This is a genomic window from Pseudoxanthomonas sp. CCNWLY206-1 (genome assembly GCF_039710385.1).
Classification (GTDB): Bacteria; Pseudomonadota; Gammaproteobacteria; order Xanthomonadales; family Xanthomonadaceae; genus Pseudoxanthomonas_A.
Genome location: NZ_JBDKXI010000003.1, coordinates 426,157 through 537,651, shown reverse-complemented (window position 1 = coordinate 537,651; position 111,495 = coordinate 426,157). Strand labels below are relative to the sequence as shown.

General features: G+C 62.4%; 107 protein-coding genes, 5 tRNA genes and 3 pseudogenes (2 of these 115 cut by a window edge). 64 read left to right on the top strand and 51 right to left on the bottom strand.

Annotated features, from left to right (window positions below; all coding sequences use genetic code 11):
• The 3 genes from AADW18_RS10170 to AADW18_RS10160 all read left to right on the top strand — a co-directional run.
• On the top strand, positions 1-708 hold the 3' portion of the coding sequence (locus AADW18_RS10170; RefSeq protein WP_337343247.1) for a chemotaxis protein CheB. The gene continues 531 nt to the left of window position 1, outside the view; 708 of the gene's 1,239 nt are visible here — the last part of the coding sequence; its start codon lies off the left edge, out of view; the stop codon is at positions 706-708.
• Positions 709-725: 17 nt separating this feature from the next.
• Positions 726-1,196: a chemotaxis protein CheW gene (locus AADW18_RS10165; protein WP_337343246.1), complete on the top strand. Its 471-nt coding sequence runs from the start codon at positions 726-728 to the stop codon at positions 1,194-1,196.
• A gap of 314 nt (positions 1,197-1,510) precedes the next feature.
• Positions 1,511-1,906 (top strand): hypothetical protein, encoded by a 396-nt coding sequence (locus AADW18_RS10160; protein WP_337343245.1) that lies wholly within the window; start codon positions 1,511-1,513, stop codon positions 1,904-1,906.
• Positions 1,907-2,288: 382 nt separating this feature from the next.
• On the opposite strand, the gene AADW18_RS10155 is transcribed toward AADW18_RS10160, so the two are convergent.
• Positions 2,289-3,023: a 16S rRNA (uracil(1498)-N(3))-methyltransferase gene (locus tag AADW18_RS10155; RefSeq protein ID WP_337343244.1), complete on the bottom strand. Its 735-nt coding sequence runs from the start codon at positions 3,021-3,023 to the stop codon at positions 2,289-2,291.
• Positions 3,020-4,414, bottom strand: coding sequence for an adenosylmethionine--8-amino-7-oxononanoate transaminase (gene bioA, locus AADW18_RS10150; protein WP_337343243.1), 1,395 nt, complete (start codon positions 4,412-4,414; stop codon positions 3,020-3,022). Before bioA ends, AADW18_RS10155 begins: the two co-directional genes overlap by 4 nt.
• 95 nt (positions 4,415-4,509) lie before the next feature.
• On the opposite strand from bioA, the gene nudE reads away from it, so the two are divergent.
• From nudE to AADW18_RS10125, 5 genes and pseudogenes are all read left to right on the top strand, one after another.
• Complete coding sequence (gene nudE / locus AADW18_RS10145) at positions 4,510-5,061, top strand: ADP compounds hydrolase NudE (RefSeq protein ID WP_337343242.1); 552 nt, start codon at positions 4,510-4,512, stop codon at positions 5,059-5,061.
• Positions 5,058-5,867, top strand: a pseudogene (cysQ, locus tag AADW18_RS10140) (3'(2'),5'-bisphosphate nucleotidase CysQ); the annotation flags it as partial. The gene nudE and the pseudogene cysQ, both read left to right, overlap by 4 nt.
• Positions 5,868-5,913: 46 nt before the next feature.
• The gene (gene mazG / locus AADW18_RS10135) at positions 5,914-6,741 is read left to right on the top strand and encodes a nucleoside triphosphate pyrophosphohydrolase (RefSeq protein ID WP_337343241.1); all 828 of its coding nucleotides are present in this window, start codon (positions 5,914-5,916) and stop codon (positions 6,739-6,741) included.
• Between the two features lie 278 nt (positions 6,742-7,019).
• Complete coding sequence (locus AADW18_RS10130; RefSeq protein WP_337343240.1) at positions 7,020-7,343, top strand: YnfA family protein; 324 nt, start codon at positions 7,020-7,022, stop codon at positions 7,341-7,343.
• 27 nt (positions 7,344-7,370) lie between these two features.
• Positions 7,371-7,673, top strand: coding sequence for a DUF962 domain-containing protein (locus AADW18_RS10125; RefSeq protein WP_337343239.1), 303 nt, complete (start codon positions 7,371-7,373; stop codon positions 7,671-7,673).
• Between the two features lie 148 nt (positions 7,674-7,821).
• On the opposite strand, the gene AADW18_RS10120 is transcribed toward AADW18_RS10125, so the two are convergent.
• Positions 7,822-8,160 (bottom strand): DMT family protein, encoded by a 339-nt coding sequence (locus AADW18_RS10120; RefSeq protein ID WP_337343238.1) that lies wholly within the window; start codon positions 8,158-8,160, stop codon positions 7,822-7,824.
• A gap of 130 nt (positions 8,161-8,290) precedes the next feature.
• Here AADW18_RS10120 and AADW18_RS10115 point away from each other — a divergent pair, with 130 nt between their 5' ends.
• From AADW18_RS10115 to AADW18_RS10090, 6 genes are all read left to right on the top strand, one after another.
• On the top strand, positions 8,291-8,992 hold the full coding sequence (locus tag AADW18_RS10115; RefSeq protein ID WP_337343237.1) for a response regulator transcription factor: 702 nt from the start codon (positions 8,291-8,293) through the stop codon (positions 8,990-8,992).
• Between the two features lie 76 nt (positions 8,993-9,068).
• A complete protein-coding gene (locus AADW18_RS10110; RefSeq protein ID WP_337343236.1) occupies positions 9,069-10,340 on the top strand; it encodes a HAMP domain-containing sensor histidine kinase in 1,272 nt (423 codons plus the stop codon).
• 90 nt (positions 10,341-10,430) lie between these two features.
• A complete protein-coding gene (locus AADW18_RS10105) occupies positions 10,431-11,978 on the top strand; it encodes an efflux RND transporter periplasmic adaptor subunit (RefSeq protein WP_337343235.1) in 1,548 nt (515 codons plus the stop codon).
• Complete coding sequence (locus AADW18_RS10100) at positions 11,975-12,736, top strand: ABC transporter ATP-binding protein (protein WP_337343234.1); 762 nt, start codon at positions 11,975-11,977, stop codon at positions 12,734-12,736. The genes AADW18_RS10105 and AADW18_RS10100 overlap by 4 nt, the downstream gene beginning before the upstream one ends.
• Positions 12,737-12,845: 109 nt before the next feature.
• The gene (locus AADW18_RS10095) at positions 12,846-14,084 is read left to right on the top strand and encodes an ABC transporter permease (RefSeq protein ID WP_337343233.1); all 1,239 of its coding nucleotides are present in this window, start codon (positions 12,846-12,848) and stop codon (positions 14,082-14,084) included.
• Between the two features lie 225 nt (positions 14,085-14,309).
• On the top strand, positions 14,310-15,266 hold the full coding sequence (locus AADW18_RS10090) for an isoaspartyl peptidase/L-asparaginase (RefSeq protein ID WP_337343232.1): 957 nt from the start codon (positions 14,310-14,312) through the stop codon (positions 15,264-15,266).
• A gap of 81 nt (positions 15,267-15,347) precedes the next feature.
• On the opposite strand, the gene AADW18_RS10085 is transcribed toward AADW18_RS10090, so the two are convergent.
• Positions 15,348-16,031, bottom strand: coding sequence for an SGNH/GDSL hydrolase family protein (locus tag AADW18_RS10085; protein ID WP_337343309.1), 684 nt, complete (start codon positions 16,029-16,031; stop codon positions 15,348-15,350).
• 293 nt (positions 16,032-16,324) lie between these two features.
• Between AADW18_RS10085 and AADW18_RS10080 the strand changes: the two genes are divergently transcribed.
• The 5 genes from AADW18_RS10080 (at position 16,325) to AADW18_RS10060 (ending at position 19,949) form a co-directional block, all read left to right on the top strand.
• Positions 16,325-16,705 (top strand): diacylglycerol kinase, encoded by a 381-nt coding sequence (locus AADW18_RS10080; RefSeq protein WP_337343231.1) that lies wholly within the window; start codon positions 16,325-16,327, stop codon positions 16,703-16,705.
• A gap of 33 nt (positions 16,706-16,738) precedes the next feature.
• Positions 16,739-17,488 (top strand): TerC family protein, encoded by a 750-nt coding sequence (locus AADW18_RS10075; RefSeq protein ID WP_337343230.1) that lies wholly within the window; start codon positions 16,739-16,741, stop codon positions 17,486-17,488.
• A gap of 268 nt (positions 17,489-17,756) precedes the next feature.
• Positions 17,757-18,659, top strand: a complete 903-nt coding sequence (lgt, locus tag AADW18_RS10070) for a prolipoprotein diacylglyceryl transferase (RefSeq protein ID WP_337343229.1) — start codon at positions 17,757-17,759, stop codon at positions 18,657-18,659.
• Positions 18,656-19,450 carry a thymidylate synthase gene (locus AADW18_RS10065; RefSeq protein WP_337343228.1) on the top strand — a complete coding sequence of 265 codons (795 nt, stop codon included), beginning with the start codon at positions 18,656-18,658 and terminating at the stop codon, positions 19,448-19,450. The genes lgt and AADW18_RS10065 overlap by 4 nt, the downstream gene beginning before the upstream one ends.
• A 4-nt stretch (positions 19,451-19,454) precedes the next feature.
• The gene (locus AADW18_RS10060) at positions 19,455-19,949 is read left to right on the top strand and encodes a dihydrofolate reductase (RefSeq protein ID WP_337343227.1); all 495 of its coding nucleotides are present in this window, start codon (positions 19,455-19,457) and stop codon (positions 19,947-19,949) included.
• Between the two features lie 63 nt (positions 19,950-20,012).
• On the opposite strand, the gene AADW18_RS10055 is transcribed toward AADW18_RS10060, so the two are convergent.
• The 10 genes and pseudogenes from AADW18_RS10055 to AADW18_RS10010 form a co-directional block, all read right to left on the bottom strand.
• On the bottom strand, positions 20,013-20,684 hold the full coding sequence (locus AADW18_RS10055; protein WP_337343226.1) for a DUF1287 domain-containing protein: 672 nt from the start codon (positions 20,682-20,684) through the stop codon (positions 20,013-20,015).
• 136 nt (positions 20,685-20,820) lie between these two features.
• A pseudogene (locus AADW18_RS10050) lies at positions 20,821-21,642 on the bottom strand (symmetrical bis(5'-nucleosyl)-tetraphosphatase); the annotation flags it as partial.
• Positions 21,642-22,022, bottom strand: coding sequence for a Co2+/Mg2+ efflux protein ApaG (gene apaG, locus AADW18_RS10045; protein WP_337343225.1), 381 nt, complete (start codon positions 22,020-22,022; stop codon positions 21,642-21,644). The gene apaG and the pseudogene AADW18_RS10050, both read right to left, overlap by 1 nt.
• Before the next feature lie 204 nt (positions 22,023-22,226).
• Positions 22,227-23,018, bottom strand: a complete 792-nt coding sequence (rsmA, locus tag AADW18_RS10040) for a 16S rRNA (adenine(1518)-N(6)/adenine(1519)-N(6))-dimethyltransferase RsmA (RefSeq protein ID WP_337343224.1) — start codon at positions 23,016-23,018, stop codon at positions 22,227-22,229.
• A gap of 126 nt (positions 23,019-23,144) precedes the next feature.
• On the bottom strand, positions 23,145-24,155 hold the full coding sequence (gene pdxA / locus AADW18_RS10035) for a 4-hydroxythreonine-4-phosphate dehydrogenase PdxA (RefSeq protein ID WP_337343223.1): 1,011 nt from the start codon (positions 24,153-24,155) through the stop codon (positions 23,145-23,147).
• Between the two features lie 5 nt (positions 24,156-24,160).
• Entirely contained in the window at positions 24,161-25,489 is a 1,329-nt protein-coding gene (locus tag AADW18_RS10030; protein ID WP_337343308.1) for a peptidylprolyl isomerase, read from the bottom strand.
• A gap of 2 nt (positions 25,490-25,491) precedes the next feature.
• On the bottom strand, positions 25,492-27,927 hold the full coding sequence (gene lptD, locus AADW18_RS10025; protein WP_337343222.1) for an LPS assembly protein LptD: 2,436 nt from the start codon (positions 27,925-27,927) through the stop codon (positions 25,492-25,494).
• Positions 27,928-28,107: 180 nt separating this feature from the next.
• Positions 28,108-29,016 (bottom strand): histone deacetylase family protein, encoded by a 909-nt coding sequence (locus tag AADW18_RS10020; RefSeq protein ID WP_337343221.1) that lies wholly within the window; start codon positions 29,014-29,016, stop codon positions 28,108-28,110.
• A gap of 1 nt (position 29,017) precedes the next feature.
• A complete protein-coding gene (locus AADW18_RS10015) occupies positions 29,018-29,575 on the bottom strand; it encodes a cob(I)yrinic acid a,c-diamide adenosyltransferase (RefSeq protein ID WP_337343220.1) in 558 nt (185 codons plus the stop codon).
• Between the two features lie 28 nt (positions 29,576-29,603).
• Positions 29,604-30,203, bottom strand: coding sequence for a hypothetical protein (locus AADW18_RS10010; protein WP_337343219.1), 600 nt, complete (start codon positions 30,201-30,203; stop codon positions 29,604-29,606).
• 108 nt (positions 30,204-30,311) lie between these two features.
• Between AADW18_RS10010 and ubiH the strand changes: the two genes are divergently transcribed.
• From ubiH to AADW18_RS09995, 3 genes are read left to right on the top strand one after another with little or no spacing between them, the layout of a single operon-like run.
• On the top strand, positions 30,312-31,520 hold the full coding sequence (gene ubiH / locus AADW18_RS10005; protein WP_337343218.1) for a 2-octaprenyl-6-methoxyphenyl hydroxylase: 1,209 nt from the start codon (positions 30,312-30,314) through the stop codon (positions 31,518-31,520).
• Positions 31,517-32,695 (top strand): UbiH/UbiF family hydroxylase, encoded by a 1,179-nt coding sequence (locus AADW18_RS10000; RefSeq protein WP_337343217.1) that lies wholly within the window; start codon positions 31,517-31,519, stop codon positions 32,693-32,695. Before ubiH ends, AADW18_RS10000 begins: the two co-directional genes overlap by 4 nt.
• Before the next feature lie 44 nt (positions 32,696-32,739).
• The gene (locus tag AADW18_RS09995) at positions 32,740-33,846 is read left to right on the top strand and encodes a Gfo/Idh/MocA family oxidoreductase (RefSeq protein WP_337343216.1); all 1,107 of its coding nucleotides are present in this window, start codon (positions 32,740-32,742) and stop codon (positions 33,844-33,846) included.
• Between the two features lie 90 nt (positions 33,847-33,936).
• Here AADW18_RS09995 and AADW18_RS09990 read toward each other — a convergent pair whose 3' ends face one another.
• From AADW18_RS09990 to AADW18_RS09975, 4 genes are all read right to left on the bottom strand, one after another.
• Complete coding sequence (locus AADW18_RS09990) at positions 33,937-34,659, bottom strand: hypothetical protein (protein ID WP_337343215.1); 723 nt, start codon at positions 34,657-34,659, stop codon at positions 33,937-33,939.
• Positions 34,660-34,787: 128 nt separating this feature from the next.
• Complete coding sequence (locus tag AADW18_RS09985) at positions 34,788-35,126, bottom strand: hypothetical protein (RefSeq protein WP_337343214.1); 339 nt, start codon at positions 35,124-35,126, stop codon at positions 34,788-34,790.
• Positions 35,127-35,270: 144 nt separating this feature from the next.
• On the bottom strand, positions 35,271-36,314 hold the full coding sequence (gene rlmM, locus AADW18_RS09980) for a 23S rRNA (cytidine(2498)-2'-O)-methyltransferase RlmM (RefSeq protein ID WP_337343213.1): 1,044 nt from the start codon (positions 36,312-36,314) through the stop codon (positions 35,271-35,273).
• A gap of 111 nt (positions 36,315-36,425) precedes the next feature.
• On the bottom strand, positions 36,426-36,986 hold the full coding sequence (locus AADW18_RS09975) for a nucleoside deaminase (protein ID WP_337343212.1): 561 nt from the start codon (positions 36,984-36,986) through the stop codon (positions 36,426-36,428).
• Between AADW18_RS09975 and AADW18_RS09970 the strand changes: the two genes are divergently transcribed.
• On the top strand, positions 36,978-37,223 hold the full coding sequence (locus AADW18_RS09970; protein ID WP_337343211.1) for a hypothetical protein: 246 nt from the start codon (positions 36,978-36,980) through the stop codon (positions 37,221-37,223). The two genes, AADW18_RS09975 and AADW18_RS09970, sit on opposite strands and share 9 nt — an antisense overlap.
• Positions 37,224-37,505: 282 nt before the next feature.
• On the opposite strand, the gene AADW18_RS09965 is transcribed toward AADW18_RS09970, so the two are convergent.
• On the bottom strand, positions 37,506-39,254 hold the full coding sequence (locus tag AADW18_RS09965) for a glutamine--tRNA ligase/YqeY domain fusion protein (RefSeq protein WP_337343210.1): 1,749 nt from the start codon (positions 39,252-39,254) through the stop codon (positions 37,506-37,508).
• A gap of 98 nt (positions 39,255-39,352) precedes the next feature.
• Here AADW18_RS09965 and AADW18_RS09960 point away from each other — a divergent pair, with 98 nt between their 5' ends.
• The 3 genes from AADW18_RS09960 to msrA all read left to right on the top strand — a co-directional run bounded on the left by AADW18_RS09960 (position 39,353) and on the right by msrA (position 41,236).
• Complete coding sequence (locus tag AADW18_RS09960) at positions 39,353-40,021, top strand: glutathione S-transferase family protein (RefSeq protein ID WP_337343209.1); 669 nt, start codon at positions 39,353-39,355, stop codon at positions 40,019-40,021.
• 222 nt (positions 40,022-40,243) lie between these two features.
• Positions 40,244-40,507, top strand: coding sequence for a DUF2007 domain-containing protein (locus AADW18_RS09955; protein WP_337343208.1), 264 nt, complete (start codon positions 40,244-40,246; stop codon positions 40,505-40,507).
• Positions 40,508-40,561: 54 nt separating this feature from the next.
• On the top strand, positions 40,562-41,236 hold the full coding sequence (gene msrA, locus AADW18_RS09950) for a peptide-methionine (S)-S-oxide reductase MsrA (protein ID WP_337343307.1): 675 nt from the start codon (positions 40,562-40,564) through the stop codon (positions 41,234-41,236).
• A 142-nt stretch (positions 41,237-41,378) separates the two neighbouring features.
• Here the strand turns inward: msrA and AADW18_RS09945 are convergent, their stop codons facing one another.
• From AADW18_RS09945 to ahpC, 4 genes are all read right to left on the bottom strand, one after another.
• Positions 41,379-42,362: a transaldolase gene (locus AADW18_RS09945; protein ID WP_337343207.1), complete on the bottom strand. Its 984-nt coding sequence runs from the start codon at positions 42,360-42,362 to the stop codon at positions 41,379-41,381.
• Between the two features lie 134 nt (positions 42,363-42,496).
• Positions 42,497-43,468, bottom strand: a complete 972-nt coding sequence (gene oxyR, locus AADW18_RS09940; protein ID WP_337343206.1) for a DNA-binding transcriptional regulator OxyR — start codon at positions 43,466-43,468, stop codon at positions 42,497-42,499.
• A gap of 228 nt (positions 43,469-43,696) precedes the next feature.
• Positions 43,697-45,292, bottom strand: a complete 1,596-nt coding sequence (gene ahpF / locus AADW18_RS09935) for an alkyl hydroperoxide reductase subunit F (RefSeq protein ID WP_337343205.1) — start codon at positions 45,290-45,292, stop codon at positions 43,697-43,699.
• 257 nt (positions 45,293-45,549) lie between these two features.
• Positions 45,550-46,113, bottom strand: coding sequence for an alkyl hydroperoxide reductase subunit C (gene ahpC / locus AADW18_RS09930; RefSeq protein ID WP_337343204.1), 564 nt, complete (start codon positions 46,111-46,113; stop codon positions 45,550-45,552).
• A gap of 211 nt (positions 46,114-46,324) precedes the next feature.
• Here ahpC and prmC point away from each other — a divergent pair, with 211 nt between their 5' ends.
• Positions 46,325-47,185 (top strand): peptide chain release factor N(5)-glutamine methyltransferase, encoded by an 861-nt coding sequence (gene prmC, locus AADW18_RS09925; protein ID WP_337343203.1) that lies wholly within the window; start codon positions 46,325-46,327, stop codon positions 47,183-47,185.
• An 88-nt stretch (positions 47,186-47,273) separates the two neighbouring features.
• On the opposite strand, the gene AADW18_RS09920 is transcribed toward prmC, so the two are convergent.
• Entirely contained in the window at positions 47,274-48,680 is a 1,407-nt protein-coding gene (locus AADW18_RS09920) for a GDSL-type esterase/lipase family protein (protein WP_337343202.1), read from the bottom strand.
• 152 nt (positions 48,681-48,832) lie between these two features.
• Positions 48,833-50,488, bottom strand: coding sequence for a glycoside hydrolase family 5 protein (locus AADW18_RS09915; protein ID WP_337343201.1), 1,656 nt, complete (start codon positions 50,486-50,488; stop codon positions 48,833-48,835).
• Positions 50,489-51,064: 576 nt separating this feature from the next.
• Between AADW18_RS09915 and pip the strand changes: the two genes are divergently transcribed.
• The 3 genes and pseudogenes from pip (at position 51,065) to AADW18_RS09900 (ending at position 53,340) form a co-directional block, all read left to right on the top strand.
• Entirely contained in the window at positions 51,065-52,006 is a 942-nt protein-coding gene (gene pip, locus AADW18_RS09910; protein ID WP_337343200.1) for a prolyl aminopeptidase, read from the top strand.
• Between the two features lie 76 nt (positions 52,007-52,082).
• Positions 52,083-52,310: pseudogene (locus tag AADW18_RS09905) on the top strand (alkylphosphonate utilization protein); the annotation flags it as partial.
• A gap of 133 nt (positions 52,311-52,443) precedes the next feature.
• Positions 52,444-53,340 (top strand): dienelactone hydrolase family protein, encoded by an 897-nt coding sequence (locus AADW18_RS09900; protein ID WP_337343199.1) that lies wholly within the window; start codon positions 52,444-52,446, stop codon positions 53,338-53,340.
• Between the two features lie 627 nt (positions 53,341-53,967).
• Here AADW18_RS09900 and AADW18_RS09895 read toward each other — a convergent pair.
• The 3 genes from AADW18_RS09895 to AADW18_RS09885 all read right to left on the bottom strand — a co-directional run bounded on the left by AADW18_RS09895 (position 53,968) and on the right by AADW18_RS09885 (position 56,176).
• The gene (locus tag AADW18_RS09895) at positions 53,968-54,537 is read right to left on the bottom strand and encodes an NUDIX hydrolase (protein ID WP_337343198.1); all 570 of its coding nucleotides are present in this window, start codon (positions 54,535-54,537) and stop codon (positions 53,968-53,970) included.
• 144 nt (positions 54,538-54,681) lie between these two features.
• Positions 54,682-55,602: a 5'-3' exonuclease H3TH domain-containing protein gene (locus tag AADW18_RS09890; protein ID WP_337343197.1), complete on the bottom strand. Its 921-nt coding sequence runs from the start codon at positions 55,600-55,602 to the stop codon at positions 54,682-54,684.
• On the bottom strand, positions 55,595-56,176 hold the full coding sequence (locus AADW18_RS09885) for a nitroreductase (protein ID WP_337343196.1): 582 nt from the start codon (positions 56,174-56,176) through the stop codon (positions 55,595-55,597). The genes AADW18_RS09890 and AADW18_RS09885 overlap by 8 nt, the downstream gene beginning before the upstream one ends.
• Before the next feature lie 154 nt (positions 56,177-56,330).
• On the opposite strand from AADW18_RS09885, the gene AADW18_RS09880 reads away from it, so the two are divergent.
• Both AADW18_RS09880 and AADW18_RS09875 read left to right on the top strand, forming a co-directional pair.
• On the top strand, positions 56,331-58,652 hold the full coding sequence (locus tag AADW18_RS09880) for a DUF1631 domain-containing protein (protein ID WP_337343195.1): 2,322 nt from the start codon (positions 56,331-56,333) through the stop codon (positions 58,650-58,652).
• Positions 58,653-58,833: 181 nt separating this feature from the next.
• Positions 58,834-59,925, top strand: a complete 1,092-nt coding sequence (locus AADW18_RS09875) for an NAD(P) transhydrogenase subunit alpha (protein WP_337343194.1) — start codon at positions 58,834-58,836, stop codon at positions 59,923-59,925.
• Between the two features lie 144 nt (positions 59,926-60,069).
• On the opposite strand, the gene AADW18_RS09870 is transcribed toward AADW18_RS09875, so the two are convergent.
• From AADW18_RS09870 to AADW18_RS09855, 4 genes are read right to left on the bottom strand one after another with little or no spacing between them, the layout of a single operon-like run.
• A complete protein-coding gene (locus AADW18_RS09870; RefSeq protein WP_337343193.1) occupies positions 60,070-60,510 on the bottom strand; it encodes a DUF3106 domain-containing protein in 441 nt (146 codons plus the stop codon).
• 3 nt (positions 60,511-60,513) lie between these two features.
• Positions 60,514-60,921, bottom strand: coding sequence for a hypothetical protein (locus tag AADW18_RS09865; RefSeq protein ID WP_337343192.1), 408 nt, complete (start codon positions 60,919-60,921; stop codon positions 60,514-60,516).
• A complete protein-coding gene (locus AADW18_RS09860) occupies positions 60,918-61,478 on the bottom strand; it encodes an RNA polymerase sigma factor (protein ID WP_337343191.1) in 561 nt (186 codons plus the stop codon). Before AADW18_RS09860 ends, AADW18_RS09865 begins: the two co-directional genes overlap by 4 nt.
• Positions 61,479-61,522: 44 nt before the next feature.
• Positions 61,523-61,855, bottom strand: a complete 333-nt coding sequence (locus tag AADW18_RS09855; protein WP_337343190.1) for a hypothetical protein — start codon at positions 61,853-61,855, stop codon at positions 61,523-61,525.
• Between the two features lie 173 nt (positions 61,856-62,028).
• Between AADW18_RS09855 and AADW18_RS09850 the strand changes: the two genes are divergently transcribed.
• Positions 62,029-62,337, top strand: a complete 309-nt coding sequence (locus AADW18_RS09850) for an NAD(P) transhydrogenase subunit alpha (RefSeq protein WP_337343189.1) — start codon at positions 62,029-62,031, stop codon at positions 62,335-62,337.
• Positions 62,337-63,791: an NAD(P)(+) transhydrogenase (Re/Si-specific) subunit beta gene (locus tag AADW18_RS09845; RefSeq protein ID WP_337343188.1), complete on the top strand. Its 1,455-nt coding sequence runs from the start codon at positions 62,337-62,339 to the stop codon at positions 63,789-63,791. Before AADW18_RS09850 ends, AADW18_RS09845 begins: the two co-directional genes overlap by 1 nt.
• Positions 63,792-64,070: 279 nt before the next feature.
• Here the strand turns inward: AADW18_RS09845 and AADW18_RS09840 are convergent, their stop codons facing one another.
• The 3 genes from AADW18_RS09840 to AADW18_RS09830 form a co-directional block, all read right to left on the bottom strand.
• Complete coding sequence (locus AADW18_RS09840; protein WP_337343187.1) at positions 64,071-64,529, bottom strand: hypothetical protein; 459 nt, start codon at positions 64,527-64,529, stop codon at positions 64,071-64,073.
• A 140-nt stretch (positions 64,530-64,669) separates the two neighbouring features.
• The gene (locus AADW18_RS09835) at positions 64,670-65,494 is read right to left on the bottom strand and encodes an AraC family transcriptional regulator (protein WP_337343186.1); all 825 of its coding nucleotides are present in this window, start codon (positions 65,492-65,494) and stop codon (positions 64,670-64,672) included.
• 375 nt (positions 65,495-65,869) lie between these two features.
• On the bottom strand, positions 65,870-68,818 hold the full coding sequence (locus AADW18_RS09830) for a TonB-dependent receptor (protein ID WP_337343185.1): 2,949 nt from the start codon (positions 68,816-68,818) through the stop codon (positions 65,870-65,872).
• A 277-nt stretch (positions 68,819-69,095) separates the two neighbouring features.
• Between AADW18_RS09830 and AADW18_RS09825 the strand changes: the two genes are divergently transcribed.
• Positions 69,096-69,881 (top strand): DUF1223 domain-containing protein, encoded by a 786-nt coding sequence (locus AADW18_RS09825; RefSeq protein WP_337343184.1) that lies wholly within the window; start codon positions 69,096-69,098, stop codon positions 69,879-69,881.
• Positions 69,882-69,914: 33 nt separating this feature from the next.
• On the opposite strand, the gene AADW18_RS09820 is transcribed toward AADW18_RS09825, so the two are convergent.
• Together AADW18_RS09820 and AADW18_RS09815 are read right to left on the bottom strand one after the other, a co-directional pair.
• Positions 69,915-70,421: a hypothetical protein gene (locus AADW18_RS09820; protein ID WP_337343183.1), complete on the bottom strand. Its 507-nt coding sequence runs from the start codon at positions 70,419-70,421 to the stop codon at positions 69,915-69,917.
• 110 nt (positions 70,422-70,531) lie between these two features.
• Positions 70,532-71,026, bottom strand: a complete 495-nt coding sequence (locus AADW18_RS09815) for a hypothetical protein (protein ID WP_337343182.1) — start codon at positions 71,024-71,026, stop codon at positions 70,532-70,534.
• 114 nt (positions 71,027-71,140) lie between these two features.
• On the opposite strand from AADW18_RS09815, the gene AADW18_RS09810 reads away from it, so the two are divergent.
• On the top strand, positions 71,141-72,601 hold the full coding sequence (locus AADW18_RS09810; protein WP_337343181.1) for a PLP-dependent aminotransferase family protein: 1,461 nt from the start codon (positions 71,141-71,143) through the stop codon (positions 72,599-72,601).
• Positions 72,602-72,626: 25 nt separating this feature from the next.
• On the opposite strand, the gene AADW18_RS09805 is transcribed toward AADW18_RS09810, so the two are convergent.
• The gene (locus tag AADW18_RS09805; protein WP_337343180.1) at positions 72,627-73,043 is read right to left on the bottom strand and encodes a hypothetical protein; all 417 of its coding nucleotides are present in this window, start codon (positions 73,041-73,043) and stop codon (positions 72,627-72,629) included.
• Positions 73,044-73,205: 162 nt separating this feature from the next.
• On the opposite strand from AADW18_RS09805, the gene sufT reads away from it, so the two are divergent.
• Positions 73,206-73,757, top strand: coding sequence for a putative Fe-S cluster assembly protein SufT (gene sufT / locus AADW18_RS09800; RefSeq protein ID WP_337343179.1), 552 nt, complete (start codon positions 73,206-73,208; stop codon positions 73,755-73,757).
• A 579-nt stretch (positions 73,758-74,336) separates the two neighbouring features.
• A complete protein-coding gene (locus tag AADW18_RS09795) occupies positions 74,337-76,109 on the top strand; it encodes a S8 family serine peptidase (protein WP_337343178.1) in 1,773 nt (590 codons plus the stop codon).
• Positions 76,110-76,270: 161 nt separating this feature from the next.
• Here AADW18_RS09795 and AADW18_RS09790 read toward each other — a convergent pair whose 3' ends face one another.
• From AADW18_RS09790 to wrbA, 3 genes are all read right to left on the bottom strand, one after another.
• Positions 76,271-76,759, bottom strand: coding sequence for an asparaginase domain-containing protein (locus tag AADW18_RS09790; protein ID WP_337343177.1), 489 nt, complete (start codon positions 76,757-76,759; stop codon positions 76,271-76,273).
• Positions 76,760-77,044: 285 nt separating this feature from the next.
• Complete coding sequence (locus AADW18_RS09785; RefSeq protein ID WP_337343176.1) at positions 77,045-77,398, bottom strand: DUF2069 domain-containing protein; 354 nt, start codon at positions 77,396-77,398, stop codon at positions 77,045-77,047.
• Entirely contained in the window at positions 77,398-77,994 is a 597-nt protein-coding gene (wrbA, locus tag AADW18_RS09780) for an NAD(P)H:quinone oxidoreductase (RefSeq protein WP_337343175.1), read from the bottom strand. Before wrbA ends, AADW18_RS09785 begins: the two co-directional genes overlap by 1 nt.
• Before the next feature lie 75 nt (positions 77,995-78,069).
• Between wrbA and AADW18_RS09775 the strand changes: the two genes are divergently transcribed.
• Genes AADW18_RS09775 through AADW18_RS09765 form a run of 3 tightly spaced genes read left to right on the top strand, consistent with a single transcriptional unit; the run spans position 78,070 to position 80,185 of the window.
• Positions 78,070-79,347 (top strand): YihY family inner membrane protein, encoded by a 1,278-nt coding sequence (locus tag AADW18_RS09775; protein WP_337343174.1) that lies wholly within the window; start codon positions 78,070-78,072, stop codon positions 79,345-79,347.
• Entirely contained in the window at positions 79,344-79,919 is a 576-nt protein-coding gene (locus AADW18_RS09770; protein WP_337343173.1) for a TlpA disulfide reductase family protein, read from the top strand. Before AADW18_RS09775 ends, AADW18_RS09770 begins: the two co-directional genes overlap by 4 nt.
• The gene (locus AADW18_RS09765) at positions 79,919-80,185 is read left to right on the top strand and encodes an acylphosphatase (protein ID WP_337343172.1); all 267 of its coding nucleotides are present in this window, start codon (positions 79,919-79,921) and stop codon (positions 80,183-80,185) included. Before AADW18_RS09770 ends, AADW18_RS09765 begins: the two co-directional genes overlap by 1 nt.
• 132 nt (positions 80,186-80,317) lie before the next feature.
• On the opposite strand, the gene AADW18_RS09760 is transcribed toward AADW18_RS09765, so the two are convergent.
• From AADW18_RS09760 to AADW18_RS09735, 6 genes are all read right to left on the bottom strand, one after another.
• A complete protein-coding gene (locus tag AADW18_RS09760; protein WP_337343171.1) occupies positions 80,318-82,612 on the bottom strand; it encodes a glycosyl hydrolase family 18 protein in 2,295 nt (764 codons plus the stop codon).
• A 670-nt stretch (positions 82,613-83,282) separates the two neighbouring features.
• Positions 83,283-84,065: a polyphosphate kinase 2 gene (gene ppk2, locus AADW18_RS09755; RefSeq protein WP_337343170.1), complete on the bottom strand. Its 783-nt coding sequence runs from the start codon at positions 84,063-84,065 to the stop codon at positions 83,283-83,285.
• A gap of 99 nt (positions 84,066-84,164) precedes the next feature.
• Positions 84,165-84,506, bottom strand: a complete 342-nt coding sequence (locus AADW18_RS09750; protein WP_337343169.1) for a helix-turn-helix domain-containing protein — start codon at positions 84,504-84,506, stop codon at positions 84,165-84,167.
• Positions 84,507-84,510: 4 nt separating this feature from the next.
• Positions 84,511-85,029, bottom strand: a complete 519-nt coding sequence (gene moaB / locus AADW18_RS09745; RefSeq protein WP_337343168.1) for a molybdenum cofactor biosynthesis protein B — start codon at positions 85,027-85,029, stop codon at positions 84,511-84,513.
• Between the two features lie 374 nt (positions 85,030-85,403).
• Complete coding sequence (locus AADW18_RS09740) at positions 85,404-86,252, bottom strand: hypothetical protein (protein WP_337343167.1); 849 nt, start codon at positions 86,250-86,252, stop codon at positions 85,404-85,406.
• 68 nt (positions 86,253-86,320) lie between these two features.
• Positions 86,321-87,643 carry a S8 family serine peptidase gene (locus AADW18_RS09735; RefSeq protein ID WP_337343166.1) on the bottom strand — a complete coding sequence of 441 codons (1,323 nt, stop codon included), beginning with the start codon at positions 87,641-87,643 and terminating at the stop codon, positions 86,321-86,323.
• A 130-nt stretch (positions 87,644-87,773) separates the two neighbouring features.
• On the opposite strand from AADW18_RS09735, the gene AADW18_RS09730 reads away from it, so the two are divergent.
• Together AADW18_RS09730 and AADW18_RS09725 are read left to right on the top strand one after the other, a co-directional pair.
• Positions 87,774-88,280, top strand: a complete 507-nt coding sequence (locus tag AADW18_RS09730; protein ID WP_337343165.1) for a sigma-70 family RNA polymerase sigma factor — start codon at positions 87,774-87,776, stop codon at positions 88,278-88,280.
• Entirely contained in the window at positions 88,277-88,993 is a 717-nt protein-coding gene (locus AADW18_RS09725; RefSeq protein ID WP_337343164.1) for a zf-HC2 domain-containing protein, read from the top strand. The genes AADW18_RS09730 and AADW18_RS09725 overlap by 4 nt, the downstream gene beginning before the upstream one ends.
• An 11-nt stretch (positions 88,994-89,004) precedes the next feature.
• Here the strand turns inward: AADW18_RS09725 and AADW18_RS09720 are convergent, their stop codons facing one another.
• The 4 genes from AADW18_RS09720 to hemA are packed head-to-tail and all read right to left on the bottom strand — an operon-like array spanning position 89,005 to position 93,515.
• On the bottom strand, positions 89,005-90,729 hold the full coding sequence (locus tag AADW18_RS09720; RefSeq protein ID WP_337343163.1) for a tetratricopeptide repeat protein: 1,725 nt from the start codon (positions 90,727-90,729) through the stop codon (positions 89,005-89,007).
• Positions 90,726-91,172: a GNAT family N-acetyltransferase gene (locus tag AADW18_RS09715; protein ID WP_337343162.1), complete on the bottom strand. Its 447-nt coding sequence runs from the start codon at positions 91,170-91,172 to the stop codon at positions 90,726-90,728. The genes AADW18_RS09720 and AADW18_RS09715 overlap by 4 nt, the downstream gene beginning before the upstream one ends.
• Entirely contained in the window at positions 91,172-92,257 is a 1,086-nt protein-coding gene (gene prfA, locus AADW18_RS09710; RefSeq protein WP_337343161.1) for a peptide chain release factor 1, read from the bottom strand. The genes AADW18_RS09715 and prfA overlap by 1 nt, the downstream gene beginning before the upstream one ends.
• Positions 92,235-93,515 carry a glutamyl-tRNA reductase gene (hemA, locus tag AADW18_RS09705; protein WP_337343160.1) on the bottom strand — a complete coding sequence of 427 codons (1,281 nt, stop codon included), beginning with the start codon at positions 93,513-93,515 and terminating at the stop codon, positions 92,235-92,237. The genes prfA and hemA overlap by 23 nt, the downstream gene beginning before the upstream one ends.
• Before the next feature lie 66 nt (positions 93,516-93,581).
• Between hemA and AADW18_RS09700 the strand changes: the two genes are divergently transcribed.
• The 21 genes from AADW18_RS09700 to rpoC all read left to right on the top strand — a co-directional run.
• Positions 93,582-95,267 (top strand): tetratricopeptide repeat protein, encoded by a 1,686-nt coding sequence (locus AADW18_RS09700; protein ID WP_337343159.1) that lies wholly within the window; start codon positions 93,582-93,584, stop codon positions 95,265-95,267.
• 8 nt (positions 95,268-95,275) lie between these two features.
• A complete protein-coding gene (lolB, locus tag AADW18_RS09695; protein WP_337343158.1) occupies positions 95,276-95,929 on the top strand; it encodes a lipoprotein insertase outer membrane protein LolB in 654 nt (217 codons plus the stop codon).
• The gene (gene ispE, locus AADW18_RS09690; protein WP_337343157.1) at positions 95,926-96,798 is read left to right on the top strand and encodes a 4-(cytidine 5'-diphospho)-2-C-methyl-D-erythritol kinase; all 873 of its coding nucleotides are present in this window, start codon (positions 95,926-95,928) and stop codon (positions 96,796-96,798) included. Before lolB ends, ispE begins: the two co-directional genes overlap by 4 nt.
• A 28-nt stretch (positions 96,799-96,826) precedes the next feature.
• Positions 96,827-96,904, top strand: a tRNA-Gln gene (locus tag AADW18_RS09685).
• A gap of 86 nt (positions 96,905-96,990) precedes the next feature.
• On the top strand, positions 96,991-97,950 hold the full coding sequence (locus AADW18_RS09680; protein WP_337343156.1) for a ribose-phosphate diphosphokinase: 960 nt from the start codon (positions 96,991-96,993) through the stop codon (positions 97,948-97,950).
• Between the two features lie 178 nt (positions 97,951-98,128).
• Positions 98,129-98,782 (top strand): 50S ribosomal protein L25/general stress protein Ctc, encoded by a 654-nt coding sequence (locus AADW18_RS09675; protein WP_337343155.1) that lies wholly within the window; start codon positions 98,129-98,131, stop codon positions 98,780-98,782.
• 54 nt (positions 98,783-98,836) lie between these two features.
• On the top strand, positions 98,837-99,415 hold the full coding sequence (pth, locus tag AADW18_RS09670) for an aminoacyl-tRNA hydrolase (protein WP_337343154.1): 579 nt from the start codon (positions 98,837-98,839) through the stop codon (positions 99,413-99,415).
• Positions 99,416-99,516: 101 nt separating this feature from the next.
• Positions 99,517-100,608 (top strand): redox-regulated ATPase YchF, encoded by a 1,092-nt coding sequence (gene ychF, locus AADW18_RS09665; protein WP_337343153.1) that lies wholly within the window; start codon positions 99,517-99,519, stop codon positions 100,606-100,608.
• Positions 100,609-100,716: 108 nt separating this feature from the next.
• Positions 100,717-100,802, top strand: a tRNA-Tyr gene (locus AADW18_RS09660).
• A 34-nt stretch (positions 100,803-100,836) separates the two neighbouring features.
• Positions 100,837-100,910, top strand: a tRNA-Gly gene (locus AADW18_RS09655).
• Between the two features lie 45 nt (positions 100,911-100,955).
• Positions 100,956-101,031 (top strand) — tRNA-Thr (locus AADW18_RS09650).
• A gap of 43 nt (positions 101,032-101,074) precedes the next feature.
• The gene (gene tuf / locus AADW18_RS09645) at positions 101,075-102,265 is read left to right on the top strand and encodes an elongation factor Tu (protein WP_337343142.1); all 1,191 of its coding nucleotides are present in this window, start codon (positions 101,075-101,077) and stop codon (positions 102,263-102,265) included.
• 162 nt (positions 102,266-102,427) lie between these two features.
• A tRNA-Trp gene (locus AADW18_RS09640) sits at positions 102,428-102,503 on the top strand.
• 66 nt (positions 102,504-102,569) lie between these two features.
• Positions 102,570-102,959: a preprotein translocase subunit SecE gene (gene secE, locus AADW18_RS09635; RefSeq protein ID WP_337343152.1), complete on the top strand. Its 390-nt coding sequence runs from the start codon at positions 102,570-102,572 to the stop codon at positions 102,957-102,959.
• Between the two features lie 13 nt (positions 102,960-102,972).
• Positions 102,973-103,530 (top strand): transcription termination/antitermination protein NusG, encoded by a 558-nt coding sequence (gene nusG, locus AADW18_RS09630; RefSeq protein ID WP_337343151.1) that lies wholly within the window; start codon positions 102,973-102,975, stop codon positions 103,528-103,530.
• A gap of 201 nt (positions 103,531-103,731) precedes the next feature.
• Positions 103,732-104,160 carry a 50S ribosomal protein L11 gene (gene rplK, locus AADW18_RS09625; protein ID WP_337343150.1) on the top strand — a complete coding sequence of 143 codons (429 nt, stop codon included), beginning with the start codon at positions 103,732-103,734 and terminating at the stop codon, positions 104,158-104,160.
• Between the two features lie 4 nt (positions 104,161-104,164).
• Entirely contained in the window at positions 104,165-104,863 is a 699-nt protein-coding gene (rplA, locus tag AADW18_RS09620; protein ID WP_337343149.1) for a 50S ribosomal protein L1, read from the top strand.
• A gap of 471 nt (positions 104,864-105,334) precedes the next feature.
• A complete protein-coding gene (rplJ, locus tag AADW18_RS09615) occupies positions 105,335-105,865 on the top strand; it encodes a 50S ribosomal protein L10 (protein ID WP_337343148.1) in 531 nt (176 codons plus the stop codon).
• Positions 105,866-105,925: 60 nt separating this feature from the next.
• The gene (rplL, locus tag AADW18_RS09610; RefSeq protein ID WP_337343147.1) at positions 105,926-106,297 is read left to right on the top strand and encodes a 50S ribosomal protein L7/L12; all 372 of its coding nucleotides are present in this window, start codon (positions 105,926-105,928) and stop codon (positions 106,295-106,297) included.
• A 343-nt stretch (positions 106,298-106,640) separates the two neighbouring features.
• On the top strand, positions 106,641-110,792 hold the full coding sequence (rpoB, locus tag AADW18_RS09605) for a DNA-directed RNA polymerase subunit beta (protein ID WP_337343146.1): 4,152 nt from the start codon (positions 106,641-106,643) through the stop codon (positions 110,790-110,792).
• A 134-nt stretch (positions 110,793-110,926) separates the two neighbouring features.
• Positions 110,927-111,495, top strand: the beginning of a protein-coding gene (gene rpoC / locus AADW18_RS09600; protein WP_337343145.1) for a DNA-directed RNA polymerase subunit beta'. 3,649 nt of this gene lie beyond the right edge of the window; 569 of the gene's 4,218 nt are visible here — the first part of the coding sequence; it begins with the start codon at positions 110,927-110,929; its stop codon lies beyond the right edge, outside the window.

Genomic DNA, 111,495 nt, shown 5'->3' with positions numbered 1-111,495 from the left:
GACAAGGTGGTCGACGTCGACGATTGGCTGCGCGTGGCAACGCCACCGCCACTGCCGCAGCCGCCACCATTGCCGCCTGAGCTTCCGGAGCGAACAGCCGAATCCGTTCCCGCCACTTCCAAGTGGGAACTCTCGCTGGTGGAACTGGAGCCGGTGGGAGGCGCATCATCCTCTTCCGCTGCTCGCCAGTCAGGCGCTGTGTTGGTATTCGCCGGTATCGGCGGTCCGGACGCCGTGCGCAAACTGTTGAGCGAACTGCCCATCGATTTTCCGCGGCCGGTGCTGATCCACCTAAGGCTGGATGGCGGGCGCTACGACAATCTGGTTCGGCAGATGGAGCGCGTTGCATCTATGCCGGTGGAACTGGCCGAAGTCGGTAAAGGCGCCGAAGCGGGCCGCATCTACGTGCTGCCCGGTGACGTAACCTTAGCCGTGGATGGTGGATTGGTGAGCTTCCGCAACGGCGACAGTGTGCGGGAAGCGATCGCTCAACTTCCGCCCAAGGACAGCAGCGTGCTGCTGCTCAGCGGCACTGATATCGCTTACGTTGAGCCCGCGGTGGCGCTGGCCAGGCAGGGCGCGCTGGTTGCCGGCCAATCGCCGGATGGCTGCTACGATCCCGCTGCGTCCAATGCCTTGGCTGCGCTCGGCGGCGACATCGGGACGCCCACTCAGCTGGCGCAACGTCTTACCGATCGCTGGATCTGAGGATCTGAGGAAAACACATGGCCCATTCCAACGATGAAATTCGCGGCGTCCTGATCCAGGCTGGACAGGATCGCTTGCTGCTACCCAACGCGACTGTTGCCGAGGTGCTGTCGCGAGCGCCGGTGCTTCCCATCGAAGGTGCGCCGGCATGGCTGCCTGGAAAAATCGATTGGCAAGGTTGGCAGGTGCCACTCGTCGCTTTCGGCCGACTGGCAGGCAATCCCAACGACGCCATTTCGCTCAACAGCAAGATCGTGGTGCTGAAATCGCTCAGCGGCAGCGAGACCATGCCGTACTTCGCCTTGCTGACGCCTTCGTTCCCACGGCTGGTGTCGGTACCTCGAGACGGCTTGCTGGCCGATGCGACCGAGGACGAACTGCCGGTCGGCGTGCAAGTGCGCGTACTGCTGGGCGACGAAACCGCGGTGCTGCCGGACCTGGAGGTCGTGGAAAGCATGCTGGTCGACGCATTGGCTCGGGCGGCGTAGCTTTTTTTGCCGCGGGTTCTAGGCGGCTGTAGGAGCGGCGTCCCGCCGCGAGCTCTTTCAGTCAGATCGGCGGAATCCAAAGAAAAGCTCGCGCCGGGACGGCGCTCCTACATTGGTGCCGCTATTTGAACGTCTACTGTTCGGTAGACACGGCAGACAAATGCGCGCGCGATTTGCGGCAAGCCCCCTGACAGATATTCACGCGGATTCGACGGCGCTGAACCTTGGCTTGCATCGGATATGACGATTCATCGCGGATTCGGCTGAAGGGTGCCAACTTTCTTCCCGCTGTTACACGAAGTGAGGAAGCACTGATGAAACATGCTCCTTTCCCGAGTTTTCCCGCTCTGACGCTTCTGCTTCTTGGCGGCATCGCCACTTCGGCAACTGCGCAGAATCAGGTCGCACCCAGTCAGCCGCAGCCATCAGCCCAGCAAGCAATCACCAGTACTGCCGCCGCTTCCGGGGGCGACCGCAGCGTGACGCTGCAAGAATCCAGTGGGCCGGTCACGGTTACCTGGGGTCAGCCGCGGACGTTGCCGAATGCCGCGGATTATCAAGCCAAAGTCGCGGACCTGGATCGCAATGGTGACGGCGTATTGACGCGCGCCGAGGTCCCGCCCGAGCATGCGTTGAGCAGTGAATTCAAACTGGTGGATCGCAATCACGACGGCAGGATAACGGCGGCTGAGCTACAAAATTGGCGTTGACGCTGGGTTTCCACCAACAACGGCCCGTGAATGTTGTCTGCTCTATAGGATTTTCCAACGATATTTTCGCGTTCGTCGTCCCTGCGCGGGTGGATTCAGCGCCAATCCTCCTAAATCCCAAAGCCACTGAATTCGCTGGCGCGGGGACGACGACTTCTCCGACTTGCAACGAAGCGAACTTAGAGCCATCGAAAGATGGCTCTATTTCTGCGCGTTTGTTGCAGCGGCAGGCCATCGGAAGAGCTCGCGGCGGGATGCCGCTCCTACGGGTTTCGGTCATTGCAAGTTACCAGTCATTGTAGGAGCGGCGTCCCGCCGCGAGCTCTTCCCAGACGACCGACTGAAAGCAAAGAACCTCTTCCATCACACCAACCCTGCGGACCTACAAATCTCCAAAGCGCGATTGCAACGCGGCAATGGCCGCCAATCCAGCAGTCTCCGTACGCAATATGCGCGGCCCTAAACGCAGCCCGACGAAACCCGCTGCACGCAAGGCTTCGCGGTCACGCGGCGACCAACCGCCTTCCGGGCCTATCGCGATAGTGACCGGTGCGGCCGCCGGTATCGCCAATGTTGCCAATGAGGTTTCGCCGAACGGATCCAGTGTCAGTCGCAGCGATTTCTCCGTTGGTGCATTGATGGCCTGAAGCAGCGGCAGGGGAGCGGACAAGCCGGGAACGCGCGCGCGGCCGCTCTGTTCGCACGCCGACACGATGACGCTGCGCCAATGCGCGACGCGCTTTTCCGCACGTTCGGCATCCAGCTTGACCTCGGTGCGCTCAGCGATGACTGGAACGATGGCAGCCACGCCCAACTCGGTGGCTTTCTGCAGGATAAGGTCCATCTTCTCGCCGCGCGCGATGCCTTGCATCAGCGTGATCGCCAAGCTGGATTCGTTGTCCACCGGTTGCGATGACAATACTTCCGCAGTGGCTTCACGTTTGCCGATGCTGGCGATCCGGGCGGCATAGTCGTGTCCATCGCCGTTGAACAATACGCAATCGTCGCCTTCGCGCAGGCGTAGCACGCGGGTGAGATGGTTGGCAGCCGACTCCGGCAGCGTGACCCGTTTGCCAGGGGAAAGCGCAATGTCTACGTGGCTCCGCGTCAGTCTCATGCCGTGGCCTCTTCGATTGCCTCATGTGTGGTCCTGGCCAGCAATGCCAGTTGATCGTCATCCACGCAATACGGCGGCATCCAATACAGCACATCGCCCAATGGGCGCAGCACGACACCGCGAGCGAGCGCGGCGCGATAGGCGCGCAAACCGATCCGGGCGGACGCAGGAAACGGCGTGCGTTTGTCGCCGCCCTGTGTCAGTTCGAACGCTACGATCATCCCGGCCTGGCGCACGTCGGCGACGTGCGGATGTTCACCAAAAGGCGCCGCGAGGGCTGTCATCCGTGCCGCTGTCGATTGGTTGCGAACCAACGCGCCATCTTCCTCGAAGATCCTCAACGTGGCCAATGCTGCCGCGCAGGCCAGCGGGTTGCCCGTGTAACTGTGCGAATGCAGGAAGGCGCGTTCGCGGGAGTCATCCAGGAACGCGTCGTAGATCGATTGCGTCGTCAGTACCGCCGCCAAGGGCAGGGAGCCGCCGGTCAATCCCTTGGACAGGCAGAGCAGGTCGGGCATGACACCGCTCTGTTCGCTGGCGAACATCGTGCCGGTCCGCCCGAAGCCCACCGCGATCTCATCGGCGATCAGGAAGATGCCATTGGCATCGCACAGCTGGCGTACTCGCTTCAAGTACTCCGGATGATGCATCCGCATGCCGCCAGCGCACTGTACACGCGGCTCCAGCACGACAGCGCATACCTCGCCTGGGTGCTGGTCCAGCAGACCGGTCAGCGCGTCCGCGGCGTACCGCGCGCGATCCTCGGCCGATTCGTCGGGGCCCGCCAAGTAGGCGTCGGGCGACGGCGCGAACAGGGCTTCGGCCAAGAGCGGCGCGTAGACCCGCCGATACAGTGGGATGTCGCCCACCGCCAGCGCGCCGATGGTCTCGCCGTGGTATCCGTTTTCCAGTGCGATGAACCGGGTGCGCCGTGTCTCGCCGCGATTGTGGAAATAGTGGAACGCCATCTTCAGCGCCACCTCTACCCCGGCTGAACCATTGTCGGCATAGAACACCTTGGCCAGCGGCGGCCTGTCAGGCTGCCTTGGCGCGATGGCCAGCAGTTTTTCCGCCAGCTCCACGGCCGGCTCATGAGTAAATCCAGCCAGCATCACGTGTTCCAACTGGATGGCCTGGCGGGCAATGGCGGCGCCGATACGTGATTCGGCATGGCCGAACAGATTGGTCCACCAACTGCTGACCGCATCCAGATAGCGGCGCCCGTCGTGACCCACCAGCCAAGCGCCTTCGCCGCGGGCGATCGGCACCAGCGGCAGGGTGTCGGGGTGCTCGCGCATTTGCGTGCAGGGATGCCACACCACGGACAGATCGCGCCGACGCCAAGCATCGGCCTCTGATAGCATTCTCACTTCATGATCCGTTTTTCGCATTCCCCCATCATATCGGTCGCGCCGGCGCGCCGTCCCCGCCTCTTCTGGCGACCCGAGGGGCCATGGATGATCTCCCAGTTGATGGCAGACCCCTCGTGAGCCGCCGCCTTCCCACCATTCACGGCATCACCGAGCGCGTCGAAGGCCCGGGGCGGAGCGTGGAAGAGCTGGACCTGGAATTCAGCAATGGCGAACGCCGGCGTTTCCATCGGCTGAAGACGCAGGGCCATGGTGCGGTGGTGGTGGTGCCGATGCTCGATGACGACACCGTGCTGTTGGTGCGCGAGTACGCCGCCGGCGTTCACCGCTACGAGTTGGGACTCGTAAAAGGGCGCATCGATGCCGGGGAAACCCCCGAGCAGGCCGCCGACCGCGAAATGAAGGAAGAAGCTGGCTATGGTGCCCGCCGCATCGACGTGCTGCGGACGCTAAGCCTGGCGCCCACTTACATGAGCCACCAGTCCTGGCTGGTATTGGCCCGTGATCTTTATCCGGAGCGCTTGCCCGGTGATGAACCTGAGGAGTTGGAAGTAGTGCCGTGGAAACTTGATGCCCTCGACAGCCTGATGCTGCGCGAGGATTTTTCGGAAGGTCGTTCGCTGGCCGCTTTGTTCATTGCCCGCGAATGGCTGCGTAGTCGTCCATGATACGGATGCCCGCCGATCTCAACGAAGCCGTCATTGTCATCGCCCGCGAAGCCGGGGCGGCGATCATGGCCGTATACGACAACGTGTCGTACGAAAACGCGCTTGCAGTGGAACACAAGGCCGATGCCAGTCCCCTGACGGCCGCCGACATGGCCGCACATCACGCCATCGTCGAAGGCCTGCAGCGTCTGACGCCGGAGTGGCCGGTGCTGTCGGAGGAAGCCGCGAATATCCCGTGGTCGGTGCGCAGCCAGTGGGGAACTTACTGGTTGGTGGATCCGCTGGACGGCACCCGTGAGTTCATCAAGCGCAACGGCGAGTTCACCGTCAATATCGCTCTGATCAAGCACAACGAACCGATCTTTGGCGTTGTGTTCGCACCAGTCACCGGCGAGCTGTGGCATGCCGAACAGGGCCGGCATGCGTATCGCCGCCAGGGCGAGGTGGACGTGTTGCTGCGCACGCGCGTGCCTGCGCAGGCGCCGTTGCGGGTGGCCGCCAGCCGGTCCCATCGCGATGCGCGCACGCAGGCGTTTCTGGAACGCATGGGCCATATCGAAACCATCGGCCTGGGCTCTTCACTCAAGTTCTGCCGGATCGCCGAAGGTACGCTGGATGTCTATCCGCGGTTCGGTCCGACGTCGGAATGGGACACCGCCGCGGCGCAATGCGTGCTGGAAGCGGCTGGCGGTGCGCTGTTGGCGCCGGACGGGCGCGCCTTCCGCTACAACCGCCGCGACACGTTGTTGAATGGCGATTTCGTTGCGTTGGGTGATCCCGCGTTGCCGTGGCGCGATTGGCTGGCGAGTGACGAACACGACGAACACGGAATGAAGCATGGCGGAACAGAACATGCCCGCCACGGTTAAAGGCGACATCGCCGAGCTGCTGACCATCATGGCAAAGCTGCGCGATCCCAATGGCGGCTGCCCTTGGGACCTGCAACAGGATTTCTCCACGATCGCGCCGTATACCATCGAGGAAGCGTATGAAGTCGCTGATGCCATCGATCGCGGCGATCTGCCGGCATTGAAGGACGAGTTGGGCGACCTGCTGCTGCAAGTCGTGTTCCACGCACAGATGGCGCAAGAGCAGGGTGCTTTCGCGTTTCCGGATGTGGTCGCGGCGATCTGCGACAAGATGATGCGCCGTCATCCGCATGTGTTCGGCGATGTGGATGTTGCCGACGCCGAGACGCAGACGCGCCATTGGGAAGACATCAAGAAAGCCGAACGGCAGGCCGCTGGTGAACAAGATACCTCCGCATTGGCCGGCATTTCCCGCGGACTGCCCGAGTGGCAACGCGCGGTGAAGCTGCAGGCGCGCGCGGCCAAGGTTGGCTTCGACTGGCCTGGTCCGGAACCAGTGATCGCCAAGCTGCACGAAGAAATCGAAGAGGTGCGCGCAGAGTTCGCGCAGGGCGACGTGGCAGCGAATCATGAGCGGCTGGAAGACGAAATCGGCGATCTATTGTTCGTTGCCGCCAACCTCGCCCGGCATGCCAAAGTCGATGCCGGCGCCGCGATGCGCCGCGCCAATCTGAAATTCGAGCGTCGCTTCCGTGCGATGGAGGCGTTGGCTAAATCTGATGGCGTAGAGCTGTCGACGTTGTCGCTGGAACAGCAGGATGCCTATTGGGATCGGGTCAAGTTGATGGAAGGCGCTGAGAGTTCTGCGTGAGCTAAATTCTGATTGGCGGCAGCTTCAGTTCCCTTCTCCCTCCGGGAGAAGGTGGTGCGCAGCGACGGATGAGGGAATGGAGTGTCCGCTTGTAGCAGAGGTCGCTGGCGAGTCATTGCCATTCCCTCATCCGCTCTTCGGGCACCTCGCTTCACGCCCCGGCCCTGCGCAACACGCAGGGCATTCAGGCATACACGAGCCGATGGCTCGTAAGCCGCATGCCTTCATCCCGGAGGGAGAAGGGAACAGAGAATTGACGCTGATCAGGAACCGAACACATGAAAACCTTTCTGCTGTTCGTCGCCACCGCGATGGCCGAGATCGTCGGCTGCTATCTTCCTTATCTCTGGCTTCGCAAAGGCGGCAGCGCGTGGCTGCTGGTGCCAGCTGCCATCAGCCTGGCGCTGTTCGCCTGGCTGCTGACGCTGCATCCCACGGCCTCCGGCCGCGTCTACGCCGCCTATGGTGGCGTCTATGTGTCCGCCGCCATTCTCTGGCTATGGTTGATTGACGGAATAAAACCAACACGGTGGGACCTGCTGGGCGCGGGTTTGTGTCTGGCCGGCATGGCGATCATCATGTTCGCGCCGCGAGCCGCCTGAATCCAGAACACGCTCCCAGGAGGGAACATGAGCCGCTTCGCCAGTTTCCGCGAGTTCTATCCGTTCTATCTCAGCGAACACGCCAACCGCACGTCGCGTCGCCTGCACTTCATCGGCAGTTGCGGAGTACTGGCGCTGGTGGTCGCCTTCATCATCGAGCGCAATGCCTGGTGGCTGCTGGGCGCACTGTTCTGCGGTTACGGGTTTGCCTGGATAGGGCATTTCTTCTTCGAAAAAAATCGCCCCGCCACCTTCAAGCACCCGGTCTATTCCTTCCTCGGAGACTGGGTGATGTTCAAGGATATCCTGGTGGGGAAGATCAAGTTCTGAAGAGCCGGGAATAGGGAGTGGGGAGCCGGGAATGAAAGCCGCAATGGCGCTTTCTGGCCGAGGAAGGTTGCGCGTGTTCGAGCACGGGGAAAACAGCGTCAACTGCGCTCCTCCGGTTCTCCATTCCCTATTCCCCATTCCCAGCCCTTCACTCATAGAACATCAAGAACGCCGCGCCAACGATCAAGGCGAACGCCGCGTAGTGATTCCATTTGAGCGGCTGTCCCAGGTACCAGGCTGAAAAGCCGGCGAATACCAACAGAGTCAGGACTTCCTGGATCGTCTTCAGCTGCACTACTGAATACACCGAACTGCCCAAGCGATTGGCGGGCACCATCAGGGTGTATTCGAAAAAAGCGATGCCCCAGCTGGCGATGATCGCCAACCACAATGGCGACGCCTTGTACTTCAGGTGCCCGTACCAAGCGAAGGTCATGAAGATGTTGGAGCCGAGCAACAGCAATACGGGGAGCAGGCGAGCGGTCATGGTCTGGATGTCGGAGGCGGAGAGCCAAGGCTAAGCCACTCCGGCCGCGGCTGAATAGATGACTGATCTTCACGCGCCGTCAACTCGCAACGGGGTACGTTCACAAACCTGAAGAAATGTCGGAGACATCATGCGCCACACTCAGGAGACAGCGGGACTGGTTTTGGTAGTTGAGGACAACCGCAACATCTCGGAAATGATCGGCGAGTACCTGGAAGGCCGAGGATTCGAGGTGGATTACGCCAGCGATGGGCTGGATGGCTACCGGTTGGCAGTGGAGAACAGTTACGACGTGCTGGTGCTGGATTTGATGTTGCCGCGCCTGGACGGCATGGAAGTCTGCCGCCGCCTGCGCAATGAGGCGCGCAAATCCACCCCGGTGCTGATGCTGACCGCACGCGACACCTTGGACGACAAGCTCACTGGGCTCAGTTCGGGCGCGGACGACTACCTGACCAAGCCTTTCGCCATCCAGGAGCTGGAGGCACGCTTGCGCGCCCTGATCCGGCGTGAGCGCCGGCAGGTGGGTGCCGAGGTGCTCAAGGTGGCCGACCTGGTGCTGGATCCCGTCAGCATGCGTGCTACCCGTGGCGGCACCGAGCTGATGCTCTCGCCCATCGGCCTGCGCTTGCTGACCATCCTGATGCGCGAGTCGCCACGGGTGGTGACGCGCCAGGAGATCGAACGAGAGATCTGGGGCAACGGCTTGCCTGATTCCGATACGTTGCGCAGTCACTTGTACAACTTGCGCAAGGTCATCGACAAACCTTTCGACAAGCCGCTGCTTCACACCGTGCAGAGCGCCGGTTACCGCATCGCGGACATCGGCTGACGGGAGCGGTGGGAATCGCGGCATAATCCGCGCTTCGACTTGGGCCTGTTAACGCCACCGGGATAGGGACGCGCCGATGCCGCAAGGCCTGCCTCGCAAACTCAGGATCGCCTTCATCCTGCAGGCGGTCATGGTCAGCTTGGCCATCGTGCTGGGCGTGTACCTGATTTCCGCGGTCATCAAGCACAGCCTGATGAATACGGCGCTGCAGGAGGAAGCGACCCATTTCTGGGACCTGTACAACGCGTCCGAGGCGCAGCCGCCGCCCAACACCTTCAACCTGCGCGGCTATCTGGTGATGAAGGGGCATTCGAATCTGGTCTTGCCGGCAAACCTGCGAGATCTGAAGCCGGGCTTCCACGAGTTGAAGGACGACGACATGCTGGTGCTGGTGGACGAGAAGCCGGCCGGCCGCCTGTACCTGGTCTTCCTGCGTTCGCAGGCCGAGCGCATGGCGTTCTACTTCGGCACCTTGCCGATCATCATGACCTTGATCGCGATCTATCTGGTTTCGTGGCTGACCTATCGGTCCTCCAAGCGGCTGGTGTCGCCGGTCAGCTGGTTGGCTCGCCAGGTGGGCGAGTGGGATCCGCGCCGGCCCGACGTCAGCTCACTCGCTTCGGATCGTCTGCCGAAGGAAGTGCAAGGCGAAGCACGCCAGTTGGCATCGGCTCTGCACGGGCTTGCCCAACGCGTGACCGCGCACGTGGCGCGCGAGCGCGACTTCACCCGCGATGCCAGCCACGAACTGCGGACACCGCTGACGGTGATACGCGTGGCCAGCGACATGGCGATGGCGGAGGACTCGCCCCCGCGCGTCGCGCGCGCACTGCAGCGGATCCAACGCGCCGGCCGCGATATGGAAGCGGTGATCGATGCGTTCCTGATCCTGGCGCGCGAAGCGGAAGTGGAGCCCCAACGCGAGGACTTCGATGTCGCCGACATCGTTCAGGACGAAGCCGAGAACGCGCGCACGCTGCTGATCGGAAAACCGGTGGATCTGGAGGTCACCTGCAACGCCAAACCACGCCTGCATGCGCCTCCGCGCGCCTTCCAGGTGGTAGTGAGCAACCTGCTGCGCAATGCCTGCAGCTATACCGACAAGGGCCGCATCGACGTGATCCTGGAGGCTGATCGGGTGACGATACGCGACACCGGCATCGGCATGTCGGCCGAATCCATGGCGCGCGTGTTCGAGCCGTTCTATCGCGCCGATCCTACTCGCCCGCACGGCAGTGGCTTGGGCCTGTCCATCGTCAGCCGCTTGTGCGAACGATTCGGCTGGAAAGTGGAACTGGACAGCGTGCTTGGCGAAGGGACCAGCGCGACCATTCGTTTCGTCTCCTGAATCTGTACGGGAACCGAACCGATTACGCGCCTGTCAACCTGGCCTTCTGCTGTGCGTTAATCACCACACCCCCATCTAGCCGACTCACTGATGAGCCAGCCTCGCCCCAGCGCACCTCGCAAGAAAAAGTCCCTGCTTCCCAATCTGCTGGTCGGCGCCGTTGTCGTCGTACTTCTTGCCGGAGGCGCCTGGTACTGGAACGCGCACAGGAGCGAGAACGCTGAGAGCGCTTTTCGGACCGCGCCGGTGGAGCGGGGCAATATCCGCGTCGCCATTTCCGCCACCGGCACCCTCAGCGCGATATCCACGGTCACGGTCGGCAGCCAGATTTCCGGGCAGGTCACTGACGTCCTGGTCGATTTCAATAGCGAAGTGAAGAAAGACCAGGTGCTGGCGCGCATCGACCCCAGCAGCTACGAAGCGCAGATCACGCAAGGCAACGCGCAGATCGCCAACGCGCAGGCCACATTGCGGCAAGCGCAAGCGACTTTGCGCAATGCGGAGCTGGATTATCGGCGCAAAGCCGATCTGGGTGCGCAAAAGCTGGTAGCGCAAAGCGACGTGGATCTGGCCCGGTCCGCACTGGATCAGGCGCGTGCCCAGGTGAATTCCTCGCAAGCGCAAATACAGCAACAAACGGCGTCCACACAGACCACGCGCATCAATCTGCACCGTACGGTGATCCGTTCGCCGGTCGACGGCGTGGTGCTGACTCGCACCATCGAACCCGGGCAGACGGTGGCCGCCAGCTTGCAGGCGCCGGAACTGTTCACCATCGCCGAAGATCTGAGCAAGATGAAGATCGAACTGGCCGTCGATGAATCCGACATAGGCCAGGTCAAGGTGGGCCAGACAGTCTCGTTCACCGCTGACGCTTTCGCCGATCGTCAATTCAGAGGAACAGTGGAACAAGTGCGGCTGGCGGCTACCACCACGAATAACGTGGTGACATATCCGGTAGTGGTCACCGTCGACAACAGCGACGGCACTTTGCTGCCGGGGCTGACCGTCAACGCCGAGATCGAAGTCAGCAAACGCGACAACGTGCTGAAGATTTCCAACGCCGCATTGCGTTACAAGCCAGCCAATGGCGATACCGCCGCCGCTGGCGCGCAACCCGCCGGTCCGGCGGCCATGCCGCGCGGCGGCGGTATGGCCGATGACTTGGTACGCGTGGCAGCCGGCCTGCAACTCAAGCCGGAACAACAGGCGGCATTCGACGCGGCCATTGTCAAAGTCCGCGAACGCCAGGCGGCACGCATGGCGCAGGCAGCGCAAGGCGGCAGTGGCGGCAATCGCCTGTTTGGCGGTGGCGGTGCGGGACCCGGCATGTCCATGAGAACCGTCGGTGCGCCTGCTGGCGGTGGCGAGGGCCAGATGCGCCAACGCATGATCGAACGCTTCCAGCAGGATTTCGCGGCATTCCGTGCGAGCCTGGACGAAGAACAAGCCCGCCGGTGGGACAGCGCGCTCCGGGATCTGCTCAGCGCTAAACGGGCGACCGCGTACCGGCTGGTCGACGGCAAGCCGCAACCGATCGCCTTGCGCATCGGTGCCAGCGACGGCACCAATACCGAGGTATCCGGCGATATCAAGGAAGGCGACGTGATGGTCGTCGGCGAGCGCCCCAAGGAATGAGCGCCCCGGCAGCTACCGCAACGGCTGCGCCAGCACGCGTGGCGGTCATCGAAACCCATGGCCTGGGCAAGGTCTACTCGCCCGACAGCGAGGCCGAGGTGGTTGCGTTGAAAGGCGTCGACATGCGCATCCAGCGCGGTGATTTCGTCGCCATCATGGGGCCGTCCGGTTCCGGCAAGTCGACGCTGATGAACCTCATCGGCTGCCTGGATACACCTTCTTCCGGCAGCTACTTCTGCGACGGAGTGGATGTCTCGACGTTGGATGCCGAGGAGCTGGCGGAGCTACGACGGGACAAGATCGGGTTCGTGTTCCAGGGCTTCAATCTGCTGTCTCGCATGAGCGCTTTGGAAAACGTCGCGATGCCCTTGGGTTACGCGCAGGTGCCGCCACGCGAACGGTTGGAGCGCGCGCGCGAGGCATTGGCGGCGGTGGGATTGTCCGACCGCGCGGATCATCGTCCCAATGCGCTTTCCGGCGGGCAGCAGCAACGCGTCGCCATTGCGCGTGCGCTGATCAACCAACCTCCGATCCTGCTGGCCGACGAGCCGACGGGCGCGCTCGACAGCAAGACCGGCGAGGAAATCCTGGCCCTGTTCAAACGCCTGCGCGACCAGGACCACACCGTCATCCTGATTACCCATGACGCCGAAGTAGCCGCGCATGCAGACCGCACGCTGGTGATGCGCGACGGTGAGTTGCACGAAGAGCCGGGAACGGGGAGACGGCAAACGGGAATGGGGGAGGACGTGCCGTGACCCGCGTATTTTCCGCCTGTGGCGATTTTCCCGGCCGTGCACGCATGCGATGCGGCGCTCGCGCTTTGGCGATTCCCCATTCTCCATTCTCCATTCCCGGCTCTTCGTCATGAAATTCTCCGACATCTTGCGCACGGCGATCTTCGCGTTGCGTGGCAACTGGATGCGCAGCGCGCTGACGTCGTTGGGCGTGATCATCGGCATCGCCGCCGTCATCGTGATGGTGTCGGTGGGGCAGGGAACCCAGGCCGAAATCGACAAGATGGTCTCCGGCCTAGGTTCGCAGCGCCTGGATATCAGTCCGGGCGCCAGTCGCGGTGCGGGCGGCGCTGTGCGAATGAGCTCCGCCAGTTTCTTCACCCTCAACGAGGGCGATGTGGATGCGATCCGCAATGAAGTTCCGGAAGTGCAGTACGTGGCAGGCGCGCTACGCGGCAATACGCAAGTGGTCTACGCCGAAAACAACGCGTCCACCAGTTGGCAGGGTGTGCAGCCGGACTTCTTCGACATCAACAGCTGGACGATTGCCGGTGGCGAGGGCTTCGATGCGCAGGACTACACCGGCGCCGACAAGGTCGTGATCCTGGGCGAAACCGTGCGCCGCACGTTGTTTGGCGAAGACAGCGGCATAGGTCAGACCATCCGGCTGGGCCGTGTTCCGTTCACGGTGGTGGGGACCTTGAAGTCGAAAGGCCAGGGCGGTTTCGGTCAAGACCAGGACGATGTGGTAATGGTGCCCTTGCAGACAGCGCGCCGCCGGCTGATGGGCGCCATGGGCTTGCCCGCCGGCGCGGTGATGCAGATCGCGCTGACGGTCGCCAACGCCAAGGATCTGTCCTACGTGCAGGGCGAAGTGGAGGCCCTGTTGCGTCAGCGCCACAAGATCATGCCGGGCGAAGAAGACGACTTCAACGTGCGCAACATTTCCGAAATCGTGGCCACCCGCACCGCAACTACGCGTTTGATGTCGCTGCTGCTGGGCGCGGTGGCGACGATATCGCTGATCGTTGGCGGTATCGGCATCATGAACATCATGCTGGTCTCGGTGACGGAGCGCATTCGCGAAATCGGCTTGCGCATGGCAGTGGGCGCGGGTCCGAGCGACGTGCGCCGGCAATTCCTGGCCGAGGCGATGCTGATATCACTGATCGGCGGCGCGCTGGGTATTGCGATTGGCATTGCCGGCGCGCTGCTGGTGGGGCGATTCAGCGATTTGCCGGTGGCACTGAACGGGCAGGTGATCGGCCTGGCAGCAGGCTTTTCTGTCGCTACCGGTCTGTTCTTCGGCTATTACCCCGCGCGCAAGGCGTCGCAGCTGGACCCGATCGAAGCGCTGCGTTCGCAATGATCTATCGGACGGGCCGCTGAATACGAGCGAGAGCTCGCGCCGGGACGGCGCTCCTACAGAATTTTGCTTATTTTAGGAGCGGCTTCTGGCGCGTACAGGCCCGCACCGAAGTGACGAAGCTGTCACGACTCGGCGCAAAGATGCCCTGGCACGTGTCGCCATCAGATTCATCGGTTCCATGGGCGAGGTATCCTGACCGCCCCGCCCACGGTCGTCGCGCTCGCAATGACAGCTCGCAAATCTTCCCCGATAGCCTTGGTGATCCATGGTGGCGCCGGCGTCATAGAGCGCGGCCAACTCAGTGACGCTGACGAGCGGGAGATTCTGGCCGATCTGAACAATGCCCTGGAAGCTGGCTACGCGGCGATGCTGTCCCTAGAAGGTAGCGCGTTGGACGCGGTGGAAGCCGCTGTCATAGCTCTGGAAGAATCCCCCCGTTTCAACGCGGGCAAAGGCTCGGTCTTCGATGCCAGCGGCGAGCACGAGCTGGACGCCTCCATCATGGAGGGGCATAGCCGGCGAGCCGGTGCGGTGGCTGGCGTGCGGACCGTGCGCAATCCCATCCGCTTGGCGCGCGCAGTCATGGAGGATTCTCCGCATGTATTTCTGATCGGGGCAGGCGCCGAGCAATTCGCCGATACCCAGCCGCGTATCCAGCGTGTCGCCAACCATTGGTTCGACACTGATGTCCGTCGCGAGCAACTGAAGCTGACACAAGCACTGGAGCAGGAGCAGTGGCAGACCAGCCAGGACTTGCGCGGCCGGTATTTCGGTACGGTTGGCGCGGTCGCATTGGATGCGCACGGCCGTATCGCCGCTGCCACTTCCACAGGCGGGATGACCAATAAACGCTGGGGGCGCGTCGGCGACTCGCCGATCATCGGTGCAGGAACCTGGGCCGATGATCGCTGCGGTGTGTCAGGCACCGGCTGGGGTGAATTCTTCATACGTAACGCGGTGGCCCACGACATCTGCGCTCGCGTCGCCTATCGCGGCGACAGCATCGTCGCAGCAGCCGAAGAGGTGATCATGAACGTGGTGCCGAGCCATGGCGGCGATGGCGGCGCCATCGCCTTGGATCGCGACGGCAATATCGCGATGGCATTCAACACCTCGGGCATGTACCGCGGCTGGATACGTCCGGATGGTTCGCGCGGTACCGCGATTTATCGAGAGGCGTGATCGGGAGCGGAGGAGGCGTCCGGCGGCGGGCTGACGCTGGATTCCATCGCAGACATCGAATGTCGCTTTTAACCAAACCTGTCAATCGAGATAAGGTGCGATGACGTCCCGCCATATTTCGTAGCCAGCGCGATTCATATGCAGCCGGTCTTCGAGGAAAAGTTCTTCCCGCGGCTTGCCGGTGGCATCCAGCATGGGAGTGAAAATGTCGATGAACTCCACGTCCAGTGCTCCGGCGTCCGCGGCAATCAGCGCGTTCGCTAGTCGTTGAGCCTCGAGTAGGTGTGCGCGGGAAGGACTGGGCTTGACGGCGATGTAGGCGATTTCGACTTTCGGCAGATCGCGCCGTACACGACTGACGAACGCGCGGAAGTCTTCGCGCAACTGCTGCGGACTGCGGCCGCTGCTGAGATCGTTGTCGCCGGCGTAGATCAGGATCTTGCGCGGTGCATAAGGGGCGATGATGCGATCGGCGTAGTAAGTGCTGTCGCGCAGTTCCGAACCACCAAAACCCCGGTTGATTACGGTGATACCGGGAAAATCGGCCGCCAATCCGTCCCACAGGCGGATCGAGGAGCTCCCGATGAACAGCACCCCGTTCTCAGGGGGCGGGGAAGCCGCATCCGCCATCGCGAACTGCTGCATGTCCTGTTCGAAGGCCGTGCTCGACAGCTGCCCCGGCACCTGGGGCGAACCCTCTGGCGTAGCGGCAGTACTGGCGCAAGCCGCCAGAATCAGTAGAGAGGTCAGGAAAATGAGGCGAATCACGTAAATTGGGGCCATATTCCCGATTATCCGGTTGTCTGCGTAGTCTTGGCTTGAATGAAACCGTCTCGACGGCGGCTTGTAAACCCGGCCTGGCGGGTGTCGGCGGCCACCTTGTGGCAAAATCGCCCTTTCCGACGATCCCCCGCACCGCTCATGCGCTTTCCCATCGCGTCGTTCCATGACCTGTCTTCGCCAGGCCACCGTCCGATCGCGCGTGCGCTCCATGGCTCTTGCTCTTGTGCGTTCGGTGCCGTTGCCGTTCGCCCCCGCTGACTTCCGGATGACACCTCATGGCCGATGAAATCGGACACATGCCACGCGGCCCAGGCCGCATCCTGAAGGCGACAGTGTGGTCGATGCAGGGTTTGAAGGCGGCCTGGCTGCACGAGTCGTCGTTCCGCCTCGAGGTTTATCTGCTGGTGGTGCTCGCGCCATTGGCGGTGTGGCTGGGCCGGGATGGTATCGAGCGAAGTCTGCTGATCGGCAGCTGTCTGCTGGTATTGGCGGCCGAGTTGCTGAACTCGGCGGTGGAAGCGCTGATCGAGCGCTACGGGCCGGAGTACCACGAGCTGGCCGGGCGCGCCAAGGACATGGGATCGGCTGCGGTATTCGTGCTGATGATGAACGTTTTGCTGTGCTGGGCCTTTATCTTGGGGCCGCGGCTGTTTTGATCGATATAACCAAAAAGAAAGGATTGCACGCACATGAGTTTTGAATTCCTGGCCGACCCCAACGTCTGGCTGACGCTGGTGACCCTGAGCGCACTGGAGATCGTGCTGGGCATCGACAACCTGGTGTTCATTTCCATCGCCGTCGCCAAGCTGCCCCCTCTCCAGCGGCCGCTGGCGCGCAGGATCGGCATTGCAGTGGCCTGCATCACGCGTATCGCGCTGCTGGTGTCGCTGGCCTTCCTGGCGAAGATGCAGTACGACCTGTTCACCCTGTTCGGCATGGGAATCTCGGTGCGCGACCTGGTGCTGATACTGGGTGGCATCTTCCTGCTGATAAAAGGCGCCATGGAGATCAAGGAGCTGATCGGGGGCGGAGAAGACGAAGATCCTTCCACCACCAAGACCTCGGCGGTATTCGGGATGGTCATCGCCCAGATCGCCATCATCGACATCGTGTTTTCCCTCGATTCGGTCATTACCGCCGTTGGCATGGCCGAGCACATCCCGGTCATGGTGGCTGCCATCCTGCTGGCGGTCGCCGTGATGCTGCTGGCGGCCAATCCGCTGGGCCGTTTCATCGACGCCAACCCCACCATCAAGATGCTGGCGCTGGCCTTCATCGTGCTGATCGGCGCGGTGTTGATCCTGGACGGTTTGGAAGTGCATGTGCCCAAGCCCTACGTCTACTTCGCCATGGGCTTCTCGGTGATGGTCGAATGGCTGAACCTGCTGATGCGCCGTCGTGCGGCGCGCCGGCACGTTCCTGGCGCCGGTGAATGGTGACCTGCTGACGGCCTGAAGGCGGAGGTACTGAGCTGGCCGCCTTCGTCGCCTGACGCGCCGGTGCTTTTGCCGACATATGCGGGTTAAGGGCGTTTCATAGAGCGGAGCTTGCTCTGCTGCTTTTCGTCGGTGAAGGAAAAAGCAGCGGAGCAAGCTCCGCTCTACGAGAAGCGCTCCCATTCGGGTTCCGGCCGATGGCATCCGATAAGCAGCCGGCTCCCCACTCGGGCAAAATAGGGCCTATCCCTGGACGGCCAAGCCGAGGCGCATGATTTACCTTCATCAGATCGACCCGATCATCTTTTCGCTGGGCCCGTTGAAGCTGCATTGGTACGGCTTGATGTATCTGTTGGGGTTCCTGGCAGCCTGGTGGTTGGGGCGGCTGCGGATTGGTGCCGGCCGCCTGCCGGGTGTGGACGCCAACGGATTCTCGGATTTGCTGTTCTATTCCATGCTGGGCGTCGTGCTGGGCGGACGCTTCGGTTACGTGCTGTTCTATGGCTTTGATGCCTTCGTGCAGAACCCGCTGTCGATATTCAAAGTGTGGGAAGGCGGGATGAGCTTCCACGGTGGCCTGTTGGGCGTCATGGCCGCGGCTTGGTGGTGGACGCGCCGGCATCGCATCCACTTCTTCGACACCATGGATTTCGTGGCCCCGCTGGTGCCGCTGGGCCTGGGTTTCGGGCGCCTGGGTAACTTCGTCGGCGCGGAACTCTGGGGCAAGTACACCCAGGCCGGTTGGGGCGTGATATTCCCCAGCACCGATCCGAATGTCCTGAAGCTCGGCCTGGACGCGCAGCAGTTGCAAGCGCAGTACGCCGCTGGGGCTTTGAACCAGTTCGCGCGCCACCCATCGCAGCTTTATCAAGCCTTTTTGGAAGGGCTGGTGATGTTCTGTGTGTTGTGGTGGTTCTCGCGCAAACCGCGTCCACGCTATGCGGTCTCCGGTCTGTTCGCGCTGCTCTACGGTGTTTTCCGTTTCGCGGTGGAATTCGTGCGAGTGCCGGACGAGCAATTGAAATATCTGGCCTTTGGTTGGTTGACCATGGGGCAAGTGCTCAGCACGCCATTGATCGCACTGGGCCTTTATTTGCTGTGGCGGTCGCGCCGGTCGCCAACGCTGCAGCCTGTGATTCCCGCTCAGACGAAAGCCGCCAAGGAGTCCGCATGAAGCAATATCTCGATTTGTTGCAGCATGTGCTGGACCAAGGCACGGAGAAATCCGATCGCACCGGTACCGGAACGCGCAGCGTGTTCGGCTGGCAGATGCGCTTTGATTTGAATCAAGGCTTTCCGCTGGTCACCACCAAGAAGCTGCACCTGCGTTCCATCGTCCACGAGTTGCTGTGGTTCCTGAAAGGCGAAACCAACATCGCTTATTTGAAGGACAACAAGGTCAGCATCTGGGATGAATGGGCGGACGAGCAGGGCGAGCTGGGGCCGGTCTACGGTAAACAGTGGCGTCGCTGGGCGACCGCCGACGGTGGCGAGATCGATCAGATCCGTTGGGTGGTGGACGAAATCAAGCGCAACCCTGATTCACGCAGGTTGATCGTTTCCGCCTGGAATGTCGCGGAGCTGCCGAAGATGGCGTTGATGCCGTGCCACACGATGTTCCAGTTCTACGTAGTGAACGGAAAGCTGAGTTGCCAGCTGTACCAACGCAGCGGCGACATCTTTCTGGGCGTGCCGTTCAACATCGCCAGTTATGCGCTGCTGACGCATATGGTGGCGCGGGCGACGGGGCTGGGCGTGGGCGATTTTGTGCACACGCTGGGTGACGCGCACTTGTATTCCAATCACTACGAACAGGCACGCGAACAGTTGTCGCGCGAACCGCGCGCATTGCCCCGATTGCATTTGAATCCCGATGTGACCGATCTGTTCGCTTTCACCTACGACGACATCGAGATTCACGGCTACGAGCCACATCCGGCCATCAAGGCGCCGGTGGCGGTGTAGCACCGTGGTGATTTCGCTTGTCGCCGCGTTGGATCGTGATCGCGCTATCGGTAAAGGCAACGATCTGCCCTGGCGACTACCCGACGACCTCAAGCGCTTCAAGGCGCTGACCCTGGGCAAGCCGGTACTGATGGGCCGCAAGACGGCCGAGTCGCTGGGCCGTGCTTTGCCAGGTCGTCTCAATCTGGTGCTGACGCGATCCGGCAACGCGCCATTTGAAGATATGCGCGCAGTAGCTTCGTTCGAAGAGGCGCTCGCGCTCGCGGAAGCGAACGGTTCGAAGGAACTCTGCGTTATCGGCGGGGCGGAGATATACCGGCTCACGCTATCCCTGGCCGATCGTCTTTATCTCACGCACGTCGATACGCAAGTAGAAGATGCAGACGCTTTCTTTCCAGGTTTCGATGCGACGCAGTGGCGAGCGGTCGGTCGTGAGCCGCATCCGGTCGACAACAGGCATGCGTTCGCTTTCGAGTTCGTGGACTACGTTCGGGCTTGATGCTCTCGCGAGGATACTTCGAACAAACCGCGATTGATTGCGTGCCAGGACGCCAGCACGATCCTACAAGGGCAGTACCGGCCGGTAGTGGCCAATGATGGCGTGCTGGAATAGCAAGTTTTCTTCCTGCGTACCCCGGCCGATGTTGTGGATGATCAGCGGGATGCCGTCGTGGGTAGTGCGGTCTGAAACGATGCCGATATGCAGCAGGCCGGAGCCCGTGAGCTTCCAGGCAACGATCTCACCTGCGTGGTAGCCGTCGGGAGCAGAATCAATCGGCCGCGCCCAGCCTTGGCGTTCGAACCAATGCATTTGGTTCGGTACTCGGCGGTGGTCGATGCTCCGGTTCGCGCGCTTCAGCCCCCAGAGTTGCGGATAGGCCGCGAAGTTCCTGCGCATGTCTTCGTGGATAGCCTGCTGCAGATCCAGGCCCTGCGTTCTTAGCGCGCGGATAACGACATCGGTGCAGACGCCCCGATCACGCGGCACGTCGCCGTCTGGATAATCCAATTCGACATACGCCGGATCGTAGAGGCGGGTGACGCCGATCTGTCCGCGCGCGGCCGCCACCAGCGGCGGCGATGGTGGCGTCTGCATGGGTATGCGAGAAGGCGAGGATGTCTGCGCCGCTGCGACGATCTTCTGCGCCGCCGGGACATCGGCACGGCAGGCGATGGACAAGCTCGCCAGCGTCAGCGCCAATAGCGCGACTGCGACGCTGGACCGGGCGCTCATGTGGTGCAACGGATTCGCTGTTTCCTTGGCTGTCAGGTCTCTCAAACCCGATACTCCCTTGTAAGTGGGCGCGCCTAGACCGCGTTCGCCATGCTGCGGGGCAGGCCACAATAGTCAGGATGTTTCAGCCAGGTGTCGGCACTTCCCGTCCCGGCACCTGCACCACACGCAGCTCGTCGGTATCCAACTGCAAAGCAGTCAGTTTTCCGCCCCAGACAGCGCCGGTATCGATCGCATGGATGCCATGGCCAATCATCAGGCCCAATGTCGACCAATGTCCGCAGACGATTTTCAGTTCACGCTGCACGCGGCCTGGAACTTCGTACCAGGGATAGAGGCCCTGCGCCTGCGTCCCGGGGGCGCCTTTTTCCTCGATGGCCATGCGCCCGCGCGGGGTGCAATAACGCATGCGGGTAAACAAGTTGATGATGGCGCGCGAGCGCTCGTAGCCGGACAGGTTGGGCGACCAGCTCGGCTTGTCGCCGTACATGTTGCGAAACAGTTTGCGATAGCCGTTGCCATGCAGCTGTTGCTCGACTTCACGCGCGTAGCGCTCCGCCAGGCTGATGCTCCATTTCGGCGCAAGACCGGCGTGGACCATCATCCATCCTAGTTGCCGATCGGCGTGCAGCAGTTTCTGCATGCGCAGCCAATCCAGCAATTCGCGCGCATCATCGGCGAAGACCACTCGCTGCAGGTCGGGGTTCACCTTGCGCTGTTCGTCCGGGGTTCGTTCGCCGACGGCCAGCAAGGAAAGATCATGGTTGCCCAGCACCACCACACTGTGCTCGCGCAGCGAGCGCACCAAGCGCAGGGTTTCCAGTGACTGACCGCCGCGATTGACCAGATCACCGCAGAACCAAAGCCTGTCCGCGGCCGGGTCGAAACGGATCCGTTCCAGTAACCGCTGGGTGACGTCGTAGCAACCCTGCAGGTCGCCGATTGCCCAGACCGCCATCAGTGCAGCGTCCGTGGGATGGACAGTGTGAACTGGGGGATTGGCGCATCGAAGCGTGTGCCATCGTCGGCCAGCATGTCGTAGCTTCCTTGCATGGTTCCCAGGGAGGTTTCCAGTACCGCACCAGAGGTGTATTTGAAATCCTCGCCCGGACGCAGCCAAGGTTGCTCGCCCACCACGCCTTCGCCGTCCACTTCCTGCACCTTGCCGTTGGCATCCGTGACAGTCCAATGGCGTCCCAGCAGCCTGGCGCCAACCCGGCCGCTATTGCGGATGCGGATGGTATAGGAGAAAACGTAGCGCCCTTCCTCGGGCGCGGATTGATCGGCGAGGAAACGGGTGGCTACGTCGATATCGATGGCGTAGTCGGCGTCGTTCATGGCGACAGTTTATGCAAAAGCGGCAATTTGTGTAGGAAATGCGCTTACCGACATTGCCATTGGCGACGGATACGTGCGCATCATGTGAGTGGAGCAGGTACCCATGCGCCTCGCCTCGCCTTGGCGACGCGGCACTCAACTTGTTTGAATGCCTTTCCTTTCCCCCTTGAATCATGTGGTGCAAGGATAGGACTGCGACTGAACTCACTCTGCTGGGGGCAGATTGGCCAGGCGTATGAAACCGGCCACTTCCACTTGTTCGGCGCGGGCATCCGGGCGCAAACCGGCAGCTTCGATCTGCTCGACGTCGCACACGCTTGAAAGCGCATTACGTAATGTCTTGCGGCGTTGGCCGAACGCCGCACGCACGACTTCGGTGAAACGCTGAGGCGCTTGGACGCCGATACTGTCCGGATCGCGTGGCACCAGGCGCACGACCGCTGAATCGACCTTCGGCGGTGGCCGGAAGGCGCCCGGCGGCACCACGAACAAGGGGGTCACCGCACAGTACGCCTGCAGCATGACGCTGAGGCGGCCATAGACCTTGCTGCCTGGCTCGGCTGCCATGCGGTCCACCACTTCCTTCTGCAGCATGAAAACCATGTCGCGGATGACGGCTGCGTGTTCGATGGCATGGAAAAGAATGGGTGACGACAGGTTGTACGGCAGGTTGCCGACCAGCCGCAGTTTGTCTTCGCCAGCCGCCAGCTTGGTGAAATCCACTGCCAGCACATCCTTGTGGATGATCGTCAGGCGGCCAACTCCCTCCGATGATTCCATCAGCGGCGTGATCAGGTCCCTATCGAACTCGATGGCGGTCAGTTCGCCATGCTTTCTCAGCAGCGGCAGCGTAATGGCGCCCTGGCCCGGCCCGATCTCGACCAACCGGTCGCCGGGCTTGGGATTCACCGCCAGCACGATCTTGTCGATGTAGCTGCGATCGGTCAGGAAGTGCTGGCCTAGCGATTTCTTGGGCGGTGCTTTGAAGTGGGACATGGATGGGAGCCGGGAATGGGAATAGGGAATCGGAACGGCGAGATCGCCACGCGGAATGAGCAGCTCGTTCCGCGCGATCCTCGCTTCAAGCCTTGAGCATGGCGAACCCGCAGATGCCAGTGAAGTTCACTCCCATTCCCCATTCTCCATTCCCGATTCCCGCTTCCGCATACGCCTCTTCGCCATCGCGGCACATATCCCCACCGCGGCAAACAAGCTCGATGGATCGGCCAAACCCTTGCCCGCCAGTTCCAAGGCGGTGCCGTGGTCGACCGCGACGCGGGGGTAGGGCAGGCCAAGGGTCAGGTTCACGGCCTGCTCGAAACCGCTGTACTTGAGTACTGGCAAGCCCTGGTCGTGATACATCGCCAATACGGCATCGAAACCTTTCAGTTTTTGCGGCAGGAAAGCCGTGTCGGCCGGCAACGGCCCAACCAGGTGCATGCCTTCGGCCGATAGGCGTTGCAGCACCGGTGCGATGACATCGATCTCTTCGCGTCCCAAGTGTCCGGCTTCGCCCGCGTGAGGGTTCAACCCCAGCACGGCGATGATGGGAGCATCAATGCCGAAATCGTTGCGCAGAGCAGCATGCGTGATACCCAGGACGCGCGCCAAGCTGTCTGCCGTGAGGGCATCAGGCACTTCGCGCAACGGCAGGTGGGTGGTTGCCAGTGCGACACGGACGATGTCGTTGGCGAGCATCATCACCACGTCACAGCCTGCGCGCTGCGCAAGCAGTTCGGTGGTGCCTGTGTAGGAAATGCCGCCAGCATTGATGGCCGCCTTGTGAACGGGCCCGGTAACAAGGCCGTCCAGTTCACCGTGCAGGCAAGCGTCGGAAGCTTGATTCAGCGCCGTGATGACCGCAGCGGCGTTGCTGGGATCGGTCTGGCCGAAACGAGTGGGAACGGCATTGGCCACCACCCGGATCGCCAGATCGCCGGGGGTGTTGGCGGGCTCGTCTTCGCCAAGCAATCTCAGCGGCAATTCCAGGGACGCGGCTGCGGCGAGAAGCGTGTCGGGGTCGCCAAACGCGAGCAACCGACAATCATCACGTGGCTGTTGTGCGAGCCGGACGCAGAGTTCGGGCCCAATACCCGCCGGCTCGCCGGGGACCAGCGCGAGCCGGGGTTTCATGATGCTCAGCTGCCTTTGTTGGCAGCGTCGCCTTCGGTGCGATCGCCGCTGCGGAAGTTGACGTAGGCTTCGCCGCGCAACTCCTGCAGATAGCGGTTGTACTCGTCTTCGGCCTTGCGGCGACCGATCGTTTCGCGAATTTGCGCGCGCTGATTGGTGCTGGTGACGTCGGTCTGGCGGGTGCCGACGCGCTGCACGATATGCCAGCCGGCATCGGTGCGGAACGGTGCGGTGACCTGACCGTCATTGACGCTGGAAACCTGCTTGCCGAAATCCGGGCCGTAGGCGTCTGCCGGGAACCAGCCCAGGTCGCCACCTTCATTGCGGCTGTTGGGGTCTTCGGAAGCTTCCTTGGCGACTTCGACGAAATCCGTGCCGCCGGCGATGCGCGCGCGCAAGGTATCGATCTTGGCCTTGGCCGCCGCGCTGTCCTGCACGTCCGTGACCCGGATCAGGATATGGCGTGCGTTGAACTCAGTGACGGTCTTCGCGGCGGCCTGCGACGCATCACGTACTTCCACCAGTTTCAACAGCTGGAATCCGCTCGGGCCTCGCAACGGGCCGACGACCTGTCCAGCCGACATGTCCTTGAGCATCTGGGAGAAGGCGACCGGAATTTCATCCAGGGTCCGCCAGCCAAGATCGCCGCCTTCCAGCGCGTTCGGGCTGTCGGAATACCGCACCGCCGCTGCCGAAAAATCGAGTTCCCCCTTGTCGATCAGCGCCTTGACGCCGGCGATCTTTTGCTCGCCGGTAGCGATCTGCTCGGCGGTGGCGCCTTCCGGGAGTCCCACCAAAATGTGGGCCAGGTGGTACTGGGAACCGCTGCTGGTCTGCGCCGCCAGGGCGGCGTCGACTTCGCTCTCGCTGACCTGCACGCGGCTTTGCGCATAACTCTGACGCAAGCGTTGAACGACGATCTCGTCGCGAAGCGAATTGCGGAAGTCGCCGAACGACATGCCGTCGGCCTCAAGCCGCTGGCGCAGGCCGTCCACGGTGGTGCCGTTCTGCTGGGCGACGCTGGCGACGGCGTTGTTCAGTTCCTGATCGCTGACGCGGATGCCGCTTTCATTGGCGCGTGCTACCTGCAGCTTGACCAGCACCAGCCGCTCCAGGACCTGGCGTTCCAGCACATTGCGCGGCGGCAACTGTTCGGGCCGGTTGGCATACTGGCCGAGCACGTTCTGCACCGCGCGGTCCAGTTCGCTTTGCAGGATCACGTCTTCGTTGACAACCGCGGCAATGCGGTCGAGCGGCTGCAGCGACTGAGCGAATATCGGCGAGATAGTCGCGGCGGCGAGCAGGCCGGCCACGAGGAAACGGAGGGACTTCATTTTCATGGGATTGGATCCGGAGCGTAATTGTCGTCGTCGTCCGGGTCGCGCGAGGTGTTGCTCGGCGGGACGAGATATAGGTCGTCTCGGTAGTAGCCGAGAATACCACGGCGCAAGGTGCGCTCCGTATTCTGGCCAGCCGAACCGAGACCTTTGAGAATGAACTCGACCTGGATCGAGTTGTTCATATCGCCTTCGCGATTGCGCACGTAGCGGCGTACCACCGCGCGCACGGCCAGGCAGCAGCTATCCCACTGCACGCCGGCGATGCCTTCCAGCAAGCTATCGGTTTCCAGCGAGCGGTAGTAGCGGCCGACCACACTCCAGGACGGCGTAACCGGGTACAGGAAGGAGAAGTCGGCTTCTTCCAGCAGGTCCCGGCGCTTGCGATAGGCCAGGTTGACCACGCCATCGTCGCCGATCAGGTAGCGGGCGCGCGTGCTGATCAGGTTCTCGCGGCGAATCTTCGGGTCCCATTGATACGAGGCGCCAATGGTCCAGCGATCGGTTGGCGCATACGTGGTATCCGCGACCCAGGCCGATTTGCCTTGTTCGATCGGAATTTCGCCAGGCGTGGTCGTGACCCGGCTGTCGTCGAAATAGATGATCTGGCCAATGCTGGCAGACAGGCGCTCGAAGCCGTCGGACTGGCGCAGGAAGCGCGTGCTGAGCGCCAGGGTGAGCTGGTTGGCGTCGGTCTGCCGGTCGGGGCCCGAATAGCGATTGTCACGGAACAGCTGCCCCCAGCTGAAAGTGAAGGGGCGAGTGTCGAACAACGGAATGCCGTCCTGTTCCCGATATGGCGCATTGAGGTAGAACAGGCGCGGTTCCAGCGTATGCAGGTATCGGCTGCCCTTGATCTCGGTTTCCCGGTCGAAATACAGGCCGGCGTCGAGCGAGGCGATGGGCAGGCTGCGGCTGGGCGATGCGTCGCGGAACTGGGCGAGCATTTCCGGGGTGACCTGGTCCGGCTCGATACCGTAGCCCAGCGCTGCGCGTTCCCTGGCATCTCCATCCAGCCGGTACTGAGTATGTCGCCAAGCGAGGGTTGGGGTGACATACCAGGCAGCGCCCTGCAGTGGCATCGTAACGAAGGGCTTGACGTCGAGACGATCGCCGCCCGGCTTCTCGTTATGCTGGAAGTGAACCGCCTCGACATTCACGCCTGCGGACAGCCAGCGGCCGAATGGCTTTTCGCCATTGGCGTAGATGCGCGGCAAGCGGTTGTACGGCAGGTTGAATTCGCTGCTCAGGTAATCAGACAACTGCCAACTGTCGGCCATGATGCCGGCGCTCCAGTGCTCGCCAGCGCCGTACAGGCCAGCGGTACTGGTGATCGACGTGGCTGAAAGCCCGTACAGCGCGTTGCTGAAGTCCTCGGTATAGCGGGCGTCGCTGATCCAGGTCAGATTTGCCTGCGCCTGCCAGTTACGGTTGAGATTGTGGACGCCAGCGAAGCCGAATACGCCGCGGCTGTCGTCTGGATCCGGATTATTAGGGTTGACAGGGTTGTTGTAGCTTGGTTCCTTTGCGCGATCCTTCAGCAGATCGTCGCTTTGCATCCACTCGCCCTTGAATATGCCTCGTCCGCCCTCGTACAGATAACGGAACTCGCCGCCGAGCTGTATGCCGCGGTTGGTCATGATGCGCGGCGAGATGGTGGCGTCGTAGTTCGGCGCAAGATTCAGGTAAATGGGCTGCTTGTAGTCGAAACCATTGCGGCCGGACTGGCCGATGGCCGGGTACAGGAGGCCCGTGTGGCGGCGGTCGTCGATCGGAAACTTCAGCCACGGAACGTACATCACCGGGATCTTGCCTATGCGGATCGTGGCACCACGGGCCACGCCCCAGCCTTTGTCGGTATTCACGTCGATCCGGCGGGAGCGCAATTCCCAGCGCCGATCCTCGGGATCGCAGGTGGAGTATGTGGAGTGCAGCAACTCGCCCTCGGGGCCTTTCAAGTTGATGCGATCGGCGCCGCCGTTGCCGCGGCGTGACACCAACTGGTAACGCACGTTGTCGATCTGGTGCGAGTCGGCGCTTTGATCGCCCCTGGCACTGTCGGCGATTACGCGCAGGCCGGCATCCTGGTAGCGCACGTGGCCGTCTGCCACGTAGGTATCTTTTTCCTGGTCGTATTTCAGATTGTCCGCACCCAGGAACTGGTCGCCACGGACCAGCGCGACATCGCCGCTGTATTCCAGGTTCGACTCGGTGCCGCCCAGTGCGTTGCCTTCAATGGAGGTGGGCTGCTCGGCGCGCTGGTCGCGCTGCGCCTGCGCGGTGCCCGGCGCCGGCTTCGGCGCCTCGCTAAAGACAGGAATTACGTCCTGCACAGGGCATAGTGCCCAGCTCTCGGGCTTGTCGTCGGCCGCCATCGCCGGCAGACATAGGGCGATACTGAACGGCAACGGTAGCAGGCGAAGGACTGGACGCACGCGATGCAGGGCTCCATCAAATTCAGGGTCAAAATCGGCCGCTAGCTTGCCGTATCCCATGGATGCGGGCAATGAAAACCGCCGGCTGGTGTGGGGCCTGGTTCAGCGTACGCATTTTCTCAGAACTTGCTCATGATCCGTCGCGAACGAAGGCGGGCGGCTCGCGAGCTGGCTCTCAGCTTATCGGAGTTCGTCCACGTGCGCGGCACTGCACTCGCGCAATGCCTCCAGGTCGTAGCCACCTTCCAGCATCGAGACCACCCGTCCTGCCGCGTGCCGGCGGGCGAGGCTGCGCAGCTGGCGGGTCAGCCAGGCAAAGTCCTGGGTTTCCAGCATCAGGTCGGCCAACGGGTCGCGCATGTGCGCATCGAAGCCGGCCGAGATCAGCAACAGCTGCGGCTTGAAGTCATCCAGCGCGGGCAGCAGTTCGTCCGCCCAGGTATTCTGGAAGCGGAATCCGCCACTGCCCGGTGGCAGCAGCGCGTTGAACATATTGCCCACGCCGCGCTCGTACGGCGCACCGCTGTTGGGATAGATACCCGATTCGTGGGTGCTGAAATAGGCCACTCGTGGATCGTTGGCGAAGATGGCTTGGGTGCCATTGCCATGGTGCACATCGAAATCGACGATGGCCACTCGCTCCAGGCCGTGCTTTTCGCACGCGTGGGCAGCGGCGATGGCGATGTTGTTGAACAGGCAAAACCCCATGGCCGTGCCGCTGGTAGCGTGATGCCCAGGGGGGCGTACGGCACAGAAAGCGGTCGAAGCGTCACCCTTCATCACAGCATCGACGGCGGCCACGCCCGCGCCCGCGGCATACAACGCGGCGGTGCGCGACGCCGGCACCATCACCGTGTCCGGATCCAGCATCCGGTATCCCTGGAAGTCGCCTTCCAGCACCGCCTGTATCAGCGTCTCGTCGTGGACACGGCGCAGATCGCCTAGCTTGACCGCCGGCGCCTCGCGCCAATCCAGGTCGCCATGCGCGGCGCGCAACGACTCCAGTACCGCTTCCAAGCGCGCCGGCCGTTCCGGGTGTTGGGGGCCGGGATCATGGGCCAGGCACGCAGGATGGGTAAAGATGATCACGTCAGCTGTGCCGGCGTTGGTGGTTCCAGAGCACTTCGCCGTGCCCGTCCGCCCGCGCCAGTACACGTGCCAGAACGAAGAGCAGATCGGAAAGGCGGTTGAGATAGCGGATGGCTTCGGGGCGTACTGCTTCGTGCCGCGACAGCGCGACGGTCTCGCGCTCGGCGCGGCGCACGATGGTGCGCGCCAAATGGCAACGCGCCGCGGCTTCGCCTCCGGCCGGCAGGATGAAGTCCTTCAGCGCCGGCAAGGGGTCGTTGTAATGATCCAACTGGACTTCTAGCGCATCCACATCGGCGGCGGTGATGGCCGCATGGCCGGGAATGCACAGCTCACCGCCCAGGTCGAACATCTGATGCTGCACGGTGGTCAGCAATGCGCGGATGTCTTCGGGCACATTGGCCGCCGCCAGCACGACACCAATGGCGGAGTTGGCCTCATCCACCGTGCCGTACGCGTCGACCCGCGCCGAGTCCTTGCCGACGCGGCTGCCGTCGCCCAGCCCGGTGCTGCCGTCATCGCCGGTGCGGGTGTAGATCTTGGAAAGACGGTTGCCCATCGGCCCAGGTCCAGGTTCCGTGTGCGGCTCAGCGCCTGGCGTTGGCCCAGGCTTGCAAGCGTGCGGTTTGCTGCACACCGACATGGACGATGACCGCAAGGCCGACATAGATCGCCGTCACACGCAGGTAGGAAGGAAACCAGTCGCTGTAGTTCTTCCACCAGCCGGCGACGGTAGGCGCTGTCACGACGTCGCTGATCCAATAAAAGCTGGCTTGGCTGAGTAGATGGCAGACCGCGACGGCGCCAACCAGGCTGGCGACCAGCGTAGCCAGCGACTTGCCATCGCTACCTTTGTAGAAGCGTCGGACCAGCAGGCCGCCGGCCCACAGCGAAAAGTACGCTGGCAGCAGGAACCAGTAAGCGGGCGAGACGCAGTAATGGGTCCAGAAGTTGAGGCCTTGACCGCTGATTACGACGTAATCCACCAATACCGCCACCGCCATCAGCAGCGGGAAGGCCCAGCGAGTCCAGGCGCGCAAGTAGAAACCGGCGATGAAGAACACCGCCCACGATGCATCCGGTATGGGTCCGAAATGGGTGAGCGAAGCGGGAAGATTGAGCCTGCTGGCCACCAGCAGCAAGGTGAGCAAGGCAAGAATGATGGCGCGCTGGGTGTTGCTGTTCATGTGCGGTTTCCAGGAACTCAGGCTGCCATTCTAGCTGAGGCCGGCCGCCGCGCGTTGCCGGGATGCCACCGCCGGGAGGGCCGGGGAACGAGCCGGTATCATGGCGCCATGATTGAACCGCATGACGTGTTGATAGTAGGTGGCGGCTTGGTAGGCGCCAGCTTGGCGATCGCCTTGGATCGCCTGGGCCTGGACGTGGGCTTGGTGGAAGCGACCCCGGCCGGAGAAATGCCAGCGGTATTCGACCAGCGCAATCTCAGCTTCGCTGCGGCTACGGTCAACGCACTCACCGCTTTGGGTGTCATGGCCAAGCTGCGCGCGCCGGCCGGACCGATCCGCTGCATCCACATCAGCCGGCAGGGCGATTTTGGCCGGGTCAAGCTGGATGCGTCCGAATACGGGCGCGACAGCTTCGGTCAGGTCGTCGTGGCGCGGGATTTTGGCGATGCCCTGGAAGCGCGGCTGGACGAACTATCCGGTCTGACACGTTACCGGCCCGCGCGCTTCGTCGGTTTCGAATCTGTCGGAGATCAGCTCCGTCAGGTTCGCATCGTCGACGCTAACGGCGAACGCACATTGCGTGCGCGTCTGGTGGTCGCCGCCGACGGCACCCGCAGTGGAGTGCGTGAAGCAATGGGGATCCCCGCCGACGAGCACGATTATCGACAGACTTTGTTCGTCGCCCGGGTGCGTGCCGATCGCGTCCCGGATGGCACTGCCTACGAGCGTTTCTGCAACGATGGCCCCACCGCGCTGCTGCCGCGTGGAGACCGCCATTTCGGGGTGGTGCATGCCGTCGCCGGTGAGCAGGCCGATGCTGTCGCGGCGTTGGACGATGCTGCCTGGCTGGCGCGTATCCAGAAGATCTTCGGCTGGCGCGTAGGTCGTTTGCTCTCCAGCGGTCCGCGCAGCGCCTACCCCATCGTGCGCGTGGTCGCGCGGCGTATTCACGCCGATCGCACGGTCCTGTTGGGCAACGCCGCACAGACCATTCACCCGATCGGCGCACAGGGCTTCAACCTGGGTTTGCGCGACGCGCTGACGCTGGCGGAAATGGTGCAGCCAGGTGGTGATCCCGGCGATGCCGCCGCACTTTCCGCCTACACCGCCCGGCGTGCGGAGGATCGTCAGCGGACGCTGGATTTTTCCGATGGGTTGGCGCGGGTGACCGCCAATGCCGTGCCGTTGTTGCGTCCTTTGCGCAGCCTCGGATTGCTGGCCGCCGATGCATCGCCTTCGTTGCAGTCGTTGTTGGTGGGTGGCGCGATGGGTTTCCGTGGCGATGTGCCGGCGCTTTGCCGGGAGAGCGCGGCATGAACCGGCGCGGACAAATCGATATCGCGATAGTAGGCGGCGGCGTGGTTGGAAGTGCTTGCGCGCTGGCGTTGTCGCAACTGGGGCTGGAAGTCGCGTTGGTCGAAGGGCGTGAACCGCCGCGCTGGTCGGCAGCCAAGCCTGACCTGCGCGTGTATGCCTTTGCGTCGGATAATGCCGCGTTGCTCGAAGGCGTCGGTGTGTGGGCGGCAGTGCGCGATGCGCGCGCGCAGGCTTACCGGGGCATGCGGGTATGGGATGCGGCAGGCGGCGGCGAATTGAAGTTCGACGCCGACGCGCTGGGCCGCGCGCAGCTGGGCTGGATCGTGGAAAACGATCTGTTGGTCGATCGCTTATGGGCGGCTCTGTCGGCCGCCGGTGTGCGGATGCACTGTCCGGCACGGGTGGAGGCCATGGAGCAGGACGAACAAGGGGTTCGTCTGCGCCTGGACGACGGCGGAAAGCTGGATGCGCGGTTGGCGATCGCGGCCGATGGCGCCGAATCCACGCTACGCCGGCTGGCAGGTCTTGGCGTGTCGGAGCATGACTATGCGCAGCGCGGCGTGGTGGCTTTTGTCGAAACCGAGCGTCCGCATGAAGAAACTGCGTGGCAGCGCTTCCTTCCGACCGGGCCGCTGGCCTTCCTGCCTTTCACGCAAGGCCGCAGTTCCATTGTCTGGACGCTGCCGGACGACGAAGCCCAGCGAATCCTGGCATTGGATGAAGCCGCCTTCGATCGCGAACTGACCCTCGCGTTCGCGGGACGACTGGGCCAGGTGCGAGCGGTGTCGCAGCGTGCGGCGTTTCCCCTGCGCCGCCGCTTGGTCGACCAATATGTCAGCGGCCGCGTGCTGGTGATTGGAGATGCGGCGCACGTCGTCCACCCGCTGGCGGGGCAGGGTGTGAATCTGGGATTGCGCGACGTCGCGGGTTTGCGTGACGCCATGCGCGATGCCCAAGCCAAGCGCGCCGATTGGAGCGCTCCGCACCGTTTGGCGCGCTGGTCGCGGCAGCGGCGCAGCGAAAATACGGCAGCTGCATACGCGTTCGATACGATCAACCGTGTATTTTCCAATGATGAAATGCATGCCACCCTGCTGCGGGGTGGCGTGCTGGGTTTGGCCGGCCGGTTGCCGCCATTGGTTAATGCCTTCTGGCGACACGCTTCCGGCACATAGGTGGCAACAGGCGCCAGCACTCCCCCTTACATCGGTGGCGTTCCATGGATCGTAGTCACGTAGCGCGTCGCAGTCCGATCAAAACCATCGCCGGCGTGGGATTAGCTGGCGTTACTACGCCGCTGTGGTCGAAGCAAACCACCAGGAAACGTTTAGGCGTGGCGCTGGTCGGCCTGGGGTACTACAGCCGCGAACAGCTGGCGCCAGCGCTGCAGCTTACCCGGCATTGCCATCTCGCAGGCATCGTGACCGGTTCGCCAGATAAGGCCGTGGAATGGCAAAAGCGTTATCGCGTCGTCGACAAGAACATCTACGACTACGACAGTTTCAAGAACATAGTCGACAACGACGATATCGACGTTGTCTACATCGCGACGCCCAACCATCTGCACAAACCGCTCACGCTGGCCGCCGCCGCGGCCGGCAAGCACGTCTGGTGCGAGAAGCCGATGGCGATGAATGCCGCCGAAGCGCAATCGATGATCGATGCCTGCCAGCAGCACCGCGTACAACTGGCCATTGGTTATCGCATGCAGCACGAACCCAATACGCGGCGCATCATTGGGTTCGCACGAGAAAAACCATACGGAAGTATCAAGAGTATCCGGGCAGAGGCGGGGTTCAAGGGCTTCAATGAAGGTTGGAGTGATGCTTGGCGCTTGGATCCAGCGCGTGGCGGTGGCGCGATGTACGACATGGGCGTGTACGCCTTGAATGCCGCCCGTTACATCTCGGGCGAGGAGCCCGTGGCGGTGACCGCCACCCAGGCAGTTCACCGTCCCGACATCTTTCGTGGCGTGGATGAAGCCATGCGTTTTCGTCTGGAATTTCCGAGCGGCATCACCGCCGAATGTTCGACCAGTCTCGGTGCGGACATGAATCTTCTGCACACCGACTGCGAACGCGGTTGGTATGAACTGTCGCCTTTCCAGTCCTATGACGGCATCCAAGGCCGCACCAGCAGCGGCGAGATACTGGACGTGCACGTGCCGAACCAGCAGGCGCGGCAGATGGATGACGATGCGCTGTCCATTCTCAACGGAACCGCGCCGCTGGTGCCGGGTGAGGAAGGCCTGCGCGACATGCGGGTGATCGATGCGATCTTTGCTTCAATGCGCAGTGGTAAGCGTGTGCAGGTGTCGGCAGTGTAATAACGTAGAGCGGAGCTTGCTCCGCTGCTTCTAAGCAGATACCTACTGGTCTCGAAAAAAAAAGCAGCGGAGCAAGCTCCGCTCTACGAGTCACCCCGGGATAAAGGGAAATACGATCTTCAGCAATCCCTTCAAGGCGCCCTCGGCGGTGCTGGCGATCGCTTTGGCGCCCAGACTATTGAGCGCATTGCGCGCATCTTGCCAGCGCAACTTGGTGACGTCTCTTTTCAGAAGATCAGCCACTTCTTCCGACGTGGGGGCGAGTTTCTTGAGCTCAGCCGTGATGGCAGCGGGATCTTTCTGCAGATACCCCCAGCGTTCAGCGATGGTCAGCAGCGTGTCGAACCGCACCGCAACGACATCGCGGTTGCGCTCATAGACCGGCAACGCACCGACATCGAGAATGGCTTGCTCGAATTGCTGCTGGTCGTCAGGGTGCTCGATACGAACGGCCAGGAATCCCTCCTTGCGGGCACGTTCGCTGACATGTTTCGCACCGGCACGCAGGTTGGCTTCCGTCAACACCGTGGCCACGATGCGTTGCAGGGCGGCGTCGTGCTCCTCCGGCACCAGTGCGCGCCAGCGGGCGTAGCCGTCGCGGCGCAGCGCCTTGACCTTGGCCGGCGTGACGCGCAACTTGCCGGCCACGGTGAAGTTGGATTCGCCGCGCTCAATGGCGCCGTCGCGCTCCAGCAAAACGAAGATCAGCAGCTCCAAGTCGCGCTTGGTCAGTGACTGGAATCCTTGCAGCAACGTCAGCCGAAGGAATTCATTGCCGAAGCCGGCGGGGTCTTTGAGTTCGATCGGCAGCATGACGGCCTCCTGGTCCGGGAAGCATAGTGCCACCTCCGGTTTGCAGGGAGTGAGATCGCCTGTGCGGTCGGTCCCAAATGCGTCCGATCGTGGGAAGCGGTCCCGCCGCTCCTATAGGGTGGGAAGGCTCAGCGCACCAGCGCGAATACCGCAAGGGCAAAGGACAGCCCTGCTATGGTCGCGGCGATTACCGCCGCTCGTTCAGAGCGCTTGGACTGCCGTTCCAATCTTTCCGCGCCCAACTGCAGAACCTCGATGGTCTTCTGCATGTCGGTCGCCAGCAGTTTGATCGAATCGGCGTTCTGCGTCGCCGCGTTCTGCAGTTCGGCGATCTGTTCGTTCAACACATCCAGCCGAAGTTTTTCAGTGTTGACATCGCGCACCGGCGTACGGGTGAACATGGGACGCGCAAGCCGAATGATCTCGGGCAGGTAGGGTGCAACGATGGTGATCCAACTGGCGGCCATGGGGGTCTCCGCAATGTGATTGAGTTCAATGATCGACTGTCGTAGGAGCGCCGTCCTCGGCGCGAGCTCTTCCCGTCAGATCGCGGTGGAAGCGGAGAGCTCGCGCCGAGGACGGCGCTCCTACAAAAGCGATAAGAGCATCGATCATCGCGAGGTGGCGAATACGGTGATCTCTTCGCGATCGTGATACAGCTGTTTGGCGCGCACGACCAATGGCTTGCCGGCTTGCTCTTCGAGCAAGTCCAAACACAGCCGCGTTTCGTCCCAGCGCTTCTTCATCGGCAGCTTGAGATTGAAGATGGCATGCCGGCACCAGCCTTCGCGGAACCAAGCGGCCATGCGCTCGGCGACACGGCGCGGTTGCTCCACCATGTCGCAGACCATCCAGTCCAGTCTCTGCGCCGGCTTCCAATGAAAACCATCCGCACGCAGGTGTTCGACCAGACCGGTGTCCATCACATGCTGGCGCAGAGGCCCGTTGTCTACCGACGTGACGCGCAGGTGATGGCGCGTCAGCACCCAGGTCCATCCGCCGGGCGCGGCGCCCAGGTCTGCAGCGGTCATGCCTGGCTTCAGCAACGTACTGCGCTCGTCCGAATCCAATAGGCTCAGCAGTGCTTCCTCCAGCTTCAGTGCCGAGCGCGAAGGTGCGTCCGGCAACAGCTTGAGCCGCGGAATGCCAAGCGGCCAAGGCGCGCTGTCGCTGGGGATGCTGCTGGCGAGAAAGGCGTGGTCGCCATCGACGAACACCACATGCAGCCGGGGCAGGCGCAGGTTTTCCTTATCGGTCAGCAGACCACGTTTGCGCAGGGCAGGCCGTAGTGCGTTACCGAAGCTGCGTGCCAAACCCGCCAAGGGCTTGGCGACATCCGAATCCGGGTGTTCCACCCATAAGTCACCAAATCTGCCGCCACCGCCCAGCGCCTCCAGCATCGGCGTGATGCGGTCCTTGGGATCCAATCCCCGCAGTTCCGCGATCAGGCGCAAGCTCTGCCGGGCGAAGATCAGATCGCGCCAGGGCAGGGCGCGTTGCAGCGCTTCGCCGTCGTCGCCAATCAGTACGGCATAGCCGTCATTGCGGCCGGCCTTGGCATAACCTGGGATACCGGCCAACGCGGCACGCTCGGTCAGCTCGGCGGCCAGTTCGGGTTCGAAGCCCTGGCGGCAATAGCAGAGCAGGCCGGTCATGGCGCCCGCCTATCGCCGGTAGCAGCGGCGTCCCGCCGCGAGCTCTTCCGCCAGATCGCGATAGAACAAAAAGCTCGCGCCGAGACGGCGCTCCCACAAGGCTGAAGTGCGTCAATAACGATCACCGCCCATCTCGCCATAGGCACGCAGCACGGCGCGCGCTTCATCGCGACACAGATCGCGGATCACTTCGATACCGCGCTTGTTCAATTCGCCTATCCAATCGGCCGGTAGTGGGCCTTCGTCGAACTCGGTCAGCGTCATCACGTCTTCCGCACGCGCGCCGATGAGCAGGCGGTCGATGCCCGCCCACACCGTGGCGCCATAGCACTGGCAGCACGGCTGGGAGGAGGTCGCCAGCGTGATAGGCGCGATGCGCTCATTCAGGCGCGGCGTCTGCAGGCGCTGTTGCGCCAGCATATAGGCCATATTTTCAGCATGCGCCAGCGAGCAGGTGTGTGGCATCACGCGGTTGACGCCAATCGAGATCACCCGATGATCGGGCGCGAAAACCACCGCGCCGAACGGTCCGCCGCTCGCGGCTTCCACGTTGCGGCGGGAAAGTTCGATCGCCAGGGCCACCTTGTCTTCGTCGCTGGAGTAAGCGCGCGAAAGATCGATGGCGTCATGCGTCCACGCGGGCAGCGTCAGATGGACTTGCGCATGCAGCATCAGTTCACCTGGACCGGACGGGTGCTGCCGGATTGCTCGGATTCGCAGCGGCCGCTCACGCACTGGCAGGATGAAATTTCCTGGAACCCGCATATACCCATCTGGCCGCTGGCGGCGCATTGCGCACGGACTGCCTGGGGATCGGTGGGGCTGTCCTTGTTGACGCAAGCGGGCATCGTGCCGCAGCAGTTGCCGACGTCCTTCACCGCGCAGTCGTTGTTGCTGCGGCAGCTGTAGTCGACCGTGACGGGTTGTGAAACCTGACGTGGCGGATGAGGCGTGCTGGTTGGCGGCGCCGGCTTGGACCCAGTTTCTGCGGCACCGGAATCCGTGGCGGGGGACACCGAAGCAGGTGCGGCGCAGGCAGCCAGCATCCACGTGGCCAAACTGAGGATCAACGCTAAGCGGCGCATGGCGGGCTTCCTTTCGATGTGGGATGTGGGGCAGCTTACTCAGGACGCGCCGAAGACGCACGGCGCTACGCGAATAGCGCCGCATGTCGGTTTGGAACCCGTCAGTTCAGGCCTTCGTTGACCAGGTATCGCGCAAGGTCACGCTGCGGTTGAACACCGGGCGATCGCCGTGGTGATCGTGGCGGTCTGCAACGAAATAACCGATCCGTTCGAACTGGAACGACTGCTCCGGCGTAGCCGCGGCGGCAGCGGGCTCCACGTAACCCTGCACGGTCTTGCGGGATTCAGGATTCAGGTAATCGTGGTAAGTCTTGCCTTCGGATTCGTCGTCCGGATCGGCCACGGTGAACAGGCGGTCGTACAGGCGGATTTCCGCAGGCACGGCATGCGAAGCGCTGACCCAGTGGATGGTGCCCTTGATCTTGCGTTCGGCGCCGGCCATGCCGGGACGTGACTCAGGGTCCAGCCAGCCGCGCAGTTCGACGATCTGGCCGGCGTCGTTCTTGATCACTTCATCGCAACGCACGATGCCGGCGCCGCGCAGACGCACTTCGCCACCAGGAATCAGGCGCTTGAAACCCTTGGGTGGCACCTCCTCGAAATCCTCGCGCTCGATCCACAGCTCGCGCGAAAAAGGGATGTCGCGTTTGCCAAAGGTTTCGTCCTTGGGATGATTGGAGAACGTCAGGGTTTCTTCGTGGCCTTCCTGCAGATTGGCGAGCACCAGTTTCAGCGGATCGACCACGGCCATGCGGCGTGGCGCGGCGGCGTCCAGGTCTTCACGCAAGGCGCCCTCCAGCACGCTGAAATCGATCAGCGAATTCTGCTTGCTGATGCCCACGCGGTCGACGAACAGGCGCATCGCCGACGGCGTATAGCCACGGCGGCGCAAACCCTGCAAGGTCGGCATGCGCGGGTCGTCCCAGCCGTCGACCAGGCCATCGTTGACCAGCGCCATCAGCTTGCGCTTGCTCATCACCGTGAAGTTGATGTTCAGTCGCGAGAATTCGATCTGGCGAGGCTTGGCGGCTTCCTTCGGCAGGCCTTTTTCCAGCAGCGGCCGTACTAGCTCCGAGTCGCCGGTCAGGTCCACGTTGTCAACGCACCAGTCGTACAGCGGGCGGTGGTCTTCGAATTCCAACGTGCAGAGAGAATGGGTGATGCCTTCGACCGCATCGCCCAACGCATGTGCGAAGTCGTACATCGGATAGATCGGCCAGGCATTGCCGGTGTTCTGGTGTTCGACGTGCTTGATGCGGTACAACGCCGGATCGCGCAGGTTGATGTTGCCGCTGGCCATGTCGATCTTGGCGCGCAACGTGCGTGCGCCATCGGGGAATTCGCCCGCACGCATGCGGCGGAACAGGTCCAGGTTTTCTTCCACGCTGCGGTCGCGGTAAGGCGAATTGCGGCCGGGCTCGGTCAGGGTGCCGCGGTATTCGCGCACCTGCTCGGCACTCAGGTCGCAGACGAAGGCCTTGCCATCGCGGATCAGTTTTTCCGCAGCCAGGTAATACACCTCGAAATAATCCGACGCATGGCGGAGCGAGTGCCATTCGAAGCCCAGCCAGCGCACGTCGTCCTGGATGGCCGCGACGTATTCGGGGTCTTCCTTGGCGGGATTGGTGTCGTCGAAACGCAGGTTGCAGACGCCGCCGAACTCGCCGGCGATGCCGAAGTTCAGGCAGATCGACTTGGCGTGGCCAATATGCAGATAGCCGTTGGGCTCTGGCGGGAAACGGGTCTTGACGGCGTGGTGCTTGCCGTTGGACAGGTCGTCGCGGACGATCTGGCGAATGAAGTCCCTTTTTTCCGGAGTTTCGTCGATGGCGGCGGGATGAGAGGTATCGGACATGCGTTCGGGCAACTGCGCGGGGGCAAACCGCAAGTTTAGCTGAGCTGGCGCTGGCTCTGGTCTATCCTGAGCGCCCCTTTTGTGCGGCGCCTCCCTGAATGAGCCTCCCCGTCCTGGTCATCGGCAACAAGAACTACTCTTCCTGGTCGCTGCGGCCGTGGCTGCTGCTGCGGCATTTCGGCGTGGAATTCAGTGAAATCCGCCTGTTGCTGGACACTCCGGAGTTCTTCGCGGAGATCGGCCGGTATTCGCCGTCGGGCAAAGTACCGGCGCTGCAGGACGGCGGCCTGTCCATCTGGGATTCGCTGGCGATCTGCGAATACGTCAATGAGCGCTGGCTGGATGGACGCGGCTGGCCGAAGGACATGCAAGCGCGGGCCATGGCGCGGACCGCGGCCGCGGAAATGCACTCGGGGTTTGTCGCGTTGCGTTCGCAGCTACCGATGAACAGCCGCCGTCGTCCGGACACATACCGCTGGGACGAAGCCGCACAACGCGACATCGATCGAGTGCAGGCACTGTGGCGCGAGTTGCGGCAGCGCTACGGCGAAGCGGGCGACTTCCTGTTCGGCGAATTCAGCATTGCCGATGCCATGTTCGCACCGGTGGCGATCCGCTTCGACGGTTACGGCGTACCTGTGGATGAAATCGCAATGCGCTACATGCAGGCGCTGTTCGCGCTGCCGGCCATGCGGGAGTGGCGCGAGGCAGCGGACGCCGAAACTGAATTGGTGCCTGGGACGGAGGCGTTCCGTAAACCTGTTTGAGAAACTGGGGCCGGGAGCCGCTGAGCGTGAGCGGCAGGGCTCTTGTTTTTACCTCCCCCTTTTTAAAGGGGGATGACCCGCCATTCGGCGGTTGAAAAGCGTTTGAGGGGGATTTGCTTTTGCTCTTCTAAAGAAGCAAGAGCAAATCCCCCGTAGCCCCCTTTTGCAAAGGGGGCAAAAGCAAGAGCCTACCGTTTACCGCAACACCTTCAGGAAACGTCAATGCGCATCGCCTATCTCGCCGACAACCTGTTCGACGCCCACCTGGTGAAACACGCGCTGGAAGATGCCGGGTTGCCGGCGTTCGTGTTCGGCGAATCGCTGATAGGCGGCATGGGCGAGCTGCCACTGTTCGGCGTGCTACGGGTCTGTGTGCCCGATACGGCATTGCCCGAGGCACGCGAGGTGATCCTTGCGCTAGGGCTGGAATCGCCCCCGGAAGACCCCATATCCGACAGCGACGGGCTAGGCATCCTGCCAGCCTGAGCGATGCGGCGGTTAGTCCGTCGCATCCTCCAAATACAAATGACGAGGTCGACCATGCTGGGTATCGGTGCTTACAAACAACGTTTGCCACGTCCGGAAGAGGCCCTGCCCGGTCGTGCCGAGGCGCTGCCGCTGCAAAATGCCCACTTTGTTCATGGCCGTCCGCTGCGCGGCGGGGCCGGATCGGAGGCCGGCGCGAGCTTCACCGGTTTGCAGAAGGTGCAGTTCGGCATGGGATGCTTCTGGGGCGCGGAGCGCAAGTTCTGGAGCTTGCCGGGCGTTTTTACCACCGCCGTGGGCTACGCCGGCGGCAGCACGCCGAACCCGACCTATGAGGAAGTCTGTTCCGGCATGACCGGCCATACCGAGATGGTGCTGGTGGTCTACGACCCGGCGCAAACCTCGCTCGAAGCGTTGCTGCAAGTGTTCTGGGAGAGTCACGACCCCACCCAGGGCATGCGTCAGGGAAACGACACCGGCACACAGTATCGTTCGGCTATCTATTGCGACACCCAAGCGCAATACGATGCCGCCGTCACTAGCCGCGATGCGTATCAACAGCGCCTGCGCGCAGCCGGCTACGGCGACATCACCACCGAGATCGTGTACCCCGCGCCAGCGTTCTACTACGCCGAGGACTATCACCAGCAATACCTGGCAAAGAATCCCGGCGGTTACTGCGGCATCGGTGGTACCGGTGTGAGTTGCGCGATCGGCCTGGAGGCCTGATCCGGCACGGGCCTGTCGCGATCGGAACCAAACAAAAAGCTTAGACGCGGATCAACGCGGATTACTACGGATAAAGCGTTGAGCTTTATCCGTATTTATCAGTTCTATCCGCGTCCAAAGCGTTTTGCAGAACGTGCGCCGCCTAGGCGTTGACAGTTTCCGCCAAGCGATCGGCAATGCTCTTGCGCAGGCCCACCAGATCCTGGGCGAAGGCGTCGATGCCGCTGGCAAGTTTTTCCTTGGCCATCGCATCCTCTTCCAGCGCTTGCGCGAAGCTCTCGGCGGTCACCGGCGATGCGGTTACCGGCTCTACCTCGCGGGCGACGAGTTTGCGTGGCAGTGGGCCATGATCCTGGCTCAGTTTTTCCAGCAGGTCGGGTGCAATGGTCAGGCGGTCGCAGCCGGCCAGCGCTTCGATCTGCGCAGTAGAGCGAAAGGAGGCGCCCATCACCACCGTGGAGGAACCGCGGCGCTTGAACTCGTCGTATACCCCGCGCACGAACATCACCCCCGGATCTTCATCGATGCTGGCCGGCGTCTGCCCGTGGGCAACATACCAGTCAAGGATGCGGCCCACGAACGGCGAGATCAGGAAAGCGCCGGCTTCGGAGCAAGCCAGTGCCTGGGTCTTGTTGAAGATCAGCGTCAAGTTGCAGTCGATGCCTTCGGCCTGTAGCTGGCGCGCGGCTTCCACGCCTTCCCAGGTGGAAGCGACCTTGATCAGCACGCGCTCGCGCGCGATGCCCAGGCCGGCGTACATCGCAATGAACTTGTGCGCTTTTTTCACGGTCGCGGCAGTGTCGTGCGCCAGATCGGCATCCACCTCGGTGGAGACGCGGCCGGGAATCAATGCGCTCAAACGCGCGCCCACGCCTACGGTCAAACGGTCGGCCACTTCATCGATCAGCGCTTCGGTGGCTGGGCCCTGCTGGCGCGCCCAAGCGAGTTCGCGTTCGATGAGGTCGGTATAGACGGGCAGCACCAGCGCCTTGCGGACCAGCGTGGGATTGGTGGTGCAATCGACCGGTTTGAGCCGCTGGATTGCTTCGTAATCGCCGGTGTCGGCGACTACCACGGAAAGTTCGCGTAACTGGTCCAATTTGGAAGGCGTCGCAGCGGTATTCATCGGTTCTCTTCGTGGGGAATCGGGAAGGGGCCCGCAAGTATGCCCGGGAATGGCTGGCGCTTCAGCTTCCAGAAGCGCGGGAGAGATATCGGGTTCGGTATCTCAATATGCGGGTCCTGCCGCCTGACGATTTGCTAGGCGGCCTTCGGCTTTGGACGGATCACGGCGGAGCCGGTCTTCCCGGCGGAGGTTCTCGAACTGGTGTCGACTGACAGCAGATCGGCGGGCAGGGCGCGGATGATTTTGGCCAGTTCGGTCAAAAAATCGCTCATGGCCGAACTCTTGCGCCAGACCATGGCGATCTGGCGACTGGGGTGTGAGTCGCTGAAGCCCAGCAGGTGGATATTTTCCGAACGCGCCACGGGCGGCTTTACCGCCAGCGTAGGCAGTAGCGTGATGCCTACGTTGGCCGCCACCATCTGCCGCAGCGTTTCCAGGCTGGTCGCACGGAATTCGGAACGTTCGTTGGCACCGGAGATACGGCAGACATCCAGCGCCTGTTCGCGCAGGCAGTGGCCATCCTCCAGCAGCAACAATTTTTGCTCGGACAGCTCGCGCAGGCTCAGCGATTCGCGTTGGGCCAGCGGATGGGATTCCGGCACCGCCAATACGAAGGGTTCTTCGAACAGGAACTCCGTATGCAGTTGTTCATCCTGCACCGGCAACGCCAGCAACCCAGCATCCAATTTGCCTTCACGCAGGTAGGACAGCAGCAGGTCGCTCTTTTCTTCGACCAGCAGCAGCTCCAGGTGCGGGAAACGTGCGCGGATGCTCGGCACGATATGCGGCAGCAGATACGGTCCCAGGGTGGGGAAAATGCCCAAGCGCACCGTGCCCGCTTCCGGGTCCTGGCTGCGTCGGGCGGCTTCCTTCATTTGTTCCACTTCCGCCACGATGCGCCGGGCGCGCTCCGCGGCATCGCGGCCAGCCGGCGTCAGCATCACCTTGCGCGGCGCGCGCTCCACCAGCGAGACGCCCAATTCGTCCTCGAGCTTCTTGATCTGGGTGGACAGTGTAGGTTGGCTGACGAAGCAGGCAGCGGCGGCATGGCCGAAATGCTTGTGGTCAGCCAGCGCCACCAAGTACTTGAGATCGCGAAGATTCATGGCGGGCCGCTCCTGAGCCGATGGCAGCCACTTTAGCGGGAAAATTACCCGCTGCGCTGGCTGTGGGGAGTGAAGTCGTCGCTGCGCGGCGGTGAAGGGTGAAGTCGCGCCTTTGGCGCTGCAAAGGGTAAACGGCAAACGATTGTCCGCCGTTCCCCTTGGCAGGCGGCGTCACCGCCGACTTTGCCCTTCACGGCCCGCGTAGCGGGCGACTTCCCTACCTAGTCTTCAGGCCGCCACCGCATCCGGGGCTTCGGCGGGAGCCGAGGTCCGGATTAGGTGATCGAACGCGCTGAGCGCCGCCTTGGAGCCTTCGCCCATCGCTATCACGATCTGCTTGTACGGCACCGTGGTGGCGTCGCCGGCGGCGAACACGCCCGGCACTGAGGTCTGGCCGCGGTCGTCAACGATGATCTCGCCGCGCGGCGACAGCGCTACCGTGCCCTTCAGCCATTCGGTGTTCGGCAGCAAGCCGATCTGCACGAAGATGCCTTCCAGCTCCAGACGATGCGAATCGCCGCCCGCGCGGTCCTTGTAGACCAGGCCGGTGACCTTGCTTCCGTCGCCCAATACTTCCGTGGTTTGCGCGTTGGTAATGACGCGTACGTTGGGCATGCTGTGCAGCTTGCGCTGCAGCACCGCATCGGCGCGCAGTTGGGTGTCGAATTCGATCAAGGTGACATGGCTGACGATACCGGCCAAGTCGATGGCCGCTTCCACGCCGGAGTTGCCGCCACCGATCACCGCTACGCGCTTGCCCTTGAACAACGGGCCGTCGCAATGAGGGCAGTAGGCAACGCCTTTGTTTCGGTATTCGTTTTCGCCAGGCACATTCATCTGCCTCCAGCGCGCGCCGGTGGACAAGACCACTGTCTTGGCTTGCAGCGCGGCGCCATTGGCCAGCTGCACTTCTATCAAGTCCTTGCCGGGCACCAGCTTCTGGGCCAGCTGCAGGTTCATTACGTCGACGTCGTACTCATTGACGTGCTGCTCCAACGCGGCGGCGAGCTTGGGGCCTTCGGTATATGACACCGAAATGAAGTTCTCGATCGCCATCGTGTCCAGCACTTGTCCACCGAAGCGTTCGGCTGCAATGCCGGTGCGGATGCCTTTGCGTGCCGCATAGATCGCAGCGGCAGCGCCAGCCGGACCACCACCCACCACCAGCACGTCGAACGGCGCCTTGGCCTTGATCTGCTCGACGGCACGGCCAGCCGCGCCCGTATCCAGCTTGGCCAGAATCTGTTCGATGGTCATACGGCCCTGGTCGAATGGCTGGCCGTTGAGGAATATCGTCGGCACCGACATTATTTCGCGCGCTTCGACTTCTTGCTGGTATAGCGCGCCATCAATCGCCACGTGCTGGATACTCGGGTTCAGCACGCTCATCAGATTCAGTGCCTGCACCGTGTCCGGGCAGCTCTGGCACGACAGCGACATGAAGGTCTCGAAGCGAAGCTTGCCGTCTTTGGCAGACAAGTCCAGATCGCGCACCTGAGCGATCAGGTCGTCCGAGATCTTGGGCGGATGACCGCCGACCTGCAGCAGCGCCAGCACCAGCGAGGTGAATTCGTGGCCGAGCGGAATAGCGGCGAAGCGCACACCGATATCGGTGCCGACGCGGTTGATCGCGAACGAAGGTCTACGCGCATCGTCGTCGCGCCGTGCGTAGGCGATCTTGTCCGACAGCGAAGCGATTTCTTGCAGCAGGGCTTCCAGCTCACGCGACTTGTCGCCATCGTCCAGCGAGGCAACCAGTTCGATCGGCTGCGTGAGTTTTTCCAGGTAAGCCTTCAATTGGGTTTGCAGGTTGGCGTCCAACATGTGGCAGCTCCATAAAGCGAGAGAAGAAGAGTGTTGCGAAGACGCTTGCAGAAGCGGCTTGAACCACCGGCGGGGAGAGGGGGGGCCGGTTGGGGAGTCCGGTGGCGGCGCAAGCCGCTGCTGCAAGCATCCAGAGAACATCTGTCTGGAGGGTATTGGTACCCGGGCCGTAGCCCGGATACCGAAGCATGTTGCTAAAGCGTGCTTACAAAGCGATTCGCTGGTGCGAGATACCCGCACCAGCGAAACCACGCGAATCAGATCTTGCCGACCAGATCCAGCGAGGGCTTCAGCGTTTCAGCGCCTTCCTTCCACTTGGCCGGGCACACTTCACCCGGATGCGAAGCAACGTACAGAGCCGCCCGGACTTTGCGCAGCAGTTCGCTGGCGTCGCGGCCGATGCCGTTGTCGTGGATCTCGTACAACTTGATCTGGCCTTCCGGGTTGATCACGAAGGTGCCGCGCAGCGCCAAGCCTTCTTCCTCGATCATCACTTCGAAGTTGCGGGTCAGGGTGCCGGTGGGGTCGCCGATCAGCGGGTACTGCACCTTCTTGATGGCTTCCGAGGTGTCGTGCCACGCCTTGTGGGCGAAATGAGTGTCGGTGGACACGCCATAGACTTCAACGCCAAGCCGTTGGAACTCGGCGTAGTTGTCAGCGAGATCTTCCAGTTCGGTCGGGCACACAAAGGTGAAGTCGGCCGGGTAGAACACCACCACCGACCACTTGCCCTTGAAGCTGGCGTCGGTCACTTCGATGAATTCGCCGTTGTGGTATGCGGTCGCTTTGAAGGGTTTGACTTGCGTATTGATCAGGGACATCAGTAATCCTCTTTGGGAGCGGGGTGGGATGTGACAGGGGGCCATCTTAGGTAGGCTTCATTGATATATTAAATCAATTAACAAAATTATTCAGATAGCTTTTATCTATTGATGTGATTGTCTTAGCCAGACTGCTCGGAAGCCGAGCGACCCTAGTGCAGGCCGCCTCTTGAAAACGTGAGGGCAGAGCCAGTCGCTCTCAACCGCTACCATGCGCTCCATGGAAACCGATGCCCCGATGCGGCTGGATGCCCTGCTGCGTGACGCAGCCGCGCAGCTGCCGTTACCCGAAAGCCGCTACGAAGTCGAACACCTGCTGATGCATGTGTTGCAGCAGGACCGCGCATGGTTGTTTGCACATGCGACGGACCTTGTTCCTGCCGGTGTGCAGACGGAATTCAGCGCATTGCTGCGGCGGCGTATCGGCGGCGAGCCGGTCGCCTATCTCACCGGCAAACGCAATTTTTGGACGCTGGAACTGAAAGTCACGCCGGATACATTGATCCCGCGGCCCGAGACCGAGTTGCTGGTGGAGCTGGCACTGGAGCGGCTGCCAGAGAACGCGCTTCATGCAGTGGCTGATCTGGGCACCGGCAGCGGTGCCATAGCGCTGGCGATCGCCTGTGAGCGACCAAACACGCCGGTTATCGGTACGGACGTCAGCGCCGCCGCCCTGACCGTCGCGCATGAGAACGCGCGTGCCAACAACGTCCACAACGTCGAATTCCGCCACGGTAGTTGGTTCGCGCCGCTGGCCGGAGAGCGGTTCCAGATCGTTGTCAGCAATCCGCCCTATATCGCGGCAGGCGACCCGCACCTGCGGCAGGGTGATCTGCGATTCGAACCCGCCGGCGCGCTGGCTTCGGGCGTTGACGGCCTGGACGCCATCCGCGAGATCACAGCCCGGGCGCCGGGTCACCTGGTTGCTGGGGGCTGGTTGTTGTTGGAACACGGGTGGGAACAAGGTGAATCCATACGAGCGTTGTTGACGCAAGCCGGATTCGCTGAGGTTTCCACCGCGAAGGATCTGGAAGAGCGAGATCGGGTGACGCTGGGCCGCATCTCGGGATAACGGGATGAAGTTCTTTTTCGCATAGGCGGCCCCACATCCGCCGTCGTAGGAACGCCGTCTCGGCGCGAGCTCTCCGTTCTCAGGTTTCTCAGTCGACCGCCTGGGGATCGTCCCCGTCCGGCGATCCCTCAAGCAGTTGCTGTAGCGAGGGCTGCATCTCGCGCTGCCAGATCGCGTAACCCGTAGCGTTCGGGTGCAGAAGATCGGGCATGACGTCCTTCGACAGCGTGCCGTCGGCGGCGGTCAGCGCGGCGTTAATATTCAGGAAGTACACGTGGCGTCCGTCGGCGTCGCGCGCTATGAGCCGGTTCACACGCTCATTGATGTCGCGCAGGGAATCCTTGGGTTTCTCACCGCGCGGAAAAATGGCAAGCAGCAGCACTTTTGTGCCCGGTAGGCGCAGGCGGATCTCGTCGATGAGACGTTTGACGCCAGCAGCCGTGGTCTCCGGGTTCTCGGCACGGTGGCCGGTGTTGTTGGTGCCGATCATCAGCACCGTCACCTTGGGCGCGAGGCCGTCTAGTTCGCCGTGCTGTAGACGCCACAGCACGTTTTCCGTGCGGTCGCCGCTGAAGCCAAGATTCAGCGCGTGGTAGCGGGCATAGTGCCGTTGCCAGATTTCGCGGCCCTCTTTTTCCCAGCCCTGGGTGATGGAATCACCGATGAAGACCACTTCAGGGGCGCGGCCAGTCGCTATGAGCTTGCGCGCCTCCGCCAGCTTCTCCTCATGACGCGGCAGCCACCAGTCGACCGACCACGATTCGTTCAACGTCGATGGCGTCACTGATTCGGTGCGGTAGTCGGGGCAGTTCGTGTTCGGTTTGCCGTCGCCCACGAAACGCACGTTGGCGACGCTGACGCGGCCGCGGCCGTTGCCCTCGAGCTGGAACGGCAGTTTCACCTTCGAGAAGTCGGCGCCTTCGCGCATGAAGCAGGTCATCGCCAATGACACGTGCTGCGGGCCCTTGCCGGCGTGGACGCGCGCCTGATCCATCAGGCTCACGCTGCGCTCGCAGCCTTCACCGCAGTCGAGCTTGACCTTGACGGCGCCCTGAGCCATGTCGGCGACATCCAGGTCCAGCTCGAGCGTGCCCCCGAGATAGGGGCGCAAGTCCAGTGGCCGTGGACTCTCAATGCGCAGCGTGGCAAGCCAGAGATCCTTCCAGTCGAACCGCAGCGTTTCGCGGCGGCCGTCACGGCCTTCGGCGCTGGCGCCGGCATGACTGTCTCGCGCGTACTCGGCGGTGGGTCGTGGCGCGACCACGCTGGTGCCGCTCAGTTCGGCCCGGTTCTCCCAATGGCCGACAGTAATGCGCCACGCGTCAGCGGGCGCGGGAAGAATAACCAGGCCGCCGGCGGCAGCCGCTGGAATGCCAGTGGCGCAGATGGCGAGCGAAACGGCGAGCAACCGCTTGGCGGCCGCACGGATTCGGGTGTGGAGGGTGTATCTCATGGTGATGGCAAGTATGTCGAAAGAGGCGAGCCAATAGAGCATGCGCAGCGGGACACGGATCGACGTCGTCCCGTTCCATGTCCCAAAAGTTCAGGTCGGTGGCGCGAACGCGGCGGCGAACGCCGCCGCGCTCATGCGCCGATGGAAGACATCGGCCGGCCGGAGAAACCGGCGTCTCGGTCAGCAGTGCGTCATCATCTCGCTTCGCCGACGATGGCGTTGATCAAACCGGTGTGGACCGGCTGACCGGTCGCTCGGTCGAACAGGCCGAACTGGTGGTTGCTCGTGTAGCCGTTATCCCAGTAGACCGGCACGATGCCGCGCTGGAACGCCGCGCGTGTGACGTACCGATTCCACTGGGTGCGATAGGTTTGCGCCGGGTCGTACTCGGTGCGCAGGATGGCGCCGTATTCGCCCATGATCACCGGTACTCCCTGGTCGACGAAACGCGTCTTCATCTTCTGGAACTGAGCATCCACGTACGCCTCGTTGGCCCAGGTTTCGGTCGCTGCGGGATTGGTCGCGGTCGCGCCCCATTGCCAGATGGTGCTGGCATCGTTGAGCGCGAAGTTGTACGGATCGTAGTAATGGATCTCCATCATCAGACGGTTGGGTGCGCTGTCGCTGGGAATGGTGGCGAAGTTGTAGGCGTGGTCGACGTTGGTGTTGAAGCCCTGCACGATCAGATGACGGCTGGCGTTATTGCCGCCGGTAGCACGCACCGCGTTTACGAATGTCTGGTTGAAGCTGTTCTGCACCGTGTAGTACTCGGTCGTCGGCGTGCCGTAGTCGCCATCGACCATGACTTCGTTGGTGCCGGCGAACATCAGCGTGTCGTCGTAGTTCTTGAAGTTGTTACCGATCTGCGTCCAGAACTTAGTCAGGCGCGCGTTGACGGTCGCCTGCTGGGCATAGGTTGGCTGCATCCAGCCGCCGTCCCAATGGACGTTGATCATCACGTACAGGCCCGCATTGCGTGCGTAGTTCACCACTTCGGTTACACGCGCCATCCAGCTGGCGCCGATATTGTCATTGGCGTCGGAGTATTGCTTCCACGACACCGGGATGCGCACGGTCTTGAAGCCGGCAGCCTTGACCGCATTCATCAGTGCCTGGTTCACCAACGGGTTGCCCCAGTTGGTTTCGCCGCCAATGGCTTCCAGCGAATTGCCTACGTTCCAGCCGGGCGACATCAACTTGGAGATCTGAAGACTGGTCTGGTTGCGCATGCCAGGTACCGTGACCCCGAACAGCTGCGTGGTCCGTGTGCCGCAGGCGTTGGTGTAGGTGGCTGCCGCCGTGCAACTGGCGGACGCCGTGAAGGTTTGCTCTCGCGATGTGCCAGACCTTCCGCAACCGCTCCAGGACCATGAGCCACTGGACACCGGTTGCGGACCGAGCACCAGTGGCGTGCCGGCTGCCACGCTCACTGTCGAAACCGACGACCACGCGCCGTTGAGTTTGACGTAAGGTGTCACCGTAGTGGCGTTGCAAGACGTATTGCGAACAGCCGACGCCGCTGCCGAATCGTAGCTGCTGCCGGTGGCGGTGAATTTGACCCAGTACCAATACTGCGTGCCGGCAACCGCGGTGGTGTCGGTGTAGCTGCGCGCTGCCGCATCGAGGGTGGCGAGTCTGGTGCGGCCGCTCGGATTGCTGCTGGTGTTGCGGTAGACCTGCAGTCCGGTCGCCGGACCGTTGACGGTCCAGCCGAGCCGGACGTTTTCGGATGCTCCGGTTGCGCCCAGGCAAACGGTGGTACCGCCGCCGCTGCCGCAGCTTTGCGCGTGAGAGGGCTGGGCGAAGCTGAGGCCGAAGAGAATAAGTACTGCCGCGAGCGAAGACTTCATCAGGAAGGACCTTTCAAGAGTTGAGTTCGCTCGCGGCGAATGCGGGGCGAACAGAGCGGGGTTGTTTCGGAGAAGCCGGCATGAAGATGACGGCCGACGCGGGATAAATTCAGCGTGATTGCAACGTGTGCGATGGTTCTATCGATTGCGTGGTGCGGATCCACAATCGATGTCGATTGGCAACGCTGTCAAGTCGCGTCGCATCAATATCAAACTGGAATATTTGTATGTCAAAAAAGGTATAAGAATCAGTGATTACGTACTGCATCCTTTACTAATCTATTCCGCCTAACTGAGATGAATTGCGATGACGGTTATTCGCAGGCGTGATAGACGCAGTCGTTCGTTCTGCTCATTGGCAGGAGCGACGTGAGTCGCGATGAAGTCTTCCCATGAAAGCGTCACCGCGACTCGCGTCGCTCCTGCAGGAAACCATCCCATGGCCTCCATCGCATCGGAATCCAAATGGAGGAACCCAGGTCGCCTGGCGACGCTCCAGACAACGCTTTGGGCAAGTAAAGAAACCCAGGCGACCAGGTCGGCTAAACTAGGTTCCTGTCCTATTGGGAACCACCTATGCGCACGCTTTATCCAGACCTCGAACCTTTCGACATCGGAACGCTCAAGGTCGATGATCGGCATACGCTCTACTACGAGCAGTGTGGCAATCCGAATGGCAAGCCGGTGGTGTTGCTGCACGGTGGCCCGGGTGCCGGGTGCAGTCCCAAGATGCGGCGTTTCCATGACCCATCCAAGTACCGCATCGTGCTGTTCGATCAGCGCGGCTCCGGTCGTTCCCGGCCGCATGCCGACCTGGTGGGAAATACCACCTGGGATCTGGTTGCCGACATCGAAAAATTGCGGGAAACATTGGGCATCGCCCGGTGGCAGGTATTCGGAGGCAGTTGGGGATCGACGCTGGCGTTGGCGTACGCGCAGGCCCATCCCACACGGGTGACCGAGCTGGTGCTGCGGGGCATCTTCATGCTGCGCCGTTGGGAACTGGAATGGTTCTACCAGGAAGGCGCCTCGCGGCTGTTCCCCGATGCCTGGGAGCACTACCTCGCCGCGATCCCGCCGGTGGAACGCCACGACCTGATCTCGGCCTTTCATCGTCGCCTGACCTCGGACGATGCGAAGACCCGGTTGGCCGCAGCTCGCGCCTGGAGCGTGTGGGAAGGTGCGACCAGCTTCCTTCATGTGGATCAGGACTTCGTCAGCGGCCACGAAGACGAGGAGTTCGCACTGGCATTCGCTCGCATCGAGAATCATTATTTCGTCAACGGCGGCTTCTTTGAAGTCGAGGATCAGTTGCTGCGTGACGCTGGTCGTATCGCTGACATTCCTGGCGTGATCGTGCATGGCCGCTACGATGTGGTCTGCCCTGTCGCCAACGCCTGGGAACTACACAAGGCCTGGCCGAAAGCGAAGCTGGAAATCACCCCGGCGTCCGGCCATTCGGCATTCGAGGCTGAGAACGTCGACGCGTTGGTTCGCGCGACGGACGCGTTCGCTTGAGCGTACGTCCGTAAAACTGGCTTGTTTGATTTTTAATTAGCGGTGGGCCCGGCCCATCCTGCGAGGAAAGGAAATGTCGGACGAAGAAACGCGGGTAGTCAAGGACAGCAATGGAACGCCGTTGCACGATGGCGATTCCGTTACCTTGATCAAGGATCTGAAGGTAAAAGGGACGTCGGTGACGCTAAAGCGCGGCACCTTGGTCAAGAATATCCGCCTGACGGACGATGAAGGCGAGATCGAATGCAATGCGGAGAAGGTCAAGGGGCTGGTGCTGAAGACCGAGTTTTTGAAAAAGGCTTGAGTTGTTGTAAAGGCATGAAGGGTAAGGTCGGTGGCTGTGCCGCCTGTAAAGAGTAAAGAGTGCGAGGATCTATTTGCTGTTTGCAGCCCGCGAAGCGGGCGAGTTCACTGTTCACCCCAGCCGGAGATTGACCATGTCTGAGTTACGCAAGCAGGCGCACGAGTTCGATCAGGAATTGCTGGATCTCTACGATTACTACGTCCACGGCCAAATAGATCGTCGCGGCTTTCTAAGCCGGGCCGCCAAGTTCGCCGTCGGTGGGTTGACGGCCGTTACGCTGCTCGATTTACTCAGCCCGCAATACGCGCTGGCGGAACAAGTGCCCGCTAACGACCCGCGTGTTGTGTCCGAATACCGCAAGTTTCCGTCGCCGGAGGGGAGCGGCGAAGGCCGCGGACTGTTGGCGCGGCCGAAAGATGCGAAAGGCAAGCGTCCGGTGGTTCTGGTTATCCACGAGAACCGGGGCCTCAACCCTTACATCGAGGATGTGGCCAGACGGTTGGCAGCGCAGGGATTCATCGCTTTCGCTCCGGACGCGCTGTATCCGGTGGGCGGTTATCCGGGCAATGATGACAAGGGCAGGGAACTGCAGGCCACGCTGGATAGAGAGAAAATCGCCCGCGACTTTGTGGCCGCCGCCCGTTATGTTCACGACTTGCCCGACAGCAATGGCAAGTTAGGCGTGATCGGCTTCTGCTTCGGCGGTTGGTTGACGAGTGTGTTGGCTTCGCGCTTGCCCGATCTGGTCGACGCGGGTGTGCCGTACTACGGCGGCCCACCTACGGCGGAAGAAGCTGCGCGCATCAAGGCGCCGTTGCTGTTGCAGTTCGCAGAACTGGATACACGGGTCAATGAAGGATGGCCAGGCTACGAGCAAGCGCTGAAAAAAGCCGGCGTGGATTACACCGCTTACGTCTACCCCGGCGTCAATCACGGCTTCCACAACGACACCACGCCACGCTACGACAAGACGGCCGCCGAGCTGTCATGGGAGCGGACGATCGCCTTTTTCAAGAAGCGTCTTGAGTAATCAGAGGGCGGTTCAGTCCCCCTCGTAGAGCGGAGCTTGCTCCGCTGCTTTTTTCCGTATGCGGGACGAAGAGCAGCCGAGCGAGCTCGGCTCTACGAGAAGCGGTCTGCGTGGCTATTCGTCATCGCCTGCCGTTGCGACGGATTCATCGCTACTGCCCCGTTGCTAACGTGGCGCGCAGCTCGGCTCTACATAGGTTTCATGAAGCGGCATTTCGTAGAGCGGAGCTTGCTCCGCTGCTTTGCCGTGGGTGGGACGAAGAGCAGCCGAGCGAGCTCGGCTCTACGAGAAGCGGCTTGCGTGGCTATTCGTCATCGCCTGCCGTTGCGACGGATTCATTGCTACTGCCCCGTTGCTAACGTGGCGCACAGCTCGGCTCTACATCGGTTTCATCAAGCGGCATTTCGTAGAGCGGAGCTTGCTCCGCTGCTTTTGCCGTGGGCGGGACGAAGAGCAGCGGAGCAAGCTCCGCTCTACGAGAAGTGGCCTACGTGGCTATTCGTCATCGCCTGCCGTTGCGACGGCCTCATCGCTACTGACCCGTTGCTATCGCGGGGCGCAGCTCCGCTCTACGATGACGCAAGCTTGCTCCACGCCGAAAACAAACAACGCGATGCGGCGGAGTGCTCAGGTACGCGGTGTACCGTCCAGCTCGTGGTCGATCATCCACAGGCCGGCCCACAATTTCGCATCCAATTGATAGCCCTCGGCCATCTTCTTTACCAACCATGCTGCGGCGCTGGTGCGCGGCACTTCGTGGACGGTGATGTTTTCGTCGCCATCGCCGCCGCCTTCGCCCACCTTGGTCAGTCCGGTGGCGCGGACGAAAGCGACTTTCTCATTGCTGCTGCCTGACGATGTGGGGCCGATCAGGAGCACCTGTGCATGCTCGGCGGTCCAGCCGGTTTCCTCTTCCAGCTCGCGGACTGCCGATAGCTCGATGGATTCTTCGGCATCGATGTCGCCAACCAAACCTGCCGGCATTTCGATGGTCTTGGATTGCAGCGGAACGCGGAACTGTTCCACGAATAGCACGTTGTCCTGCGGCGTCACCGCGATGATGATCGCGGCCAATCCACTGGCGTGAGTGCGCTCGGAATATTCCCAGGTGCCGCGTTCCACCATGCGCAGGTATTTGCCTTCGTAGACAATGCGTGGAGGCGCGCTTTTATTCGATGAATGCGAGTCGTCGTTCATGGGTCCGATGCTAGCGGGTAAGCGTTACGAATTGTAGTTGCGTGATATGTGTAGGAGCGCCGTCCCGGCGCGAGCTCTTCGCTTCTATCGTGATCTGGCAGGAAGAGCTCGCGCCGGGACGGCGCTCCTACCAAAGTCCGAAGCCTAAGCAAACGCCTCTTCCAGGCCCGCCGCGGTACGCAGGCGGCGGCGGGTCATGGGGCCGAAACGCAGGGCGTCCGATAGGGCGGTGAGCAATCCGGCATCGGCGCTGACGCGGACGAAGTCCGGTTCCAGCGGCTCGAACGGCGCGTCCAGCGCGATGGTCGTGAGTTGGCGCCAAAGCAAGGCATGTTCCCGTTGTTCGCGCAGTCGCAGGGCCAATGTCGCCGCGCCTCGCAGCCGCAGGAACGGAACTTCGTCGATGCGCGCCAGCAATGCATCCAAGGTATCGAAATGCGACAACAGTACCGCCGCCGATTTTGCGCCGATGCCGGTGACGCCGGGAATGTTGTCCACGGCATCGCCGCTGAGCGCCAGATAGTCCGCGATCTGCCGTGCTTCCACGCCATGCCGTGCCTTGACGCCGGTCATCCCCCAACGGATGCCGCGCGCGAAATCCCACTGTTCGTCCGCTTCCATCAACAACTGCGACAGATCTTTGTCGGCGGAAATGATGACGCCACGAAAGCCGCGCGGCCGCATGGCATGCAGGGCACTGCCGATGAGGTCATCGGCTTCGTATTCAGCATGCGCCAGCACGTTCAGACCCAGCGCGGAACATAGCGCTTTGCAGTGGGTGAACTGGCGGCGCAGTTCTTCTGGAGCGGGGTCGCGGTTGGCTTTGTAGGCCGGGTAGATCCGGTTGCGGAAGCAGCTGTCCAAGGCTTCGTCGAAAGCGATCGCGATGTGCTGCGGGCGTTCTTTCTCGAGCAGATCCAGAAGGAAGCGAGCGAAGCCATGCACCGCATTGGTCGGCCAGCCGTTGGCATCCTGGAATTCGTCCGGCATCGAGTGCCAGGCGCGAAAAATATAAAGGCTGGCGTCGACCAGGTAGAGCGCCGGTTTCGCTACGATTTCAGTCATGGGGTTGCCAGTCGCTCAGCAGGGCGGCGGCATCGGGGCGGTCGCGCTCCGGCGCCTCCAGGCGGGGCGTACCGATATGGATGAAGCCAACAATTTTTTCTTCGGCTTCCAGTCCCAGGACTTTCGCGATTGCGTCGTCGTAAGCCATCCAGCCGGTCAGCCATTGCGCGCCGAAACCACAGGCTTGCGCTGCTTGCAGCAATGCAAAGCAGACGCTGCCGGCGCTCAGTAGTTGTTCCTGCTCCGGCACCTTGTGGCCGGGCGTCAGCCGAGCGACTACGGCGATAATGAGCGGTGCATAAGAAAAGCGCTGGCGATCTTTTTCGATAACTGCTTCCGGCGCCTCGGGATCGAGCTGTAGCGTGCGCTCCACCAGCTTTTCGCCCAAAGCCAGGCGTGCATCGCCTGCGATACGGATGAAGCGGAACGGCACCAGCTTGCCGTGGTCGGGCACCCGAACCGCCGACTCCAGCATGCGCATCAAAGTGGGGTGGTCCGGTCCGGGATCGCCTAGCTGCTTGGAGGGGACGGACCGGCGGGCATCGAGGGTTTGCAGGGGGGATTGGGCAGCCATCGGCCAAGTTTAACTTGTCAATCGTGTTGCACGGCGTCAAAGTGCAGAGCAGGTCACGGTTGCCTACACACCGGATTCCCTACGATGTGCTTGCGGATTCCCTCACCGCGCCCCCTGGAAAATCTATCGCCTGCCGAGGCGGGGATCCTTGTGCATGCCGAACGCCTTCTCTACCGCTGAACGCCCCGGGCGTGATCCGCGCCTGCTGGATCAAGCCAAGCAAATGGCGTTGCCGCCGTTGGTGGATACGTTCGCCGTGGTGTTGGGCCGGTTCGACGACGCCCTGTTCGACCGTGCCGAGCGCGCTGGCCCCTCGCAGATGGCCTTCCTGGATGCGATGCGCGAACTGCGCCGCCGCCGCGAAGAGATCACCGCCCGTTTTCGTGGCCACTTGATCAAAGCCTGGCGCTCCATGGAGGCAGGAGAGCCTCTGTCGGTAGAACAGGCCTTCGCGCAGGATCATCAGGATGCCCTGAGCCTGGTGTCGGACCAGGAGCTGGAATCGCGCCTGGCCGCGCGCAATCTCGCCAGTGTGGTGATGCGCGAATGGAAACCCGTACTGGGGCGCCTGGACCGCCGCCTGGGCCGTATCGCTGGCAATCTGCCGCTGGATAGCGACTACAACCCTATCGGGTCGGAACATATCGGCGTCGCGATCCACGAGGCCTTCGCCACCTGCGACCTGACGCTGGAAGTCAGGCTTGTGGTGATCAAGCTTTGCGAGCGCGACTTGGTGCCCGCCCTGGGCCGCATCTATGAAACCCTGGACCAGCGATTGGCACAGGCCGGCGTGATGCCCGAGATACAAGCGGCGCGAAAGCGGGAGCCGCAGCCCAAGCCGTTACCGCAGGAAGACGAACTCGGACCCGAGGAAACCGCCAACGCGCCCGCTTGGGCCGCGCGCTTCGTCAATCGCATGGCGGGCGTCAATCGCGCCATCCAGGCTTCAACGGGGCACCGCCCCGAGCGGCAGGAATTCGATGGACCGCCGGGATACGCGGCCGGTCCGGGGGCCCAGGGCGTCCTGCTCGAGGCGTTGCACCACCTGCTGCAGGAATCCCGTACGGGCCGGGAACAGCAAGCGGCCCAACAGCACACTGCCCAACAGCAGGGGTCCCAACAGCACGCCCAGCGCGATCTTTCCCAGCGCGAAATGCTTTCGGTGCTGTCATTGCTGCAAGCCACCCCCAGCGCCACATTGCGCGCCGCGATCGGCGACACCGGCGAGTCGCTGGCGCAGCGCTTGAAAAGCGAAGTGCTAAGCAGCGCGATGCAGCTCGGGGTCGATCCGTCGACGGCGCGCTTGGCGCCGGTGGACGAAGACGCCATCGATCTGGTCGGCATGCTGTTCGATGTGATGCTGGACGAGCGCGCATTGGAAGGCCGTCCCCGCGAGTTGATTGGCCGCCTGGTCGTGCCCTTCGTAAAAGTCGCGTTGCTGGACCGCCGCATGTTTGTCCAGAAGACCCATCCGGCGCGGCGCCTGCTCAATGTGCTGGCCGAAGCCGTCGAGGGCAACAACGGTGAAAGCGCGGCAGAGCGCACGCTGCTGACCAAAGTCGAGGAAGTGGTGGACCGGCTGGTGGCCGAGTTCAACGAGAACCTCGCCATCTTCCTGACCCTGGAAGAAGAATTCCGCTCGTTCCTTGAGCAGCATCGCCGCCGTATCGAGATCGCCGAGCGCCGGGCCGCCGAGATCCAGCGCGGCCAGGAGCGCTTGGAAGCTGCGCGCATCCGCATGGCCGCCGAACTGGATATCCGGCTCGAGAATCGTCACGTACCGCAAGCCATCGCGGATTTCCTGCGCCAGCCCTGGGCGCACCACGTCACCATGACGCTGCTGCGCGAAGGCGAAGATGGCGAAGGGCTGCGTGAAGCGCTTGCGCTAGCCGATGGCGTGCTTGAAGAACTCGCCGAAGCCCAGCGCCAGATCATCGGCAAGCCATGGCTGCAGGCGTGGCGTCCGGCACTGCAACATGTATTCGCCAGCGTCGGCATGAATGCCGATGCCGCCAGCGGCGCGGTCGATGCGTTGCACGACACCTTGCAGGCGGTGGCCGCTTCGCGCCCGGATCTGGAAAAGCCCCTGCCCGAATTGCCGCAGGTCATCCTGCCCAAGCCGGCGGCGGAAGAAGATTCGGCCGGCATCCAACTGGTGGGCGGCATCGACACGCTGGATTTCGATCATTCCGATGCGGATCACTTCCGCAAGCTGGAGATCGGCACCTGGCTGGACTTCATTGACAAGGACAACAAGGTGCAGGCGGGCAAACTCTCCTGGGTCAGCCCCATCTCCTCGCGCCTGCTGTTCGTCAACCGCCGTGGCGTGCGCTTCTGCGTGGCCTCGCCGGAAGAGTTGGCGGCCATGGTGCGGATGGGCCGATTGCGTACTCACCAGGCCGAAGATGCCTTCGACGCGGCCATGCAGGGCGTCATCGATCGGCTGGAGCCCAGCAAGAGCGTCGCGCCGGTCTAAGACCCAGGACACGCTGGGTCAGAGCAGCATTGGAGTTTAAAGCTGCACTGGCCTGAAGCGTCGCTCGCCTGGCAGTGATGTGGCCGTCGCGCTTCGAAACGCGGTAACACCCTCCGGCGTTCTCCGATAAGCCTCGCGCTTTGTTAGCATCGGCGGACGGAAGTCCGATGACGAGGCGTGCATGGCGGTCGAAGTACGGGTACTGAAGGAATCGGCAACGGGCGAACGCCGCGTAGCCGCCACGCCGGAGACGGTCAAGAAACTCATCGCCGCGGGTGCGCGGGTCAGTGTCGAAAGCGGCGCTGGCCAGTCTGCCGGATTCACCGACCAGGCTTATGTGGACGCAGGCGCGCAATTGGCTGCCACCGCTGACCGCGCGGACGCGGATCTGGTGCTTTGCGTCCAGCCGCCCGACGCCACGGCGATCGGTGGATTGAAGCAGGGTGCCACCTTGGTGGGCATGCTGCAGCCGCAAGCCGATGCCGCGCGTGCGGAAGCGCTGCAGGCCCGCGGGATTCTGGCGTTCCCACTGGAACGCCTGCCGCGCACCACGCGCGCGCAAGCCATGGACGTGCTCAGTTCCCAGGCAGGCATGGCCGGCTACAAAGCGGTACTGATCGCTGCGCAATTGGCGCCGCGTTTCTTTCCGATGCTGACCACCGCCGCCGGCACCATCCGTCCTTCCAAGGTGCTGATCGTCGGTGCCGGCGTGGCCGGATTGCAGGCCATCGCCACCGCCAAACGGCTGGGTGCGCAGGTGGAGGGTTTCGACGTTCGCCCGGAGACCCGTGAACAGATCGAATCGCTAGGTGGAAAGTTCTTGGACTTGGGAGTCAGCGCAGCGGGCGAGGGTGGCTATGCACGCCAGCTGACCGACGAGGAGCGCGCCGAACAGCAACGCAAGTTGGCCGAACACGTGAAAGGTGTGGACGTGATCGTCTGCACCGCCGCGGTCCCGGGACGGCCTGCGCCGAAGATCATCTCCACCGCCATGGTCCAGGGCATGAAGCCGGGCAGCGTCATCGTCGATCTGGCCGCGGAAACCGGCGGCAATTGCGAAGCCACTCGCCCAGGTGAAACCGTCGAGCTCGGTGGCGTGACCGTGGCCGGTCCGTTGAATCTGGCCAGCATGGGCGCCGTGCACGCCAGCGAGATGTACGCACGCAACGTCTTCAACTTCGCTGCGTTGTTCGTCAAGGACGGAGCGCTGCAGTTCGACTGGAATGATGAGCTTCTGGCCAAGACCGTGTGGCCGGAGCGTGTGTCGGGTTAATGAAACAACACTAGCAGGTTGTTGTAGGAGCACCGTCCCGGCGCGAGCTTTGATCCGCTTTGCTGTTGAAGAGCTCTTCGCTTCCAGCGCGATCTGACAGGAAGAGCTCGCGGCGGGACGCCGCTCCTACCGATGCGAGCGATGTCATTTATCCCGCTGCCTCGGGACTGCGCCTTTCGGCGGGTTCTTCTCCAGCCACGCGCGGCGTTGCTCCGGCGTCATCTGCTTCCATTGATCGTGCAGTTGCTTACGCTGTTCCGGCGTCAGGTCGAGCATGTGCTCGTAGAGCGCGCGCGCCTGTTCGCGCTGCTGGGGATTCATTCGTTCAAAACGTTTAATGCCGTGGCGCGCCTGGGCGCGTTGTTCCGGCGTCATCGTCTTCCAGCGTTGCGCGCGCTCCATCATGCGCTCGCGTGTCTGTGGCTCGTTGTTCCAGCGGTCACGGACGGGGGCGATCAACGTCTCGCGTTGTTGCGGCGTCAGCTTGTCCCATTCGGGCAATGAAGCAGGTGCCGGACTTTGTGCCAGTGCCGAACCGGCCACCAGCAACGACAATCCAAGCAGGCGAGTCAAAAAAGTTTTCATCGATTACTCCATTGCCAACGGCGGTGCGTCCGCCGAGGCCAGCCACAGATACAGATCAGGGTCTTCGTCCAGCACACTGGCGCTGCTGTCGTTGGTGGTGCTGTATTCATTGGTGCCGGCATCACCGTTGCTGGCCATCGGCACCGCCGGCATATCGCTGGGAAGTGGGCGTTCGCCCCAGGGCAGCAAGCGCACGCCTACTCCCACCGCCAACACTGCGGTGAAGGCGGTGGCGGCAAGCCAGCGTCCATAGCCATGAAGCCCACGCGCAGGACGCGCTTGCGTCTGGGCGGCGTGGCGGGCCGCACGCAGGCGCGCCAGCGTCTGCGGCGACAACTCCTTCAGTGCAGCGGCGTGCCATTGGCTTGCCTGCTGATCGAAGTGGTTCCGGGAGTCGTCCGTGGGTTTCATCGTAGATCCTCCAATTGTTTCTGTAGAGCGTCGCGGGCGCGGGAGAGGTGAGTCTTGACCGAGCCTTCCGAACAACCCATCGCCTTGGCCGTGTCGGCCACATCCAGTTCTTCCAGCACGCGCAGGGTAAAAGCTTCGCGCTGACGGGCCGGCAAGGTGCGCAACGCGGTCACCATCCGCGTATACGCCTCCCGTTGATCGTGCGATTGCGAGGGGCCGATCGAAGGGTCGGCCCAATCGACCAGAGTGTCCTCGTTGCGGTCGGTCGCGGGCGTCAGCCAACGCAACCGGAAATTATGGCGACGCTGCACGTCGACGATCTTGCGCCGCAGGATGCTCCAGAACAGCGGCGTCCATTCGCCAGGCGGCCGTTCGCGATAGGCCAGCATCTTCATCATCGCGTCCTGCACCGCATCCAAAGCGTCATCGCGGCTACGCAGCCCGGCTTCCGCGAAACGGAAAGCGCGGGTACCAATGTCGGCCAGAAATGCCTCCAGCGTCGCGGCGACTCGCGGCGGAGCTGGTGATTGGAATTCCTGGTGGGCATCGGTGCTCATCAACATAGATTAGGGCCTGGCTTGTCCGTCAGTGTCGGCAGGACTTAGTGGCGATCCCAGCGGCGGTCGAAGCGATCGCCCCGGCGATCCCATCGGGCTTCGGCGCGTTCGCCCTTGTGGTCCAGGCGGCGGTCGATACGGTCGCCCCGGGCGTCCAGGTGATCGGCGGCGTGGTGGTAGCCATGTCGGTCGGCCCAATCGGCGCGCTGGTCGTAACGCTGCTCGATCCGGTCACCCTTGGCATCCAGGCGGTGTTCGATGCGGTCGCCTTTGCGGTCCAGGCGGCGGTCGACGCGGTCGCCATGGTCTCCGGCGCTCGCGGTGCCGACGGCGCCTAGCAGCAGTACGGTCAAACCCAGTGTGCGGTAAAGATTCATGGCGTGGTCCTCGGACGGAGTGGGTTGCAGGGAAGGAAACGTTCCGCCGTGTGGTCCGTTGACCGGGTGTTGCATGAATCCCAAGGAGTTCAGGTACGGTTATGATGCGGAGCGCGTCGTGGATATCGGGTCCCGGCACCTGCATTGCGGCAGACAACTGACGGAGAGAGTGGATGAGCGACGGGTTCGTGGCCTTGTACATCTTCATGCTGGCGGCGATTGCCGGCCACGTGATCATTTCCCGGGTGCCGGTCATCCTGCATACCCCGCTGATGTCGGGCTCCAACTTCATCCACGGCATCGTGCTGATCGGCGCCATGGTGGTGCTGGGCCATGCGGACACCACGCTTGAGAAGGCCATCGGCTTCGTCGCGGTATTGCTGGGCGCGGGCAACGCTGCCGGCGGTTACGTGGTCACCGAACGCATGCTGGAGATGTTCAAGAGCTCCAAGAAGCCGGCCGGCAAGCAGGGAGCCAAGTAATGGACTGGACGCTTCCGGAAATGCTTTCGCTAGCGGTAAAGACCAGTTACCTGGTGGCCGCCACGTTGTTCCTGCTGGGGCTGCAACGGATGGCTTCGCCGATGACCGCGCGCAGCGGTATCCGCTGGGCCGGCATGGGCATGCTGATCGCCACCATCGCGACGTTCTTCCTGCCCGATCTGCACAACATCCCTTTGATTCTTGCGGCCATCGCCATCGGCACCGCGGCCGCGTGGGTGTCCGGCAAGCAGGTGGCGATCACCGATATGCCGCAGATGGTCGCGCTATACAACGGCATGGGCGGCGGCTCGGCGGCGGCCATCGGCGCGGTCGAGCTGCTGCGCTTTTCGTTCCTGATGAATCGCGATACCACTAACTGGAGCCAATCGGCTCTGGCCGAACTGGCGGCACGCCAACCGGGTGCGATCACATTGGCGCTGGCGGTCATCGGTTCGGCGATCGGTGCGGTATCGCTGTCCGGTTCCGTTATCGCCTGGGCCAAGCTGGACGGACGGCTGGACAGGCGGGTGACGTTCCCGGGGCAGCAGGTGTTCAATCTGCTGGTCTTCGTGGCCATGGCCGTGCTCGGTGGCTGGGCGGCGGTCACCTTGAATCCTGTCGCGATCATCGCGTTCTTCGTGGTGGCGCTTGCGCTGGGCGTGCTGATGACGTTGCCGATCGGTGGCGCCGACATGCCGGTGGTGATTTCGCTGTACAACGCGCTCACCGGTCTGGCTGTGGCGTTCGAAGGCTATGTGCTGGGCAACGAAGCGTTGATCATCGCCGGCATGATGGTCGGTGCGGCAGGCATCCTGCTGACGCGCTTGATGGCCAAGGCCATGAATCGGCCCATCAGCGGCGTGTTGTTCTCCAACTTTGGCGGCGGTGGCGAAGCGCAGGAGATTTCCGGCGCACAGAAGCCCATCGAAGCCGGCGACGTGGCGGCGATGATGGCGTTCGCCGAACGCGTGGTCATCGTGCCCGGCTATGGCATGGCGGTGGCGCAGGCACAGCACAAGATATGGGAACTGGCGCAGCGCTTGATCGAACGCGGCGTCAAGGTGAAATTCGCGATTCATCCGGTCGCCGGCCGTATGCCCGGCCATATGAATGTGCTGCTGGCCGAAGCGGGCGTCCCCTACGACCTTATCGCCGACATGGACGACATCAACCCGGAATTCGCCAACACCGATGTTTCGCTGGTGATCGGTGCCAACGACGTGGTCAACCCGGTCGCCAAGACGGATCCGGCCAGCCCCATCTACGGCATGCCGATCCTGGATGTGGTCAACAGCAAGAACACCATCGTCATCAAACGCGGCAAAGGCACCGGCTTTGCCGGCATCGAGAACGCGCTGTTCTATGCCGACAATACCCGCATGCTGTATGGCGATGGTGCCGAGATGGCCAGTGCGCTGGTCAGCGAACTGAAAGCGCTGGACGGCGGGCATTAAGGCTTTTTTGCTTCAAGTAACGATAGACGTCATGAACCAGCCGTTCGGTTGTTGAATGGTTTTTCAACAGCGCAGCTGGTCAAAGCAACTGCCATCCGGATCGCAAGACACTGGGTCCCGGCCTACGCCGGGACGACGGTGGTTTATTGTCTCCAGCGATCGACACGAAAGCTCTCCGCTGCCTGCGTCAACTAGCAACCGGATCACAGCGCTATTCCAGCGTTGCCGCAGCGTTTGCTTACGCTCGGAGCCGCGCGCGCGCGGCGTGCCGCAATACCGTCAGGGATAGCAGATCTCGCCTTTGACGAAGGTGGTGATCATGCCGCCGCTTTTTTGGCCACTGACGAAAAGATAGCCGCTGGCGCCGGCGTAGAGGCCGGTACCTTGGACGATCTCCTGGTACGCGGTAACCACGCCTTCTGAGTTGTTGGTGGTAACGCCGGTTTCGCGCATGGTCAGCGTGCCGCTGGCGGTGCGGTATTCGAAAGGCCCGCTGTAGGAAATGAAGCTCGGCGAAGTCGCAGGACCGGCGCGGGCGCTGTCAGCGGCGAAATGCGTCGTGCCGCGAAGCCCGTGATTGCCGTCGACTTCGCCCAGGAAGCACGATGTCAGGCCTGTGTTGCAGCCATTGGTGGCGCTGACTTCGGTTAGATCGGCATGGATCGACTTGCAGGATTCCGCCAGAGCGGGAGCTGCGGCGCAGGCCAGCAGTAGTGGCAGCAAGGTCAGGTGTTTCATAGCGTTATCTCCAGTGCGTATCAGTGCGCGGCCCGATACGTGCGATGCCTCGATGCCCGCGCGGGCGGAAGGCCGAGTAGTGGTCGGCGGCAACATGGAGTGCAAAGAAGAAATGGCATGGGTGATCGCCATCAAGAACGTCAGGCGGCCAGCGCGTCACGCTCGGCCAACTGGCGGCGCGCCTCGCTGGCGGTAATGCCAAAGGTGTTCTTGAACGCGCGACAGAACGCGCTCTGGCTTTCGAAGCCGACCATGCCGGTGATTTCGCAGATGGGCAGGGCGGTATCGCTGACCATGCGCCAGGCTTGTTCTTCGCGCCGCCGCGCTGCGTATTCGGAAGGCGTTTCGCCGAACACCGCGCGATAGACGCGAATCAGGTGGCATGGCGAATAGTTGGCGGTTTTCGCCAAGCATTCCAGGTCCAGCCGGACATCGGGATGGCAATGGATCTGATGCCGCACACGGAGCAGCCGCATCAGGGTTTGCCGGCGGCGCGCCAACGTGCGGCCGTTACAGCGCGATAGCAGCGCATGCAACGATTGTTGTTGTTCCAGCAAGCTGGCGGACAACGCGGTTATCCAAGCTTCCTGGTCGCCTGCATCAGGCGTGGCCGTCAAAGGTGCGCTTCGTGCGAGCTTCAGCAACAGGCCTGCCGTGTCGCGCCAGATGCGTCCTTGCCAAGGGAATAGTCGATCGGCATGCGCGGTGGCATTGAGTGGCCAGGCTTGCGCGGAACCGGCCAGTCCCAGCCAACCCTGCGGACCCAGCGAGCGGCAGCGCACGGGGCCTTCCCGCCAGATCTGCAGATCGCGCGACCCCAGTTCCCAATCGCTGCCCGGCGTTGCCAGCGATATACGGCCTCGCAATGGCCACCAGATGGACGTCCATCCGGCGGGAATTTCGGCCTGCACCCCTCGGCCATTGCCATGCAGCAGATGCAGGCCGTCGTGAGGCTGGCGGGACAAGTCCAGATGATCCCCGAAGCGAAGCGTGTGATGGATTAGGCGCATGAGCACGTGGGCGGCGAGGGCGATTGGCCCCACCATATCCCCGCAATCGTTCTTGTTTGAGAGCCAATTCCTCAGGGCGCGAGAGGGCCAATTGGGGTCTCGCGACAGCACTGCTTCCGTAGAGCGGAGCTGCGCCCCGCGATAACACGTAGAGCGGAGCTTGCTCCGCTGATCGTATCCGGAAGTCATTGCGTCAGCGCAGCCGAGCAAGCTCGGCTCTACGAAAAGCAAAGCAGCGGAGCAAGCTCCGCTCTACGACAAGCAAGAGCAGCGGAGCAAGCTCCGCTCTACGAGAAACGCCGAGCCTTCTGGCTCGGCGTTTCACTGCACTCAGAAACGTTGCTGATACTTCATGTAGGTAAAGCGACCTATGTCGAACTGGCCGTTGTACGGCACGTTGGCGTTGGGTGCGCTGTACATCTGCGGTCCTTCGCGGTCGAACACGTTGGTGGCGCCGATCGAGATGGTGGCGTTCCATGGCGCTGTCCAACGCACTTCGACGTCATTGAACGTAATCGAGCCCACCTTGTTGAGCGGACGCGTCTGGGCGGGATTGCCGGCGATGAATCCGGGATCGGTGCATTCCTCCGGAAACAGCGCCGCCGACAGGCAGGTCTCTTTTTGCGAAGAGAAATAGCGTGCGCCCCAGGTCGCGCTCCATGCGCCTTGGGTCCAGGTCACGTTGGCGTTCGAGCGGATGCGGAATGTACCGACGAAACCCGGTGACGTGGCGTAGCCCACCAGCTGCTGCGGCAACGTCGCGGCATTGGTATCGGTCTTGATTTCGTCCTTGCTGGTGTAGGTGGTCTGCCACGCCATGTTGAAATTGCCGAAATCTGTCCTCAGGCGGTAGGTCAGGTCCAGATCGTAGCCTTCGGCTTCACGATAGCCGGCGTTGATGCCGGTGAAGGTCAGGTTGTTGACGAAGCCCAGCGCGGGATCGCGTGTGAAATCGACACAACGCGAAGCATCCATCTGGATGTAGCAGTCGTTGAGCATCTGGGTGGGGCTATCCGGCACGATCGTGTCGTCGATGCGGATCTTCCACCAGTCCAGACTCACGTTGAGCCCATCCATGAAATCAGGACTCCACACCACGCCCAGCGTCTTGGACTCGGATGTTTCGGGCACGAGGTTTTCATTGGAACCGGAGAAGAACGCCACCGGCGTCTGCGCGTTCGGCGCGCCGGCAGGGGTGAAGCCCTGCGCAAGCTGGCGATAGGTGTTGGCATTCACGATGTCCTGTGCGCAGCGTGCACGTACCGCTGCATTCGACGCCGAGGCACCGAACAAGGTATCGCAGGGGTCGGTGAAGAACGCAAACGTCTGCGAGCCGCCGCCATACAGATCGTTGATGGTCGGTGCGCGGAAGCCATCGGCATAAGTGCCGCGTACCAACAGCGATTCGATCGGTTTCCACTTGAAGCCGAACTTGCTGTTGAGCGTATCGCCGAAGGTGTCGTAGTCGGAGTAACGCGTTGCCACGCTGAAGCTCAGTTCCTGCGCACCGGGAAGGTCGGCCAGCACGGGGATCAGCAATTCGCCGTAGACTTCATCGACGCTGTAGTCGCCTTGGGTGGGCCCGCCCGCCAGCGTGGTGGAGTTGCCGGTGACCGCCATGGCGTCCGGATTGAATTCACCTGATTCCTTGCGGCTTTCGACGCCGACCGCAAAACCCAGATCGCCGCCCGGCAGCGTGAATAGCGAACCGCTCAGGTTGGCGCTGAATACCTCGGTTTCGGTCTCGCCGGTGAAGTTGAGTGACTGGAAAAGAAAGTCCTGCACGGTTTGATTGCCGGTCAAGCCACCATCGCCCGTGCGGCCGAAAGGAATGAACGGATTCCACGGCGTGCACGAAGCCAAGGGAATCGGAACAGCCGCCGTGCCGCACTGGACCACGCCATCGGCATTGAGGAACGAAGGCCCCACTGCTTGTGCTACGCGCGCGATATTGAGGTTGCCGTAGTTCTGCTGGGTGATCTTGTTGTTGTTGTACAGATAGCCGACATCCCAGTCGAAGATGCGTTCGCCGACGGTGAAGCTGCCGTCCAGTGCGGCGGAGAAGCGCCAAGTGGTGGAGGTGGACAGATTGGTGCGGGGCACTTCCCAGGTGCGACGCCAGAAGTTGACCGCTGTCGGCGTGGCGAAACCATGATGGCTGCCGACTGGGTTGTAGTAGCTATTCACCGACATGGGAGTGCCGAAAGCGGCGCTCTGGAACGGATAGCCTGCCACCTGGTTCTCGGCATCACGCGAGGTGTACAGCATGTTGCCGCGGAAGCGCACTTTATCGTTGATGTCGAAGATGCCATCGACGAAAAGCGAGCGGCTTTCCAAGGGCGTGCGCAGATGGGTCTGCTGGTTGGTGTTGCTCTTGTCGACGGTGGAGCCGCTTGGATTCGCGGCTGAGGTGCCGGTTACGGCGTCCTGCAGGTGGTAGTTGCCCAGGCTGCGCCAGTCGGCGCCGGTGTTGAGCACGCGATTGCCGCCGGGGCCGATCTGACTGGCGCCGCTGCCCAGGTTGATCACGCCCCATTGGCTGACGGTGGTCCAGCCGCGGGTCGGGTGCCATTGGCCCTGCGGATATGCGCTGAACGCGCGATCGCCCGACAACACTTCTTCTTCCTTGCGGTATTCCACCGCGGCTGTCAGCGATCCGCGGTCACCCGTGAAGCCCATGATGAAATCGGCGCGTGTGGTTTCGCCATCGCCTTCGTCGAACTGACCGTAATAAGCCTGCGCGGTGGCGCCTTCGAAGTTGGAGCGGGTGATGATGTTGATGACGCCGGCGATGGCGTCCGAGCCGTAGAGCGAAGAAGCGCCATCCTTCAACACTTCGATGCGCTCGACGGCGGTGGTCGGGATCAACGACACATCCTGCAAGCCACTGGTGCTGATGCCCAGGCGCTTGCCGTTGACCAGGATCAGGGTGCGTGTCGTACCCAAGTTACGCATGCTGATGAATTGACCGCCCACGTTCTCGCCGGCCGACAGCGGCATGGCGCGGCTGATCGCGGGTGCGCCGGCCGCGGAGATGTTCTGCAGGATGTCGGCGATCGACTGGAATCCCTGTTTTTCGATATCCGCACGGCTGATGGTCAGCACCGGCGCGGCGCTTTCCACATCGACCTGGCGGATGCGCGTGCCAGTAACTTCGATGCGGTCCAATGTGGTGGTGGCTGGTGCCGCTTCCTGTGCGGAAGCAGAAAGGATCGGCGCGGCGCCGACGGCGATTGCCGTAATGATCGCGTCGCGCAATCGGCAGGATTTCAGGGTCATGGGTTGGCTCCAGTCATGGTTCGTGAGAAGCCCGTGCCGCGTTCTCCCCGGAGGCGGCCTGCACGGGATGACTAGAATTACGAATTCTTAACTGCCTCTGATGCGCAGGTACAACGGAACCGATGTGCGCCGATTGAGTAATCGTGCACTGCGGCTACATCCATCCGCTGACGGCGAGCATCGACATGCGATCGCGCAGTGCATGCACAACAACGCGGTCCCGCAAAAGATACGTTCGGACTTCAACCACCATTATTCGGTCCGGAGGCGATTCGCCATGAAGCAGACGCTCAGTGGTTTGGCGGCCGCCTTGATCTGTGCGCTTGGTGTGCAGAACGCAGGCGCGAGCTGCCTCGGCAATAGCGGCGAACGGCTGGTGCCATTAGTGGAGTTGTACACCGCCGAAGGCTGTAACGAGTGTCCCGCCGCCGACCGCTGGATGTCCGAACTCAGTAAGCAACCCGCATCGACGCGTCCTTCGCTGCTGGCCTTGCATGTGGACTATTGGGACGAGATCGGCTGGCCGGACAGGTTCGCTGCCCCGCTGCATGGCAAGCGGCAGGAGGCGCGGGTGATGTTGGCCGGCAAGCGAGTGGTGTACACGCCACAAGTGATGGTGGGACGAGACACCCAGGTCGATTGGCGCGACTCGCGTCGTTTCGAATCCAGCCTCCAGCAACAAACGGGTTCGCCGCCGGTGGATCTGACATTGCAAGCGGAACGCCGGCAAGGGGATAGTTTGCAAGTGCGATTCAGCGCGGTCGTGCGCGAAAAGGATCATGCGCAATGGCAACCCTTGTTGTGGCTGGCGCTGTACCAGAATGCGCTTGGCAGTGTGGTAACCGCCGGCGAAAACAAAGGCATGACGCTGCGCCATGATCGCGTCGTCCGGTCGCTGCGGGGTCCCTGGAAAATGCAGGAGGGCCGCTTCGAAGGCGAGGTAGGTGTTTCGCTACCGCAGGCTGAAGCGGATCAACTGGGGCTGGTGTTGTTCGCCGAATCCTCGCGGACGGGCGCTGGTTTGCAGTCGCTGGAATTGCCGCTGTCGGCCTGCCTTCGTTGATCAGGCAAGCCGACAGCCAAAGCGAAAGTGAACTCAGCGATGCCCGCGTGTCCCTCTCAATGCCGAGCGCGCAGCCAACGCACACGGCACGCCGACCAGGAACACATGCGCGGCGATATGCGCCAGGTTGATCCACTGCCACGCTGGCGCTTGTGGCCCGCCCGCGGCGGACAACGGCACCACGACATAGGTCATGACCGCATACAGCAGCAGTCCGTACATCGCGCCATAGCGCAGCGGTTGTTCAACCAGGATTCTCCAGTGGCGACTGACGGCGTAGTAGACATACGCCATCACCAGCGCAATGCCGAAGTGGGAAAGCAGCCCCAGCAGCGCGGTCGCCGATCCGCCAGCGATAGCCGCGTCGCGTCCCAGCCATCCAGCGGCAATCGACTGCAGTATCAGCACAGGGCTGACGCCTTTGAAGGCGTACAAGCTACAGATGTAGATCAGGTCCAAGGTGCCAGCTGCGACGCCGCCCAATGCCACATAACGCAAGGGGCGACGAATGGAAGTGGTGAGGCCAGCCGCAACATTCATGACGAATTTTTTCCGAAAGCCCCGATGGGCGGTGGCCGATTGGAGCCTATCTGCCCCCTGTCGCGCGAGGGCCAATCAGTCGCTTGCGAAGGGCGCCAAATGAGCGCCGATCACTCGCTGTCCATCGAGCGACGAGCCGCCCATGCACACGGCAGTCCCACCAGCACCATATAGGCCACGACACAGGCGACGATCCAATCGGGGCGCTGCGATGCCGGCCCGGCCGCGGTAAACAGAGGAACGGCGATATGGAAGACCAGTCCGTACATCAGCGCGCCATAAGCCAGGCCGAACCGGACCGGCTGGCGCAGCAGCTGCGGAAAAGAACGGGAAAGCCCGCGATAGATCACCGCCAGCATCCACATGAGGGCAACGTAGAGAACGCTCCCCAGCACGGCCGTGGCGATGCCGCCTTCGTAGGCTGCCCGTCCCAGCAACCAAGTGGCGATGGACTGGAGAACCCGGATCGCCGGCACTCCCTCGGCGGCCCAGAACAACACCGCGAAGCCCAGATCCAGGACGGCGGTGCCGATGGCAGCCAACAACAGCCAAGGGATCGGGCGGATGGCGCTGCGGGGCAAGTAGAACGAGGCGGTCGGGTTCATCGGTGTGCTCCTGGGGTGGGGTCTATCCGGGAATTGGCCCTATCAGGAAGCAGAAAAGTGGCACTATCAAGGTCCAATTTCCTGGGCTCGAATGGGGCCAATTGGAATCGAGGCATGTTGATGCACCTGCAAATGGACGGAAAAGGGCCGCTGCACGCGCAGCTGACCCGCGCCCTGAAGGGAATGATGTTCGCCGGCGCCGTTGGCCGCGGTGCCCGGCTACCGGCCACGCGACTCCTGGCGCGTGAGCTGGGGGTGTCCCGGAACACGGTGCTGGCCGCCTATGAGCAACTGCGCGCCGAAGGCTTCGTCGCGGCACGGGTGGGGTCCGGCAGCTTCATCACGCCACCGGTGCAGCCCGCAAGCGCACCCGCATCGGACTCTGTGGCGTCGTTGCCGCCACAGTCCGAATACGCGCGGCGCGCTCGCAAGTACCACAACCATGCGGCCATGCCGGGACGCGCCACTCCCGGGATGCGCTACGCCTTCCAGTACGGCGTTCCGTACACCAATCCCGCGCTGACCAGCGCCTGGGCGCGCGAATTGGCGCACGCCGCCGCTTACACGCTGCCCAACTATCCGATGACCCAAGGCCTGTTGCCACTGCGCGAAGCGGTGTGCGACTACCTGGCGCGCCGCCGTGGCGTGCAGACCACGCCCGCCGACGTGCTGATTGTCGGCGGAACCCAGCAGGCGATGGCGCTGACCGCGCGCGTGCTGTTGAACATAGGCGATACCGCGGTGGTGGAGGAGCCGCACTACACCGCCATGCGCGAAATCCTGCAGATCCACGGTGCCCGCGTCCACTCGGTCGACGTGGATGCACAGGGCCTGGTACTGGACTACCTGCCGGAGCCGCCGCCGCGGCTGCTCTACGTAACGCCTTCGCACCAGTTCCCCAGCGGCGTGGTCATGTCGTTGAGTCGCCGGCTGGAACTGCTGGACTACGCGCGGCGGCACGGCTGCTGGGTATTCGAGGACGACTACGATGGCGAATTCCGCTACGACGCGCAGCCACTGGCGGCATTGCGTTCGCTGGATACCAGCGGGCGGGTGATCTACGTGGGCACGTTCTCAAAGGTGCTGTTCCCGTCCTTGCGGCTGGGTTATCTGGTGATGCCGCCGGGTCTGCGCGAGGACTACATCACCGCCAAATGGCAGGAAGACTTCGGCACGTCGGCCATCGAACAGAGCGCCCTGGCGCATTTCATGGAAAATGGCGGCTTCGAACGCCACCTGCGCCGGGCGGGGCGAGCCTTGAGCGAGCGGCGCATGGCGCTGCTGAAGGGACTGCGCGAGGCGCTAGGCGATCAGGTCGAGATCGCCGATTCGCGCGCCGGCATGCACCTGGTCGCGTGGTTGCGAGATTTCGATGCCGCGCGGGGCGAGGCGCTGATCGTCCACGGGCGCGAGCTTGGCCTGGACTTGTATTCCATTGCGCCGTACTACCAGCGGCCTCCGGACCGTGCCGGCCTGCTGATGGGTTACGCCGGCATGTCGGTGGGCGAAATAGAGCAAGCCGTGAATCTGTTCGTACGTTGCGTGCAGGAGACGCTCGCACGCTACTCAAAGTAGCCCTCGCGAGACTTTGAAAAGCCTCTTAGCGCGAAAACCAGGCTGCACTGATCACCGCGACGGCCATGCAAACCAGGTCGAGCGGGCTGTTGGCCAACTGGCTCAGCGTCCATGCGTAGGCGAGGCCCAGCTTGACTGCCGATTCCCATGGAGTAAGGCCCATCGCGAACCCGATCTGAGTGGCGGCAATGCCCCAGTTCGCCAGAACGATCATTCCGATCGTCGCCGCCGTGGCCAGAACGCAGCGTCCCACGCTACGCGGCATGCCGCCAAAACGCAGCATCAAGACCACATCGACGGCAGCCAGCAAAGCCATCCAGCCGGCCTGGCCGTTTAGATACAGCGCCAACAGAATCCAGATGAATATGAAGGAGAGGCCGCCCAGCAACAGTAGGGAAGGCGCCAGCCAGCGGGAGGATCGGGATACTGCTTGAGCGGGCATGGCGACTCCGGATGGGGACGCCAAGGATAAAGGGTTGTGGAAGGGAAGGTGGGCGAGAGCAGCTCGCACGCGCCGTCCCAAGGCTGGGCCAAAGCGGCGCTCCACCGCGGCGGGCTACAATAGCGCTCTTGCGCGGCCCCCATCCGCCCATATCTGATCGACATGTATTCCCGCAGCAGCGAACCCGTCCAATTCGAACGTGATTGCCCCGCCGTCCTGGTACCGCAGGGCGAAAGCGTCACGCTACCAGCCGGCAGCTACGGTTACATCACCCAGGCGCTGGGCGGCAGCTATACGGTGTTCGTCGAAGGCAACCTGTTCCGCATCGCAGGCCAGGATGCGGACGCCATCGGCAAGGAAGCGGCGACACCGCTCAGCCTGCCTGCCGATGCCAGCGACGAAGAAGTCGAAGCGCTGGTCTGGAATCAGCTGCGTACCTGCTTCGATCCGGAGATTCCATTCAACATCGTCGATCTGGGTCTGGTGTATGAAGCCAACCTGCGTCACCGCGAAGACGGTCAGCGCGAAGTCGACGTCAAGATGACCTTGACCGCGCCCGGCTGCGGCATGGGCGAGATACTGGTCGACGATGTGCGCAGCAAGCTGGAGATGATTCCCACCATCGCCGAAGCGGATGTCGAACTCGTGTTCGATCCGCCGTGGGGCCGGCACATGATGTCGGATGCGGCCAAGTTGGAAACCGGGATGCTCTGAGCGCCGTTTGCTATCTCATTATTTTCTGTCGAGTCGATGAAACGTAGAGCGGAGCTGCGCCCCGTGATAGCACCGGGTCAGGAGCAACGATGCCGTCGCAACGGCATGCGATAGTAAATAGCCCAATCCCTAGATAGATAAGTTCTACGACGGGGCGAAGCCGCTTCTGATAGAGCGCTTGTTTCTTTATTTTGGGTGAAGCGCTTGGCTGTTTTCTTGCGCTCGCTCCATCGAGAAGAGCAGCGGAGCAAGCTCCGCTCTACGCCAGGTCTTGGCGCTTCTCGCTCTCCACACGCCCGCGACCTACTGCGCGAAGTAAATGAATTTACCTGCAAAATCATGCATTCATATGCAGCATGGATGGTAATGGCAGCTACTTTATTGCTGAAGTGTGGCTCGCATCCCTGATTCACTGCATATCTGTCGGATAGCGTCGACTTCGGTCCCGCGCAACGCGGGGCCGCATCTTCCAGGAGAAACGGGCAAGGCCGCCACCGCTCTTATTTGAAGCTACCGCGCCTTTCGACTGGAAAACGCGCCGCATCATTGCGGCATCACTCTTTTGAGAGGGAATCCCTGATGTCAGATTCATCGAAGAGCCGTTCGCGCAAAACGACTGCCGCCGCAGCCGCCGTGCTGTTGTCCTCGCTGTATGTTGTCCCGGCCATGGCGGGACAAGTCGACCTGAGTGGTCTGAGTGCGTCCCAGCAGGACGGATTCAACCAATTCATCGTCAAGTACGCGGATGGCAGTCCGCAACAACGCGATACCGCGATGCTGCGAGGCTCGCTTAACAGCGCCGCCAAGGCAGTACCGGCAGCGAAAGGCAAGGCGCTCGGTCTTGGGCATCTTCGCCGCCTGGCGGTGGGTGCCGATGTGGTGCGGTCCGATCGCAAGCTAGACCGTGCGGAAGCCGAATCGCTGATGCGTCAAATTGCGGCCGATCCCAATGTCCTATACGTGGAGGTCGACCAGCGCATGACGGCGGTGCTGACGCCCAATGACCCGCAGCTCGGCTCGCAATGGGGCTTCGGCACCAGTGCTTCCAGCATCAATGTGCGGCCTGCGTGGGACAAATCGACGGGTACCGGCGTTGTGGTGGCGGTGATCGATACCGGCATCACCAATCACGCCGATCTCAACGCCAACATCCTGCCGGGCTACGACTTCATCACCGACACGTTTGTTTCGCGCGATGGTAACGGTCGCGACAGCAATCCCAACGATGAAGGCGACTGGAGTCCGGTTGCGAACGAATGCTACAGCGGTTCGCCGGTCACCAATTCCAGCTGGCATGGCACTCACGTCACCGGCACCGTGGCGGCGGTCACCAACAATGCGGTCGGCGTGGCGGGCACGGCATTCAACGCCAAGGTCGTACCGGTACGCGTGCTGGGTCGCTGCGGTGGTTACACCTCCGACATCGCCGATGCCATCATCTGGGCATCCGGCGGTACCGTCAGTGGCGTACCCGCCAACGCCAATCCGGCGGAAGTGATCAACATGTCACTGGGCGGCGGCGGCACCTGTTCGGCCACGTACCAGAATGCGATCAACGGTGCGGTGTCACGTGGCACCACCGTGGTGGTGGCGGCCGGCAACAGCAACGTCAACGTATCGGGCGCGGTTCCGGCCAACTGCCCCAACGTGGTTGCGGTAGCGGCCATCACCTCCGCGGGCTCCAAGGCCAGCTTCTCCAACTATGGTGCCGGTGTGGATATCGCGGCACCAGGTGCGAGCATTTTGTCCACGCTAAATAGCGGTACCACCACTCCGGGCAGCGCCAGTTACGCGTCCTACAACGGCACGTCGATGGCGGCGCCGCATGTGGCAGGCGTGGTGGCATTGATGCAGGCCGCGGCCACTACGCCGATGACACCGGCACAAGTGGAAAGCACGCTGAAGAGCACGGCGCGTCCTTTGCCCGGCACGTGCTCGGGTGGCTGCGGTGCGGGTATCGCCAATGCCGACGGTGCGGTGGTGGCGGCGCAAGGCGGCGGAGGTGGCAACACGCAGACCTACACCAATGGCACCGACGTCACCATCAGCGACAACACCACCGTCAACAGTTCGGTCGCTGTTTCCGGCCGTACTGGCAATGCGCCCAGCAATGCATCGGTGGCGGTGAACATCGTGCACACCTACATCGGTGACCTGAAAGTCGATCTGATCGCACCGGATGGCAGCGTGTACGTGCTGCACAACCGTAGCGGTGGCAGTGCTGACAATATCAATCAGACCTATTCGGTCAATTTGTCGTCCGAAGCCCTCAACGGCACATGGACGCTGAGAGTCAACGATAACGCCAACCAGGACACAGGCTATATCAACAGTTGGAGCGTGACGTTCTAAGCAACGCAGTCTCTCCCCTGCGTCGCGATGATCCCCGGCTTCGGCCGGGGATTTTTTTGTAGAGCGGAGCTTGCTCCGCTGCTCTTCGAGGTGCCGTGGCCGCAAAAGCAGCGGAACAAGCTCCAAAAGCAGCGGAGCAAGCTCCGCTCTACGCAGGCTATTCACCCAATCGCTTCAAACCGATTGGCCGCCACATTCTTACGAACCTTCATCGGATCCCAGATGCGGCCGTTCATGGCGATGTAGACCCCGGCCGGCAACGACTGCACCGCGCCGACCGCGCAGCCGATGTTGAACTCGGCATCCGAGCCGCGGAAGCGGGCTGGGTTCAATGCGCCGGTCAGCACAATGGTCTTGCCTGCCACTGTCGCCAGCACCTTGGCCGTTTCCACCATGCTGTCGGTGCCATGGGTGATCAACACGTGCCTGGCGCTTTGTGCCGCCACCGTGGCGCGGACCAGTTCGCGGTCCGCATCGCTGATGTGCAGCGAATCCTTGCGGATGATAGGAATGACATGGAAGCGGAAAGCAACACCCAGCTCTTCGAGGATGCGGCCGATCTGCGGCTCGCCGATCTGGTAATCCGACTTGTCGTCGAAGTAGATCTTGTCGATCGTGCCGCCGGTGGTGACGATCAGCAGTTCTTCCATCTTGTTTGCTCCTGCCGCAGACATCATTTAGCCCGCAGCTTGTGTTCGTTAGGTGTGGCCAGATCCGCCGCCATTTAAGGGGCGGAGTGCGCGCCGCCAATTATCGCTGTTCCACGCATGCAGGGAGCGTATGCGGCCCGCCCCTCAGTAACTACACGCTTGAACCGCCCCGCGTAGAGCGGAGCTTGCTCCGCTGCTATTTCCCGATGATCTCGCAAAAAACAACGGAGCAAGCTCCGCTCTACTCAAGATGCCAGCCTGCCGGCCTCGGTTCACGCCATGCCCTCACTCGGTAGGCTTGCGCCCAAAGCGCGCACGCAGCCCCGGCCAACTGGACGTCACAATGATCATCACGGCCAAAACGATCTCCGTGCTCGCATAACCGGCTTCCGCTGGTCGTGAGTAAGCGGCCATCACGCCGTGACTGAACCAGAACAGGCCGACCACGCCGGACCAGAACGCCGCCTTGGCGCTGCCGCGCAGCACGCCCAGCAGCATCAGCAAGGGCGGTAGGACGAAAACGATCATCGACGCCAGGTAATGCTTGTCATTGTGGAACCACAAGGCGAACAACACCGATAGCGCGAATAGCGATACGCCTAGCAGCAAGCGGGATGGACGAACCGAACCAGCCGCCATCAGCGATCTCCCAGCCGTCGAACGGTATCGGCCACGCGCCTTCCCAAGGCGCGCGCCAACACGGATTCCTCGTCGCTCAGCTGCGTATCGTTGTCACCACCGGCCACGTGGCTGGCACCGTACGGCGAACCGCCCGTGCGCGTGGTGCTGAGCAGAGGCTCGGTGAACGGAATGCCGACGATCAGGCAACCGTGGTGCAGCAATGGGATCTGCATCGACAGCAGGGTCGATTCCTGGCCGCCATGCTGGGTGGCGGTGGAAGTGAAAACCGCCGCGGGCTTGCCGACCAGCGTGCCGCTGGCCCATTCCGCACCCAAGCCGTCGATGAAATGCTTGATGGGTGCCGCCATGTTGCCGAACCGGGTAGGGCTGCCCAACACCAGACCCGCGCACTCGTCCAGATCGCGGCGGTCAACGTAAGGAGAGCCTTCCTCGGGCACCGGTGGCGCGGCTTGCTGTGTGATAGCGGCGACCGGCGGCACCGTGCGCAGCCTGGCGTTCATGCCGTCCACCTCGCCGATGCCGCGCGCGATCTGCCGCGCCAGCCGGGCCACGGAGCCGCCGCGGCTGTAATAGAGCACCAGAATGTCCGGCATGTTCTTTTTCCCTGAGGTTGATCGGCCTAGTATCGGCGATGTCGTCATCCCGGCGCATCGGGTACCCTTTCCCGCATGGAGCCATTAGATTCACTCAACCGCTGGACCGATCGCCTTCGCGATCGCGCACGCGCCGGTACTTTTGCCCGTTTCCTGGCCAAACGCTTCCTGGACGAGAGGCTGTTTCAGGCTGCCGCCGCGTTGGCCTACACCACGTTGTTCGCACTGGTGCCGCTGGCGATGGTCGTATTCGGAGTGCTGTCGGCGTTTTCGGCGTTTCAAGAATGGAGCATCCAACTGCGCGACTACGTCTTCGCCAACTTCGTACCCGGTGCGGCGGAGGACTTGAAGGACACGCTGGACATCTTCCTGAGCAATACCGGCAAGCTCACCGCGCTGGGCGTGGTGGCGCTGGTGATTTCGCTGCTGATCACGCTCAACAGTATCGAGGCGACATTCAACCGGATTTGGCGCGTGAGCAGTGCGCGGCCCAAGCTTTCCCGCTTCCTCGTGTATTGGACCGTGCTGACGTTGGGAGCGCTGATGGCCGCCGCCTCATTGGCGCTATCGGCGCGTTTCTATGCTTTGCCTGTCTTTGCGACGACCGGCGGGAAACTCCTGCAGAACCTTTCGCTTAGCGTGGCGCCCATGGTGATTGAACTGGTCGCCATCACCGCCATCTACCGTGTCGTGCCGCATCGGACCATCAAATGGCGATACGCCATCGCCGGCGCGCTGCTGGCGACCGTCCTGCTCGAACTCATTAAATGGGCCCTGGGCATTTACCTGGGCAGCTTCAACACGTATCAGAAAGTCTACGGTGCGCTGGCGGCGGCGCCGATCCTGCTCCTGTGGATATACCTGTGCTGGGTGGCGGTGTTGCTGGGTGCATCGCTGGCATCATCGATGGCTGCCTTCCGTTATCAACCCGTATCGATGCGCCTGCCTTTGGGCTATGAGATCTACGGATTGCTGCGCATGCTGGGGCGTTTCAACGAGGCGCGCGCCATCGGCAAGGGCTTGCACAGCGATCAGATCCAGACCTTGGAGCCCATGCTCACCGACGCGCTGATCCAACAAATGCTGGGCCAGTTGGGCGAGATCAACCTGCTGCGGCGCGATGAAGAAGGTGAGTGGATACTGGCGCGCGATCTGGACGATATGACACTGGCGGAATTGTATGAAGCCTGCCAGCTACGCATACCTGTCGCCGAAGCGCACTTGCCGTGTGGCGACGACTCGCTGGGCATTGCCGCCCGCGCGGCGCTGGATAATCTGCGCGTACCGCTACGCGACCTGTTGAAGCGCAAAGTCAGCGACATCTACGCTGGACAACACGAGGGAAAAACATGAGAAGTCGTTCGCTTGCCGGTGTGTTGTTGCCGTTGATGTTGGCGCTGTCGGCGTGCCAGCAGGAAACACCGCCGCCTCCCACCGCATCGCCGGCGCCAGCGCCAGCGCCTCCGGCAGCGCAAACGCCTGCCGCAAAAGAAGGGCAGGCCACCGAAACGCCAACGCTGAGCATTGAAACCGTGGAAGGTTCCACTTACGACTTGGCGGCGCATCGCGGCAAATGGGTGGTGGTGAATTTCTGGGCTACCTGGTGTGCGCCCTGTCTGAAGGAAATGCCGGAACTGTCCGCGCTCGACGCGATGCGCGAGCACATCGAAGTGATCGGCCTGGCCTACGAGGAAATCGACGCGAAGTCGATGCGCGACTTTCTGAGTAAGCGTCCCGTGGTCTACCCGATCGCGATTGTGGATGTCGCGAATCCGCCAGCCGATTTCGCCACTCCGCGCGGCTTGCCAATGACGTACCTGATTGCACCGGACGGCAAAGTCGCCAAGCAATTCCTGGGGCCGGTAACGGCCAGCGAGATAGAAGCAGCAATAGCCGAGGCCGGCGGTCCGAAAGCGGAGGCGTGATGGCGGCGGTGCGTTTCCTGATCAGCGGTAAGGTACAGGGCGTGTTCTTTCGCGCTTCCGCTCGGGAACGCGCGCTGGATCTCGGGTTGTCGGGCCGTGCCACCAATCTGCCGGATGGACGCGTGGAAGTCATTGCCGAAGGTGACGCCAGCGCCCTCGATGCCCTGGAAACCTGGCTCAAGCATGGACCGCCCAGGGCTCGCGTAGATCGCATGGAGCGCAGCGTTTGGGAAGGTCCCGTCAATTCAGGTTTCGTCACCGGCTGAGTAACGTAGCGTGCGCTGTGCGCACGTGAAGCCGGGTCGATCTCGGCTCGTGCGCACAGCGCACGCTGCGTGAGGCAAAAAAAACGGGAGGAAGCAGTCCTGTCGACCGCTCCCTCCCGCCACGTCACACGGTTATTTCAATCCGGCGCTCATGGCCTTGGCCAGCGAGCCTTGAGCATCGTCGCCGCTCAACTCCCAGAAGAACGCACCTCCCAAGCCCTGCGTCTTGGCGTAACTCATCTTCTCGGTGATCAAGGCGGGGTTGTCGAAGCTCCAGAACGTGCTGCCGTTGTAGATCCAATGCGCGCGCGCCTGGCTATCGACGAAACTCGGCCAGCCCAGGTTCTTCAGCACCTTGTAGTCCTCGATGCCGGATTCGTAGGTGCCCGGCGCTGCGCTGCCTGTTTGATACAAGCCGTTATTGACGTTCGCCACGTTGGTCCAGCCGCGGCCATAGAAGCCGATACCCAGGTTCAACTTGCTGGCCGGCACGCCACGTTCCAGGAATGCCTCGATGGCATCGTTGGTGTTATAGAACCTGACATCACCGGTGGAAGGATCGCTGGGCGAATCGAACAAGGCCGAGTGATGGTTGGTTTTGGCTTCCCATGCGCCATGGAAGTCATACGTCATGATGTTGATGAAATCCAGGTACTGCGCGTACTGGCCGGGATCGGTGGCGGCGATCTTGTCGACGCCGGCGCCGACGGCGACGGTCAGTAGCAGTCCGGGGCGGACCGCGTCGAGCTGGCGGCGGAACTCGGCCATGAGTGCGGTGAAGTTGGCACGGTCTTCCGCCGAGCCGCAGCTCAAGCCACAGGCGTTCGGGTATTCCCAGTCGATGTCGATGCCGTCGAAGACGCCCGCGGCCGCACCCGTTCCACCCGCTCCATCGGTGACCGGCAAATTGCCGCGAATATAGGCGTCGATGCACGAAGCCACGAACGCCTGCCGATTGGCCGGTTTGGCCGCCTCGGAGAAGCCGCGCGACCACGTCCAGCCACCCAGCGAAATCAGCACCTTCAAGCCGGCATGCTTGGCCTTCAGTTCTTTCAGCTGGTTCCAGTTGCCGCGTAGCGTCTGGTTCCAGGTGTCGGCCACGCCGTCCACGCTTTCGGCCGCGCTGAAGGCTTTCGTATAGTCGGCAAAAGCATCGCCGCCTATTCCGGTATTGGGATCCGATGCCTGCGTCACGCCGACTTCGCAGCGGTTGTTGCGGACATTGCCGAAGGCGTAGTTGATGTGCGTCAGCTCGGCGGCCGTGCCGCTGGTATCGATGTTCCTGACCCGATAATTGCGGCCATAGATGCCCCACTGCACGAAATAGCCCAGGACCCGCTTGGTGCCGCCTCCGCTGCTGGGTTGCGTCGTAACGCTAATGGAGGCAGTTTGCGCCGACGCGTTTCCTGCATTGTCGCGGGCACGCACAGCAAAGGTGTACGCGGTGTTCGCCGCCAGACCGGTGCTGGTGTAACTGGTGGAGGTAGGTGATCCCACCAGGGCGCCGTTGCGATACACGTCATAACCGGCAATGCCGCTGCCTCCGCTGTTGTCGGCGGACGCATTCCAGCTGAGTGAGACGCTGCTGGTTGTCTTGGAAGGCGACGTCAAACCGGTCGGCACAGCCGGTGGCGTGGTGTCCGAAGAGGCTGCAGTGGTGACACTGATCTGTGCGCTTTGCGCCGAAGCGTTGCCGGCATTGTCGCGTGCGCGGACCCGGAAAGTGTAGGCGGTGTTCGCCGCCAGGCCAGTGCTGGTGTAGCTGGTCGATGTAGGTGAGCTCACCAGGCTGCCGTTGCGGTACACGTCGTAACCCGCGACGCCGCTACCGCCGCTGTTGTCGGTGGAGGCATTCCAGCTAAGCGAAATGCTGCTGGCGGTTTTCGATGGTGAGGCCAATCCGCTTGGAACGCTGGGCGGCGTGGTATCGCTGGCGGCAGCAACCGTTACGTTGACCGTGGCCGATGTCGTGGTGGCACCGGCGTTGTCCGTTGCCACGGCGGTCAATGCATAGCTGCCGGCCGCTGCACTGGTCCAGGCGACGCTGTACGGTGAGCTGGTGTCGGTTCCCAGCGAAGTCGAGCCGCGGAAGAACTGAACCTGCGCGATGCTGCCATCGCTGTCGCTAGCCGTGGCGGATACGGTGATGGTGGCGCCCGTGTTGAAGCTGGCGCCGTTAGCCGGCGCAGTTAGCGCCACGCTGGGGGGCTGATTGCCGCCGGTAGTGCCGCAGGTGCCGAGATCGCGGTACCAGCCGCACGTAGTGCAATGAGTGGGAGGCGCATTCCAGATATCCGTCAGTGCTTCATACAGTTTGCTCTGGTAGGTCATGCGATCGCCGGCATGGTAGATCGTCGACGCATTCCAGGCCGGTACGCCTGTGCAGCTGACGGTCTGTGCCTGCGCCGCGGATATCCACGGCACCATCAGAAAACACGCAAATAAACTTCTCAGTCCCCATCTCATCAGCCTCATATTCCACTCTCCCTTTTTCTTGCCAGGTTTTAAAATCAGAATGCGCCGACCGTGGGGAGTCAGCATGGTGTGTCGATGGGCCGCATGTGGTGACGATGTGGAAAATGCGCGTTACGCCCGATCGAATTCAGCATGGTTGGCGCCGCGACGAATCACTGCGCCAGTCATGCATATGCCTGACCGGTGCGGAAAGGGAGTGTGACCGGATGCATGAAAACGAAGAGTTGGCTTGCTTTCGTGCGTAACACGCATGACAAGCGACATCGCACTTAGAGAAAAACGATTTCGTGGACAAACAGGCACTGCCTTCAAGGAAGGCTCGCGTCATTCGTCGCCGGTGAAATCGGTTTCGCTTTTCCGTGTCGCGTTGTGGCAGCGAGGAGTTGCCGCCATGCGCTGGTCAGCCAGCGGTGTTCACAAGACAGGAAGATGTCTTGTCATGACATTCGCGGCTCTTACATAGGATGGGTCTTGACCCATCATTGCCATGCTTGAGTTCGCGACGACAGCTATCGAAGCCGGCTCAAAACACTCGGTGATATGGCGGCTGCTCGTAGCTGGGGAGGTGATTTCGTTGTTGCCGCTGTTGCTTGGGTATGGCGATGGCGGGTCGAGACCCGCCCTACGTGCTTGCTTTGAAAGGCGGCAATGGTTTGACCACGCCGTATTTCTCTTTCAGCGGTTTGCCTTTCAGCGGCGGCAGGTCTACGGGCGCCGGCGGCACGTCGGTTTCGGGCAGGCGATCCAGCAGGTCCCGAATCAAGGTCAGGCGGCCCAGGCGCTGATCGTTGAAATCGACCAGCGTCCACGGCGCGTGTTTGGTATGAGTGGCTTTGAGCATGGCTTCGCGCGCTTCGGTGTACTCACCGTATTTTTCGCGTGCCTTGAGATCTATGGGCGACAGTTTCCAACTCTTCAGCGGCTCTCCCGCGCGTTCGGCGAAACGCTCTTCCTGGCGAGCCTGATCTACCGCCAGCCAATACTTGAATAGCAGGATGCCTTCGTCGATAAGCGCTTTCTCGAACACTGGCGTTTGCTGCAGGAATTTGCGGTATTGCGCGTCGGTGCAGTAGCCCATCACCTTTTCCACGCCGGCGCGGTTGTACCAACTACGGTCGAACAACGCGATCTCGCCCGCCGCAGGCAAGTGGGAGACATAGCGCTGCAGATACCACTGCGCGCATTCGCGCTCGCTGGGTTTTGGCAGTGCCACTACCCGGCACTGTCGCGGGTTCAGATGCTCGGCGATGGCCCCGATAGCACCGCCTTTTCCCGCGGTATCGCGCCCTTCCATCAGCACCACGATCCGGCTGCCCGCATGCTGGACCCAGCGCGCCATCGCCGCCAACTCGAGTTGCATGGGTTCCAGCAGTGCTTCGTATTCCTTGCGCTTGAGCTTCTTCATGCCACTTCCTTTTCTGAAAGAATCGGGTGGTGCAGGCGAGGGCGCTACGGTTATTGTCGAAGTCCGTTGCTGGCCATTGATGGCCCGGGCCTCTCCGGATCAGCGCTTGCGCTTGGAATGCCCCGCCATGCCGCGGGCAACTTCCAGCAGCGCGCCTTGCTGGCGGGTGTTGAGTGCGCGATATGCGGCCAGCAGGTCATGTTCGCCGCGCGTCCGCGCCGGGTCCAGCGTCGAAGCGAGTTCGGACAACAATGCGCCGGCCGGGACCCCGAGGGTACGCGCCAATGCATTCAATTGGTCTTTGCCGGGCAGCTTGTCGCCGCTCATCCAGGCTTTGACCGTGGCCGCGCCTGCACGCGGGATGGCGGCGGCGAGGTCCGCGGCGGTCAGCCCACTGGCCTTGGCCAGCAAGCGCAACGTGGTATCCAGCGGCGGCGACATTCCTTTACTCCTTCAAGCGTGGGCGCAAGGTAGCCAGATTGCAGGGCTGCGTGCGTGCATCGAGCTGAGCGCGGATGATCTTTTCCCAGCCGGTGCGGCAGGCCGACGTCGAGCCGGGCAGGCAGAACACGAACGTCTGATTGGCCAAGCCCGCGAAAGCCCGCGATTGCAGCGAAGAGGTACCGATCTCTTCGAAGCTGATTTGCCGGAATAGTTCGCCGAAGCCGGGCATTTCCTTGTCGAGCAACGGCCGCACGGCCTCCGGCGTGGAATCGCGGCCGGTGAAGCCGGTACCGCCGGTGACCAGAATGCCATCCACTTCGGGATCGGCGATCCACTGCGAGACCTGCGCGCGCATCCGGTAGCGATCATCCGGAAGCAATGCGCGCCCGGCCAGCCGATGCCCGGCTCCCGTCAACGCTTCAACCAGATAATCGCCGGAACGGTCTTCCTGCAGCGTCCGGGTATCGGACACAGTCAAAACGCAGAGGCTCAGGGGAATCAAGGCAGAGGAATGGCTCATGCGGCCAGCCTATAGGCAAGTGTGCCGGCCTTTCAATCGTTATTGATGTATTCCGCTTTCCGTTTCACGTAGAGCGGAGCTGCGCCTCGCGATAGCTCCGAGTCAGTGGCAATGGGGCCGTCGCAACGGCAGGTGATAACGAATAGCCGCTTCAAAGCGCTTCGTAGAGCGGAGCTGCGCCTCGCGATAGCTCCGAGTCAGTGGCAATAGGGCCGTCGCAACGGCAGGTGATAGCGAATAGCCGCTTCAAAGCGCTTCGTAGAGCGGAGCTTGCTCCGCTGCTTTCTAATCTCACCGACAGAAGAGCAGCGGAGCAAGCTCCGCTCTACGAGAATTTGGGGGCGCCTCCCTTGTGGGGAGGCGCCGGATTTCCATTACCGATCATCTTCCTTGGATGCACCGGCGTTGGCGTCCAGCCCTGCATTCGCCGAAACGCTGCGATCCTTGCGTGAGGCGGATGCGCCGGCGTTGCCGCGGGCCGATTGGCTGGCGTCGATGCGTTGCTTGCCCTCATCCGTCTTACGCTGCGATGTGGCACTGCCCTCGCCGGAAGCGGACGCGGAGCTTTCAAAAAGCCCAGTGCCGCTGTCCTGTTCCGCGTTGGTGGTTGCGCCACCGCTTGCATTGCCCGCGGCATCACCCTGCGAGGTCAGCCGTCCCGACGCGGCTCGCTGCGTGGTGTTGGATGCCGCCGAAGAAACAGCACCTAGCGCATCTGTGGCCTGATTCTCGGAAGAGCCGCTACCGTTCCGCGGCGACAACTGGGCTTGTCCCTGGCCGATCGCTTCGCCGGCGGCTGAAGCGGCCGCATTCCCCTGCCGCGTCGCTGCGCCCACACTTCCAGCCGCGCTTCCGGCAGCGTCCAGGGCGCCAGCAGCCGTTCCGGCCTGTGCCGAGCCGGTGCCCTGGCCGGCGAGTTCCAACGCCGCACGTGGATCAGCCGCATTTCCTGCGCGTTCCGCCGCCTTGCGGGCGCGTTCTTCCGCACGGCGCGTCAGGCGTTCTGTGCGTTCGATGCCACGTTCGCTCATGCGCGATGCGCCGCGGAGCGTTCCACCCACCGGGTCCGTCTGTGGGCCCAGCAGGCCGCCGCCGACGCCGCCAGTGATCTGGCCACCAATGCCACCTGTGGCGCCACCGCCAAGCAATTGGGCACTTGCAGGAAGCGTGAGCAATGACAGCGCGGCACTCGCGCCAAGGGTCAGTAGGGTTTTCTTGTTCATGTTCTGCCTCCGAATCGACCACAGACCATCTGCGGTGCTCATAGGCAATTACGAACCGGTGTATCCGATTATTCCGTGCCGATGACTCGTGTTGCCGGGCGTTCATTTGCGGACGCCGGAACCGGCCTGGACTTATCGTCCAGCAAGCCATGGCCGTAGGTCGTATCGCTACCGCGCCTGCCCAGATCGACCGCTTCGGTTGCCAGTAGCTGCTGGATGCGTAGGGAGAGTCCCGGTTGCGGCTCGGCTACCGCCTCGGCAGCCGCACGGGCCACCAACGGTGCGGCATAGGAGGTCCCGCGTACGGATTCCCACTTTCCACCCGGTGCCGCGGCATTCAAGCCGACACCAAGTGCGGCGAAATCCACCTGCGTGCCGCGCCCGGCTTCCGGCAGCACGCGATGGCGCGCATCCACCGCAGTGACCCCGATGACATCCGGATAGGACGCCGGATACAGCGGCGGCGCGGCGGGGCCATCGTTGCCAACAGCCGCCACGATGACGTAGCCACGCTGGATCGACGAACGGACGACTTTTTCCAACAACGCGTTTGGCGGACCGACAAGGCTGACGTTGATTACCGGTACCCGTTCGCGTGCCAGCCAACCAAGTGCTTCTGCCAGTGCGACCACGGTGCCGCCCGCCGGCTGACCACAATAGATGTCGGCGGCGAACAACGTGGCGTGAGCGGGTGCGCTGTTTTTCCCGGTGCCAACCAGCAACGAGGCGACGGCGGTTCCGTGGCGATCCGGTTGCGAAACGCCACCGCAGCTCCAGGTGCGGATCTCGGCACCTGCCAGCGCCGGGTGCGCGCGGTCCACGCCGGTATCGATCAAGCCCACGCGCCAATTCCCGCTATTTCCGTGTGTCTTGTGCATCGTGGAAGGAGAAGAAGGCGACGATGACTGCGCGGCTGATCCGGTGTACAGATGATTGAAGTCGTACTGACCGTCGGGATCCAGCTGGCGCAAACGGGCCAACGCGCGTCGTGTGCGTTCGTCAGTGGGTGCGCGCAGGACGACGAGACGGATATCCAGACCATCAAGCGTTCGTTCCTGGACGATCGTGAATCCCGCTGCGAGTGCGCGTTCCAGCGAAAGCGGTGAAGGATCGATCGCCACGACTTCGCTACGGACTACGGGCGCGCCTTGTGGATCGGCGTCGATGCGTCCGGGGTGTTCACGCAGCAATGCGCGAATCTGGAGTTCGCGCAAGCCGGCAAGCTCGTGGCCTACCGAATTCACCGAACCTTGCACGGAATCGAGTGTGTGCTGCGGCAGGTCCGTTGGCAGTGTCGGCACCGCGGGCAATGCCAGCTGGGCTCCGGCGGGCGCGGCAATGAGCAACGCCAACGATAACGTCGATATCAGGGGCCGGATCCAAGCATTCATGGGCGTAGCGCGTTGGCACGAGACAGCTGCCGACGATGCTAGCATCGCGATGAATGCGGGCTTGCTGCGGCGCCAATGTCGGCAAATCCACCGGATTAAAACGCCCTTGCCGTTCGTACTAGGTTGAAAGATGCTCGATTCCGATCAGCGGGTAAAGGATGGCTTGTGCGAATTGCTGCCGCGCTTGCGGCGGTTCGCGCGTGCGCTGGCCGGGAATCCGCAGGACGCGGACGATCTGGTGCAGACGGCGGTGGAGCGTGCGCTGGCGCGGGCTTCGCAATGGCGAAGCGACATGCGTCTGGATGCGTGGCTGTACGGCATCGTTCGTAACGCCTGGATCGATGAAGTGCGTTCGCGCGGCCGCGTTCGACATTTGTTCGCACCGGACGACGCCGGTGCGAATGTAGGCGAATCGTCCATCGATGCGCAATTCATCCGGATGTCGGTGGAGGCGGCCATGGCGAAGCTCCCCGAAGAGCAGCGTAGCGCCGTGGCGTTGGTACTGATTGAAGGTTTGGCCTACAAGGAGGCGGCATCGGCGCTGGACATTCCGATGGGAACATTGACCAGCCGGTTGGCGCGCGGCCGGGAAGCATTGAAACGAATGTTGGGCGACAACGCCGAGGTGGATACATGAAAATCGCGGAAGAAACCTTGATGGCGTATGTCGACGGCGAACTGGATCCGGCCGCCGCCGCACGCGTCGAGGCAGCGTTGGTGGATGATCCGGAGCTGGCGGCCGCGGTAGCGCGCGAGCGTGCATTGCGCCAGCGCCTACAGTCGGCATTCGGCCGCATAGCGGAAGAGCCGGTGCCAGAACGGCTTGTCGCCGCCGCGCGTGGCGAAACGGCGCAGCCGCAAGTAGCGATGAGTGCTCACACGCGCCGTCGCGGAACTTGGCGCTATTGGGGCGCAATGGCAGCCGGCATTCTGGTCGGCGTGTTGTTCGGGCGGATGCTGCCGGATCTCGGCTCCCGCACATGGGAGAGCGGCCCCGACGGCGTGTTGTTGGCCAGCGGCGAACTGGCGAAGGCACTGGATACGCAGTTGGCGAGCGCACCCGCCGCCGGTGCCACCACCATCGGTCTGAGCTTCAAGGCCAGCAATGGCGAATACTGCCGTACCTTCACCACTACCCAGCCGCACGCACTGGCCGGCATGGCCTGCCGTGGGCCGCGAGGCTGGCAGGTGCCGACGCTGATGGAAACGCAACTCGCATCTGCCGGAGAAATGCGAACGGCATCCAGTGGTTTACCGTCCGCGCTATTGGACCAAGTGGATGCGCGAATGCAGGGAGAGCCGCTGGACGCCGAAGGCGAGCGTGCTGCACGCGACGCCGGCTGGCGTTGACCGGCGCAACGTCAGCGCCGCATACTCGCATGCATTTCTCGCGCGGCCAAAACGAAACTCCGTGCAAACGCTGCCATGTCGAACAAACCGTTCCGCCTTTCGCGGCATGCTGCCAGTTCTTCTCGCAACACCGCCAAAGCGGCCGGGTCGTTGCCTAGCCGGATCGCACGCGCGATGAAGCTCTGCTCGTCGGGCGCATTCAGCGCTTCCATTCCCAGATGGTGATTCAGGCTGCCTGCCACGCGCGAAGCGAAGGTTTCGCCGGGGCAAGTCAGCACCGGACAACCTGCCCACAACGCATCGGACGCGGTCGTGTGCGCGTTGTAGGGATGCGTGTCCAGGAATAGATCGGCATGCTGATACCGCGCCAGATACTCGGCGTGCGGAAGCTTGCCCATGAAGACCAGCCGCGCGGGATCGATGCCCGAATCGCGCGCCGCTTCCCGCAGACGATCATCCGCCCGGCCCGGCCCCGACAGCAGCCACAAAACACTGCCCGGTACGCCGCCTAGCACCGCCATCATCCGAGCGAAGCTGGTGGGATTGAGCTTGTAGCTATTGTTGAAACAGCAATAGACCACGCCACCGGCTTCCGTCCGCTCCGGCAGTCCGCATTCGGCGCGCGAAGGTGCGGGTGGAATCGCACGCTGGGTGTCCGACGGCTGGAAACAGCCCGGCAACCATTTCACCCGTTCGGTGTAGTGGGGCGTGAGTACTTCGGGCAGAACAAAGCGATCGGCCAACACGTAGTCCAACCAGGGCGCACCGGACGTGCCCGGATAAGCCAGCCAGTTGACCTGTACCGGTGCCGGTCGCATTGCCAGCACTTCCGGTGCGCCGCCACCGCCCCAGCCACGCAAGTCGAACAGCACATCGATATTCTGTTCGCGAATGGCATGGGCGATGCGCGCATGCGGCTGTCCGGCGGCTTCGTGCAGCCGGGTCGCTGTTCGCAGCCGTTGGCGAATGATGCTGCCGTCATCGCGAGTGAGTGCGAACAGATGCGCTTCGGCCTCGGAATGAGAAGACAGTGCTTCGAAGAATGCCGCCGTTAGCAGGCCAGTGGGATGCGCACCGAAGCCGTTGGACAGAAAACCCAGTCGCAGCGTGCTGCGATCGCGTGTCGATGCCATTTCCGAAACCGCTGGCATCGGCCGGATCCGTCGGGCGATTTCGGCTGCGCGCAAGCGTGCGCACGCCAGCTGTTCGGCGGGCGGAGCGTCTTCGCTGAGGAAGGCGAAAGGCTCGACAGCGGCACGTCCCTCGCGCACTGCACGGCGGACCTGGTTGGAGAGCGTCTCCAGTTCGCGCCAATCGCATAACTTGCGTCGCCAATTCAACAGATGCGCCGCTATCGACGGCTCGCTCGGCATCAGCCGATACGCGTTTTCGTAGGCTTGTGCGGCCGCTTCGGCTTCGCCGGCATCTTCCAGCGCATGGCCCAGCCACAGGGCGATGCCGGGATGCTGCGGCACCTGCGTCGCCGCTTGCCGCAGCGCCTCGACCGCCTGCGCATGCTGGCCCTGCATCCAATACGCTCGGCCTAATCGCGCCAGGGCTTCAGGGTGGTGGGGGCGAAGTGTCAGCGCACGTGCCGCGGCGCGGAGTCCAGCATCGACATCGCCATGATCGAGTTCGGCTTCTGACAGCATGACCCAGGCGATGAAATCCTGTGGGTTGCCGTGCACCGTCTGCCGCAGGCGTAGCAGCTGCGGATCGGCCACGACCTCGCTCACGGATTCAGCGATAGCCGGAAGCGCAGCGTGCCTTCGTACAGCTCCCAACCCAGACGGCGGTAAAGCGTCTGCGCGGAATCGTTGCTGTGGTCCGTTTCAAGTTCCAGCCGGCGCGCACCGTCAGCACGGGCGAACTCAGTGGCGGCCTGTAGTAACGTCTGCGCTACACCTTGCCGCCGTGCAGCGGCATCGACGTAGAGATCGTTGAGTACCCAGACGCGCGTGGCGCCCACCGATGAAAACGATGGGAACAACTGGGTGAAGCCCAATGCCTTGCCGGCCGCTTCCGCCAGGAAAATGACGGACTCATCTTGCTGCAAACGTTCGCTGATGAAGCGGCGCGCCAATGCCGGATCGCTTGGCTGCTCATAGAACGTCCGGTACAGGTCGAACAACGGAGCGATGGCGTCTACGTCTTCGATGGTTGCGCGTCGAACATCCATCATGCGGCCTCCGTCAGGCGTGCCAACTCGTCAGCCTGGTATTCACGGGTCAGTCGATCCACCAGCGAGTCCAGGTCACCTTGCAAAACATTAGGCAGATCGTACAGCGTCAAACCTTCCACACGGTGGTCGGTGATCCGGCCCTGCGGATAGTTATACGTGCGGATGCGCTGACTGCGGTCGCCGCTACCCACCTGCAACTTGCGCGACTCGGCCTGCGCCGCCAACTGCTTGCTGCGTTCGGCGTCCAGCAACTGCGCCTTCAGTCGCTTCATGGCCTTGTCGCGGTTGGCATGCTGCGATCGCTCGGTCTGGCACTCCACCACCGTACCCGTGGGCAGGTGGGTGATGCGGATGGCCGAGTCGGTTTTGTTCACGTGCTGGCCGCCGGCGCCGGAGGAGCGGAAGGTATCCACTCGCAAGTCGGCCGGATTGATCACGATCTCATCCACTGCTTCGTCTTCCGGAATGATGGCGACAGTGGCGGCGGAGGTGTGGATGCGCCCTTGTGATTCGGTTTCCGGTACGCGTTGCACGCGGTGGGTGCCGGATTCGAATTTCAGTTTGGAGAACGCGCCACGCCCGGTGATCTTGGCCACGATTTCCTTGTAGCCGCCGTGTTCGCCGGGGCTGTCCGATTCGATCTCCACCTTCCAGCCCTGGCGCTCGGCGTAACGCGCGTACATGCGGAACAGGTCGCCGGCGAAGATCGCCGCTTCATCGCCGCCCGTACCCGCGCGCACTTCCAGGAACAGGTTGGCGTCGTCGCGGGAATCCTTCGGCACCAGCAGCAGCGAAAGCTCGTCTTCCAATTGCGCCAGCCGCTTGCGTGCAAGCTCGATTTCTTCTTCAGCCAGTTCGCTCAGTTCGGGATCATTGCGCATCGCTTCGGCCGCGGCCAGGTCGCGCTTGGCCTTGGTTTCTTCGGCTAGTGCGGTGACCACGGGCTCCAGCTGCGCGAACTCGCGAGAGTAGTTGCGGAAACGGTCGTTGTCGCTCAACGCACCGGGATCGGCAAGCAGGCGTTCGAGTTCTTCGCGGCGTTCGGCCAGCGCTTCGAGTTTACGGCGCAGCGTCGGCGTCATCGTCTTTCTTGAGGTGGGAGTAGGGTGGCTGCGCCGGGAACAGGCGGTCGGCGGCGCGGGTCAGTTCGGCGTCGCCACGCAAGGCCGCATCGCGCAAGGCAGCGGTGGGCGGGTGCAGCAGTCGGTTGGTCAGCGTATGCGCCAGGAAGTCCAACACTTCATCCGCATGGCGGCCGTTGGCCAGTTGTTGCCGGGCCTTCGCCAGCACGTCATCGCGAGTGGCATCGCCCAGCGCGCGCAGTCGCTTCAGTGGCTCTTGGCGTGCACCGGCATGCAGGCTTTCGATGTAGCGCTGCACTTGCAGATCGATGATGACTTCGGCGGCTTCGGCGGCTTCGCGGCGACTGCGACGGTTGTCTTCCACCGCCCGTTCCAGATCATCGACGGTGTACAGGTAGGCGTCGGCCAATTGCGCCACGCTCGGTTCGATATCGCGCGGGACCGCCAGATCGAACAGCAGCATCGGTTTGTGCTTGCGCTGCGACAACGCGTGGCTGACTTGCGCGCGCGTCAACACCGGTTCGCGGCTGGCGGTAGCGGAAAACACCACGTCGGCTTCGGCCAGATGGCGATCCAGCTCGGACAACGGCAGCGCATAACCGCCGTGGCGAGTCGCCAGTTCCTGCGCGTGCGCCAAGGTGCGGTTGGCGATCAGCAATCGCTGCACCCGGCCTTCGCTCAGGTGCTTGGCGGCCAGTTCGATGGTTTCGCCTGCGCCGACCAGCAGCACGGTGGATTCGCTGAGCCGGGCAAAGGAGTTCTGCGCCAGTCGCACCGCAGTGGAGGCGACCGAAACCGGGTTGGCGCCGACGCGGGTGTCGGTGCGGGCGCGCTTGGCGACGGCGAAGGTCTGCTGGAACAACCGGTCCAGGCGGCTGCCCAGTGCGCCGTGTTCGCGCGCCATGGCCCAGGCATCCTTTACCTGCCCCAGGATCTGCGGTTCGCCCAGGACCATGGAATCCAGGCCTGTCGCGACGCGGAACAGATGGCGCACCGCGTCGGCATCGGCATGGCGATACAGATATCCATGCAGCCCGTCGGCGTGGGTTGCCAGCCAGTTCGCCAACTCGTCGCCGTCCTCGGCTACCGCGTACAGCTCGGTGCGATTGCAGGTGGAAAGCAGCGCCGCTTCGGTCACCCGCGGCAGCGCGCGCACCGAATTCAGCGCACCAGGCAGCGACGCCGGGTCGAACGCAAGGCGTTCGCGCATTTCGACCGGCGCGGTCTGGTGGTTGAGTCCGAGAACCCACAACGTCATCGTTCAGGTGCTTGCGCTAAGCTGCTGGCTGGTGAGGGCCGCTATTTTACGGCCCGTATGATGCTTATGCCCGCAATGATTCGTATCACCGTTGCCGCGCTGCTCGCGCTGGCACTGATCCAGCCCGCGCAGGCGGCCAAAAAGCCGGCCCCTGCCGATGATTCGCTCGCCGCGGTCATGGCGGGAGAGTTCGCCCTGCAGGCCGGCCAGCTGCCGGAAGCATCGCGCTGGTATCTGGAAGCTGCCCTTCAGCAGGACGACGACGCCGGGCTGGCTGAGCGAGCCACGCGCATCGCCTTGCTGGCCAATGAGGACAGCCGCGCCGCCGAAGCGCTCAAGTTATGGCGGCAACGCGCGCCCAAGTCGATGGCCATGCGCGGTGCCGAAGCCACGCTGGCCTTGCGTGAGGGCGATGCTCGCACCGCCCGTCGCGAGCTGGGGGCATTGATGAAGGAGCCCGATGACCTGGGCTGGCGCTACGCGCTGACCGCGCTGGGTAGCGGCGGCAAGGACCCCAAGTTGTCCGCCCGTTTGCTGGACGAACTGGTCGACGACAAGGCTATCCCCGACAAGCTGCAGGCGTGGCTGGCGTTCGCCGGGCTGGCACAGCAGTTGGATCAGCCGAAACTTTCCGAGCGCATCGTCGGCGACGTGGTGCAGCGGTTTCCCGAAGAGCCGCTGGTGGCGCTGTTGCATGCCCGCCAGTTGCGGCAGGTCGACAAGCAGGATGAAGCCCGCGAAGTCCTGGATGGGCTGCTGCCAACGGCGGCTTCCAACAACACGGTGCGGCTGAATCTGGCCGAAGAATACGACCGGCTGGGGGATGTGGTCGCCGCCTCCAATGCATTGGCGCAAGGGTCGCAGGACACGCTGACCTACAGTCTGCGTGCCTCCTTGCTGGCCAAAGGCGACAACAAAGAGGCGCTGAATAAGCTTTACGAGGAGCTGCGGCGCGATTCCGACGAGGCTTCGGGCAGTGATCGCTATAGTCCGGACCGCCGCTTGCTGTTGGGCAAGATTGCCGAGTTCCTGAAGCGCAACGAAGAAGCGCTGACCTGGTATCGCAGCGTGCCCACCGGCGATCAGCGCACCGAAGCCAGATTACGCATCGCCAGCACACTGTATGAGTTGGGGCGCAAGGATGAAGCCTTCGCCGAGGCGCGACGCCTACAAGGCGATGCGACTGTGGAAGACGAAGCCCGCCGCGACGCCTATTTGATAGAGGCCGAGCTGCGGCAAAAGAACGAAGACGACACCGGCGAACTGGACGTATTCGCGCGTGGCCTGGCGGCTTATCCGGACGATCTGGGGCTGCTGTACTCGCGCGGGTTGGCGTGGGAACGTCGGGACCGTATCGACCGCGCCGAGGCGGATTTCCGCAAGATACTGGTGATCGATCCTGAAAACGTGGCCGCACTCAACGCGTTGGGCTACACGCTGGCCGACCGTACCAATCGCTATCAGGAAGCGTTGGAGCTGATCGACCGCGCCCGCACGGCCGCTCCAGAGGATGCCGCCATCATCGACAGCTACGGCTGGGTGCTCTATCGGCTGGGGCGCAACAAGGAGGCCCTGGTCGAATTGCGCCGGGCGTTCACGCTGCAAAAAGATCCGGAAATCGCGTCGCATATCGCCGAAGTGCTGTGGGTCACCGGCCAGAAGGAGGAAGCGCGCAAGTACTTCGATGAAGCGCGCAAGCTGGATCCCGAAAATCGCGCGCTGTTGCGGGCCTTGGAGAAAACCGGCGCATGAGGTCGTGTATGAGGACGGGCCGGGGACTCTGCCTGGGTGTGATGGTGGTTTCGCTGGCGGCTTGTGTGAGCCGCGGACCGCGGATGGAAACGCCGGCGAAGCTGACCGATCCCGAGGCCGTGGCAGCGGCGCAAGCCCAGCAGGCTATTCGCGAAAGCTGGCTGCGTACCCACGACAACTGGGCTTTCGAAGGCCGGGTGGCGATCAACAACAATGGAAAGGGTGGCAACGGCCGGATCGATTGGCGTCAGGACGGTGACCGCTACGAGGTGTCGTTGAGCGCGCCGGTTACCCGTCAAAGTTGGCGGTTGATTGGCGATACGCGCAGCAAGGCCGGCCGGCTGGAAGGCCTGGAAGGCGGCACCCGCGAGGGCGAGGATGCCGAGCAACTGCTGCGCGAAGCCACCGGCTGGGAAATTCCGATCCAGGCACTGACCCGCTGGGCGCAAGGCATGTCGGGTCCCGGCGCGACGGCCGAGCAGATCGACTTCGCGCCGGATGGCCGGTTGCGCAGCGTGCAGGAGTCAGGCTGGCGGATCGATTACGCGCTCTGGTTCGAACCGCAGGGTGACCATCCCGCGCTGCCGCGCCAGATCGTCGCCGTGCGCGAGGGCGCCAAGGTGCGCTTGATCGTGGATCGTTGGGATTTCGGCGCCCCATGAACGACTTCGATGTATCGGCAGGGTGGTCGGCTTGGCCCGCCCCCGCCAAGCTGAACCTGTTCCTGAACATAATTGGCCGGCGCACCGACGGTTATCACGAGCTGCAGACCGTATTCCGGTTGCTGCATTGGGGCGACACCGTGCATTTGCGCGTTCGCGACGATCGCTTGATCAAGCGGGTGGGCGAATCCGCCGCTGGCGTGGCCGAAGCTGACGATCTGATGGTGCGGGCAGCCGTTCTGCTTCAAACGGAAGCCAACGTCGAGCAAGGGGCAGACATCTCCGTCGAAAAAAGGATTCCGGCAGGCGGCGGCTTTGGTGGCGGATCCTCCGATGCGGCGACCGTCCTGGTGGTGCTAAATCAACTATGGCGGGTGAATTGGCCGTTGGATCGCTTGGCGAAGCTTGGTTTGGCGCTGGGTGCCGACGTGCCGGTCTTCGTACAAGGTGAGAATGCCTGGGCCGAGGGAGTAGGGGAGAAATTGACCCCGATTTCGCTGCCGTCCGCCTGGTATGTGGTGGTCGATCCGGGTGTTCATGTCCCCACGGGCGATCTTTTTCGATCAGAGGATTTGACGCGCAATGCTGCACCCGCGAAAATACGCGACTTCGTTTCGGGAAACTTGCTCGACAATGCGTTCGAGCCGGTGCTGCGCCGCCGCGAACCAGCCGTAGAGGCTGTGTTTTCGGCATTGTCGCGTATTGGCTCACCTCGTCTGACCGGTTCCGGCAGCGGCTGCTTCGTGGAATTCGCTGATCGCGCCTCTGCCGAGGCTGCGCTGCGGGAGCTACCTGACGGTTTGCACGCCTGGGTTGCGGAAGGCGTGACGCGTTCGCCGTTGCACAAGTCCCTGGCGAAATTAGTTTGAAAAACACCTAGCTTTAAAAAAAACACACTGGGGCGTCGCCAAGAGGCCTAAGGCACCGGGTTTTGATCCCGGCATTTCGTAGGTTCGAATCCTACCGCCCCAGCCATAACTGCAGGTTTCTCTGCGCCAGACCCGCGCATTCGTGTGCGGGACTAAGCCCGACTTCGGTAGCCATCAGCGGTGAGAGACAAGATGCAAGATGATCGTAACCTGCTTGTCTTCACCGGCAACGCCAACAAGCCGCTCGCGGCCAGTATCTGCCGTGAGTTGGGCGTGCGCGCCGGCAAGGCGCTGGTGTCTCGCTTCTCCGACGGCGAAGTGCAGGTGGAAATCGAAGAAAACGTGCGCCGGCAGGAAGTGTTCGTCATTCAGCCGACCTGCGCACCCAGCGCGGAAAACCTGATGGAGCTGCTGGTGCTGATCGACGCACTGAAGCGCGCATCGGCCGCCAGTGTCACCGCGGTGGTGCCGTATTTCGGCTACTCGCGCCAAGATCGCCGCCTGCGTTCCTCGCGCGTGCCGATCACCGCGAAGGTAGCGGCCAAGATGTTCAGTGCGGTCGGTACCGACCGTGTGCTGACGGTGGACCTGCACGCTGACCAGATTCAGGGATTCTTCGATATTCCGGTCGACAATGTTTATGCGTCACCGCTGCTGCTGGCCGACATCTGGCGCGCCTACGGCACCGACAACCTGATCGTGGTGTCGCCGGACGTGGGTGGTGTGGTGCGTGCACGTGCGGTGGCCAAGCGACTGGACGACGCCGACCTGGCGATCATCGACAAGCGCCGTCCGCGCGCCAACGTGGCAACGGTGATGAACATCATCGGCGACGTGGAAGGCAAGGATTGCGTGCTGGTCGATGACATCGTCGACACCGCGGGTACGCTGTGCGCCGCGGCCGCCGCGCTGAAGGCGCGGGGCGCGAAGAAGGTGGCGGCCTACTGCACACACCCTGTGCTCTCCGGCCCGGCAGTGGACAATTTGAACAAATCGGTGCTGGACGAGCTGGTCGTCACCGACACCATCCCGCTTTCGCCGGAAGCGAAAGGTTGCAGCAGGATTCGCCAACTCAGCGTGGCCGAATTGCTGGCAGAAACGATCCGCCGCATCGCCTTTGGCGAGTCGGTGAGTTCGTTGTACGTGGACTAAGAGGCCGGGAATAGGAAATCGGGAATAGGGAATCGTAAGAGCGCAGGGACGTGCTCCTGATTTTTCCCATTCTCTATTCCCAATTCTCCATTCCCGGCTTTTTCAATGGCTCTTCTGGTCGCGGAAGAGTCTCCAAAACCGTCGCGAGACGGTTCATTCAACTGAAGGTAGTAAGAAAATGGCAACCACACATGAAATCAAGGTGCAACGCCGCGAAGACGAAGGTAAGGGTGCGAGCCGCCGCCTGCGTCACGCTGGCCACGTGCCCGCCATCGTTTACGGTGGCGATCTCAAACCGGTCAGCATCCAGCTGAACCACAATGAAGTCTGGCTCGCGAGCCAGAACGACTGGTTCTATTCGTCCATCCTGGACCTGAGCCTCAATGGCGACATCCAGAAAGTGCTGCTGCGCGATTTGCAGCGCCACCCGTTCAAGCAGCAGATCATGCACATGGACTTCCAGCGCGTGAACGAAAACGAGCTGCTGCGCGCCACGGTGCCGTTGCACTTCATCAATGAAGACAAGTCGCCGGCCGGCAAGTCCGCTGAAGTCGTGGTAACCCACGAACTGAACGAACTGCACGTGAGCTGCCTGCCGAAGGATCTGCCGGAGTTCATCGAAGTCGATCTGTCCGCGTTGTCGGTGGGCGACGTGGTCCACTTGTCCGATATCAAGCTGCCGGCTGGCGTCGAATTGCCTGAGTTGAAGCTGGGCAAGGAGCACGACGTGGCGGTGGTGATCGCCAAGCACGGCCGTGTCGAAGAAGCCGAAACGCCCGAAGCCCCGACGGCTGACGTTCCGGCTGCCAAGGCGAAGAAGGACGAGAAGTAATCCTGCCGCGATGCGCTCGCTGCTAAGGCGAGCGCATCCTCGCGGGGCTTTGCGATGGCAGGCATACGTCTCATCGTCGGGCTGGGTAATCCCGGTCCCGAACACGCGCGAACCCGGCATAACGCCGGGTTCCGTTTTGTCGATACCCTGGCGGAGCGGCAGGGCGAGCGATTTGGCCTGGAAAGCAAGCTGTTCGGCGAAACGGCCCGGGTAGTCGTTGCAGGACAGCCGATATGGCTGCTCAAGCCGGCCACCTACATGAACCTCAGCGGCAAGTCGGTCACTGCGGCGCTGCGTTACTGGAAAATCGATCCGGAAGAGGCGTTGCTGGCGCACGACGAGCTCGATCTGGCTCCCGGTACGGCGCGGCTGAAGTTCGATGGCGGCCATGGAGGCCAAAACGGCTTGCGTGACACCATCCAGCTATTAGGACACGGCAAGTTCCACCGGCTGCGCATCGGTATCGGCCATCCCGGCCACAAAGACAGGGTGACCAGTTGGGTGCTGGGCAAGCCCGGCAAAGAGGATGAGAGCCTGATAGGTCACGCCATCGACGACGCCATTGATGTGCTGCCCCTGGCAGTGGCGGGAGATTTCAACGAGGCGATGAAGCGGTTGCATACGAGCAAGTAGTAAAACCGGCGGCGAGCGCCGCCTGCTAAGAGTCAATGGTAAAGAGTGGCGACGCGCGCTTTTCTTTACCTTTCACTCTTCACCATTGGCGGCTTTAATCCATGGGTATCAAATGCGGCATCGTCGGTCTGCCCAATGTGGGTAAGTCGACCCTGTTCAACGCGCTGACCAAGGCGGGCATCGCGGCGGCCAACTTCCCGTTCTGCACCATCGAGCCAAACGTCGGTGTTGTGCCGGTGCCGGACCTCCGCTTGAACCAGCTGGCCGAAATCGTCAAACCGCAGAAAGTGTTGCCGACCGCGGTCGAGTTCGTCGACATCGCCGGGCTGGTGGCGGGCGCGGCCAGTGGCGAAGGCCTGGGTAACAAATTCCTGGCTCACATCCGTGAGGTGGATGCCATCACGCATGTGGTGCGCTGTTTCGAGCATGGCGACATCGTGCACGTGGCCGGCAAGGTGGATCCTCTTTCGGATATCGAGACTATCGACACCGAGCTGGCGCTGGCGGACCTGGATAGCGTTGAAAAGGCATTGAACCGCGCCGAACGCTCAGCCAAGGCCGGCGAAAAGGATGCCATCGCGCGCAAGCCAGTGCTGCAGAAGCTGCATGCGGGGCTGAGTGATGGCAAGCCGGGTCGCGCGCTGGGGCTGGATGAGGAAGAAAAGGCGCTGGTACGTGATCTGTTCCTGCTGACTCTGAAGCCGGTCATGTATGTGGCCAACGTGCTGGAAGACGGATTCGAAAACAACCCGCATCTGGATCTCGTTCGGGCGCGCGCCATTGCGGAAGGGGCAGAGGTGGTGCCGGTTTCGGCTGCCATCGAGGAAGAGCTGGCCCAGCTGGATGAAGAGGATCGCGACACCTTCCTGGCCGATCTGGGTCTGGAAGAGCCAGGGTTGAACCGGGTCATACGCGCGGCCTACAAGCTTTTGGGATTGCAGACCTACTTCACAGCCGGGGTGAAAGAAGTGCGTGCCTGGACGGTCAAGGCCGGCTCCACGGCTCCCCAGGCGGCGGCAGTCATTCACACCGATTTTGAGAAAGGCTTCATCCGCGCCGAAACCATTTCCTTTGACGACTTCATCAAATACAAGGGCGAATCCGGCGCGCGCGATGCTGGCCGCCTGCGTCTGGAAGGCAAGGAATATCGGGTCCAGGAAGGCGACGTGCTGCACTTCCGGTTCAACGTCTGAAAAATGTTGGCATCTGCGCGTTGACAGGCGCGCCGGTTCAGGCCAAAATCTCTGGCTGTTTCACCCTGGTTTGATTTGACCGCGCCGGTCGGGTCGATCCGGTGATCCGGAGGGATACCCAAGCGGCCAACGGGGGCAGACTGTAAATCTGCTGGCTCACGCCTTCGGTGGTTCGAATCCACCTCCCTCCACCAAAATTCATGTTGTGTGTTGTGGTTGTCTCCCGGCGCGGGAGTAGTTCAACGGTAGAACCTCAGCCTTCCAAGCTGATGGTGCGGGTTCGATTCCCGTCTCCCGCTCCACTGAACACCGAAGCGCCAGTAACCGGAACAGCAAGAAAGTTTTACGCTCACGTAGCTCAGTCGGTAGAGCACCTCCTTGGTAAGGAGGAGGTCGATGGTTCGATTCCATTCGTGAGCACCACCATTAGCAAGTTCATTAACGATCTACTCGAGAAGAAGCAGCCATGGCAAAGGGTAAATTCGAACGCACCAAGCCGCACGTGAACGTGGGCACGATTGGTCACGTGGACCACGGCAAGACGACGCTGACGGCGGCGCTGACGAAGGTCGGTGCAGAGCGTTTCGGAGGCGAGTTCAAGGCCTATGACGCGATTGACGCGGCGCCGGAAGAGAAGGCGCGCGGCATCACGATCTCGACGGCGCACGTGGAATACGAAAGCCCGAACCGCCACTACGCGCACGTGGACTGCCCGGGCCACGCCGACTATGTGAAGAACATGATCACCGGTGCGGCGCAGATGGACGGTGCGATTCTGGTGTGCTCGGCCGCGGACGGCCCGATGCCGCAGACGCGCGAGCACATTCTGCTGTCGCGCCAGGTCGGCGTGCCGCACATCGTGGTCTTCCTGAACAAGGCGGACATGGTGGACGACGCCGAGCTGCTGGAGCTGGTGGAAATGGAAGTGCGCGAGCTGCTGAGCAAGTACGACTTCCCGGGCGATGACACCCCGATCATCCACGGTTCGGCGCGTTTGGCGCTGGAAGGCGACCAGTCGGAGATTGGCGTGCCGTCGATCATCAAGCTGGTGGAAGCGCTGGATACGTTCATTCCGCAGCCCGAGCGCGACATCGACCGTCCGTTCCTGATGCCGGTGGAAGACGTGTTCTCGATTTCCGGCCGCGGCACCGTGGTGACCGGTCGTATCGAGCGCGGCATCATCAAGGTGGGCGACGAAATCGAAATCGTGGGTATCCGTCCGACCGTGAAGACCACGGTGACGGGTGTGGAAATGTTCCGCAAGCTGCTGGATCAGGGCCAGGCGGGCGACAACGCCGGTCTGCTGCTGCGCGGCACCAAGCGTGACGACGTGGAGCGCGGCCAGGTGCTGTGCAAGCCGGGTTCGATCAATCCGCACACCCAGTTCGAAGCCGAAGTGTATGTGCTGAGCAAGGACGAAGGCGGCCGTCACACGCCGTTCTTCAAAGGTTACCGTCCGCAGTTCTACTTCCGTACGACCGATATCACCGGTGCGGTGACCCTGCCGGAAGGCGTGGAGATGGTGATGCCGGGCGACAACGTGAAGATGGTGGTGGAGCTGATCAACCCGGTGGCGATGGACGAAGGCCTGCGTTTCGCGATTCGCGAAGGCGGCCGTACCGTCGGCGCGGGCGTGGTAGCCAAGATCATCAAGTGACGTCCTGACCCGGGCGGGCGCAAGCCTGCCCGGCTTTGTCAGGCCGTCACCCCGGCGCAGGCCGGGGTCCAGCGACTTGATAAAGCACGAAATGGCGGGCCGGAACCTCGGTCCGCCTTCGCCGTCTAAGGAGTCCCGAAGACGGCGAAGCATCAAGCCAATACGCCAGTAGCTCAATTGGCAGAGCAGCGGTCTCCAAAACCGCAGGTTGGGGGTTCGAGTCCCTCCTGGCGTGCCATTGCGGGCATTTCCGCAGAAGCCCGGCTCTCAAGGCCGGACTTAAAGAACCAAGAGCGACAGTGACTTGAATAGCAAGGTCGAACAATCCAAAGCCGGCACTTCCGCGGGCGACATCGCCAAGTATGTTCTGGCGTTGGCGCTGGTAGCGACCGGTCTGGTGGCGTGGTGGTGGTTCAACGGCCAGTGGGCCACGCCGCTACGCTCGCTCGCAGTCGCAGCCGGACTGGTACTGGGCGCGGTCGTGTTTTTGACCACATCGAAGGGGCGCGATACCCGGGAATTCCTGGCCGAGTCGCGTTTCGAAATGCGCAAGGTCGTATGGCCCACGCGCGAAGAGGCCATGCGCACCACCTGGGTCGTCGTCGTGGTGGTGATCGTGCTGAGTTTGTTGTTGGCCGGTTTCGATTTCGCCATACAGGCGTTGATCGAGTGGTTCCTGAACTTTGGCCGCTGAGGAGAATGTCGCAGTGAAGCGTTGGTATGTCGTTCACGCCTATTCGGGCTTTGAAAAATCGGTAGCGCAGGCTCTGCGCGATCGCATCGTCCGTGACGGCATGGAAGATCGCTTCGGCGATGTGCTTGTTCCGACCGAGGAAGTGGTGGAGATGCGTTCCGGCCAGAAGCGCCGTTCCGAACGCAAGTTCTTCCCGGGCTATGTGCTGGTGCAGATCGAGACCCATGACGAAGCGGGTATTCCGCGCATGGACAACGAGAGTTGGCACCTGGTGAAGGATACGTCCAAGGTGTTGGGCTTCATTGGCGGCACTGCTGATCGCCCGCTGCCGATTCGCGATGAGGAGGCTGCCGCCATCCTTGATCGCGTGCAGGAAGGCGTAGAGAAACCCAAGCCCAAGGTGTTGTTCGAGCCGGGCGAGATGGTCCGCGTCGTCGATGGTCCGTTCAATGACTTCAATGGCGTGGTCGAAGAAGTCAATTACGAGAAGAGCCGTCTCCGTGTAGCCGTGCTCATTTTCGGCCGCTCCACTCCGGTTGAGCTGGAATTCGGGCAGGTCGAGAAAGCCTGATCCGTAGCGGGCCGGCGTGTTCAGCCGACTCCGTAAAACACTGCTATACTGCGCGGCTCCCTTCAGGCGACGCCGAGCAGGGACCATGGCCGCCTCCGGGTGGCCATTGGTGCGTTCAGAAAACGCGATGCCGGGACGCGTGATTTTCCCGGTCCGATGGGGAGCCTGATGTTCAGGCGCTAGCACCCGGAGAGTACTCAAATGGCAAAGAAAGTTGTCGGTTACATCAAGCTGCAGGTGAAGGCCGGTCAGGCCAACCCCTCGCCGCCGGTCGGTCCTGCGCTGGGTCAGCGCGGCCTGAACATCATGGAATTCTGCAAGGCGTTCAATGCTGCTACGCAGAAGCTGGAGCCGGGTCTGCCGATTCCTGTCGTCATTACCGCCTATTCGGACCGTACCTTCACCTTCATCACCAAGACGCCTCCGGCGACCATCTTGTTGAAGAAGGCGGTGGGCATCCAGTCCGGCTCCAAGCGCCCGAACACCGAAAAGGTGGGCAAGGTCACCCGCAAGCAGCTCGAGGACATCGCCAAGGCGAAAGAACCCGATCTGACGGCGGCCGACCTGGACGCTGCGGTGCGTACGATCGCGGGATCTGCCCGCAGCATGGGCCTGACGGTGGAGGGTTAATACCATGGCACAGACAAAACGACAGAAAGCCATCTTGGCCGCGGTAGCCCCGGGCAAAGCGTATTCGATCGAAGAAGCGCTGAAGATCGTCAAGAACACCCAGAAAGCAAAATTCGTCGAGTCCGTCGACGTTGCTGTGCGCTTGGGCGTGGATGCCAAGAAGTCCGACCAGCAGGTGCGCGGTTCCACCGTGCTGCCCGCCGGTACCGGCAAGTCGGTCCGCGTGGCAGTGTTCGCCCCGGCCGGCGCCAAGGCTGATGAAGCCGCCGCCGCTGGTGCCGAAGCCGTCGGCATGGACGACCTGGCCGAAAAGATGCTGGCCGGCGACATCAACTACGACGTGGTCATTGCCACGCCGGACGCAATGCGCGTGGTCGGTAAGCTGGGTACGGTGCTGGGTCCGCGCGGCCTGATGCCGAACCCGAAGGTCGGCACCGTCTCCGCCAATCCTGCCGAAGCCGTGAAGAACGCCAAGTCGGGTCAGGTGCGCTACCGCACCGACAAGGCCGGCATCATTCACTGCACCATCGGCAAGGCCAGCTTCGACGACGAAGCGCTGAAGAACAATCTGCAGGCGCTGCTGGCCGACCTGGTGAAGGCTAAGCCTTCCACCGCCAAGGGCCAGTACCTGCAGAAGATCTCGGTCAGTTCGACCATGGGTCCTGGCGTCATCGTGGACCAGTCTTCGCTGAATCTGAAGTGACGTAACGGCGCGTCCACGCAATGCGTGGACGCCTTTGCCGGAGCATCATCCCCGCGAAGGCGGGGATCCAGTGACTTGAAGCTCTGCTTCACCACTGGGAACGAAATCGCTGGGTTCGCTTTTGCAGAGCCCAGCAAAAAATTTGAGGGCAATCGCGGAAGGCTTCGGCCTAAAGCGATAGCCGTCAAAGACCGCAGGCGTGGTCAGCGCATATCGGCGACGGGCAGGGAAGCTCGCACTGGCAAGGAATCGCCGCCGATGAAAGCGAGATCGCTTAATCCAGTCTCCGTGAGGAGCAAGCCGGCGTAGATGGTGCCGCCTTCTGAAAGTTTTTCTGGTTCAACCCGTCTGGGCAGCCAGTCAGAAAGGCCACCACCGGGATGCCATCCGGCGTCCCCGGTACCCAGGATGGGTGCCGCCCAGGACCGCAAGCGGCAGGAGCCGCGAGCGGAGTTCATTTGGAGGAGTGTAATGGCTCTAAATCTGTCCCAGAAGCAAGTAGTTGTCGCCGAGCTGGCAGACGTTGCCGCCAAGGCCCACTCCTTGATTGCCGCCGAATACGCCGGCATCACGGTCGCTCAGCTGACCGCGATGCGCAAAAAGGCGCGTGAAACCGGTGTGTACTTGCGAGTTGTCAAGAACACCCTGGCGTCACGTGCCGTGGCCGGTACCGAATACGAGTGCGTCCAGGACGCGCTGGTCGGTCCGCTGCTTTACGCGTTCTCGACGGAAGAACCCGGCGCTGCCGGTCGTCTGATCAAGGAATTCGCCAAGGGCAACGACAAGCTGCAGGCGAAAGTCGTTTCGGTGGGTGGTCAGCTGTATCCGGCCAGCCATGTCGACGTGTTGGCTTCGCTGCCGACCCGTGACCAAGCACTGGCCATGTTGGCCCGCGTCTTGGCAGAACCGGCAACCATGTTCGCCCGTGCGGTCAAGGCTGTGGCCGACAAGCAGGGTGGAGGCGAGGAAGTCGCCGCCGAAGCCCCGGCCGAAGTCGCCTAAGTTTCGACATCCGAACGGTTCACTGAACCCAATCCCAGAAAATTTTCAAAGGTAATCACAATGTCTCTTACCAACGAACAGATCGTCGACGCAATCGCCGAGAAGTCCCTGATGGAAGTGATGGAGCTGGTCAAGGCCATCGAAGAAAAGTTCGGCGTTTCCGCCGCTGCCCCGGTCGCTGCCGCTGGTCCGGCCGTCGCCGCCGCCCCGGTTGAAGAGCAGACCGAATTCACCGTCGTGCTGAAGGCCGCTGGCGAGAAGAAGGTCGAAGTCATCAAGGCCGTTCGCGCCATCACCGGCCTGGGCCTGAAGGAAGCGAAGGACCTGGTTGAAGGTGCCCCGCAGGTCGTCAAGGAAGCCGTCTCGAAGGAAGACTCCGAGAAGTTCAAGAAGGACCTCGAAGCCGCTGGTGCGTCTGTCGAAGTGAAGTAAGCAATATCCGTCGCCGGCTGACATTGGCGACATACCGAGGCCGGGGGCGAAAGCCCCTGGCCTTCGGTCGTTGTTGAAATGCGGTGAAGTCGCCTCGTTCCGAGGCTGCGAAGCCGGCTGCAATCAGCCTGTAAAGCGTAAAGCGGAGCCGTTGCTCCTGTTCACCCTTCACAGCGCGAAGCGCGGCTTTGCGATTCACCTGGTTACAAAAAGACGAGTTGTCAGTTGCAAGTAGCGGGAGAAGGCGTGCTGGTGCCGGCAATACCAGCGACTTTCAACTGACGATTTATTGTTCCCCCAGGGCCGCGCGAGCGGCCCCAGATGCCAAAGGCGATTAGTCAATATGACGACATATTCGTTCACCGAAAAAAAGCGCATCCGTAAGGATTTCGGCAAGCAGCGCCAGATCCTTGAGGTCCCGTTCCTGCTGGCCATCCAGGTCGACTCGTACCGCGAGTTCCTGCAGGAGAACATCGAACCTTCCAAGCGCGCCGACCATGGTCTGCATGCCGCGCTGAAGTCCGTATTCCCCATCTCCAGCTACAGCGGCAACGCGGCGCTGGAATACGTTGGCTACAAGCTGGGCGAGCCAGTATTCGACGAGCGCGAATGCCGTAACCGCGGCCTCAGCTACGGTGCTCCGCTGCGCGTCACCGTGCGCCTGGTGATCTACGACCGCGAGTCGTCCACCAAGGCCATCAAGTACGTGAAGGAGCAAGAGGTCTATCTGGGCGAAATCCCGCTGATGACCGAGAACGGCACCTTCATCGTCAACGGCACCGAGCGCGTCATCGTTTCCCAGCTGCACCGTTCTCCGGGCGTGTTCTTCGATCACGACCGCGGCAAGACGCACAGCTCGGGCAAGCTGCTGTACAGCGCCCGCATCATTCCTTATCGCGGCTCCTGGCTGGACTTCGAGTTCGATCCGAAGGACGCCCTGTTCACGCGTATCGATCGCCGCCGCAAGCTGCCGGTGACCATCCTGTTGCGTGCCCTGGGCTACAGCAACGAAGAGATGTTGAACGAGTTCTTCGACATCAATACCTTCCACATCCTGCCCGAAGGCGTGCAGCTGGAGTTGGTCGCCGAGCGTCTGCGCGGTGAAACCCTCAACTTCGATCTGGCCGACGGCGACAAGGTCATCGTCGAAGCCGGCAAGCGCATCACTGCGCGTCACGTGAAGCAGTTGGAACAGTCGGGTATCGCCGCACTCGCCGTGCCGGACGAATACCTGGTGGGCCGGATCCTGTCGCACGACGTGATCGACGGCAACACGGGCGAACTGCTGGCTACCGCCAACGACGAAATCACCGACGAACAGCTGGCCAAGTTCCGCAAGGCCGGCGTGGACGCCGTGGGCACGCTGTGGGTCAACGATCTTGATCGCGGCCCGTACCTGTCCAACACCCTGCGCATCGACCCGACCAAGACCCAGTTGGAAGCGCTGGTCGAAATCTACCGCATGATGCGTCCGGGCGAGCCGCCGACCAAGGATGCCGCGCAGAACCTGTTCCACAACCTGTTCTTCACCTTCGAGCGCTACGACCTGTCCAACGTCGGCCGCATGAAGTTCAATCGTCGCGTGGGCCGCAAGGAAGTCACCGGTGAGCCGGTGCTGTACGACAAAAAGTATTTCGGCGCGCGCAACGACGAAGAAGCCAAGCGCATGGTCGCCGAGCTGGCCGATACCTCGGACATCCTGGAAGTCATCAAGGTGCTGACCGAGATCCGCAACGGCCGTGGCACCGTGGACGACATCGATCACCTGGGCAACCGTCGCGTGCGTTCGGTCGGCGAAATGGCCGAGAACGTATTCCGCGTGGGCCTGGTGCGCGTGGAGCGCGCGGTGAAAGAGCGCCTGTCGATGGCGGAAAGCGAAGGTCTGACTCCGCAGGAGTTGATCAACGCCAAGCCCGTCGCCGCGGCGATCAAGGAGTTCTTCGGATCCAGCCAGCTGTCGCAGTTCATGGACCAGAACAACCCGCTGTCGGAAGTGACGCACAAGCGTCGCGTCTCGGCGTTGGGCCCAGGCGGCCTGACCCGCGAGCGCGCCGGCTTCGAAGTGCGCGACGTGCATCCGACCCATTACGGCCGCGTCTGCACCATCGAAACACCTGAAGGCCCGAACATCGGCCTGATCAACTCGCTGGCCGTGTACGCGCGCACCAATGGCTATGGCTTCCTGGAAACCCCGTACCGCAAGGTCTACGACGGCGTCGTGAGCGACGAAATCGAATATCTGTCGGCGATCGAGGAAAACGAGTTCGTCATCGCCCAGGCCAATGCGCTGCACGACGCCAAGGGCAAGCTGACCGAGCAGTTCGTGCCGTGCCGCCAACAAGGCGAATCGCTGCTGAAGCCGCCGGCCGAAGTGGATTACATGGACGTCTCGCCGATGCAGACCGTGTCCATCGCGGCTGCGCTGGTGCCGTTCCTTGAGCACGATGACGCCAACCGCGCACTGATGGGCGCCAACATGCAGCGCCAGGCAGTGCCGACGCTGCGTGCGCAGAAGCCGCTGGTAGGTACCGGTATCGAACGCGCTGTGGCGCGTGACTCCGGTGTGACTGTGAATGCACGCCGTGGTGGTCTGATCGAACAGATCGACGCCGGCCGCATCGTGGTCAAGGTCAACGAGGAAGAGATCTCCGGCGAACACGATGCCGGCGTGGATATCTACTCGCTGATCAAGTACACCCGTTCCAACCAGAACACGTGTATCAACCAGACCCCGCTGGTCAACGTGGGCGACGTGGTCGCGCGCGGCGACGTGCTGGCTGACGGTCCGTCCACCGACATCGGTGAGTTGGCCCTGGGCCAGAACATGCTGATCGCGTTCATGCCATGGAACGGCTACAACTTCGAAGACTCCATCCTGCTCTCCGAGCGCGTGGTGGAAGAAGATCGCTACACGACGATCCACATCGAAGAGCTGACCTGCGTCGCACGCGATACCAAGCTGGGACCGGAGGAAATCTCCGCCGACATCCCCAACGTATCCGAGCAGGCACTGAACCGTCTGGACGAATCCGGCGTGGTGTACATCGGTGCGGAAGTGCGCGCCGGCGACATCATGGTGGGCAAGGTCACGCCGAAGGGCGAAAGCCAGCTGACCCCGGAAGAGAAGCTGCTGCGTGCGATCTTCGGCGAGAAGGCTTCCGACGTGAAGGACAGCTCGCTGCGCGTGCCCCCGGGCATGGACGGCACCGTCATCGACGTGCAGGTCTTCACCCGCGACGGTATCGAAAAGGACAAGCGTGCGCGCCAGATCGAAGAAAACGAGATCAAGCGCGTCAAGAAGGACTTCGACGACCAGTTCCGTATCCTGGAAGGCGCCATCTATGCTCGCTTGCGCTCGCAGCTGGTGGGCAAGGTGGCCAACGGTGGTCCGAACCTGAAGAAGGGCGACGTGATCAACGACGCCTACTTGGATGATTTGAAGAAGTCCGACTGGTTCACCATCCGCATGAAGGATGACGATGCCTCCGACGCCATCGAGCGCGCGCAGAAGCAGATCCAGGCGCACGAGAAGGAATTCGAGCGCCGCTTCCAGGACAAGCGCGGCAAGATCACCGCGGGTGATGACCTCGCCCCGGGCGTGCTGAAGATGGTCAAGGTCTACCTGGCGGTGAAGCGCCGCATCCAGCCGGGCGACAAGATGGCAGGTCGCCACGGCAACAAGGGTGTGGTGTCCACCATCGTGCCGGTCGAAGACATGCCGTACATGGCTAATGGCGAAACCGTCGACATCGTACTGAATCCGCTGGGCGTGCCTTCGCGTATGAACATCGGCCAGGTGCTGGAAGTCCATCTGGGCTGGGCCGCCAAGGGTCTGGGTCGCAAGATCCAGAACATGCTTGAGGCACAGGCCAAGGTCGCCGATCTACGCAAGTTCCTGCACCAGATCTACAACCACGATCTGAAGCTGGGCGAAGAACGCGTCGACCTGGGACAGTTCAGCGACGATGAATTGATCGCGCTGTCGCAGAATCTGACCGACGGCGTGCCGATGGCGACGCCGGTGTTCGATGGTGCAGCCGAGTCCGAGATCAAGTACATGCTCGAGCTCGCCGACCTTCCGATCAGCGGTCAGACCCAGTTGTATGACGGCCGCACCGGCGAGGCGTTCGATCGCCAGACCACGGTCGGCTACATGCACATGCTGAAGCTGAACCACTTGGTGGACGACAAGATGCACGCGCGTTCGACCGGTCCGTACTCCCTGGTTACCCAGCAGCCGCTGGGCGGCAAGGCGCAGTTCGGTGGCCAGCGCTTCGGCGAAATGGAAGTCTGGGCGTTGGAAGCCTACGGCGCGGCGCACACCCTGCAGGAAATGTTGACCGTCAAGTCGGACGACGTGCAGGGCCGCAACCAGATGTACAAGAACATTGTCGACGGCGAACACGAGATGGTCGCGGGCATGCCGGAATCCTTCAACGTATTGGTGAAGGAAATCCGCTCGCTGGCCATCAACATGGAACTGGAAGAAGACTGAGCGGAGCAGGGAGCCGGAAACGGTAGCCGGGAAAGCGCGAGACCGCTGCTTTCCCGCTACTGATACCGCTCCGAACTTCCCGACGCCGAACTTCCCGCCCTCGACAAAGAATTTCCTCCTGACGGAGAAACAAAATGAAAGATCTGCTCAACCTCTTCAACCAGCAGCGTCCGACGCTGGACTTCGATGCGATCAAGATCGCGTTGGCCTCGCCCGACCTGATCCGTTCGTGGTCCTTCGGCGAAGTGAAGAAGCCGGAAACCATCAACTACCGTACCTTCAAGCCCGAGCGTGATGGCCTGTTCTGTGCCGCCATCTTCGGACCGATCAAGGACTACGAGTGCCTGTGCGGCAAGTACAAGCGCATGAAGCACCGCGGCGTGGTCTGCGAAAAGTGCGGTACCGAAGTCACCCTGGCCAAGGTGCGTCGCGAGCGCATGGGCCATATCGACCTGGCTTCGCCGGTCGCCCATATCTGGTTCCTGAAGTCGCTGCCTTCGCGCATCGGCCTGATGCTGGATATGACCCTGCGCGACATCGAGCGCGTGCTGTACTTCGAAGCCTACGTCGTGACCGAGCCGGGCCTGACCGCGCTTGAGCGCCGCCAGCTGCTGACCGAAGAACAGTACATGCAGGCACGCCAGGAACATGGCGATGACTTCGACGCCGCCATGGGCGCCGAGGCAGTCTATGACCTGCTGCG

What these genes read in the sequence shown, in the direction of transcription:
- rlmM (WP_337343213.1), bottom strand. Translation starts at nt 36,314, where the DNA reads ATGACCGGCCTGCTCTGCTATTGCCGCCAGGGCTTCGAACCCGAACTG.
- AADW18_RS10115 (WP_337343237.1), top strand. Translation starts at nt 8,291, where the DNA reads ATGCGCCACACTCAGGAGACAGCGGGACTGGTTTTGGTAGTTGAGGAC.
- moaB (WP_337343168.1), bottom strand. Translation starts at nt 85,029, where the DNA reads ATGAGCCATTCCTCTGCCTTGATTCCCCTGAGCCTCTGCGTTTTGACT.
- AADW18_RS10065 (WP_337343228.1), top strand. Translation starts at nt 18,656, where the DNA reads ATGAAGCAATATCTCGATTTGTTGCAGCATGTGCTGGACCAAGGCACG.
- ppk2 (WP_337343170.1), bottom strand. Translation starts at nt 84,065, where the DNA reads ATGAAGAAGCTCAAGCGCAAGGAATACGAAGCACTGCTGGAACCCATG.
- AADW18_RS10000 (WP_337343217.1), top strand. Translation starts at nt 31,517, where the DNA reads ATGAACCGGCGCGGACAAATCGATATCGCGATAGTAGGCGGCGGCGTG.
- AADW18_RS09740 (WP_337343167.1), bottom strand. Translation starts at nt 86,252, where the DNA reads ATGAACAAGAAAACCCTACTGACCCTTGGCGCGAGTGCCGCGCTGTCA.
- AADW18_RS10165 (WP_337343246.1), top strand. Translation starts at nt 726, where the DNA reads ATGGCCCATTCCAACGATGAAATTCGCGGCGTCCTGATCCAGGCTGGA.
- ubiH (WP_337343218.1), top strand. Translation starts at nt 30,312, where the DNA reads ATGATTGAACCGCATGACGTGTTGATAGTAGGTGGCGGCTTGGTAGGC.
- hemA (WP_337343160.1), bottom strand. Translation starts at nt 93,515, where the DNA reads ATGACGTTGTGGGTTCTCGGACTCAACCACCAGACCGCGCCGGTCGAA.
- AADW18_RS09875 (WP_337343194.1), top strand. Translation starts at nt 58,834, where the DNA reads ATGGCGGTCGAAGTACGGGTACTGAAGGAATCGGCAACGGGCGAACGC.
- AADW18_RS09895 (WP_337343198.1), bottom strand. Translation starts at nt 54,537, where the DNA reads ATGAACGACGACTCGCATTCATCGAATAAAAGCGCGCCTCCACGCATT.
- AADW18_RS10010 (WP_337343219.1), bottom strand. Translation starts at nt 30,203, where the DNA reads ATGAACAGCAACACCCAGCGCGCCATCATTCTTGCCTTGCTCACCTTG.
- lolB (WP_337343158.1), top strand. Translation starts at nt 95,276, where the DNA reads ATGAGGACGGGCCGGGGACTCTGCCTGGGTGTGATGGTGGTTTCGCTG.
- AADW18_RS09775 (WP_337343174.1), top strand. Translation starts at nt 78,070, where the DNA reads ATGGAGCCATTAGATTCACTCAACCGCTGGACCGATCGCCTTCGCGAT.
- AADW18_RS10130 (WP_337343240.1), top strand. Translation starts at nt 7,020, where the DNA reads ATGAAAACCTTTCTGCTGTTCGTCGCCACCGCGATGGCCGAGATCGTC.
- AADW18_RS09845 (WP_337343188.1), top strand. Translation starts at nt 62,337, where the DNA reads ATGGACTGGACGCTTCCGGAAATGCTTTCGCTAGCGGTAAAGACCAGT.
- AADW18_RS09840 (WP_337343187.1), bottom strand. Translation starts at nt 64,529, where the DNA reads ATGAAACACCTGACCTTGCTGCCACTACTGCTGGCCTGCGCCGCAGCT.
- prmC (WP_337343203.1), top strand. Translation starts at nt 46,325, where the DNA reads ATGCGCTCCATGGAAACCGATGCCCCGATGCGGCTGGATGCCCTGCTG.
- AADW18_RS10055 (WP_337343226.1), bottom strand. Translation starts at nt 20,684, where the DNA reads ATGAGCGCCCGGTCCAGCGTCGCAGTCGCGCTATTGGCGCTGACGCTG.
- AADW18_RS09795 (WP_337343178.1), top strand. Translation starts at nt 74,337, where the DNA reads ATGTCAGATTCATCGAAGAGCCGTTCGCGCAAAACGACTGCCGCCGCA.
- ispE (WP_337343157.1), top strand. Translation starts at nt 95,926, where the DNA reads ATGAACGACTTCGATGTATCGGCAGGGTGGTCGGCTTGGCCCGCCCCC.
- AADW18_RS09960 (WP_337343209.1), top strand. Translation starts at nt 39,353, where the DNA reads ATGAGCCTCCCCGTCCTGGTCATCGGCAACAAGAACTACTCTTCCTGG.
- AADW18_RS10080 (WP_337343231.1), top strand. Translation starts at nt 16,325, where the DNA reads ATGGCCGATGAAATCGGACACATGCCACGCGGCCCAGGCCGCATCCTG.
- AADW18_RS09825 (WP_337343184.1), top strand. Translation starts at nt 69,096, where the DNA reads ATGAAGCAGACGCTCAGTGGTTTGGCGGCCGCCTTGATCTGTGCGCTT.
- lgt (WP_337343229.1), top strand. Translation starts at nt 17,757, where the DNA reads ATGATTTACCTTCATCAGATCGACCCGATCATCTTTTCGCTGGGCCCG.
- pip (WP_337343200.1), top strand. Translation starts at nt 51,065, where the DNA reads ATGCGCACGCTTTATCCAGACCTCGAACCTTTCGACATCGGAACGCTC.
- AADW18_RS09850 (WP_337343189.1), top strand. Translation starts at nt 62,029, where the DNA reads ATGAGCGACGGGTTCGTGGCCTTGTACATCTTCATGCTGGCGGCGATT.
- AADW18_RS09955 (WP_337343208.1), top strand. Translation starts at nt 40,244, where the DNA reads ATGCGCATCGCCTATCTCGCCGACAACCTGTTCGACGCCCACCTGGTG.
- AADW18_RS09870 (WP_337343193.1), bottom strand. Translation starts at nt 60,510, where the DNA reads ATGAAAACTTTTTTGACTCGCCTGCTTGGATTGTCGTTGCTGGTGGCC.
- AADW18_RS09900 (WP_337343199.1), top strand. Translation starts at nt 52,444, where the DNA reads ATGTCTGAGTTACGCAAGCAGGCGCACGAGTTCGATCAGGAATTGCTG.
- AADW18_RS09815 (WP_337343182.1), bottom strand. Translation starts at nt 71,026, where the DNA reads ATGAACCCGACCGCCTCGTTCTACTTGCCCCGCAGCGCCATCCGCCCG.
- apaG (WP_337343225.1), bottom strand. Translation starts at nt 22,022, where the DNA reads ATGAACGACGCCGACTACGCCATCGATATCGACGTAGCCACCCGTTTC.
- AADW18_RS09885 (WP_337343196.1), bottom strand. Translation starts at nt 56,176, where the DNA reads ATGGCTGCCCAATCCCCCCTGCAAACCCTCGATGCCCGCCGGTCCGTC.
- AADW18_RS09890 (WP_337343197.1), bottom strand. Translation starts at nt 55,602, where the DNA reads ATGACTGAAATCGTAGCGAAACCGGCGCTCTACCTGGTCGACGCCAGC.
- AADW18_RS09820 (WP_337343183.1), bottom strand. Translation starts at nt 70,421, where the DNA reads ATGAATGTTGCGGCTGGCCTCACCACTTCCATTCGTCGCCCCTTGCGT.
- AADW18_RS10015 (WP_337343220.1), bottom strand. Translation starts at nt 29,575, where the DNA reads ATGGGCAACCGTCTTTCCAAGATCTACACCCGCACCGGCGATGACGGC.
- AADW18_RS10100 (WP_337343234.1), top strand. Translation starts at nt 11,975, where the DNA reads ATGAGCGCCCCGGCAGCTACCGCAACGGCTGCGCCAGCACGCGTGGCG.
- AADW18_RS09730 (WP_337343165.1), top strand. Translation starts at nt 87,774, where the DNA reads ATGCTCGATTCCGATCAGCGGGTAAAGGATGGCTTGTGCGAATTGCTG.
- pth (WP_337343154.1), top strand. Translation starts at nt 98,837, where the DNA reads ATGGCAGGCATACGTCTCATCGTCGGGCTGGGTAATCCCGGTCCCGAA.
- AADW18_RS09855 (WP_337343190.1), bottom strand. Translation starts at nt 61,855, where the DNA reads ATGAATCTTTACCGCACACTGGGTTTGACCGTACTGCTGCTAGGCGCC.
- AADW18_RS09675 (WP_337343155.1), top strand. Translation starts at nt 98,129, where the DNA reads ATGGCAACCACACATGAAATCAAGGTGCAACGCCGCGAAGACGAAGGT.
- AADW18_RS09990 (WP_337343215.1), bottom strand. Translation starts at nt 34,659, where the DNA reads ATGCTGCCGATCGAACTCAAAGACCCCGCCGGCTTCGGCAATGAATTC.
- ychF (WP_337343153.1), top strand. Translation starts at nt 99,517, where the DNA reads ATGGGTATCAAATGCGGCATCGTCGGTCTGCCCAATGTGGGTAAGTCG.
- msrA (WP_337343307.1), top strand. Translation starts at nt 40,562, where the DNA reads ATGCTGGGTATCGGTGCTTACAAACAACGTTTGCCACGTCCGGAAGAG.
- AADW18_RS09920 (WP_337343202.1), bottom strand. Translation starts at nt 48,680, where the DNA reads ATGCTCTATTGGCTCGCCTCTTTCGACATACTTGCCATCACCATGAGA.
- AADW18_RS10125 (WP_337343239.1), top strand. Translation starts at nt 7,371, where the DNA reads ATGAGCCGCTTCGCCAGTTTCCGCGAGTTCTATCCGTTCTATCTCAGC.
- rpoB (WP_337343146.1), top strand. Translation starts at nt 106,641, where the DNA reads ATGACGACATATTCGTTCACCGAAAAAAAGCGCATCCGTAAGGATTTC.
- ahpF (WP_337343205.1), bottom strand. Translation starts at nt 45,292, where the DNA reads ATGTTGGACGCCAACCTGCAAACCCAATTGAAGGCTTACCTGGAAAAA.
- rplJ (WP_337343148.1), top strand. Translation starts at nt 105,335, where the DNA reads ATGGCTCTAAATCTGTCCCAGAAGCAAGTAGTTGTCGCCGAGCTGGCA.
- AADW18_RS09995 (WP_337343216.1), top strand. Translation starts at nt 32,740, where the DNA reads ATGGATCGTAGTCACGTAGCGCGTCGCAGTCCGATCAAAACCATCGCC.
- AADW18_RS09770 (WP_337343173.1), top strand. Translation starts at nt 79,344, where the DNA reads ATGAGAAGTCGTTCGCTTGCCGGTGTGTTGTTGCCGTTGATGTTGGCG.
- AADW18_RS09975 (WP_337343212.1), bottom strand. Translation starts at nt 36,986, where the DNA reads ATGCTGCATGCGCAAGTCCATCTGACGCTGCCCGCGTGGACGCATGAC.
- AADW18_RS09760 (WP_337343171.1), bottom strand. Translation starts at nt 82,612, where the DNA reads ATGGTGCCGTGGATATCCGCGGCGCAGGCACAGACCGTCAGCTGCACA.
- bioA (WP_337343243.1), bottom strand. Translation starts at nt 4,414, where the DNA reads ATGCGAAAAACGGATCATGAAGTGAGAATGCTATCAGAGGCCGATGCT.
- tuf (WP_337343142.1), top strand. Translation starts at nt 101,075, where the DNA reads ATGGCAAAGGGTAAATTCGAACGCACCAAGCCGCACGTGAACGTGGGC.
- AADW18_RS09735 (WP_337343166.1), bottom strand. Translation starts at nt 87,643, where the DNA reads ATGAATGCTTGGATCCGGCCCCTGATATCGACGTTATCGTTGGCGTTG.
- wrbA (WP_337343175.1), bottom strand. Translation starts at nt 77,994, where the DNA reads ATGCCGGACATTCTGGTGCTCTATTACAGCCGCGGCGGCTCCGTGGCC.
- AADW18_RS09810 (WP_337343181.1), top strand. Translation starts at nt 71,141, where the DNA reads ATGTTGATGCACCTGCAAATGGACGGAAAAGGGCCGCTGCACGCGCAG.
- AADW18_RS10095 (WP_337343233.1), top strand. Translation starts at nt 12,846, where the DNA reads ATGAAATTCTCCGACATCTTGCGCACGGCGATCTTCGCGTTGCGTGGC.
- AADW18_RS10120 (WP_337343238.1), bottom strand. Translation starts at nt 8,160, where the DNA reads ATGACCGCTCGCCTGCTCCCCGTATTGCTGTTGCTCGGCTCCAACATC.
- AADW18_RS09785 (WP_337343176.1), bottom strand. Translation starts at nt 77,398, where the DNA reads ATGGCGGCTGGTTCGGTTCGTCCATCCCGCTTGCTGCTAGGCGTATCG.
- AADW18_RS09715 (WP_337343162.1), bottom strand. Translation starts at nt 91,172, where the DNA reads ATGGATGTTCGACGCGCAACCATCGAAGACGTAGACGCCATCGCTCCG.
- mazG (WP_337343241.1), top strand. Translation starts at nt 5,914, where the DNA reads ATGCCCGCCACGGTTAAAGGCGACATCGCCGAGCTGCTGACCATCATG.
- AADW18_RS10105 (WP_337343235.1), top strand. Translation starts at nt 10,431, where the DNA reads ATGAGCCAGCCTCGCCCCAGCGCACCTCGCAAGAAAAAGTCCCTGCTT.
- AADW18_RS10090 (WP_337343232.1), top strand. Translation starts at nt 14,310, where the DNA reads ATGACAGCTCGCAAATCTTCCCCGATAGCCTTGGTGATCCATGGTGGC.
- rsmA (WP_337343224.1), bottom strand. Translation starts at nt 23,018, where the DNA reads ATGTCCCACTTCAAAGCACCGCCCAAGAAATCGCTAGGCCAGCACTTC.
- AADW18_RS09945 (WP_337343207.1), bottom strand. Translation starts at nt 42,362, where the DNA reads ATGAATACCGCTGCGACGCCTTCCAAATTGGACCAGTTACGCGAACTT.
- AADW18_RS09985 (WP_337343214.1), bottom strand. Translation starts at nt 35,126, where the DNA reads ATGGCCGCCAGTTGGATCACCATCGTTGCACCCTACCTGCCCGAGATC.
- pdxA (WP_337343223.1), bottom strand. Translation starts at nt 24,155, where the DNA reads ATGAAACCCCGGCTCGCGCTGGTCCCCGGCGAGCCGGCGGGTATTGGG.
- AADW18_RS09680 (WP_337343156.1), top strand. Translation starts at nt 96,991, where the DNA reads ATGCAAGATGATCGTAACCTGCTTGTCTTCACCGGCAACGCCAACAAG.
- AADW18_RS09750 (WP_337343169.1), bottom strand. Translation starts at nt 84,506, where the DNA reads ATGTCGCCGCCGCTGGATACCACGTTGCGCTTGCTGGCCAAGGCCAGT.
- prfA (WP_337343161.1), bottom strand. Translation starts at nt 92,257, where the DNA reads ATGACGCCGACGCTGCGCCGTAAACTCGAAGCGCTGGCCGAACGCCGC.
- rplL (WP_337343147.1), top strand. Translation starts at nt 105,926, where the DNA reads ATGTCTCTTACCAACGAACAGATCGTCGACGCAATCGCCGAGAAGTCC.
- AADW18_RS10030 (WP_337343308.1), bottom strand. Translation starts at nt 25,489, where the DNA reads ATGAAGTCCCTCCGTTTCCTCGTGGCCGGCCTGCTCGCCGCCGCGACT.
- AADW18_RS09865 (WP_337343192.1), bottom strand. Translation starts at nt 60,921, where the DNA reads ATGAAACCCACGGACGACTCCCGGAACCACTTCGATCAGCAGGCAAGC.
- ahpC (WP_337343204.1), bottom strand. Translation starts at nt 46,113, where the DNA reads ATGTCCCTGATCAATACGCAAGTCAAACCCTTCAAAGCGACCGCATAC.
- AADW18_RS10110 (WP_337343236.1), top strand. Translation starts at nt 9,069, where the DNA reads ATGCCGCAAGGCCTGCCTCGCAAACTCAGGATCGCCTTCATCCTGCAG.
- AADW18_RS09765 (WP_337343172.1), top strand. Translation starts at nt 79,919, where the DNA reads ATGGCGGCGGTGCGTTTCCTGATCAGCGGTAAGGTACAGGGCGTGTTC.
- AADW18_RS10155 (WP_337343244.1), bottom strand. Translation starts at nt 3,023, where the DNA reads ATGAGACTGACGCGGAGCCACGTAGACATTGCGCTTTCCCCTGGCAAA.
- AADW18_RS09700 (WP_337343159.1), top strand. Translation starts at nt 93,582, where the DNA reads ATGCCCGCAATGATTCGTATCACCGTTGCCGCGCTGCTCGCGCTGGCA.
- AADW18_RS09970 (WP_337343211.1), top strand. Translation starts at nt 36,978, where the DNA reads ATGCAGCATCAGTTCACCTGGACCGGACGGGTGCTGCCGGATTGCTCG.
- AADW18_RS09805 (WP_337343180.1), bottom strand. Translation starts at nt 73,043, where the DNA reads ATGCCCGCTCAAGCAGTATCCCGATCCTCCCGCTGGCTGGCGCCTTCC.
- sufT (WP_337343179.1), top strand. Translation starts at nt 73,206, where the DNA reads ATGTATTCCCGCAGCAGCGAACCCGTCCAATTCGAACGTGATTGCCCC.
- AADW18_RS10160 (WP_337343245.1), top strand. Translation starts at nt 1,511, where the DNA reads ATGAAACATGCTCCTTTCCCGAGTTTTCCCGCTCTGACGCTTCTGCTT.
- AADW18_RS09880 (WP_337343195.1), top strand. Translation starts at nt 56,331, where the DNA reads ATGCCGAACGCCTTCTCTACCGCTGAACGCCCCGGGCGTGATCCGCGC.
- AADW18_RS09830 (WP_337343185.1), bottom strand. Translation starts at nt 68,818, where the DNA reads ATGACCCTGAAATCCTGCCGATTGCGCGACGCGATCATTACGGCAATC.
- AADW18_RS09915 (WP_337343201.1), bottom strand. Translation starts at nt 50,488, where the DNA reads ATGAAGTCTTCGCTCGCGGCAGTACTTATTCTCTTCGGCCTCAGCTTC.
- rplK (WP_337343150.1), top strand. Translation starts at nt 103,732, where the DNA reads ATGGCAAAGAAAGTTGTCGGTTACATCAAGCTGCAGGTGAAGGCCGGT.
- rplA (WP_337343149.1), top strand. Translation starts at nt 104,165, where the DNA reads ATGGCACAGACAAAACGACAGAAAGCCATCTTGGCCGCGGTAGCCCCG.
- oxyR (WP_337343206.1), bottom strand. Translation starts at nt 43,468, where the DNA reads ATGAATCTTCGCGATCTCAAGTACTTGGTGGCGCTGGCTGACCACAAG.
- AADW18_RS09965 (WP_337343210.1), bottom strand. Translation starts at nt 39,254, where the DNA reads ATGTCCGATACCTCTCATCCCGCCGCCATCGACGAAACTCCGGAAAAA.
- AADW18_RS10075 (WP_337343230.1), top strand. Translation starts at nt 16,739, where the DNA reads ATGAGTTTTGAATTCCTGGCCGACCCCAACGTCTGGCTGACGCTGGTG.
- AADW18_RS09790 (WP_337343177.1), bottom strand. Translation starts at nt 76,759, where the DNA reads ATGGAAGAACTGCTGATCGTCACCACCGGCGGCACGATCGACAAGATC.
- AADW18_RS09860 (WP_337343191.1), bottom strand. Translation starts at nt 61,478, where the DNA reads ATGAGCACCGATGCCCACCAGGAATTCCAATCACCAGCTCCGCCGCGA.
- AADW18_RS09725 (WP_337343164.1), top strand. Translation starts at nt 88,277, where the DNA reads ATGAAAATCGCGGAAGAAACCTTGATGGCGTATGTCGACGGCGAACTG.